Origin of the sequence: Sphingopyxis sp. CCNWLW2, from assembly GCF_037095755.1 — a bacterium.
GTDB lineage: Bacteria > Pseudomonadota > Alphaproteobacteria > Sphingomonadales > Sphingomonadaceae > Sphingopyxis.
The window spans coordinates 1-115,343 of record NZ_JBAWKJ010000001.1 but is presented as its reverse complement, the minus strand read 5'-3'; the positions used below and the strand labels follow the sequence as shown (position 1 = coordinate 115,343).

General features: G+C 63.4%; 96 protein-coding genes (1 of these 96 running past the window's edge). 42 read left to right on the top strand and 54 right to left on the bottom strand.

The window, feature by feature from the left end; all coding sequences use genetic code 11:
* The 4 genes from V8J55_RS00480 to V8J55_RS00465 form a co-directional block, all read right to left on the bottom strand.
* Positions 1–432 carry the 5' portion of a hypothetical protein gene (locus tag V8J55_RS00480; protein WP_336443895.1) on the bottom strand. 42 nt of this gene lie to the left of the window's left edge, so 432 of the gene's 474 nt are visible here — the first part of the coding sequence; it begins with the start codon at positions 430–432; the stop codon falls past the left edge of the window.
* 236 nt (positions 433–668) lie between these two features.
* Positions 669–1,130, bottom strand: coding sequence for a hypothetical protein (locus V8J55_RS00475; protein WP_336443894.1), 462 nt, complete (start codon positions 1,128–1,130; stop codon positions 669–671).
* A gap of 79 nt (positions 1,131–1,209) precedes the next feature.
* The gene (locus V8J55_RS00470; RefSeq protein ID WP_336443893.1) at positions 1,210–2,136 is read right to left on the bottom strand and encodes a DUF4189 domain-containing protein; all 927 of its coding nucleotides are present in this window, start codon (positions 2,134–2,136) and stop codon (positions 1,210–1,212) included.
* A gap of 131 nt (positions 2,137–2,267) precedes the next feature.
* The gene (locus V8J55_RS00465; protein ID WP_336443892.1) at positions 2,268–3,230 is read right to left on the bottom strand and encodes a hypothetical protein; all 963 of its coding nucleotides are present in this window, start codon (positions 3,228–3,230) and stop codon (positions 2,268–2,270) included.
* On the opposite strand from V8J55_RS00465, the gene V8J55_RS00460 reads away from it, so the two are divergent.
* The 4 genes from V8J55_RS00460 to V8J55_RS00445 all read left to right on the top strand — a co-directional run bounded on the left by V8J55_RS00460 (position 3,220) and on the right by V8J55_RS00445 (position 6,812).
* Positions 3,220–3,441, top strand: coding sequence for a hypothetical protein (locus V8J55_RS00460; RefSeq protein WP_336443891.1), 222 nt, complete (start codon positions 3,220–3,222; stop codon positions 3,439–3,441). The two genes, V8J55_RS00465 and V8J55_RS00460, sit on opposite strands and share 11 nt — an antisense overlap.
* A 280-nt stretch (positions 3,442–3,721) precedes the next feature.
* Positions 3,722–4,573, top strand: coding sequence for a sensor histidine kinase (locus tag V8J55_RS00455; RefSeq protein WP_336443890.1), 852 nt, complete (start codon positions 3,722–3,724; stop codon positions 4,571–4,573).
* Positions 4,570–5,364, top strand: a complete 795-nt coding sequence (locus V8J55_RS00450) for a LytR/AlgR family response regulator transcription factor (protein WP_336443889.1) — start codon at positions 4,570–4,572, stop codon at positions 5,362–5,364. The genes V8J55_RS00455 and V8J55_RS00450 overlap by 4 nt, the downstream gene beginning before the upstream one ends.
* Positions 5,365–5,696: 332 nt before the next feature.
* On the top strand, positions 5,697–6,812 hold the full coding sequence (locus tag V8J55_RS00445) for an ABC transporter substrate-binding protein (RefSeq protein ID WP_336443888.1): 1,116 nt from the start codon (positions 5,697–5,699) through the stop codon (positions 6,810–6,812).
* Between the two features lie 559 nt (positions 6,813–7,371).
* On the opposite strand, the gene sciP (V8J55_RS00440) is transcribed toward V8J55_RS00445, so the two are convergent.
* Positions 7,372–7,674: a CtrA inhibitor SciP gene (sciP, locus tag V8J55_RS00440; RefSeq protein WP_054587368.1), complete on the bottom strand. Its 303-nt coding sequence runs from the start codon at positions 7,672–7,674 to the stop codon at positions 7,372–7,374.
* Positions 7,675–8,049: 375 nt separating this feature from the next.
* Here sciP (V8J55_RS00440) and V8J55_RS00435 point away from each other — a divergent pair, with 375 nt between their 5' ends.
* Entirely contained in the window at positions 8,050–8,310 is a 261-nt protein-coding gene (locus V8J55_RS00435; RefSeq protein WP_336443887.1) for a helix-turn-helix domain-containing protein, read from the top strand.
* A 182-nt stretch (positions 8,311–8,492) separates the two neighbouring features.
* Here V8J55_RS00435 and V8J55_RS00430 read toward each other — a convergent pair whose 3' ends face one another.
* The 3 genes from V8J55_RS00430 to V8J55_RS00420 all read right to left on the bottom strand — a co-directional run bounded on the left by V8J55_RS00430 (position 8,493) and on the right by V8J55_RS00420 (position 12,025).
* Positions 8,493–9,563: a sensor histidine kinase gene (locus V8J55_RS00430; RefSeq protein WP_336443886.1), complete on the bottom strand. Its 1,071-nt coding sequence runs from the start codon at positions 9,561–9,563 to the stop codon at positions 8,493–8,495.
* A gap of 865 nt (positions 9,564–10,428) precedes the next feature.
* Positions 10,429–10,686: a hypothetical protein gene (locus V8J55_RS00425; protein ID WP_336443885.1), complete on the bottom strand. Its 258-nt coding sequence runs from the start codon at positions 10,684–10,686 to the stop codon at positions 10,429–10,431.
* 214 nt (positions 10,687–10,900) lie between these two features.
* Positions 10,901–12,025, bottom strand: a complete 1,125-nt coding sequence (locus tag V8J55_RS00420; protein WP_336443884.1) for an LLM class flavin-dependent oxidoreductase — start codon at positions 12,023–12,025, stop codon at positions 10,901–10,903.
* A gap of 54 nt (positions 12,026–12,079) precedes the next feature.
* Between V8J55_RS00420 and V8J55_RS00415 the strand changes: the two genes are divergently transcribed.
* Entirely contained in the window at positions 12,080–12,892 is an 813-nt protein-coding gene (locus V8J55_RS00415; RefSeq protein ID WP_336443883.1) for a TetR/AcrR family transcriptional regulator, read from the top strand.
* Here V8J55_RS00415 and V8J55_RS00410 read toward each other — a convergent pair.
* The 8 genes from V8J55_RS00410 to V8J55_RS00375 form a co-directional block, all read right to left on the bottom strand.
* On the bottom strand, positions 12,862–13,266 hold the full coding sequence (locus tag V8J55_RS00410) for a nuclear transport factor 2 family protein (protein ID WP_336443882.1): 405 nt from the start codon (positions 13,264–13,266) through the stop codon (positions 12,862–12,864). The two genes, V8J55_RS00415 and V8J55_RS00410, sit on opposite strands and share 31 nt — an antisense overlap.
* A gap of 16 nt (positions 13,267–13,282) precedes the next feature.
* A complete protein-coding gene (gene ribB / locus V8J55_RS00405) occupies positions 13,283–14,380 on the bottom strand; it encodes a 3,4-dihydroxy-2-butanone-4-phosphate synthase (protein ID WP_336443881.1) in 1,098 nt (365 codons plus the stop codon).
* A 4-nt stretch (positions 14,381–14,384) separates the two neighbouring features.
* Positions 14,385–14,882: a flavin reductase family protein gene (locus V8J55_RS00400; protein WP_336443880.1), complete on the bottom strand. Its 498-nt coding sequence runs from the start codon at positions 14,880–14,882 to the stop codon at positions 14,385–14,387.
* A 9-nt stretch (positions 14,883–14,891) separates the two neighbouring features.
* Positions 14,892–15,662, bottom strand: a complete 771-nt coding sequence (locus V8J55_RS00395; protein WP_336443879.1) for an enoyl-CoA hydratase/isomerase family protein — start codon at positions 15,660–15,662, stop codon at positions 14,892–14,894.
* Positions 15,655–16,494 (bottom strand): enoyl-CoA hydratase-related protein, encoded by an 840-nt coding sequence (locus V8J55_RS00390; RefSeq protein WP_336443878.1) that lies wholly within the window; start codon positions 16,492–16,494, stop codon positions 15,655–15,657. The genes V8J55_RS00395 and V8J55_RS00390 overlap by 8 nt, the downstream gene beginning before the upstream one ends.
* A gap of 1 nt (position 16,495) precedes the next feature.
* Entirely contained in the window at positions 16,496–16,957 is a 462-nt protein-coding gene (locus tag V8J55_RS00385) for a nuclear transport factor 2 family protein (protein ID WP_336443877.1), read from the bottom strand.
* 108 nt (positions 16,958–17,065) lie between these two features.
* On the bottom strand, positions 17,066–19,495 hold the full coding sequence (locus tag V8J55_RS00380; RefSeq protein WP_336443876.1) for a TonB-dependent receptor: 2,430 nt from the start codon (positions 19,493–19,495) through the stop codon (positions 17,066–17,068).
* Between the two features lie 23 nt (positions 19,496–19,518).
* On the bottom strand, positions 19,519–20,079 hold the full coding sequence (locus tag V8J55_RS00375) for a nuclear transport factor 2 family protein (RefSeq protein WP_336443875.1): 561 nt from the start codon (positions 20,077–20,079) through the stop codon (positions 19,519–19,521).
* A 101-nt stretch (positions 20,080–20,180) separates the two neighbouring features.
* On the opposite strand from V8J55_RS00375, the gene V8J55_RS00370 reads away from it, so the two are divergent.
* A complete protein-coding gene (locus V8J55_RS00370; protein WP_336443874.1) occupies positions 20,181–20,834 on the top strand; it encodes a carboxymuconolactone decarboxylase family protein in 654 nt (217 codons plus the stop codon).
* A 3-nt stretch (positions 20,835–20,837) separates the two neighbouring features.
* Here V8J55_RS00370 and V8J55_RS00365 read toward each other — a convergent pair whose 3' ends face one another.
* The 4 genes from V8J55_RS00365 to V8J55_RS00350 form a co-directional block, all read right to left on the bottom strand.
* The gene (locus V8J55_RS00365; RefSeq protein WP_336443873.1) at positions 20,838–22,112 is read right to left on the bottom strand and encodes a cytochrome P450; all 1,275 of its coding nucleotides are present in this window, start codon (positions 22,110–22,112) and stop codon (positions 20,838–20,840) included.
* 22 nt (positions 22,113–22,134) lie between these two features.
* Entirely contained in the window at positions 22,135–23,220 is a 1,086-nt protein-coding gene (locus tag V8J55_RS00360) for a zinc-binding dehydrogenase (protein ID WP_336443872.1), read from the bottom strand.
* A 62-nt stretch (positions 23,221–23,282) separates the two neighbouring features.
* Positions 23,283–24,377 (bottom strand): LLM class flavin-dependent oxidoreductase, encoded by a 1,095-nt coding sequence (locus V8J55_RS00355; RefSeq protein ID WP_336445680.1) that lies wholly within the window; start codon positions 24,375–24,377, stop codon positions 23,283–23,285.
* Positions 24,378–24,420: 43 nt separating this feature from the next.
* Complete coding sequence (locus V8J55_RS00350; protein ID WP_336443871.1) at positions 24,421–25,575, bottom strand: LLM class flavin-dependent oxidoreductase; 1,155 nt, start codon at positions 25,573–25,575, stop codon at positions 24,421–24,423.
* Between the two features lie 159 nt (positions 25,576–25,734).
* On the opposite strand from V8J55_RS00350, the gene V8J55_RS00345 reads away from it, so the two are divergent.
* On the top strand, positions 25,735–27,366 hold the full coding sequence (locus V8J55_RS00345) for a class I adenylate-forming enzyme family protein (protein ID WP_336443870.1): 1,632 nt from the start codon (positions 25,735–25,737) through the stop codon (positions 27,364–27,366).
* 2 nt (positions 27,367–27,368) lie between these two features.
* Here the strand turns inward: V8J55_RS00345 and V8J55_RS00340 are convergent, their stop codons facing one another.
* Positions 27,369–28,025: a TetR/AcrR family transcriptional regulator gene (locus V8J55_RS00340; protein WP_336443869.1), complete on the bottom strand. Its 657-nt coding sequence runs from the start codon at positions 28,023–28,025 to the stop codon at positions 27,369–27,371.
* A gap of 70 nt (positions 28,026–28,095) precedes the next feature.
* Here V8J55_RS00340 and V8J55_RS00335 point away from each other — a divergent pair, with 70 nt between their 5' ends.
* The 3 genes from V8J55_RS00335 (at position 28,096) to V8J55_RS00325 (ending at position 30,484) form a co-directional block, all read left to right on the top strand.
* Positions 28,096–28,842, top strand: a complete 747-nt coding sequence (locus V8J55_RS00335; RefSeq protein ID WP_336443868.1) for a glucose 1-dehydrogenase — start codon at positions 28,096–28,098, stop codon at positions 28,840–28,842.
* Between the two features lie 87 nt (positions 28,843–28,929).
* Entirely contained in the window at positions 28,930–30,153 is a 1,224-nt protein-coding gene (locus tag V8J55_RS00330) for an NAD(P)/FAD-dependent oxidoreductase (RefSeq protein ID WP_336443867.1), read from the top strand.
* Positions 30,154–30,166: 13 nt separating this feature from the next.
* On the top strand, positions 30,167–30,484 hold the full coding sequence (locus tag V8J55_RS00325; RefSeq protein ID WP_336443866.1) for a 2Fe-2S iron-sulfur cluster-binding protein: 318 nt from the start codon (positions 30,167–30,169) through the stop codon (positions 30,482–30,484).
* Between the two features lie 309 nt (positions 30,485–30,793).
* Here V8J55_RS00325 and V8J55_RS00320 read toward each other — a convergent pair whose 3' ends face one another.
* The 6 genes from V8J55_RS00320 to V8J55_RS00295 form a co-directional block, all read right to left on the bottom strand.
* A complete protein-coding gene (locus tag V8J55_RS00320; protein WP_336443865.1) occupies positions 30,794–31,240 on the bottom strand; it encodes a carboxymuconolactone decarboxylase family protein in 447 nt (148 codons plus the stop codon).
* Between the two features lie 411 nt (positions 31,241–31,651).
* Positions 31,652–31,942 carry a CtrA inhibitor SciP gene (gene sciP / locus V8J55_RS00315; RefSeq protein ID WP_336443864.1) on the bottom strand — a complete coding sequence of 97 codons (291 nt, stop codon included), beginning with the start codon at positions 31,940–31,942 and terminating at the stop codon, positions 31,652–31,654.
* A 363-nt stretch (positions 31,943–32,305) separates the two neighbouring features.
* The gene (locus V8J55_RS00310) at positions 32,306–32,836 is read right to left on the bottom strand and encodes an OmpH family outer membrane protein (RefSeq protein WP_336443863.1); all 531 of its coding nucleotides are present in this window, start codon (positions 32,834–32,836) and stop codon (positions 32,306–32,308) included.
* 19 nt (positions 32,837–32,855) lie between these two features.
* Positions 32,856–33,296 (bottom strand): hypothetical protein, encoded by a 441-nt coding sequence (locus tag V8J55_RS00305; RefSeq protein ID WP_336443862.1) that lies wholly within the window; start codon positions 33,294–33,296, stop codon positions 32,856–32,858.
* Positions 33,297–33,337: 41 nt separating this feature from the next.
* Positions 33,338–38,323, bottom strand: a complete 4,986-nt coding sequence (locus V8J55_RS00300) for a YadA-like family protein (protein ID WP_336443861.1) — start codon at positions 38,321–38,323, stop codon at positions 33,338–33,340.
* 142 nt (positions 38,324–38,465) lie between these two features.
* Entirely contained in the window at positions 38,466–39,083 is a 618-nt protein-coding gene (locus tag V8J55_RS00295) for a hypothetical protein (RefSeq protein ID WP_336443860.1), read from the bottom strand.
* A gap of 599 nt (positions 39,084–39,682) precedes the next feature.
* Here V8J55_RS00295 and V8J55_RS00290 point away from each other — a divergent pair.
* Positions 39,683–39,943, top strand: a complete 261-nt coding sequence (locus V8J55_RS00290) for a hypothetical protein (RefSeq protein WP_336443859.1) — start codon at positions 39,683–39,685, stop codon at positions 39,941–39,943.
* A gap of 72 nt (positions 39,944–40,015) precedes the next feature.
* On the opposite strand, the gene V8J55_RS00285 is transcribed toward V8J55_RS00290, so the two are convergent.
* Genes V8J55_RS00285 through V8J55_RS00275 form a run of 3 tightly spaced genes read right to left on the bottom strand, consistent with a single transcriptional unit; the run spans position 40,016 to position 43,469 of the window.
* Positions 40,016–41,296 carry a DUF3526 domain-containing protein gene (locus V8J55_RS00285; RefSeq protein WP_336443858.1) on the bottom strand — a complete coding sequence of 427 codons (1,281 nt, stop codon included), beginning with the start codon at positions 41,294–41,296 and terminating at the stop codon, positions 40,016–40,018.
* Positions 41,293–42,735 carry an ABC transporter permease gene (locus V8J55_RS00280; RefSeq protein ID WP_336443857.1) on the bottom strand — a complete coding sequence of 481 codons (1,443 nt, stop codon included), beginning with the start codon at positions 42,733–42,735 and terminating at the stop codon, positions 41,293–41,295. Before V8J55_RS00280 ends, V8J55_RS00285 begins: the two co-directional genes overlap by 4 nt.
* Positions 42,732–43,469, bottom strand: a complete 738-nt coding sequence (locus V8J55_RS00275; protein WP_336443856.1) for an ABC transporter ATP-binding protein — start codon at positions 43,467–43,469, stop codon at positions 42,732–42,734. Before V8J55_RS00275 ends, V8J55_RS00280 begins: the two co-directional genes overlap by 4 nt.
* Positions 43,470–43,727: 258 nt before the next feature.
* Here V8J55_RS00275 and V8J55_RS00270 point away from each other — a divergent pair, with 258 nt between their 5' ends.
* On the top strand, positions 43,728–45,731 hold the full coding sequence (locus tag V8J55_RS00270) for a TonB-dependent siderophore receptor (protein WP_336443855.1): 2,004 nt from the start codon (positions 43,728–43,730) through the stop codon (positions 45,729–45,731).
* Positions 45,728–47,641 carry a TonB-dependent receptor gene (locus V8J55_RS00265; RefSeq protein WP_336443854.1) on the top strand — a complete coding sequence of 638 codons (1,914 nt, stop codon included), beginning with the start codon at positions 45,728–45,730 and terminating at the stop codon, positions 47,639–47,641. The genes V8J55_RS00270 and V8J55_RS00265 overlap by 4 nt, the downstream gene beginning before the upstream one ends.
* Positions 47,642–48,047: 406 nt before the next feature.
* Here the strand turns inward: V8J55_RS00265 and groL are convergent, their stop codons facing one another.
* Both groL and groES read right to left on the bottom strand, forming a co-directional pair.
* Complete coding sequence (gene groL, locus V8J55_RS00260; protein WP_336443853.1) at positions 48,048–49,667, bottom strand: chaperonin GroEL; 1,620 nt, start codon at positions 49,665–49,667, stop codon at positions 48,048–48,050.
* 49 nt (positions 49,668–49,716) lie between these two features.
* Positions 49,717–50,031, bottom strand: coding sequence for a co-chaperone GroES (gene groES, locus V8J55_RS00255; protein WP_054727958.1), 315 nt, complete (start codon positions 50,029–50,031; stop codon positions 49,717–49,719).
* A 258-nt stretch (positions 50,032–50,289) separates the two neighbouring features.
* Here groES and V8J55_RS00250 point away from each other — a divergent pair, with 258 nt between their 5' ends.
* Positions 50,290–50,517: a hypothetical protein gene (locus V8J55_RS00250; RefSeq protein WP_184101769.1), complete on the top strand. Its 228-nt coding sequence runs from the start codon at positions 50,290–50,292 to the stop codon at positions 50,515–50,517.
* Positions 50,514–50,783, top strand: a complete 270-nt coding sequence (locus tag V8J55_RS00245) for an usg protein (protein ID WP_336443852.1) — start codon at positions 50,514–50,516, stop codon at positions 50,781–50,783. The genes V8J55_RS00250 and V8J55_RS00245 overlap by 4 nt, the downstream gene beginning before the upstream one ends.
* A 95-nt stretch (positions 50,784–50,878) precedes the next feature.
* Here the strand turns inward: V8J55_RS00245 and V8J55_RS00240 are convergent, their stop codons facing one another.
* Together V8J55_RS00240 and V8J55_RS00235 are read right to left on the bottom strand one after the other, a co-directional pair.
* On the bottom strand, positions 50,879–51,358 hold the full coding sequence (locus tag V8J55_RS00240) for an Hsp20 family protein (RefSeq protein ID WP_336443851.1): 480 nt from the start codon (positions 51,356–51,358) through the stop codon (positions 50,879–50,881).
* 228 nt (positions 51,359–51,586) lie between these two features.
* Positions 51,587–51,841 carry a YdcH family protein gene (locus V8J55_RS00235; RefSeq protein ID WP_336443850.1) on the bottom strand — a complete coding sequence of 85 codons (255 nt, stop codon included), beginning with the start codon at positions 51,839–51,841 and terminating at the stop codon, positions 51,587–51,589.
* A 750-nt stretch (positions 51,842–52,591) separates the two neighbouring features.
* On the opposite strand from V8J55_RS00235, the gene V8J55_RS00230 reads away from it, so the two are divergent.
* Genes V8J55_RS00230 through V8J55_RS00215 form a run of 4 tightly spaced genes read left to right on the top strand, consistent with a single transcriptional unit; the run spans position 52,592 to position 56,799 of the window.
* Positions 52,592–53,725: a fumarylacetoacetate hydrolase family protein gene (locus V8J55_RS00230; protein ID WP_336443849.1), complete on the top strand. Its 1,134-nt coding sequence runs from the start codon at positions 52,592–52,594 to the stop codon at positions 53,723–53,725.
* 5 nt (positions 53,726–53,730) lie between these two features.
* Complete coding sequence (locus V8J55_RS00225) at positions 53,731–54,498, top strand: SDR family NAD(P)-dependent oxidoreductase (RefSeq protein ID WP_336443848.1); 768 nt, start codon at positions 53,731–53,733, stop codon at positions 54,496–54,498.
* Positions 54,482–55,360, top strand: coding sequence for an SMP-30/gluconolactonase/LRE family protein (locus tag V8J55_RS00220; protein ID WP_443030777.1), 879 nt, complete (start codon positions 54,482–54,484; stop codon positions 55,358–55,360). Before V8J55_RS00225 ends, V8J55_RS00220 begins: the two co-directional genes overlap by 17 nt.
* A 26-nt stretch (positions 55,361–55,386) precedes the next feature.
* Complete coding sequence (locus V8J55_RS00215) at positions 55,387–56,799, top strand: sugar porter family MFS transporter (protein WP_336445679.1); 1,413 nt, start codon at positions 55,387–55,389, stop codon at positions 56,797–56,799.
* A gap of 4 nt (positions 56,800–56,803) precedes the next feature.
* On the opposite strand, the gene V8J55_RS00210 is transcribed toward V8J55_RS00215, so the two are convergent.
* Entirely contained in the window at positions 56,804–57,883 is a 1,080-nt protein-coding gene (locus V8J55_RS00210) for a LacI family DNA-binding transcriptional regulator (protein WP_336443846.1), read from the bottom strand.
* Between the two features lie 74 nt (positions 57,884–57,957).
* On the opposite strand from V8J55_RS00210, the gene V8J55_RS00205 reads away from it, so the two are divergent.
* A complete protein-coding gene (locus V8J55_RS00205; protein ID WP_336445678.1) occupies positions 57,958–58,761 on the top strand; it encodes a ThuA domain-containing protein in 804 nt (267 codons plus the stop codon).
* 3 nt (positions 58,762–58,764) lie between these two features.
* Here the strand turns inward: V8J55_RS00205 and V8J55_RS00200 are convergent, their stop codons facing one another.
* Complete coding sequence (locus V8J55_RS00200) at positions 58,765–60,858, bottom strand: alpha-glucuronidase family glycosyl hydrolase (protein ID WP_336443845.1); 2,094 nt, start codon at positions 60,856–60,858, stop codon at positions 58,765–58,767.
* A gap of 143 nt (positions 60,859–61,001) precedes the next feature.
* Between V8J55_RS00200 and V8J55_RS00195 the strand changes: the two genes are divergently transcribed.
* The 6 genes from V8J55_RS00195 to V8J55_RS00170 are packed head-to-tail and all read left to right on the top strand — an operon-like array spanning position 61,002 to position 70,092.
* Entirely contained in the window at positions 61,002–63,395 is a 2,394-nt protein-coding gene (locus V8J55_RS00195) for a glycoside hydrolase family 3 N-terminal domain-containing protein (protein ID WP_336443844.1), read from the top strand.
* Positions 63,396–63,403: 8 nt separating this feature from the next.
* Positions 63,404–64,615 (top strand): D-mannonate dehydratase ManD, encoded by a 1,212-nt coding sequence (manD, locus tag V8J55_RS00190; protein ID WP_336443843.1) that lies wholly within the window; start codon positions 63,404–63,406, stop codon positions 64,613–64,615.
* A 2-nt stretch (positions 64,616–64,617) separates the two neighbouring features.
* Positions 64,618–65,943: an MFS transporter gene (locus V8J55_RS00185; protein ID WP_336443842.1), complete on the top strand. Its 1,326-nt coding sequence runs from the start codon at positions 64,618–64,620 to the stop codon at positions 65,941–65,943.
* Positions 65,940–67,352, top strand: a complete 1,413-nt coding sequence (gene uxaC / locus V8J55_RS00180) for a glucuronate isomerase (protein ID WP_336443841.1) — start codon at positions 65,940–65,942, stop codon at positions 67,350–67,352. The genes V8J55_RS00185 and uxaC overlap by 4 nt, the downstream gene beginning before the upstream one ends.
* Complete coding sequence (locus tag V8J55_RS00175; RefSeq protein ID WP_336443840.1) at positions 67,349–68,785, top strand: mannitol dehydrogenase family protein; 1,437 nt, start codon at positions 67,349–67,351, stop codon at positions 68,783–68,785. The genes uxaC and V8J55_RS00175 overlap by 4 nt, the downstream gene beginning before the upstream one ends.
* Positions 68,786–68,844: 59 nt before the next feature.
* Positions 68,845–70,092: an SGNH/GDSL hydrolase family protein gene (locus tag V8J55_RS00170; RefSeq protein ID WP_336443839.1), complete on the top strand. Its 1,248-nt coding sequence runs from the start codon at positions 68,845–68,847 to the stop codon at positions 70,090–70,092.
* A 128-nt stretch (positions 70,093–70,220) separates the two neighbouring features.
* On the opposite strand, the gene V8J55_RS00165 is transcribed toward V8J55_RS00170, so the two are convergent.
* Both V8J55_RS00165 and V8J55_RS00160 read right to left on the bottom strand, forming a co-directional pair.
* Positions 70,221–73,355, bottom strand: coding sequence for a TonB-dependent receptor (locus V8J55_RS00165; protein WP_336443838.1), 3,135 nt, complete (start codon positions 73,353–73,355; stop codon positions 70,221–70,223).
* Positions 73,356–73,450: 95 nt separating this feature from the next.
* A complete protein-coding gene (locus V8J55_RS00160) occupies positions 73,451–74,728 on the bottom strand; it encodes a sugar MFS transporter (RefSeq protein WP_336443837.1) in 1,278 nt (425 codons plus the stop codon).
* Positions 74,729–74,907: 179 nt separating this feature from the next.
* On the opposite strand from V8J55_RS00160, the gene V8J55_RS00155 reads away from it, so the two are divergent.
* Positions 74,908–75,990 (top strand): aldose epimerase family protein, encoded by a 1,083-nt coding sequence (locus V8J55_RS00155; protein WP_336445677.1) that lies wholly within the window; start codon positions 74,908–74,910, stop codon positions 75,988–75,990.
* Positions 75,991–76,028: 38 nt separating this feature from the next.
* Positions 76,029–77,825, top strand: a complete 1,797-nt coding sequence (locus V8J55_RS00150) for an IlvD/Edd family dehydratase (protein ID WP_336443836.1) — start codon at positions 76,029–76,031, stop codon at positions 77,823–77,825.
* A 21-nt stretch (positions 77,826–77,846) separates the two neighbouring features.
* Here V8J55_RS00150 and V8J55_RS00145 read toward each other — a convergent pair whose 3' ends face one another.
* The 7 genes from V8J55_RS00145 to V8J55_RS00115 all read right to left on the bottom strand — a co-directional run bounded on the left by V8J55_RS00145 (position 77,847) and on the right by V8J55_RS00115 (position 86,029).
* On the bottom strand, positions 77,847–78,557 hold the full coding sequence (locus V8J55_RS00145; protein ID WP_336443835.1) for a FadR/GntR family transcriptional regulator: 711 nt from the start codon (positions 78,555–78,557) through the stop codon (positions 77,847–77,849).
* A gap of 14 nt (positions 78,558–78,571) precedes the next feature.
* A complete protein-coding gene (locus tag V8J55_RS00140; RefSeq protein ID WP_336443834.1) occupies positions 78,572–79,492 on the bottom strand; it encodes a Gfo/Idh/MocA family protein in 921 nt (306 codons plus the stop codon).
* Entirely contained in the window at positions 79,489–80,460 is a 972-nt protein-coding gene (gene araD1 / locus V8J55_RS00135; RefSeq protein ID WP_336443833.1) for an AraD1 family protein, read from the bottom strand. The genes V8J55_RS00140 and araD1 overlap by 4 nt, the downstream gene beginning before the upstream one ends.
* On the bottom strand, positions 80,457–82,037 hold the full coding sequence (locus V8J55_RS00130; RefSeq protein WP_336443832.1) for an aldehyde dehydrogenase (NADP(+)): 1,581 nt from the start codon (positions 82,035–82,037) through the stop codon (positions 80,457–80,459). Before V8J55_RS00130 ends, araD1 begins: the two co-directional genes overlap by 4 nt.
* A 97-nt stretch (positions 82,038–82,134) precedes the next feature.
* Positions 82,135–83,442: a xylose isomerase gene (xylA, locus tag V8J55_RS00125; protein WP_336443831.1), complete on the bottom strand. Its 1,308-nt coding sequence runs from the start codon at positions 83,440–83,442 to the stop codon at positions 82,135–82,137.
* Positions 83,443–83,483: 41 nt separating this feature from the next.
* Entirely contained in the window at positions 83,484–84,932 is a 1,449-nt protein-coding gene (gene xylB, locus V8J55_RS00120) for a xylulokinase (RefSeq protein WP_336443830.1), read from the bottom strand.
* A 5-nt stretch (positions 84,933–84,937) separates the two neighbouring features.
* On the bottom strand, positions 84,938–86,029 hold the full coding sequence (locus tag V8J55_RS00115) for a glycoside hydrolase family 43 protein (RefSeq protein WP_336443829.1): 1,092 nt from the start codon (positions 86,027–86,029) through the stop codon (positions 84,938–84,940).
* Positions 86,030–86,237: 208 nt separating this feature from the next.
* On the opposite strand from V8J55_RS00115, the gene V8J55_RS00110 reads away from it, so the two are divergent.
* Complete coding sequence (locus V8J55_RS00110; RefSeq protein WP_336443828.1) at positions 86,238–88,832, top strand: glycosyl hydrolase 115 family protein; 2,595 nt, start codon at positions 86,238–86,240, stop codon at positions 88,830–88,832.
* Between the two features lie 3 nt (positions 88,833–88,835).
* On the opposite strand, the gene galB is transcribed toward V8J55_RS00110, so the two are convergent.
* Entirely contained in the window at positions 88,836–91,424 is a 2,589-nt protein-coding gene (gene galB / locus V8J55_RS00105; protein WP_336443827.1) for a beta-galactosidase GalB, read from the bottom strand.
* Between the two features lies 1 nt (position 91,425).
* On the opposite strand from galB, the gene V8J55_RS00100 reads away from it, so the two are divergent.
* The 7 genes from V8J55_RS00100 (at position 91,426) to V8J55_RS00070 (ending at position 96,510) form a co-directional block, all read left to right on the top strand.
* Positions 91,426–91,683: a hypothetical protein gene (locus tag V8J55_RS00100; protein WP_336443826.1), complete on the top strand. Its 258-nt coding sequence runs from the start codon at positions 91,426–91,428 to the stop codon at positions 91,681–91,683.
* 67 nt (positions 91,684–91,750) lie between these two features.
* Positions 91,751–93,400, top strand: coding sequence for a glycoside hydrolase family 43 protein (locus tag V8J55_RS00095; protein WP_336443825.1), 1,650 nt, complete (start codon positions 91,751–91,753; stop codon positions 93,398–93,400).
* Positions 93,401–93,983: 583 nt separating this feature from the next.
* Positions 93,984–94,361: a VOC family protein gene (locus tag V8J55_RS00090; protein WP_336443824.1), complete on the top strand. Its 378-nt coding sequence runs from the start codon at positions 93,984–93,986 to the stop codon at positions 94,359–94,361.
* 432 nt (positions 94,362–94,793) lie between these two features.
* Positions 94,794–95,000, top strand: a complete 207-nt coding sequence (locus V8J55_RS00085; RefSeq protein ID WP_136174113.1) for a cold-shock protein — start codon at positions 94,794–94,796, stop codon at positions 94,998–95,000.
* A 300-nt stretch (positions 95,001–95,300) separates the two neighbouring features.
* Positions 95,301–95,567 carry a translation initiation factor IF-1 gene (gene infA, locus V8J55_RS00080; protein WP_336443823.1) on the top strand — a complete coding sequence of 89 codons (267 nt, stop codon included), beginning with the start codon at positions 95,301–95,303 and terminating at the stop codon, positions 95,565–95,567.
* A gap of 191 nt (positions 95,568–95,758) precedes the next feature.
* Positions 95,759–96,142 carry a DUF6481 family protein gene (locus V8J55_RS00075; protein ID WP_336443822.1) on the top strand — a complete coding sequence of 128 codons (384 nt, stop codon included), beginning with the start codon at positions 95,759–95,761 and terminating at the stop codon, positions 96,140–96,142.
* A 110-nt stretch (positions 96,143–96,252) separates the two neighbouring features.
* Complete coding sequence (locus tag V8J55_RS00070; RefSeq protein ID WP_336443821.1) at positions 96,253–96,510, top strand: hypothetical protein; 258 nt, start codon at positions 96,253–96,255, stop codon at positions 96,508–96,510.
* Positions 96,511–96,758: 248 nt separating this feature from the next.
* Here the strand turns inward: V8J55_RS00070 and V8J55_RS00065 are convergent, their stop codons facing one another.
* The 3 genes from V8J55_RS00065 to V8J55_RS00055 all read right to left on the bottom strand — a co-directional run bounded on the left by V8J55_RS00065 (position 96,759) and on the right by V8J55_RS00055 (position 100,142).
* Complete coding sequence (locus tag V8J55_RS00065; RefSeq protein WP_336443820.1) at positions 96,759–97,391, bottom strand: hypothetical protein; 633 nt, start codon at positions 97,389–97,391, stop codon at positions 96,759–96,761.
* 177 nt (positions 97,392–97,568) lie between these two features.
* Complete coding sequence (locus V8J55_RS00060) at positions 97,569–98,237, bottom strand: hypothetical protein (RefSeq protein ID WP_336443819.1); 669 nt, start codon at positions 98,235–98,237, stop codon at positions 97,569–97,571.
* 117 nt (positions 98,238–98,354) lie between these two features.
* On the bottom strand, positions 98,355–100,142 hold the full coding sequence (locus V8J55_RS00055; RefSeq protein ID WP_336443818.1) for an alpha/beta fold hydrolase: 1,788 nt from the start codon (positions 100,140–100,142) through the stop codon (positions 98,355–98,357).
* Between the two features lie 295 nt (positions 100,143–100,437).
* On the opposite strand from V8J55_RS00055, the gene V8J55_RS00050 reads away from it, so the two are divergent.
* Positions 100,438–105,300, top strand: coding sequence for an autotransporter domain-containing protein (locus tag V8J55_RS00050; protein ID WP_336443817.1), 4,863 nt, complete (start codon positions 100,438–100,440; stop codon positions 105,298–105,300).
* 474 nt (positions 105,301–105,774) lie between these two features.
* Here V8J55_RS00050 and V8J55_RS00045 read toward each other — a convergent pair whose 3' ends face one another.
* The 3 genes from V8J55_RS00045 to V8J55_RS00035 are packed head-to-tail and all read right to left on the bottom strand — an operon-like array spanning position 105,775 to position 107,705.
* Positions 105,775–106,443 (bottom strand): hypothetical protein, encoded by a 669-nt coding sequence (locus V8J55_RS00045; protein ID WP_336443816.1) that lies wholly within the window; start codon positions 106,441–106,443, stop codon positions 105,775–105,777.
* Positions 106,444–107,262: a TIGR04222 domain-containing membrane protein gene (locus V8J55_RS00040; protein WP_336443815.1), complete on the bottom strand. Its 819-nt coding sequence runs from the start codon at positions 107,260–107,262 to the stop codon at positions 106,444–106,446. It abuts the gene before it with no gap.
* Positions 107,259–107,705 carry a glycine-rich domain-containing protein gene (locus V8J55_RS00035; protein ID WP_336443814.1) on the bottom strand — a complete coding sequence of 149 codons (447 nt, stop codon included), beginning with the start codon at positions 107,703–107,705 and terminating at the stop codon, positions 107,259–107,261. Before V8J55_RS00035 ends, V8J55_RS00040 begins: the two co-directional genes overlap by 4 nt.
* 473 nt (positions 107,706–108,178) lie before the next feature.
* Between V8J55_RS00035 and V8J55_RS00030 the strand changes: the two genes are divergently transcribed.
* From V8J55_RS00030 to V8J55_RS00015, 4 genes are all read left to right on the top strand, one after another.
* The gene (locus tag V8J55_RS00030; RefSeq protein ID WP_336443813.1) at positions 108,179–109,216 is read left to right on the top strand and encodes an IS110 family transposase; all 1,038 of its coding nucleotides are present in this window, start codon (positions 108,179–108,181) and stop codon (positions 109,214–109,216) included.
* A gap of 396 nt (positions 109,217–109,612) precedes the next feature.
* Positions 109,613–109,948: a response regulator gene (locus V8J55_RS00025; protein ID WP_336443812.1), complete on the top strand. Its 336-nt coding sequence runs from the start codon at positions 109,613–109,615 to the stop codon at positions 109,946–109,948.
* 84 nt (positions 109,949–110,032) lie between these two features.
* On the top strand, positions 110,033–111,547 hold the full coding sequence (locus V8J55_RS00020; protein ID WP_336443811.1) for an ATPase domain-containing protein: 1,515 nt from the start codon (positions 110,033–110,035) through the stop codon (positions 111,545–111,547).
* A complete protein-coding gene (locus V8J55_RS00015; protein ID WP_336443810.1) occupies positions 111,544–113,550 on the top strand; it encodes a response regulator in 2,007 nt (668 codons plus the stop codon). The genes V8J55_RS00020 and V8J55_RS00015 overlap by 4 nt, the downstream gene beginning before the upstream one ends.
* 280 nt (positions 113,551–113,830) lie before the next feature.
* Here the strand turns inward: V8J55_RS00015 and V8J55_RS00010 are convergent, their stop codons facing one another.
* Together V8J55_RS00010 and V8J55_RS00005 are read right to left on the bottom strand one after the other, a co-directional pair.
* On the bottom strand, positions 113,831–114,826 hold the full coding sequence (locus V8J55_RS00010) for a calcium:proton antiporter (protein WP_336443809.1): 996 nt from the start codon (positions 114,824–114,826) through the stop codon (positions 113,831–113,833).
* Between the two features lie 166 nt (positions 114,827–114,992).
* Positions 114,993–115,343: NADH dehydrogenase ubiquinone Fe-S protein 4 (locus tag V8J55_RS00005; protein WP_336443808.1), on the bottom strand; the 351-nt coding region annotated here is incomplete at its 5' end.

Here is a 115,343-nt window from a genome sequence, read left to right as displayed (position 1 = left end):
ATCCATCGGCTCGTAGCTTTCGAGCGTATAGCCCTGCGACGTGTTGATGATCAGTATACGGCCCCGGCATTCATAAACATGCTCGTTCCAGCTGGTTCGATATTCGATTTGCCTCAGGTCCGGACGCGGCCTGCCGTTCGAATACCAGACACGCGCCCCATAGCGTGCGCTGGCTTTGCCGGACCGCTCGACGTCCTTGGTCTTGCGTTCGACGGTCACCGTACGGCGATTGCCCTCCGCATCTCTGGAGAGCGGAGCTTCGCTTTTCCTGTCCTGTGCGGCGCTGTCCTCGAGAAAGGCGAGGCAGGCGCCAAAGCTTTCCATTTTCTGCTGCCGTTCGGGCGAGGTGATGGTGCCGCTCGCGGCGGCTATCGAGGCGCTGGATAGCAGTGTCACGGCGAGAATTCCGGGCAGCAAATAGTCTTTCGGCATTTCAATTCCTCCGTCGGCCCGGTGTGAGCATGGCAGAATGGCCGATCGCGCATTTCCCGGGTCCGCGATCAGGGTGAAGATGTCCCGATGAAGATGGAGCCGTTCCCGAGCCCGGACTCTTGACCAAGTTCGGCGTCCCGACCTTGATCAGACTTGTGACGGGGGTTGTGTCATCCCGATGCCGGGACTGCGCGGCGGCAGGGTGGCGGCCGGGGAAAGTGCGTGCCTGCGGTGCATCACTTCGCCAGTGCCCATTCCTGCACGAGCGCGGTCGCATCAAACAACCGCGTCCGGGCCGCATCCGGCTGGCGGAAATTGCAGCCGAAGTCGAAGCGCAGCGTGGTTTCGCGCTGGTCGCGCGCCCAAGTGAGCGTCCCCATGCCCTGATCAGTGACCGCGCCATCGCAAGGCAATTCGTGCACATCCTCGAGCGGTTGCAACATCGCGCGGACATGTTCGAAGCCTCCTGGCCCGGCGTTGAACTTGCCGCTTCTCTCATGACGGATAGTCGTGCGATACGCGCCGCGCCCAGAACGATCGATCCACCATTCGGTACGCCCGCCGGTCCAGCCATTGCCGGTGCCGGCATAGGAAATCCGGTCGGGAACTGCGGCGGGCGGTGATTCGAAGGCGCGTTCTTGCGGGCCGGGAAGGCCGGCGAAGGTGATTGCTGCAAGAGACACGAGGTGCCGGATCATAGAGACACTCTCCCGAATTCCTCCTGTATGCGATTACCTGTCGCAGAGATGGCAAGCCTCACAAGGCTATCCCGCACCGCTACCGCGCCTTCGTCTGCGCGAAGTCGTGCACGAACAGCCCCGATTTGCGGCTGTCGAACAGTGCCTGCAAATCGCATGTCGCGCTCTTTTGTTTCTTGCAGTTCGCCTGCGCCGCTTCCTTCGCGCGCTTCGCCGTCGTTTCGGTGGTCGCGCTGTCGTCGCTGCCGTTCAAGCGATACGCCTGGATGAATCCATTGCCGGTCAGCGTGTTCGTTTCGCAAGAAAGCGATGTCGCGTCGCTGCATGCCTTGATCGCCGCCGCGCTCGCGGCATCGGCGCTGTGGTAACCGCTCGCGACATAGAGTTTGGCGTTATATCCGTCGGCGGCGCCGCCCTTGACCCACGCCGACGCGGCGAAAAATTTGCGCGCGCCGGCGCCGGGGAAGCGCCGGTTAGTGCTCGCGCGGATCGTCGCGAAAACCTCGCACGGCAACAATTGCTTGGCCGAACAGTCTGCCATCACCCGATCGCGCTCGGCGCCGCCATCGCCCGCCCAGCCCTTGTAGAAATATCCCTCCTTGTCGCGGATGATCGCGATCGATGAATTCCACCAGGTGCCGGCCGGCGTACAGCCGCCGCCCATCACTTTGTTGCACGCATCGAGCGCGCCCTGCTCGGCGACATTGTTCGCGCCGGTGTAATTGCCGTCGACCCAGACATCGGCGGCGTCGACATGCCAGGCAATCGCCGCATAGCTGTTGCTGGGCGCCGCGGGCTGCTGCGGCGCGCCGCCGCTGTCGTCGCGCGCGCACAGCGGCGTCGGGGCGACGCCCGGGCCGCCGGGGGCCATCCCGACCAGCCGTTCGCCCGGCCCGGGACCGTTGCAGGGATAGTGCTGTGCCTGCGCCGAGGCAGGCCAAAGGCACCAGGCCAACGCGATCAGAAACATCCTCCCGATCCAGGGGATGTCGAGGTTGCGCGTCATATAGTTCATCCTATGCGGTTGATATAGTTCACCATAACCCGGCTTGTCCGCGCAAAAAGTGCTGGCGATCACATCATCGCGATGGGACCGCAGACATTTCGGTACTGCAGAAAACACCGGGGGACCTCCCGCTACCGCGGACCCCAGAGAATCTGGCAACGGTCACCCTCAGTGAAATAATCCTCGAGAATATCGTTGCGGAAACCGAATGTCAGATCGCAATGGAACTGGTTTTCGCGCTTTTCGAAATAGCCGGTCTTGCCCACCTGTCCCACTTGCGCATCATAGGTTTCACTGTGGGTCCGGCGATAGACCAAGGCCCGCAATGCGCCGCGGTCGCTACTGCTTGCCGGGGGGCCAAATGCCGCCGTCACCTCCGCCACGCTTTTGCCGATCCATTCTTCCAATGCCGGTGCAACCTCCTTCTCGCGCTTCATCCGGTCCTTGCGGCTCTTTTGCGAGGCGGCGATTGCGTCGGCGTCGCGCTGGCTCTGCTCGGCGATTGCGCCCGCCTGCGCGACGAGCGCCTGCTTTTCCTTCATGATCTTTTCGACCTGGGCGTTTTGATCCGCGATCGAGACATTGCTGCTGTAGCCGGGCCGCTTTCCATCGGTCCATAATTTCTCCCACGCGACATCGACCACCTTGGGCAAGCTGATCGGGCCGAGGTAGATGAAATTGCGCGGATCATTGTTGGCCTCGCGCTCGCTGGCGCGCTGGGCGCTCTTTTTCTGACCTTTGTCGCAAGCGAAGGTGATGATCTGATGTTCGATGACATTCGCCGGGGCATGGTCGGCAACATCGGGCCCGCGGCGCAGTGGGCCGTCGCGCGGGCTGATCTGGACAAGATCGATCCGCACGGTCTTTTTGATGCAGTCGACATGATAGTTGGCGGTTGACCAGTCGGGCTGCGAGGGGGCTTCATAGATCGTCGCGGCCTCGACCTTGAAGCTGGTGTCGCTGTTGAACTCGGGGCTGATATAATCCTCGTCGATCACCGTGAAGGTCCGGTTCGGCCGGTCGCCTCCGGTATAGACGAGCCACTGGTTGGCGTGCGCGGGCACGGCGATGATGCCAAACAGGATGACCGTCACGGCCAGTCCGGATATTTTCAGGGAAATCATATGGGGAGAGGATGACATGTCGTCTCATTTCTGGCGGGGGAAGGGGCAAAATGCCGGAATGAACCTATGTTTCGGCTTTCACAGCCGTAAGGGACACAAGCCGAAAGTGGATTTCGGCGACCCGCTCGGTTCGGCCCTTCAATGGCGCGAAAAATCTGCGAACGGCTTGGAATCGCCGTGAACGGCACTCGACTTGGCGGGGCAACATGCAAATAAGACATGGGATGAATGCTGACGGCCTCAGCGCGTTGCCCGAAGACGCGGATTCGCGGACCGAGCTGCGCCGGATGACCCGGCAGCTTGGCGCTGTCTATTGGTCTTCCGTTTTCCTGATCGCGAGCCTCCTCTGGCATTTTGTCGGGGTCAACGCGTGGATTTCGGCGCCGGGAAAGCTCGTCTGGATCGGGGCGAGCATCGCTATCACATATGGCATTTCGGCGCTGCTCCTTCGCTGGCGCCATTTGTCTTTCCTGCACAAGGCCGTGTTGTGCTTCGTCCTTACTTTGCTCTGCTCGCCTTTTTCCGCGAGCATCGATTTCCTCATCGCGTCTTGGTACATGTGGCCGGCGAAGCCGGCGTTCGCGCCGCGCGATTTTGTCTATGGCCTGATCGAGAACAGCTCCTTCTTCTTCGGTTGGGCATGCCTCTACGTCGCGATGCTCTACAGCCACGAGGTGCGCCAGCAGGAGCGGCGGCTGGCCGCGATCCGCGAAGAGGCGTTGACGGCGCAGATGCGGGCGCTGCGCTATCAGATCAATCCGCATTTCCTGTTCAACACATTCAACTCCATCGCGGCGTTGATCGAGGAAGGCATGCCAAACGAAGCCAAGCGAATGGTCGTCGTCTTGTCCGAATTCCTGCGGACGACACTGACGCTGGATCCGTTCAGCGATGTTCGTCTGGACCGGGAAATCGCGCTGCAACAGGATTATCTCGCGATCGAACGTGAACGTTTTTCCGACCGGCTGAACTTTGCATTCGACATTCCCGCCGCCTTGTCCGGTGCGCTCGTGCCAAGTCTGATCTTGCAGCCTCTCGTCGAAAACGCGATCAAGCATGGCGTCGGGCAGGCCCGCGCGCCCATCGTGGTTCGCGTCGAAGCGAGGGCGACGGAGCAATCGCTCCTATTGACGGTGACCAATGATATTACTCCCGATCGGGGAACGGCGGAGCATGCCTCCACCGGAATCGGGCTGGCCAATGTACGCGAAAGGCTGGATGCCCGGTTCGGCGGGCGCGGGCGATGCAAGGCGGGCTATAATGGCAAGGGAGAGTGGGAGGCGATGATCGAAATGCCGATGCGCACCGAATGAGCGGCTTCTCGGTCCTGATTGTCGAGGACGAGCCGCTCGCGCGCGGCCGCATCCGGCGCGCGCTTGGGGCCATGGCGGACGTCCATATCGTGGGCGAAGCGGCGAACCTCGACGAGGCCGAAATGCTGATCGATCGCTTGCGCCCCGACATCATCACGCTCGACATCCAGTTGCCGGGCGGGACCGGCTTTGATCTTCTCGAACGGCTTGGCGCTGCAGCGCCGGCGACAATATTCGTGACGGCATTCGACCATCAGGCTCAGCGCGCCTTCGATGCGCATGCCATCGACTATGTGACCAAACCGCTCGAACAGGCCCGTCTGCAAGTGGCGGTCGCGCGCGCCTGCGCCCGGCTACGGGCCAGTTCCAGCGAGGAGCGCGTCAATGAACTGCAGGAGATGGTCCGGACGCTGCGCGCTGCGCTGCAGCAGGCAGAAAGCGCCGGACCGGATTTCTGGGTGCGATCGCGCGGAGATTACCGACGCCTTTCGCTGCAGGACGTAACGCACATCGTCGCCGAGCGCGATTATGTCCGCATCTTCAGCGACGGCGAAAGCCACCTGCATCAGGAAAGTCTGACGTCATTGGAGCAACGCCTTCCACCCCAACTCTTCATCCGCATCCATCGCAGTGCGATTGTTCGCAGGGACGCCATCGTTCGCTTGAAGACCTTGCAGTTTTCGGCATTGACCGCTGAGCTCGTCGACGGGAGTGAAATACGCATCGGGCGAACCTATTCGGCAAAGATGCGAGCCGAGGTGGCGCGTGACGGGATAGCGGAACGACGCTGACCTGCTGGCAGGGGGCCAAAACGGCCACACTGGTTATCGCCGTTCCAACGCTCTCTATCCCCGGCAAGTCAGCGCAATGCCGGAGGTCCAGTATAAGCTTGCGCCTCCGGCGAGCGTCGTCCGGCGGGCCGCGTGCGATGTCAGTTTTCGCGATCCCCACCGGAAAGCAGACTGGCGCCGACCGGCCAACTACAGAATTCCTGAGAAATTTCTGAGGGAATGACCTGCCTTCACTGTTGCACATCCAAAACCCTGATTTCCATTGATGCGCATCGACAGGCTGGGCACAACATCATTGCCGACGCAGTAGGCGGGGAGAAGGGAAGGCCATGATGAGCGCGATGTTTGACAACAGGGACCAAGAAGATGGCCTCCCTGCCGACCGGATCGTTGCAGTTCCAACCTCTCGCCGCCAATTGCTTGCGGGACTGTCGGCATCACTCGTCGGGGCCTCTTGCCCCGGTATCGCGCGCGCGGCCCGGCCCAAGCCCTTGCGCCGTTACCGCATGCTGCTCAATTCGGGCTACAGCGGGGTAAACAGCTGGTTCGTCATCGCCCAGGACAAGGGGTATTTGCGCGACGAGGGGATCGAAATCGACTTCACTTCGGGGCGCGGAGCCTACACCGCCGCGCCGCGTATGGCGGCCGAAGGCTTCGATCTGGGCTATGGCGATATCAACGCGCTGATCGAAGCCGCGGCGAATAGCGCAACCCCCGCCAAGGTCCCGGTCGGCGTCTATATGATGTTCAACCAGTCCCCCTCGGTCATCGGCGTTGCGGCGGACGGCCCCATTCGCACGCCGCAGGATCTGGCCGGAAAACGGATCGCGGCGCATCCGACCGACGTCGCGCTCGGCACTTTTCCGCCTTACGCCCGCGCTACCGGCTTCGACCCCGCGGCGATCACCGTCGTTCCATCCGATGCCAGCATGACCGCACTCGTCACCGACATGCTCGCGGGAAAGAGCGATGGGGTCTTCGGTTATTTCACGACGCAAACCGCCGCTGCGCTGACCGCCGGGATCGATCCCGCTACTCGCCTCCGCTTCCTGCGCTATGATACGGTGTTGCCTGATTTCTACGGTAGCGCGGTCATGGCGTCGGCGGACATGGTGACGACGCACCCCCACGACGTGAAGCGGATCGTGCGAGCCTTCAATCGTGGCGTGATCGATGCCGTCCGCGATCCGGAGGCGGCTGTGGCAGCGGCGATGCGCCGCGATTCGAGTCTGCGCCGCGAAGTGGAGTTATCGCGCCTTACCGAAACGCTGCGCCACGAAATGAACCATGCCGAACGCGCTGCGCTGGGTATCGGCGACGCCAGCGACGCGCGCCTGTCGCGTGCGATCGCCGCGATGGTCGAAACCAAATCTCTCCCGCGAACGCCGGCAACGCGCAGTATCTTCACCCGCGCATTCCTGCCGCCCAAGAATGCGCGGTTAAGTTAGGAGGGGCAGCGAGCGGCCACTCTATGACGCATTTAGACGATGGATCGGCCGGAAGCCGCTTAGAGGGCGCTCCGTGAAAATCATGCTGCTGGGCCCCATTGAACGCGGGCCGATCTAGCTTGCATTCGTGCCATCGCCATCGCCATCGCCGATGACGCATGCTCGACGTCGATCAGATAGTTGTCGCATAGCAGAACTCGGCGTGGCCGCGTGCGCCGAGGTATAACGCGACGCCGGATCCGACGGCGATGTACGGGGCGGACCGCCTGGCTCGCAGCATCATCGCCGCCCGACCGGGCATGGCGGGTCGAAGCGGCCGATCGGTCTCTTTCGACAAGATTTGCACGACCGCGCAGTATCGGACGCCCGCGCGGAACCCGATCGGAACCGGCACGGAAAGGGCGGCGGCTGGGACCAGCAACCGCCGCCCTGATCGCTGCCGCCCGTGGGGGTTAGGAGACTTTGCGGCATCGATGTTCCGATGCGGAGAGGATCGTCCGATATAGTTAACGAAATATTGATTTCAGGGCCGCTTTGCGACGAGTTGCCGCGCGGGGCGCTATGAAGACAACAACCGATCGGGAAATTGCTCGCGATAATGCTGTATGCGCGTCGTGCGCAGGCCGGGCACGCCGATCCGGTCGAACAGACGCTGCCAATTCGCGAGTTCCTCCCGGCTCATTCGATAACGGGCGCACGCTTCTTCGGACGTAATCAACCCGCCTTCGATGGCGGCGACGACCTGTGCCTTGCGCCGGCTGACCCAGCGCGTCGTTTCCGGCGGTGGAAGATTATCCAATGTCAATTCTTCGCCGTGCGGGCCGATCACCGCCGCCGGGCGTATTTTCTGGTTTTCGAGCACTTCGATTCTCCGTCGCGCGGCTTCTGCCGCAGTGTGCCCCCCGGCTCTGTGCAACGGAAAATCACTCGCGAAATCGCGTAAACAAAGCTTCGGCAAACATTGTTAATTGCGACGAACCGCTAGGCGCGTTTGCCCGGCGTCACCTCCCGCCCGCCACGCCGATGCCGCCCGACATCCCACCCGGCGGTCATCGCTTTCAGCGCACAAACTGCTCAGGCAAAACCACGAACACTCTCAAATTCTGATAGGGTAGCCGCTGTCGGCCAACTCCCGCGGTGCGCGGCTTGGCGCAACTTCCAATACCCGCAATTGGTCGATTGCGCCTCATCCGACAGATCGCCTATGGCCACTGGCAGCGAACGAAAAGGGGAAACAATGGCCGCGTCATTTTCAGTGGACGAGCGACGCGAGCATTTTGCTTATTGCGTCCAACTGTTTGGCGGCACCACGGCATTCTCGCGGCGCCTTGGCATAGACGAGCGGGCCATCCGCCGTTTCATTAATGGCGAGCGGCCTCTTGGTGATGGGCTTTTGGAAGACACCGCAAAGGCACTGCGCCTGCTCATTGCTGAAGCAACCACGGCCGAAGCTCAGATCGCGACCACATTGCGCTTTCCGCCCACCGATCCATCGTAGCGGCTCGGCGACGGCGACGTCCGCTTCCGAAATTTCCTGCCTGAAACTTGCCTGACTGCAACCGGCCAAGACTGGCGGTTCATGTTCTGTCGGCAGATTATGCTGGCGAAACGTCGTTGGTGGGATGCAAGGCGGATGACGTGGAGGTCGTGAACTCCCCCTCCTGACCGGGGGAGGGCAGGTCAGACCGCAGCGATCTGTGCTTCGTCATTGGCGGCGACCTGCCGTGCGATCTGCACGGTCCGGGTCAGCGACACAAGGGTTCCCGGCGCGGTGTCCTCGACCGCAATCTCCGCTCCCAACTGCTTGGCGAGCGCCTGGACGATGCGCGTGCCCAGACCCGCTGGGGACCGTTCGGGGTCCTCCCCCATGCCGATCCCGTCGTCCGAAACCGACAAAGTCCAGTCGTCGCCTGTCGTGGCATAGCCGACGACGACATGACCGGGGCGGCCGTCCGGAAAGGCGTGCTTGAGCGCATTAATCACCAGTTCGGTGACGACCAGCCCCATGCTGACCGATATATCGCCGCTGATCGACACCGGATCGACGCGGGTAGTGAGCGTTAGCTGCTCGCGGTCATAGATCATCGACGCCCCGATGCTGGCGCATAGTTGCGCCAGATAGGGTTCGAGCTCGACTGCGCCCCCCTCGGATTCGGCGAGGTGGCGTTGCAGCGTCGCGATCGACATCACGCGTTGATGCGCGTCGCTCAAATGGCCGCGCGCCTCGTCCGACTGCACCTTGCGCGCGCTCTGCATCAAGATGCTCGCAATAATCTGCAGGCTGTTCGCGACGCGGTGCTGCATCTCGTGGAGCAGCGCGGCATTGGCGTGAACCAGTTCCTTGTGGCGCTTCTCGTTCTGCCGCTCTTCGGTGACGTCGATCACGGTGACCACCATCCTGGTGTTCAGGCCGTCGCCATATTCGAGCCGCTGCGCCTTGATCACGACGCATCGCACCGCCCCCGCGCTCGTCTTGATCTCCATCTCATAGGCTTCGACCTCGGCGGCGCCCGACAGCGTCGCTTCGATCAGCGAGTGCAGCCGCGGCAAGTCCCAATGATGATGGTCGAGGTCATAGATCGTCTGCCCGGTGACGGTGTCGGGATCGATGCCGAAGGCGGCACAGAAACTGTCGCTCGCCGCGACGATCGCCAGATTTTCGTCGAGCAGAAGCAGCGGCGCATCGGACGCGAGCACCAGCGCTAGCCCCAATGTGCGGCCCAGATTGATAGGTGGATTGTCGGCAGCCATGCGGCGCGCCTTCCCGGTCGACCCGGACCGCAGGGCGCGGCCTTGTCGGCAGACCAAATCGCGGAGCGAGTTGATCGACGTTGTCGATCATTGCCCCAAGGTTGCGGGCTTTAGCATGCCGGCGGAAGGAGGCATGCACGGAATCGACACGCCGCCGGTCTCTCCGCAAGTGGGACGGAGGGCTACAGACATCATCGGTCGATTGATGTCGCCACCGCGGCGACGTGCCAAAATGCGGGAAATCCAGGATATACGCCTAAAAGGACGCTGGACGGCGGCCGGGACCAGCGACCGCCGTCCTACTTTACGCCGCATGTGTGTGGGGCACAGGGGGTGCGGCACAGTCTCATCGTGGGGCCAGATGGATAACAAATCCTTAATTTTCACGCGATTTGCGGGGAGATGAATCGGGCGAAACTTTGAAAGCGGGCCCTGTCCCGAGGCTGATCTGATCCCCGGGCGACCCTCGGAGGCGCTCTGGCCGCGTCTCCTGAGAGCCATGAGACAAGTGGCCTCAGGAGACGGGGTTGTCCAGAAAACGCGGGAGCGTCGATTGAAGTTCCGGCAATGCCATTATGCGGCAGCGGATGGAGCGATAATATCGTCGGGGATGCTGCGCGCAAAATATGGAGCACGGCAAAAAGACCCCGCTGAGGGCGGGGCCTTTTCGTCTCCCGAATAATTCAGGAGAAGCCCCATCGGCCTCGGGGGTCGCAACCCGAAGGCTTCAGGAAAGCAGTCAGATCAATCGTGCGGTCGAAGCCATCGGCCCATCAGTCGGCGTCTCAATCGATAGTTCTACGCTGGAAAAGTCTCTCACAGGGAAAGGGACGACAGCCTCAACCGGGGCAGATTGGCCCGCCTGCTATTTGACGGCCTCTTGGGCCGCGTCGCCGACATCCTGAGCGGCATCACCCACCTTCTGCGCTGCCTCGGTGACTGCACCGGTTTCGGCCTTCTCGTTACCGAGGAACTGGAACCCTAGAAATGCCGCGATAGCCAGCGCGGCAACGACGAGGAGCGTGATGCCCGCCCCGCCACCGCGTTTCGGATCGCGGTCGACGACTGTTGTGGTATGTGACGTGCCGTCGGGTTCGCGGGTTGTATGGATCTCATCAACCATGGGAACCTCCTCTGAAGGATATCGCTTAGGACGCTTCCTTCGGACGAAGGTTCCGGTCCTGGCCAGTAGTAGACAGCACGGCCGCGCCCGCGGTGCTCCAAGACGAGTGTCCGCTTTCGCACATTTTTGCGCCGCAACCGGCCCGACCGCTTTCGGCCAATACGAACCGAAGTTGGCTGAGAGTGTTCGCCCTCAGCCAACCGGACGGAGGACGTTAAACAGTTGCAGGTTCGGGCAGCTTGATCCGCGGTGCCACTTCTTTAGCGATCAATTCCAGCGAGTGGAACCAGGGAGACGGGTCGTCGTAATAATCGTGGGATTCGACCTGGAGCGTGCCCCACCCGCCGCATGCGTCAAACAAGGTGCTGATTTTTTCGACCACCGTGTCGGGTGATCCCACGACGAAGACATGATCGACGAGGAATTCGAGATCGGCCTTGAGCGGATCGATGCCCGCATCCTTGGCAAAGCCGTCCATCATGCCGAAGCGGCGCCAGATCGGGATGAGATAGCGGTTGAAGCAGTAGCCGATCGGGCCTTCCATCACGAGGCGCTTTGCCTCGGCATCGGTGTCGGCGACGAATACAGTTTGCGACACGGCGTGGCGCTGGCGATGCGGAGTGAAACCGGCCTTGATATTGGCCTCCGAGTAGATTTCCCAATGGCGCTTCAGCGCGTCGATACCCGAGAAGATCGAGACCGGCTTGAAGTTGCGCTCGCCGGCGAGCCGCATCGAAGGCGAGTTAGCGCTGAAGCCGGTGACCGCGAATTCGGGGAAGCCGCCGCCGTAAGGCGAGTAGTTGGCGAGTTTGTGCTGCTCATCCTCCTCGGTGACCGCCGGCTCTTCCTCGGGGAAGCCCGCGTCCCAATATTTGCCCTCGTAGAAAAAGGGTTCGCGCGCCCAAATCTTCTCCATGATGAACAAGGATTCGCGCACCATGTCGTTGAGATGCTCGGTGTTCTGATCCTCTTCCTTGATACCGTGCATATAGGAAGCGAGCGGATAGGCGCCTGCGCCGATCCCCATGAAATAGCGGCCTTCGAGAATCTGCGAAAGCCAGCCGACGGTCATCGCCAATTTGGTCGGATTATGGTGCGGCAGGATATGCGCCATCGGCGCGAAGGCGATATTCTTGGTCTGTAGCGCGGCGGCTGCGATGATCAGTTCGGGATTGGGAATATTCTCCCAGACCTGCGAGGCATGCTCGGAAATCATCATCGTCGAAAAGCCGGCCTTGTCGGCGGCGATGGAGCTCTGCACCCCCCATTCGAACGTCTGCCGCGCGGTGCGCTCCGGCCGCATATAGGGGTGAAAAATTAGACCCGTGTCCATCGCCATGACATATCTCCCATTGTTATTTTAAGCCACGTGGCTTAAATATTATATCGGGGTTTGGGTCAAGCGAATTCCGTAGGGTCATCTTCGTTTATGCTGCAGGAAAGCGGCGCAGCATTGTTGATCGCGCGGGCCGGCTGCGGCAAAGTCTTTAGCGAGCGAGATTCCAAGGGAGACGCCGTGACATCGATGCCCATCAGCAAGCGCGCGGTGCGCAGTGACGACGCCAAGACGCGGCTGATTCTCGCGGCCGAGATCTTGTTCGCGAAGGGCGGGATCGAAGGCGTGTCTCTGCGCGAGATCGCGGCCGCGGCTGGGCAGCGCAACCATCATGCGGTGCAATATCATTTCGGGATTCGCGACACGCTGGTCCAGGCGGTCTTCGACTATCGAATGGACCAGATGGAAGCCAAGCGCGGCGAGATGTTGCGGGCGGCGCGCGATGCCGGCCGGCTGGACGATGCGCGCACGATTATGGACATCATTTTCTTGCCGCAGCTCGAACTGATCGATGCGCATGGCGACCACAGCTACGCCAATTTTCTCTGCCAATATCTGCTGCGCAACAGCGATACGGAGTTCGGCCGCTTCGGGGGACACTTGCCCCCGCACATTGGCGAAGCCTTGGCGCTCCTGCGCGCGCGACTTGATTTCCTCTCCGACGACGTCGCCCAGCGGCGGCTGATCACGGCCTGTTTCATGTTCCTGAATATCTTGGCGGCGCATACCCGCGATGCCGAGGGCCAGCGGATCGACCGGGAATTTTCGGCGGCGCTCGACGATACGCTGAACCAGATCGTCGCCGCGACGTGCATGCCGCTGGCCGCTTCGCATATCGCTCAGGAGCCGAAAAACGTCTCGCGGGCGTGAATCGTGTCCATATACTCGCGCACCGTCGCGACCTTGCCATCGCGCAGCGTCACCAGGAAATGATAGCTGTTTGCATAGACGCGGCCGTCTTCCATCGTCGCAAAGGATGTGGCTTCGACCGCGACCCGGTCGTCCTCGGCGGTCATCACCGTCGGCGTGATGCGCAGCGCCCCTTCGCGATAGAGCGCCCGCGCGCCGTCGAGCAGGCCGGCGAGCGTCGCCTTGGGATAGGTGCCCGACATGCCCTCGATCGCGCCAGACACCCACCAGCTGCCTTCGTCATGCATACGATCGATTACGCCGGGCACGTCGCCCTTTGAGAAAGTCTCGAAAAAGTCCGCGACGATCGCCTTGTTGCCCGCAGTGGATGTCATCGCCTTCGCTCCGGCTTCATGTTTCAATCGGCTGGCGATCGACGATCTCGAGGCCGAAGCCTTCGAGCGCCGCCATCTTGCGGTTGCTCGAGGTGAGCAATGTCATGCGGCGGACGCCGACGTCGCGTAATATCTGCGCCCCGAAACCATAGTCGCGATCGCTCGCGCGCTCGGCATATTCACGGCGCCCGCCGCCGACCCGGCGCGAGATCGACCGCGGATCGGCATCCTGAATGAACACCGCGACTGCGGGACCTTCATGGGCTGCGAGTTGCTTGAGGGCGGCCGGTACATAATCAGGATGCGCGTTGCGGTATCCCAAAAGGTCGGCGGTCAGGTCAAACTGGTGGACACGGACCAAGGTGTTGGAGTCGGGCCCGATCGTGCCGCGCGTCAGCGCCACATGTTCTCCGCCTTCGATCGTGTCGCGATAGACGTGGATGGTGAAATCATCGCCATAATGGCTGACGAACGGACCCGATGCCACGCGTTCGACCAGCATTTCGGATTTGCGCCGAAAGGCGATCAGGTCGGCGATCGTGCCGATCTTCATGTCATGTTTGGCAGCGAACGGGATAAGGTCCTCTAGCCGCGCCATCGACCCGTCGTCGTTCATCACCTCGCAGATGACCGCCGCCGGGATCAGCCCCGCGAGTTTGGAGATATCCACCGCCGCCTCTGTGTGTCCAGCGCGGACGAGGACGCCGCCGGCGCGCGCGACAAGCGGGAAGACATGGCCCGGTGTGACGAGATCGCTCTTCGGGTCGCGCGAGTTGATTGCGACCGAAATGGTATGCGCGCGGTCAAAGGCCGATATGCCCGTCGTCACCCCTTCGCGCGCCTCTATCGACACGGTGAAGGCTGTGCCATGACCCGAGCGGTTGTTCTGCGACATCTGCTCAAGCTCAAGAAACCTTGCGCGTTCGGCGGTTATGGTAAGGCAGATCAGACCGCGAGCGTGGGTCGCCATCTGGTTGATACGGTCGGGCGTTGCGAACTGCGCGGGAATGATGATGTCGCCCTCATTCTCGCGGTCGTCGGCATCGACGAGGATGAACGGCTTGCCGTTACGCGCTTCGGCGATAATCTCTGCGATGGGCGAGATTGTGGTCACCGGGTCATGCCTGGGTTTCGATACAGTCGGCAAGGTCATGATAGCCTCCGCGAAAAAAGAGCAAGGGGGTGCCGCTGTCGCGCATTTCGAGCGCCTGTACGCTCCCCACGACAAGCAGATGGTCACCGATCTCGGTCACCGACGCAATCGAGCATTCGATCCACGCGAGAACATCGTGCAGGAGCGGCAGCCCGGCGGGACTCGTTGCATATTCGAGCCCCTCGAACTTGTCGGCTGCCTTGGCAGCAAAACGACTCGAATGATGCTTCTGGTCGGCGGTCAGAATGTTCGCGCAGAACCGCCCGGTCGCCGCAATCTGCGGCCAGCTCGACGACTTCTTGTCGGGGAAGAAGCCGACCAGCGGGGGATCGAGCGAAATCGAGGTGAAGCTTCCCACGACCATGGCGTGACGCGCACCGTCGTGCGAGGCGGTGACGACGCAGACGCCCGTGGGATAGCAACCGAGGACGTTGCGGAAGTGACGCGGATCGATCGTGCTCATGGTTTGGCCTCAGCGTCCTGTCCACACGGGTTTACGTCCCTCGGCGCGCGCGGCATCGCCCTCGCGCTGGTCGGCACTGCCCGCATATTGCTCGATCTCTTCGAACTTGGTCATCAACGCGACGTTGAGCGGATATCCCAGCCGACCGTTCGCCGATGCTTTCGCTGCCTGATTGGCGAGCGGCGCTGCCTTGTTGATCTTGTCGGCCCATGCCTGCGCGCTCGCCGCAAGGTCCGCATAGGGCACGACCTGATTGACGAGGCCGAAGCGCTCGGCGGTTGCGCTGTCGATACGCTCGCCCGTGAGGATCATCGCCATGGCGATATGGTACGGCAGTTGGCGCACCGCGCGATGGACCACGCCGCACTCGCCGATGATTCCGACCTTGGTTTCCGGGAGGCCGAACTGGGCCGTGTCGGCGGCGACGATGATATCGGCGCACATCGCCAGTTCGAACCCGCCGCCGACGCAGAAACCCTGGACAGCAGCGATCAGCGGTTTCGTCAGCGTCACCAGGGGTCCACCGATACCGGTGAGCCCTCCAGCCAGCGCCATGCGCGATTTGCGTTCTGCTCCATCGGACACATCGCCGCCAATACAAAAGCCCTTCTCGCCTTCGGCAGAAAGGATCGCGCACCAGATTTCGGGATCGTCGTTGATCGTCTGCCACGCATCGAACAGCAGATCGTCCATCGCGGGCGTAATGGCGTTGAGACCATCAGGCCGGTTGAGGCGGACATGTGCAGTGTGACCGGAAACGGAAAATTCGATATCAGCCATTGGCTGCTTCCCCTTTAAAACGTCGGAATATTTCGGTTGAGCTTTCGCCGCGGAAACGCGCCAAGGTGTCGCGCAAGCCATCCCTGGCGAGCGTTTCGCGCAGTTCGAGGACCGCGGGCTCGAAATGTAGGATGGCGTCGCTTTCGGCGACGGCATTGACCGCGGTGATAAAACCGCCGGCTTCCATCGCGCGGTTGATCGACATTTTCTTCATCGCAAGCACCGGCGCCGGGATTTTCGCGATCCGCGCCGCCAGCGCCTCGACGCACGCGATCAATTGATCGGCAGGTACCGCAGCATTGGCCCAGCCCCAGGCTTCGGCGGTCCGCCCGTCCACATGATTGCCGGGCAGGAACGCCAGCTCCTTGGCGCGCTTCGCCCCGACCTGCGACACCCAGGCGGGCGCGATATAGCCCCCGCCGATCGGCAGACCCGGCTCGCCGATCCGCGCGTCGTCAGCGACGATCGTGAGATCGGCAAAGCAGGGCAATTGCGCCGCGATGCCGAGGCAGAAGCCGTGAATGGCGACGATGACCGGTTTCGGGTGCCGCCACATCGCCTGCCAGCGCTCGAGATTGCGGCGCAGCCGCGCGACATCTTCGGAGGGCGTGGCGGCGCCGCCATATTCGCCAAGGTCCACACCAGCGCTGAAGCCCTTGCCTTCGCCCCGGATGCCGATCACGGGCGCGCCTTCGCCCGTCAGCCGATCAAGCGCGACCGAGAAGGCATCGAGCAGCGCTGCGGAAAAGGCGTTCGACGCATCGGGCCGATCGAGGATAATCCAGTCGATGTCCGGTCCGGACTCGATGCGCAGCGGCGGGCTATCGGTCATTTCAATCGCCGCGTCCGACGGGGTTGAAGGCCCGGACATGATAGTCGGTCGTCATCGTCGTTTTGAGGATGCGGGTCTTGAATTTCCACCCGCCGTCCTGCTTGACGACCACATCATGATATTGGCCATAGAGGACGCCGTCGGGGCGCTCCTTCGTGTAGCGGTGGATGGCCAGAACGATCGCGCGTACCTGGACCTCGGCGTCGCTCACCCAATCGAAGGTGACGCCGGACACATGGTGCGATGTCGCCGTGAAGAAGGTGCCGATGCCATCGAGCGTCTGCTTATAGGCCTCGATCCCCTTCGCACCGAAATTGGGGGCGTAGCTGACTTCGCAATCTTCGACGAAAAGCTCCGCCATCTTCTCGGGCTGGTTCATGTCGAGAAAAAAGGCATAGTCGTGGATGATCCGCTCGATTGCGCGTTCGTCCAGTAACCGGGCCAGCGCCTGATCTTGGGTCACTCATCATATCCTTTTCGTTGTGGGCCGGCGGCGGGCCGCTCGGCATGGTGGCTCGACCGGCGGGAAGACTCCCAACCAAAGGCTGGAAGATCTCCCCCCGGAGTGGCATCAGAACTTGACCGAAAGCTCCGCGCCGATCGTGCGGGGTTCGCCAGGATACCAGGTGTTCACCCCGTTCGAGGCACCGAGCGCATATCCTGAGATGTGATAGACCTTGTCGGTAAGGTTCCGGACGAATACCGCCGCGGAAACCCTGCTCTCCATGATGTCCTTCCAGCTGTAGCGCAGGGCGATGGTCGAATATCCGTCGAGGCGGGTACCCGGCGTGGACGTGCCGTTCGTGCTGGAGAAGAAGGTGTGCGTCTGGCCGTAGAAATCCGCGCGCAAATCCATTGTGCCCAAATTGGCGGGGACCGGGAGCTTCACTACGACGTTGGCCGAGCCCGACCATTTCGGGCTGTCGGGATAGGAATCCACCTCGAGGCTTCCGACGAACGGGATGGGGACCGTGTTCTTCGTATATTCGGCATCGGTGAAAGCGAGGTTGAAACCGACATCGAGCCAGTCGGTCAGGCCGATGTTCGCGTCGAGTTCGATGCCTTTTGTTACGGCCTCCGGCACATTGACCGTGAATCCGGCGGGGGCGCCGCCAACGACCGCGTAGAGCGCACGCTGAGCATCCTTCACGATGACCTTGTAGGCGGCGATGTTGAACTGCGCCGGCGCTTCGCCGATCCGCCCATTGAACTTGTAGCCCAGCTCGAAGTCGTGGACCTTCTCGTTCTTGAAAAGGTTGGCAGGTCCACCCGTCAGCGGGTCGATGAACGGGGCGACCGTGCCGTTGAGGTTGCCCGACCGGAAGCTGCCGCGCTGATTGAAATAGACCATGTTGTTGGAGTCGATCTGATATTGCAGACTCGCGGTCCAGGCGGGCGCCGAGAGCTTTTTGCTCTGCCTCGCGGCCGGTGAATCCGGATCGACGCCGAAGACGTTGCCGGGCGCTTGCGTGATCCCGACATTCACCCAGGTGTAGCGACCTCCGAGGGTGGCGGTCAGCTGGTCGGTAACCTTGTAGCTGAGCTGGGCAAATACGGCCTTCGACGATTCCCTGTTTCGGTAGGCATAGGAGATATCGGCGATCCCTCCCGGAACGACATCGGCACCGATGTTGATCGGAATGATCTCGAAGCGCCGCTGGCGCGAATAGAAGACGCCGGCGGTGTAATCGAGGCGATCGTCGAAGGCCGTTCCCTGGATTTGCAACTCATTGGTGTAGGTCTTCGAACGGAAGGTCTGACCGCCCGGCGTGCCGGTCGCGTTGATCCCGCTGAGTTTGAACAGCCAGAGACTGCCGAACGGGCCGCCACCCAGATTGCCCGGCGTATTGGCTTTGCCCTGCATATAGGAAAAGATGTTCTTGACCTTCACGGTGTCGCTGAGATCGACTTCGGTCGTGTTCGAGACGAAGAAATTTTCAGCGCTGTGCGGTAGGTCGAACTGCAGAAACGTCTTGTACGGATTGTCGTGCGAGAATTTCGTAAAACCCTCGACTCCGCCCGGAAAAAAGCCCGGTCCCGCCGGTCCGTCGTTGCCGCCATAAATTGCCGCCAGCGTCGCATCCCACGTCACGCCCGTGGTGTTGAAGAAATGGTTTGTCCCGTCGCTGTTGAACTGCGTCGACGGATCGCCGGGCGTCGTCGGTACCGAGTTATAGTTGATGATGTTTCCGGCGCCCTCGGTTCCCTTGACCCGGTCATATTGGACGACCGTGGAGTTCTTGATCGTGTCGCTGGGTGTGAACAGGATCGTTGCGCGGGCCGAGCGGCTGTTCTTGTCGCCCAGCGTGTTGCCGGTATTCACGTTGGTGACATAGCCATCGCCGCGGGTGATATCGCCCGCCAGCCGGACTCCGAGTTTCCCGGGGATCAGCGGCAGGTCGATCGCCGCCTGCATCTGGCCATAGTCGCGTTCGGCGCCGCGCAGGATAACATAACCCGTAAATTCATCGCCGGGCATCGGCGTCGAATAAAGGACGGCGCCGCCCGTCGCGTTGCGCCCGAACAAGGTGCCCTGCGGCCCTTTCAACACCTGGATCGAACCGAGGTCGAAAAAGGCGGTCGAGGTGTTGTTCGGATTATAGGGCGCTTCGTTGAGGTAGGTCAGGACGGCAGGGCTCGTTCCCGAAAAGGGATCGAGCGACTGACCGCGCATGCTGAAGCTGAGCTGGTTTGAATTCTGGCCGTTCTTGACCTGTAGGCCGGGCACGAGCGTTCCGATATCCTGTTCGCTGGTGATCGCCCGGTCCTGGAGCGTCTCGGCATCGAAGGCGACGACCGAAACCGGCACCCGGGAGAGGCGCTCCTCCTTGCGCTGCGCCGTGACGATGATTTCATTTGGCGCAGGGGCTTCGGTTTCCGAGGGGGCTTCAGGGGCCGGGGGCGCAGCTTGCGCCATCGCGCTCGCCGGAAAAGCCCAGGCAGCCGCGAGGATGGTGCTGCAGAGCAGGATATGACCCGTTCTATGTTTTGCTTTCGACATGTCTCTCTCCCTCATGATTATCATTATTCGGCGGAAGACGCTCCCGCCGTTGCCGTTTTCTGAGTCTCTTGCTTGATGTCTTGCCGCGGAAAGTCGCTCGCCTGCGGCGCGGCGCCCGGCCAGCGGATATTGAGCGGGCTCGACAGCGATGTGCCGACGTCCGACCAGGGGCCGACATGGATCGCACGCATCTCGCGGCGAGCGATCCGCCATTGTCCGTCTTCGCGCCGATAGCGGTCGAGGTAGCGGACGGCCGCGAAATAGGTCGCGTCGCCGATCCCTAGTTCTAGATGCGCCGCGACCGTTCCGCTGGCCGCATCGGCACCGTTGAAGACGAGGTGCACGTAATTCGGGGTATGGACGGTCTGGCCCATGCCGGAGCGCGCCGTTTTCAGGAAGTCGGTGATGGCCGCGCGCCCTGCGCTATCGGCAAAACCTGATGCGGCGAAGGACGCGTCGCGGGTGAAGCAAAGGCTTAGCCGCGCATAGTCATCGTCGTCGGTGGCCTGAAAATAGGTCGCGACGAGATCGTGCAGCTCCGCACGATCCTCCAGCTTGCGCACCCGGTCTTCCAATGTTGCCACGGTTTTTTTCCTATCCCAGACCGCTCGTGTAAACACATGTGTTGACTAGTCAACGTTAAAGTTGACTGGCGGCGCAAAAAGGGTAAGCCGGGCTTATGGAAATGCTGTTTTTGCCTCATTTGCGCGAGACGACGCTGAAGGCGCTCGAGGGTGTTGCGGACGGAAGTCCGCTGTTGCCGCTGCCGCGCGCGCTGATCCAGTTGGGCCTCGCGGCCTCGGTCACGTCGCTTGAGCGCGGGGCGTTGTCCGTTGCGGTTGCGGCCGCCTATGACCGCGGCGCGTCGCCGGCGCAGGTGCAGGAAGTGATCGCCCTGGTCTCGGGACTCGGGGTGCACTCGCTGATGATCAGCGCGGTCTTGGTGCTCGAAGAGGCGCAGCGGCGCGGCCTCGTGCCCGCCGGCGGCGCGCTCGATGCCGAGCGTCAGGCCTTATGGGATGCGCGAGTGGGGGACGATCCCTTCTGGACCGATTTCGAGCGCGAGATGCCGGGCTTTCTGAGAGCGATGCTCATCCTGTCGCCTGACATCTTCACGGGCTTTTTCGACTATTGCGCGATCCCGTGGAAATCCGGCACCGTGCCGGCGCGCGTCAAGGAATTGATCGCGATGGCGAGCGACGCGACACCCGCGCACCGTTTCGGCCCGGGGTTCCGCGTCCATATGGGCAATGCGCTCAAATTGGGATGCGGCCGCGCCGAAATTCTCGAGGCTCTAAGCCTCGCGGCCGCGGCGCCGACGCATCGCGGGACGCCCTGAGCCTCAAGCAACATCCCACACGAACGGCACATCCTCGACCGCCGCGATGATGCCCGACCGATAGATCGGGTTCGCGCCATCGGCGAGGCGGAAGTCGGGAATGCGTTTCAGCCATTCCTGCAACGTCACGGTCGCCTCCATGCGCGCGAGATGCATGCCGACGCAGCGATGCGGGCCGCCGCCAAAGGTGGTGTGCTTGGGACCTTTGCGATCCCATTGGATATCCATCGGGCAAGCATTTTCATTGGCATCGAGCCCGTGGAGCACGGTCGGCAGCAGGATCATGTCGCCATGCTTGAGCTCGACGCCATGGAAGACCTGATCCTTGGCCACCATGCGCGCTTCGGAAACGACGGCGAAACGCCGGAACAATTCTTCGACGCCGCGCAGGAGTTTCAGGTCGTTGCCCTGCAACTCGGCGACCTTGTCCGGATTGCGCGCCAGGTAGATCATCATGAAGCTCAGGAAATTGACGACCGTGTCGAGCCCGCCGAGCAGCAGCAGCGAGATCATCCCGATCGCCTTGTCGTGGGGCAGGGGTTCGCCATTGACCGTGCCGTTCACCATCACCGAAATCAGGTCGGTGCCGTCGCCGCCGCGCCGCGCATTGATGATCGGTTCGACATATTCGAAGAATCCGGTGTTGGCAGCGTCGAGGCATTCCGCCATTTCCTCGGGCGTGTCGCCGGTCGGGCGGGTCATGCCAACCGCGAAATGTTCGAGCTTGGGCGCATCTTCCATCGGCAATCCGGCCATCGCCATGAACACCTTCACCGGGAAAATCTTGGCGTAGTCGGTGGAAAAGTCGCAGTGGCCGCGCGGCGCTATCTCGTCGATCAGTTCGATCGCGGTTTGGCGTACCTTATCCTCGACCTCCCGAATGCGCGCGAGGTTGAGCCCGGTGTCGAGCAGCTTGCGATAGGGCGTATGTTCGGGCGGATCCATCCGCGTCGGCACCATCAGATATTTCTCGCCCGCTTCCTTGGGCAGGAAAATGACCTCGCTCGAAAAGCGCGCGGGATCTTCGTAGATCTCGCGGACCATTGGACCGTCCATCGCTATCCAGTGGCCGCCGGTCAGCGGGGTCCAGACGAGCTTGGGCATGTTCTGCGCGTGCAACCCCACCCAGGCTTCATGATAGCCAGCCTCGATGCCGTCGAGGGCATACATGTCGATGTCGCGGACAAGATGGTCCGGAACATGGGCGGGCTTGGCGACGCGCGACCGGTTGTCGGCAACGGGTGCCGTCTGGGTGTCAATGGATGTTGCATGGTTCATGGAAAGTCTCGCTTGTTCGATGTCAGCTATGTTCGGGATCGATGACGGCTTTGATGACGGTGCCCGCCGCGGTCGCCTCGAGCGCCGCGCTGGCACCGGCCACGCCGAAGCGATGCGTGACAAGCGCCGCCAGCGGCACGCGGTCCTGGCACCGCACCGCGAGTTGTAGTGCGTCATGGTAGTTTTTAGGCTTGGGGAAGCTGGCGCCAGCCACGGTCAAATTCTTGATCGTCAGGTCGCGCGGGCTGATCGGCTGGGTGCCGATCGCACCCCACAATCCGAGGATGATATAACGCCCGTGGTTGCCGGTGAGGTCGACGCCTTCGGGGAAGGCCGGCAGGACGCCCGCCGCCTCGACCACGACATCGGGGCCATTCGCACCGCAGAGATCATAGATCTGCCGCCGCCGCTCCTCGGCGCTGTCCTTGAGCGAAACCGTCGCGGTGGCACCGAGCGATTTTGCCACGTCGAGCCGGCTGGCATGGACGTCGACCGCGATCACTTCGCGCGCTCCCATCAAAGAGGCGACGAGCACCGCGGCAAGGCCGACAGGGCCCGCGCCCTGCACGACCACGCTTTGCCCGATCCGGACGGGGCCGCAGCGATCGAAGCCGCGCAAGACGGTGGGCAGCGCGCATCCCAAGGCAATCACCGCATCGACCTCGGCATGGTCGGGCACGCGGAAGAAGGCGAGCCCATTGGGCAGCCAGGCAAAGTCGGCATAGCTGCCCCAATTGGGCTTTTTGGCGTCTTCGAAGAATTGCGAATTCTCGCACGGCGTCTCTTCGAGCACGGTGCAGCTGTGGCAGCGATGGCAGAGCGAGATCGGCGCCCAGTAGACGAGATCGCCAGGCTTGACCGGCACACCCGCATAGTCGGTGGTCACCCCCGCGCCGAGTTTCTCGACCCGGCCAACGCCTTCATGGCCGAGGATGATGGGGAAGGGCATGACGCCGGCGCCGCCATCGGCGATATGAACGTCGCTGCCGCACACGCCGCCGACGATAATCCGCACCAGCGCGCCACCGGGCTCGGGATCGACGATCGGCACGTCCCAGGTTTCGATGCGGTTGGGCTCGACGAGCACGCATGCCTTGCCAGTTGCCATATGTTGTTTCCTTCCCGCGGCCCCATTCTTGTGCTGGATGCCGCATCATTTTTTTCCGCCCGTCAGTTGGGCATTTTCACTTTCGGACATACTTCGGTCGCGAGCCGCCGCAGCGACTCCTCCCAAGGTTTGGGATCGTCGAGGCTGTCATGCTGATTGGCGACAATTTGTCCCCAGCCGCCGCACGCATCGGCGAGCTTCTCCAGTTTCTCGATCACCGTTTCGGGCGACCCACACAGGATGACATGATTGATCAGAAAATCATCGTCGATGTCGGCCGGCGAAATGTCCTGGCCGCTGTCGGCGATAATGCCGTCGAACAGCCCGAACTTGACGTAGATTTCTTTCAGATATTCGTGCCAGGTGCGCATCATCCCGGTCTTCAGCACCATCCTTTTGGCTTCGGCATCGGTGTCGGCGATGAACACGTCGCGGCAGACGCGATAGCGGCTGCGGTCGGCGGTGCGCCCCTTTGAGGCCATTGCGGTTTCCCATGTGTCCCAATGCGCTTTCATCTGCGGCGTGCCGCCGAAGAAGGAGATCGGGCTATAATCGCGCTCGCCCGCGAACTTCATAGACGAGCTGTTCATCGACAGGCCCGTGACGGCAATCTCGAGCTTGTCGCGCCCCCCATAGGGGCTGTTGTCGGCGATCAGCACATTATATTCGGGCATCGTTTCCGAGCCCGGGAACCCAGCCTGGAAATATTCGCCTTTCTCGACGAAAGGTTTGCGCTCCCACACCCGCTCCATCAAACGCAGCGCCTCAAGCTGGCGCGGCGGCAGGCTCGAGATATTCTCATAGCCATGCAGGATCGCATCGGTGTGATGGCCGCCGGGTGCGACGCCAAGGAAATAGCGGCCTTCCATCACCTGGCTGAGCCAGCCGATGCGGATCGCGAGCGTCGCGGGATCGTGATAGGGCAGCAGATGCGCCATCGGCGCAAAGCGGATATTCTTGGTCGTCTGCGCGCACGCGGCAATGACCGCTTCGGGCATCGGGATATTTTCCCAGCCCAGCGTATAATGTTCGCCGATCATATAATCGGTGTAGCCAACCTCGTCGGCGATCCGCGCAATTTCGAGCGCCCAGTCGAACACCTGCCGCGGTGTACGGTTCGGCGGATTATAGGGGGTCATAAAGATTCCGCACTGCATAGGCATCGACTTCTCTCCCAGATTTTATCTTTATCGCTGCGACCTAGACATAGGTCCCGTCGGCAGCTTTGGTCGAAAAGCGCGGCGCGACCTTGGCGATGAACTCTTCAAGCTCGGCATGATTTTCATCGGGCTCGAGATGGCCTTGCCCGAACATCAGGAATAGTTCGTCGAAGCCGAGCTTGTCGTGCGCCTTGCCGATCTGGTCGGCGATCTCGTCGGCCGACCCGATCAGGACATTGGGGGGACGCTGACCAAGCGGGATGAACCATTCGTCCCAGAACCACATATGCTCTTCCATGAGCTTTTTGGCGCGTTCCTTGTCGCTGGTGAGCATCAGGAAGCCGCCCCATGCAGAGGCATCGGTGCTGGTGACTTCGCGGCCGTGCTTGGCGGCATGACCGATGTAGCGCTGATTGAGCGAGTCACAGAAATCGAGATTGTCCGAGAGGACGATCAGCTTGCCGCCTTCCTCCGCCCAGAAATCGATCGTCCGTCCCGATGCTGCGAAGCCGCCGTAAATCGGCGGATGCGGGTCCTGATAGCAGCGCGGCGCGATGCCGATCTGGCGGACGATACCGTCGGCATCCTGACCCTTGCCATATTTCGCATAGGCAGGGTGACCGCCCGATCCGCCCTCGGGCGGGAACTGCCAATTGTCACCCTTGTGGTCGAAGACGTCGTTGGTCCACGCCTTCTTGATAACGCGCACGCCCTCTTCGAACAGCGAGCGGTTGCGCGCATCCTGCTGGTCGCGCGCCTTCACATTGTCGGGTGTCGTCGCGCCGACGCCTTCCTTGATTCCATAGGCATCGACCCAGCGCGCATGATAGCCGCGGGTGAAACCGCAATAGAGCCGGCCTTGCAGCATATGGTCGAGCGTCGCGATCTCTTCGGCGACGCGCACCGGATTGTGCGTCGTCATGGTGTAACCCATGATCCCCGCCTTCATCCTTTTGCTGTGCTGGCCGACGAACAGGCTGAACATGCCCGGATGGTTGTTCGCCTCGAATCCCTCGATCTGCAGATGGTGCTCGGGCTGGCAGTAGCCATAGAAACCCAGCTCGTCGGCATGCTTCACATAGCCGCGCACCTCTTCGAGGAAGCGCTGGTAAAGTTCGGGACGCTGGCCAGCCATTCCCTGTTCGATCTCGTGCCGCCGCCCGACGACGCCGGTCTGCATCAAATGGAATTTCATAGCCCGCTCCTCACCCGATCGTTTTTATCAACACTCGCGTTGATAGGGAGGTTGGAGCCTTCCTGTCAATGGACAATCGGACAGTCAACAATAGCGTTGACAGATTGCTCGGGACTACGCATGAGTGACGACGCGCACAAAAAAGATGCGGGAGAGGATATGAGTTTCGACAGCTGGTCAGCGACGGCGACGCTTGGCGACTTGCTGGTGCAAAGCGCCAGCCGGTTCCCCGAACGCAAGGCGATCGTGTTCCCCGAGAGCGCAATCACCTATACCGCGCTGCTGGAAGGGGCGGTGGCAGTCGCTCGCGGTATCATCGGATTGGGGATTGCACCCCGATCGAACGTCGGCCTGCTCGCCAATAACGGACACGAACTCGTCACCGGGCTGTTCGGGGCATGGCTCGCCAATTGCGTGGCAGTCCCGCTTAACGCGCGGCACAAGGAACATGAGCTGGGATATATCATCAACAACGCGCAGATCGCGGTGTTGCTGACCGCTGCCGGCGATACCAGTCACGTCGATTTTCGCGACAGCATCGCCAGCGCGCTGCCTTCGCTCGCGGACGCCGCCACAGGCGATCTCGCGCTAACCGAAGCGCCGATGCTCCGGCATGTCGTGTTACTCTCCGGCGATGCTCCACCTGCCTTTACCGACGCCGCGACCTTTGCTGCGGCCGGTAGCAAAGTGGGGGCAGGCGAGGTCGATCGCCGCCGCCGCTGTACGCGCCTGCGCGATACCGCGACGATCATTTACACCTCGGGCACGACCGCCAACCCCAAGGGGTGCATGCTGACGCACGAGGCGATGTCACGCGGTCCCGTCGAGCGCGCCGACAAGCGCTTCCGCTCGGGCGAATGCGACGTCACCTGGGGGGGCGGGCCGCTGTTTCATATCGGCTCGCTCGCGCCCTTCATCGGCTCGATCGGCGCGTCGGGCACCTATTTGACCGATACCTTCTTCAACCCGGCCCGCGCCGTCGCGCTGATGAAGCGCGAAGGGGTCACTGCGATGTGGCCTTGGTTTCCGGCGATCCTCCAGCCTTTGCTCGACCAGCCCGACTTTGTCGCCGCGACCGAAAAGGTCCGCGCGATGTTGCTGATCGGACCCGAGGCGCTGGTCGACCGGGTCCAGAAATTGCTTCCCGAGGCCGAGATCATGCAGGCCTGCGGGATGACCGAAACCTCCGGTATTTTCGCGCTCAGCGACCCCGACGAAACGCCGCAGCAACGCGCAACCAGCAATGGCAAAGCGGTCCCCGGCATCGAACTGCGTATCGTGGACGAGGATGGCGCCGACGTGCCGCCGGGAACGGTCGGCGAAATCTGGGTCCGCGGCTATTGCGTGATGGAGGGCTATTACCGCGATCCGGTTAAAAGTGCCGAAGCGCTCGATGCCGATGGCTGGCTACATACAGGCGACCTCTATACCCGTAGCGCCGACGGCCGCCTGATCTTCAATGGCCGCGCGAAGGACATGCTCAAGGTCGGGGGCGAGAATGTCGCCGCGATCGAGGTGGAGGCGTATCTTTGCAGCCATCCCGCGGTGCGAATTGCCGAAGTCGTCGGCCGCCCCGATCCCCGATTGGACGAGGTGCCTATCGCCTTTGTCGAGCTGATGCCCGGCTTCGAGGCGAGCGCCGACGAGCTCATCGCGCACTGCAAGGGACGGATCGCGGGCTATAAAGTCCCGCGCGCGGTGCATTTCGTGAAGGCCGAGGATTGGCCGATGTCGGCGACAAAGGTCAACAAGCGGGAATTGCGAGCCTGGCTCGCCCAGCTCGAGCCATGAGGTCAGTCCTTGCGGCGTGCCATCCCGTCGAAGAAGATATCGCTGAACCCTTCGGACACTTCGAGCGCGGGATGCGCGCCGCCCGGTTGGTACCAGCGGTGCGTCCAGTTGAGCATGCCGAACACCGCGTTCGCGGCGACCGACACCGGAATGTCGGAGCGCATCTCGCCCCGCTCGATCAGTTCGGAAATCAGGCTCATCACGATGCGTTCGAACTTGCGCGTCTGGCTGATGATCTGCTGCGCCCACGCACTTTTTTCGCCGGCGATGCGGTTCATCTCTTCCTGGATGTAGACATACATGTGCGGATAATGCTGGTCGTAGGCGCTCATCAGCTGGTTGATGACGCCGCGCAGCCTCTCCGCGGTGGACAGGGCGGGATCGTTGGCGATCCGCTCGCACTCGTTGATATTGTCGTCGACTCCGACACGCAGGCACTCGCGGAACAATTCCTCCTTGCTGCCGAAATAATAATAGACCGTCGCCCGGTCGAGCCCCGCCTTATGGCCGATCTCCGCCAGCGTCGTCGCGCGGAAGCCGTTGTTTTTAAACTGGCGTCCGGCGATCTCGACCAGCTCGGCGCGCTTGGCCAGATAGTCGGTGCTGCCGTCTTCGAGGGCCGTTTTGCGGCGGCGGGAAATGTTGCTCGATTGCGCCATGGCCGCCTGCCTACCCCCCAACCGGCCGCAATTCCACACTTATTCATACCGCAATATCAGGAGAGAGAAGATGGGTCAGCTCGACGGGAAGATCGCCATTGTCACCGGCGCATCGCGCGGCATGGGCGCGTCGCATGCGCGGCGCTTCGTTGCAGAAGGGGGGCAGGTGCTGCTCACCGATATGCGTGCCGATGTGGGCGACGCTCTGGCGACGGAGCTTGGCAGTCAGGCCGCTTTCGCCGAACATGATGTGACGAATGCCGCCGACTGGCAGCGCATCGTCGCGATCGCAGAAGACAAATTCGGACCAGTGACGGTGCTGGTTAACAACGCCGGAATATTGGGACCGATGGCCAAGACGGCCGATGTGTCAGAAGCCGATTATATGCATGTCTGCGCCGTCAACCAGCACAGCATTTATCTTGGCATGCACGCGGTGATCCCGTCGATGCTCAAAGCCGGGAAGGGCTCGATCGTGAACATTTCCTCGATAGCCGGGCTGGTGGCCAACTATGGATTTCCAAGCCTTGCCTATGTCGCGAGCAAATTTGCGGTGCGTGGGATGACCAAGGCAGCAGCGGTCGAATATGGTCCCGACAATATCCGCGCCAACTCGGTCCATCCCGGCTTCATCATGACCCCGATGATGGTCGAGGCAACCAACGAGGAGGGCGGCGACGCGCTCGCGCAAATCCCGCTGCGCCGTATCGCTGAGCCCGAGGAAGTATCCAATCTTGTCCTCTTCCTCGCCTCCGACCAATCCTCCTACATTACAGGCGCCGAGCATGTCATTGACGCCGGGATGACTGCGCAGTGACGAGCGGGATCAAGGTGGCATCTTTGCGGTTCGCAGGAGCCTGACGCCGTGGAGGATCGCAAGGTAGATGCTAGGGCGTTCGATGTTGTGATTGTTGGCGCGGGCCATGGCGGCGCGCAGGTGGCGATCATGCTGCGCACGCAGAAATTCACTGGCACCATCGCGATCATCGGCGACGAGCCCGAGCTTCCCTATGAGCGTCCGCCCCTATCGAAGGAATATTTCGCGGGCGAGAAAGAATTCGAACGCATCCAGCTGCGCCCCGCCAAATATTGGGACGAACGCGAAGTGACGATGCTGCTCGGCAAGCGCGTTGTCTCGGTCGACCCCGCTGCGCACAATGTCGCCACCGATGGCGGCGAGACGATTGGCTATGGGAAGCTCGTCTGGGCGACCGGCGGCGCTCCGCGCATGCTGCCGATCCCGGGCGGCGACCTGCCCGGCGTGCAGGGGGTGCGCACGCGCGCCGACGCCGACACGATGAAGGCGGCGTCCGAGACTGCGGGCCAGATCGTTGTGATCGGTGGCGGCTATATCGGGCTCGAGGCTGCGGCGGTGCTGCGCAAGGCGGGCAAGAAGGTCGTGCTGCTCGAAGTGCAAAAACGCGTGCTCGCGCGTGTCGCGGGCCACGAACTGTCGCGCTTCTATGAGCAGGAGCATCGCGACCATGGTGTCGACCTGCGCCTTGGCGTCGGCGTCGAGGCAATCGAGGGTGAGACGTGTGTCACCGGCGTGCGCCTATCGGACGGCGAAGTGATCCCCGCCGACCTCGTTATCGTCGGCATCGGCATCGTTCCCGCGGTCGAGCCGCTGATCGCGGCGGGCGCCGAAGGCAGCAACGGCGTGCTCGTCGACGCGCTCTGCAAGACGAGCCTTCCCGACATTTATGCGATCGGCGACTGCGCCGCGCATGAGAATCATTTTGCCGAAGGCGTCGTGATCCGGCTGGAATCGGTGCAGAATGCCAATGATCAGGCCAATGTCGTCGCCAAGGGCATCGTCGGCGACGAGGCGCCCTATCACGCGATCCCATGGTTCTGGTCGAACCAATATGACCTCAAGCTCCAGACCGCTGGGCTGTCGACCGGGCACGACCGCGCGGTGATGCGCGGCGATCCCGCGACGCGCAGCTTCTCGGTCGTCTACCTCAAAGAAGGCAAGGTGATCGCGATCGACTGCGTCAACGCGACCAAGGATTATGTCCAGGGCCGCATGATCGTCACCGCGGGGCTCGTGGCGACGGCCGAGCAACTCGCCGACACCGAAACGCCGCTGAAAACGCTGCTTTCGCTGGCGTCCAATCCAACATGATGGAGCTATCATTATGCCAAGCCTGACAATAGTCGACCGAAAAGGAACAGCGCATGCGCTCGAAGCCGACGCTGGCCTCAACCTGATGGAGATAATCCGCGAGCACGGCTTCGACGAACTGCTCGCGCTTTGTGGCGGATGCTGTTCGTGCGCGACTTGCCACGTCCACGTCGCGCCCGAATTCGTCGGGAAGGTGGCATCTATGTGCGAAGACGAAAGCGATCTCTTGGACAGTTCGTCCGACCGCAACGAAACGTCGCGATTATCTTGTCAGCTTCCCTTTGGTGACCACCTCGACGGCATTCAGGTGACCATCGCGCGCGATGATTAGGGTCGGCCGAGCGTGACAAGAGTTTTCGAAGGTTTGAGAGTGTGCGTCCGCTTCCCTTTTGACGTACGCAAGCTGTCTCGCCGACAATGTCCGCTATTCGCGTTTTTCATCGGAAAGCAGACCGACCGCTAACGGCCATAAGCGACGATTTCCCGAAAAAGAACGCCCGCCCGATCGAAATCGGACGGGCGTAAGATGAAGAGCCGTGTTTCCTGAAAGGAAGAGCCCTCCTGGGTCGCATGGCGCGGTTAGTCTCGCCAATCGACTTGATATTGTACGGCGACGCCAAAAAAGAGCAGCGCTCACGCCTCAGGGCTTGGCCGCAACCGAAAGACGGAATGGTGCGCCGAGCCTGTTGAAGGCGTTCATCGCCGCAATCGCGATCGTCAGGTCCACGAGGTCTTTCGGCTCGAATGCCTCGGCTGCTGCTGCATAGGCCTCGTCGGAAGCATGGGTCTCGCTGACGCGAGTGACTTCCTCCGCCCAAGCCAGTGCTGCGCGATACTGGTCGGGGAAGAGATGCGGCACTTCATGCCACACCGGAAGGAGCGCGACCTTGTCGATTGGCATGGTCTTGAGCAGGTCCCGGGTATGCAGATCGATGCAGTGCGCGCATCCGTTGATCTGGGATACTCGCAGGAAGACGAGGTGGACCAGCTCGTCCGGGAGCGCGGTGTTGTGAGTGACATAATGGTGCACACCGTACAGGGCCTTCGCTCCGGCGGGAGCGACTTCGGACCAATTCAACCGATTCATCTGATCTTCCTTTCTTCCTGAGCCGATATCGGCGTCACCATGACTGACGAGCGGGAGCCCGCCGCTGTGACATCCCGAGCAAATAAAATGCCGGTTCGACCGGATGTTGGCGAAAGGGATTGGAAGAAAGGTCCAAGATTGATCTAGCGCAGTGTACCGATCAGGCCGCGCCAGGAAACGAGGGGCCACGGAATTGTCGTACCGCTACAGAATGTCCGCTTATCTGGAATCGGAGTTGAAAGCCGCCTGACCCCAACCGGCCATTTGTAACCGCGCACATAGCTGTTCCAAGCGGGGGCTGATGTCCAGTCAGCATCGTCGCACGCCGTGGACGACGCGAGGAGGACCAACTACCTCGCGCCGTCGATACCGCGCCCAGTGGTGGGGGTGGCGCGGCATTTCTGGTTTAAACTACAAGGGATGACGATAGCGGTGGTCCTTCGTAATACGAAGTCCGGCAACGCCGGCGTCGGCCATCGAGCGCCGCCACGCAATGATCTCCTCGAGACTTAATCGATATCGCTCACAGGCCTCGTCGACAGTCAGCAAACCGCCGTCGATGGCGGCGAGCACTTCGGCCTTGCGCCGGCTCACCCAATAGGTGGTGGACGAGGCCGGCAAATCGCCGATCGTCAGACGACCGAACGGTCCGATGACCGATGTAGGCTTCGTGTCGCATTCGAACACCGCGAAGAACTCCATTCGCACGGCTCGCGCCGCCAACGTGCCCCCCAAACGGAGCTTGCGCCAAATTGGTTAACAAGATGTTGCCAATAACCGGTGTGCGACAGGCGGGACCATGAGGCAGCTTGGTTGAGCTTTTTTTGAGTCGGGACCTGAGCAAGAATTTGACGGAAATATTCGGGCTGTGCGCGCGCGTCGAACTCGATCATCATCTTAGCGCGAGGACCAGGACGGCCACTAGCAGGAGCATGAAGCTCACAAGCTCACTGCTTTTCAGTTTTCGCTGCATGTCTGACCAGATCGGCTGTCGAGATAAGCATCACGTTAATTTACGGCGGGAGGTCAAGCGCATGGCACGCTAGTCCATCATATCCGGTTTCGTTATTGCAACGCCACGCTTTGAAGCAGAGCGTCCATTTCGCGGGTGACGGCCGGCGTGATATCCATCGCGTTGTTCCAGCCGTAGCTGTTATCGCGCTCGAGGACGACGCTGCAGTTAGCTTTCGTCACCATACGGCCCAACGCCGTATTGAGAGCTTGGTCGATCTGCTGCTGCCCTCGCGTTTGTGCTGAGATGAATCGCGCATTTTGCTGCTGTTCAATCGCCTGAGCCTGTTGGTTGAGCGCGGAAATCTGCCGCTGATATTCGATTGGCGCCGTCGAATTCTGTCGCGTCTCGAGCGTTCGGCGTTGTTGATCGATCGAGGAACGCTGCCGGGCGAGATCGCCCGACAGCGCACCCTGCATCTGCTTGAGTTGTGCCTGCATCGACTGGCCGGCCCGCGACGCCGCGATAGCGCCGTTCCGGGAGAGCAAGCAAAGCCCCTGGATCGGCGGGCCGAAGGTCTGCGCCGACGCGGGGATGCTGGCGAAGGCAAGGACAGAGGCGGCGAAAGGAACGATTATGCGCATGACGCCACCTCTTGCCCAATCAGCTTGCCGCTGCAACCCGGTCGGCGCAAGATTGCTCCTGCCACACGACCTCGGAGACCACGACGCTATAGTGGCCGCGCGGACGCTCGAACCGGATTTCCATGCGGCAGCGCACGCGTTCCATGCTTCCCGGCGCGACGGGGAAGAAGAGGACGTAACTCCATCGCCGCGTAATTCCTTCAGCAAAATGCGGCGCACCGATCAGCGGATAGATGCTGAACTTGTCGACGCCGGGCGTGATCAGCCGGATCGTCGCCGGGGTGGTGGTGACGCCCAGCTTCTTGTGCTCCAGCACCACTGGCCGAAAGGCTGCGGGATCGACCGTCGCCTTATATATTGAAGCGGACGATGCGGACGACGGGCTATCTTCAGAGGCTGCGGCCGGGTTCATCAAACATGCGCCCGAGAGACAAAGGGCAGCGAAAAACTTGGTTTTCATAACATCCTCCTTGAGGAAAGAGTGATCAATGATGGACGAAATCAGAACTGGAACCCGACGCCCACATTGGCGCCGGCGCGCTGCTGCGTGTCGTACGTCGCACCAGCCTTGATGACGGTGCGGCCGTCGTCCATCACCCGCGACAGGCCGAGCGCGAAGGCCGATTCTCCGCGATAGGTACCCGCGCCGAAGGCGAGCATTCCGCGTCCTGGTTCAAAGGCTTGCGGAAGCCCCGCGGCGGCAAGCGCGCCCGCCGTACCGGCAAAGCTGTCACGTCGCGCGTTGCCCAGATCGAACTCGAAGTTCGCCAGCCGCGAGTCGGTATAGGCATTGGCTGAAGCCAGTGTGCTGGCGAGACCGTCACCCAATTGCTGGACATTGACCGCATCGGTCGGCGCGACGCCGGCGGCGACATTGTGCAGCGTCGTGGCCGATCCGCCCGGATTGAACGTGACCGAGTTGCCGGCGGCATCATATTGCACCGAATTATTGGCCAGCTGCTGGATCGGATAGAGCTGCGACCCGTTGACCGCATCGGTTGAGGTGGCGTTTATCGCGCCGGCTCCGACATTCTGGACGACATTGCCACCCATGTTGACGCTGGTGTTGGCGCCCACGTTGAGGCCGCCATTGGCATTGACCACGCCATTGAACGTGGGATTGTCCGCCATCGCGATCTGCAGTTGGTTGCCGCTCAATGTCACTACGGTGTTGGAGCCTGCGGTCACGTTGAGTGTGCCGTTCGAAGCGATATTGGTCGAAGCCCCGCCATTGGCCTGGATGTTCCAGCCGGCGCTCGCCGTCTGGTTCAGCGCCTGCAGCGCGTCGTTGACGTTGTTGTAATTGTTGCCGCCGACATTGAGGTTCGTGGTGACCGTTCCGGTCGTCGAATTGTAGGTCGAACCGCCCCCAAGTCCCGCCGCGACACTGTCGCCAAGATTGGTGACGTTGCTTTCGACCGTGGTCACGCGATTGTCGAGGTTGGTGACCGCCGTATTCTGGGCGCCGAGCGCATCGCCGACATTATTGTAGGTGTTTCCGCCTACATTATAGGTCGGTCCCGTATAGGCGCCAGTGGTCGGATTATAGGACGCTCCGCCGCCGAGGCTGGTGGCAGTATTTTGTGCCACCTGATTGAGCTGGCTGACATTCACCGCATCGGTCGGGGCGGAGCCCGCGGCGACGTTGGTGAGCTGCCGCTCTGCTCCCGCGCTGCCCACCGACACCTCGCCCGCCGAATTCTGCGGCGCGGCGAGGCCATAGCCCGCATAGCCGGTCCGCGATCCGACGCTCGTCGTCGCGCCCGCGCCGAGCGCGACGCTGCCCGCAAAGCTCGCGTTGGCGCCGGGGCCGATCGCGATCGACTGGATGCCGTTGGCGATCGAGTTGGTGCCGAAGGCGATGCCGTCGGCCTGGCTGACCCGGGCGTTCTGGCCGATCGCCGTACCTCCCGGTGCGGTCTGATCGACGATCGCGCCATTGCCGATGCCGATGCCATTGTCGCCATTGACCACCGTGGTCGGGCCGACCGCGATCGATTCCGCGCCGGCCGCGAGCGAGTCGACGGCGCTCGAATTGGCGTGGAAATATTGGATCGGCGTCACCGAAACCGACGAGATCGCACCCTGAAGCTGGCGCAGCGTTACGGCATCCTGCGCCGCGGTGCCGTCGGCGACATTCGTAATCTGGCGATATTCGCTCGTCGCCGCATTGCCGACCGAAACCGCGCCCAAGAGGGTCGCGTCGGTGGTATTATAGGGCACGAAACCGATGCCTGCCGGGATCGTGCCGCTCACCGGCGCAATCGCGCGATCGGCGACCGAGCCCGAGCCGAGCGCCAGCGACCCATCGACGGTGGCCTGGCTGTCCCGGCCAAGCGCGACCGTATTTGCCCCGGAAGCGGCCGCCTGATAGCCGAGCGCGGTCGAGCCCACGCCTTGGGCGAAGGCATCGGTTTCGGCGAGGCCGGTTTCGTTGGTGCGGGCATAACGAATGCCATCGCCATTCGCGTCTGTGTAAGTGGTCGAGGTGTCGCCGGCAATTTCGGTGAGCGCGTCGCCGAGGTTGGTTACGGTGCCCTCGACCGTGGTTACGCGGTTATCGAGATTGATGATGTCTCCCTCGACGGTGGTTACCCGGCCATCGAGATTGACGACATCGCCCTCGACGGTGGTTACCCGGCCATCGAGATTGGTAACATCGCCTTCGACGGTCGTCACACGCCCGTCGAGATTGGCGATATCGGTGGTGTTCTGCGTCACCTGCGTGTTCGTCGCGAACAACTGCGAACCGTTCACCGCGTCGGTCGAACTGCCGTTGATCCGGCCGGCCGCGACGTTGGTGATCGTCCGCTCGGCACCCAGCGCACCGATGCTCAGCGTCGACGTCGGCGCTGTGCCCGCAAAGGCATAGTTGGTGCCGCCGATCGTCGTACCCGTGGTCGCCACCGCAACATCGGTTGTCGAACCATTTCCGAGCGCGACATCCCCGGTATTGTTGGCGACCGCGTTCGGTCCGATCGCGACCGAGTCCGTTCCCAGCGCCTGGCTATCGGCCAGCACCGAGTTGGCGTGGAAATATTTGATCCCCGCGCCATTGTTGATGTTGGTGATCGTGTTGCCGAGGTTGGTGAGATCGCCTTCGACCGTTGTCACCCGGCCGTCGAGATTGGTGATATCGCCTTCCGTGGTCGTCACGCGCCCGTCGAGATTGGTGATGTCGGTGGTGTTCTGTGTCACTTGCGTGCCGATGCCGTCGACCGCCTGGTTGGTCGCGAACAGCTGCGAACCGTTGATCGCGTCGGTCGAGCCGCCGCTGATCCGGCCCGCCGCGACATTGGTAATCGTTCGTTCGGTGCCGGCCGCGCCGACGCTCACGGTGCTCGTCGGCGTGGTGCCGGCGAAGGCGTAATTGGCGCCATCGATCGTCGCCCCGGCCGTTGCCACCGCGACATCAGTCGTACTGCCCGAACCCAGCGCGACGTCACCCGCATTGTTGGCGATCGCGGTGTCACCGAACGCGATCGCGCCTGCCGCCAGCGCGCTGCTGGTGCTGCCGATCGCGACCGAGCCCTGACCGACAACGGTATTCTGGAAACCGATGCCGACCGCGCCTTGGGCTGCGGTGCCAGGCGTGCTGATCGCCTGTCCTCCACCGCCGACCATGTTGGTGTTGCCCATCGCCACCGATCCGTTGCCGGTCGCGGTGTTGTCCTTGCCCTGCGCCACCGCGCCGTCGCCGGTCGCGGTGCTGGGATCGCCGATCGCCACCGCGCCGTCGCCATTGGCGACGTTTCCGGCGCCGATCGCCACCGCTTTGCCGCCAGTGGCCATGGTGTTGGTGCCGATGGCGACCGAGTCCGCGGAATTGGCGACGGCGTTCGTTCCGGCAGCAATCGCGTTCTGGGCGCTCGCATTCGCAGTGTCGCCCATGGCCAGCGCGCTCGCGCCGCTCGCCAAAGCGCTAACCCCCAGCGCGGTCGAGCGCGCGAGGGTCGCACGGGTGCCGTTGCCGAGCGCTACAGCGGCAATGTCCGTACCTTCGGCGCCCGACCCGATCGCGATCGAACCGATTCCGCTCGACACAGCCGCATTGCCCAGTGCCAGTGCGAAGTTGCCCGAAGCGTTTGCGTTGGGACCGAGCGTTGCCGAGCTTATGCCCGACGCACGGGAATTTACCCCGATCGCAACGGCGAATTGGGCCGATGCCACGCTTTGGCGTCCGATCGCGGTAGCGTCGGCCACATTTGCCGTTACGTCCGTCCCGATGGCGATGGCGCTTTGAGCGAGAGCACCCGTTCCGACGCCGGTGCGTCCGCCCAGATAGACGGCGTTCACGCCGGTGGCGGTTGCTCCAAAGCCAATGGCAGTGGCGTTGGTCTGGCTGGCCAGGGCGTTGTGGCCGATCGATGTCGTCCCGTTGGCGGCGACGCCGATACCGGCATTGGTGCCGATCGCGACGTTGTCGCTGCCCGTGACCAGACTGCCTGCGGAGGCGGAGAGCGTAGCGTCATAGGCGACGGTGCCGTCGCCGGTCCCGAGGGCGACGTTGCGCGTGCCCGAGACGCCGGAGCCGGCGCCCCGCATCACGCTGGCGATACCGCCGCCCATCGCGGTATTCTGCGCCCCGCTCACGAGCGTCCCGGCCGCAATGCCCACCGCGACCGAGCTGGCATTGCCGGTGGTCGATCCAGCGCCGGCGCCCTGACCGACCGCAACGGTGCTGGTGCCGATGGCCAAGGCCTGCGCTCCGAGCGCGAGCGAGCTGTTACCGGTCGCCCGGGCGCCGTTGCCGACGGCGGTGGCCGCGATATCCGTCGCCTGACTCAGGCTGCCGATAGCGACAGAATTGGTGCTGATTGCCTGGCTCGACACGCCGACGGCCGTGGCGGCGGCGCCGGCAGTAGATGTGGAGCCGATGGCCGTCCCATTGGCACCGCTTGCGGTGGAGTTGACACCAAAGGCCGATGCTCCATCTGCAATGGCGCGGGCGTTTCCGCCCACGGCGAGCGCGTTGACGCCGGTCGCGTTTGCAAAAACACCAATGCCTATGGCGTTGAGGCCGCTGGCCCCCATCGAATAACCAATGGCGATCGAAGCATTGCCCGTCGCAGTGGCGGCGGTGCCAATCGCCACGCCGTTGTCGCCGTTCACATCGGCGTTGGCGCCGATTGCGGTCGAGGCGGAGCCGGTAACGTTGCTGCCACAACCAATGGCGGTGCTTTGATTCCCTGCGGAGGGATTGGTGCAGTTGGCGGTGTTGGTCAGCACCCCGTTACCAATAACGGTCTGCCCGAACGCCGCCTGCGGGGCCATCATGCCCATCGCAAGCACGGCGGCCATCCCGCCGCCGCCGAGGGCGCCCAGTCCAAGCTGGTCGCGGTTCACTCCGAGCACACGGTGTGCCCGACGCAGCACCGCCATCAACCGGCGCCGCTGGGTCCAGCCCATCCCTGCCGCGCCCAGTACCCAGCTTTGTGCCAGTTCCGCATTGCGTCGTCCGTTCGATACAGTCTCGAAATTGCTCATGATATTTCTCCTGCTCTGGCCCGATCCGATCGATGATATCGGGTGCTAAAAGGGCGCAGAGAGCCATCGCGCGACAAGGCACGCCCGGAATCTGCGGTTTGTTGGAATGATCGACAGCCGCCCTGCGGACGCCGGCTTCTGGCTAGGGTGTCTGGCTGCCCGGCGTGACGGTAACGACCACGCAGCTTGCGCCGCTCGCGATCATCAGCGCCTGTCCTTGTCCGCCGCCGAGTTGATAGACTGGAACGCCCGACAAGTCGGCCGCGGAGATGCTCCCAGCCGGCAGATCCTTCACAACCTGCTGGCACGGCTTTTGAAAGGGGGCGACCCGCACGAAATGTCCCTCGCAGCCGTTCGCCGAGGGCGCGGCGAAGACCAGCCCCGCTGCCTTTCCTTTCAGATCAGGCAAATTATACGTCATGCCGACGGTGCCTTGAACGATATGTGCGTCGGGCGCTTGTTTGTTCGTCTCGGTGCGCACCGCATAGTCGGCGCCATGCGAGACCAAGTCGCCCAGCACCGAATAAAGCCGGGCGCATTTTTGGGCCCCAAGCTTTCTGGCCTGTTCGGAGAACACGCGAGCGCCGGTTGAAGTGGCCTCGGCCGTGAGCGGAGGGGTGGGAGCCGTCGTTGGCGCTGCGGACGCGGTAGTGCCGGCTATGCTAACGATCGCTAAGCCAACCAGGAGAATTCTCTTCGTCTGCTTCAAAAGAGTCAGGGCTCCAACCTCCACATCATGGAGTTCTACGTAATTCTTCATATGACGACCCCTATTTTAATTGAAATATACGTATACTTACACTAATGTCAGCCTATAGTTGACACTATTTTAAGTGATCGAATCACTATATTTCATGCACATAGGTAAGAAGCGCGATGTTAGGCGTCAAATCAATTTTTGAAATAAAGATGCTTAGTAAATAGTTAACAATTATTTAAAGAAAAGCAGTCTATGGCCTCCTGAATTGCCATAATTCAGAATTCGTCCGTCTTTTTTCATGATCACTGCGATTGCTTGGTCAGCTTCGAACAGTTTCCCTCGTCTTTGGTTTGTCGCTGGTGGAGCGCCTCATTGTGACCCCCGTGCGACATCGCCTGTGCCCTGAGGTGCGACGCGCGTGGTGCGACGTCGTGCTCCAGCGAAAAACATAAAGTGCCATTGATAATGTGCGGAAACGAGACACCAGATATTCCCGGAGTTCCGATAAATCCGTCCCGCTACCGGTGCATCAACGGTGATACAATGACACATCCAATCGGGTGGGAATAGTCACTTTGTATGGTTTCCAAAGGGTTACTGGTTTGAAAGTGCATGCCTCGCCATCGGAGCGATGTAGTACGCGCCGAGAGTTCGTGTTCTTGGCCGACACGGTCTTTCCTTGCCTTCAGTGTCTGGCCCTCTCGCGCTCGGGATTAGCGGTCGACCCGACCATGCTGCAGTTTGCATTTGCGATCCCGCTGCCCTTGACCTTGCTGATTGCTGGCAACATGCCGGCGTTGGCGGAAGCAGAGCTCTTGCCGTTTCCGATCCCTGGTGCAGCGCGGTTGATCGGTGCGTTGATCTTCCTAAGGTTAAAAGAGGCGCAGCTGGTTTCCGTTACCGGTCGGTGCAAGTCATGACCAACTGGCATGCGGTGAGCGTCCGCTTCTCAAAGTTTGCGCCCGAAAGCGGCCTGACCGCAATCGGCCAATCTACCTTCGCAATGCGGGCTTGGCTGGTTCGAAATCAGGATTAAACCTTGGCGCCTTGGAAAAATCGCTCGCCCGAAAAGGGAGATCGTTGAACAGGTAGTGATAATAAAAAAGCCTTAGCTTCGCGTGATAGGCGCGGATACGATCCTGGTAAGCCAATTGTGCGGCGAGATCGGTGTCGGCGATGCGCGCCAACGCGGCTTGCGCGCCGACCGGTGGCAACACCCAGCCAAGCGTGCGCGCCGCGGAGTCGCGCGCCTCGAGGCCGCCGCGATAGGCCCGAACCTTGTTTGCGACGCTCTCGTCACCGACCTGATGGAAAGCGAAATACCATTTCCAGTGAAACCCGACCGGCAGCCGCGGCGTATCACGCCATTCGGGATGGTTTGCGAAAAAGCGCTCCATCGTGACCTCGCGGGGAATGTCCCATGCCCGGTTTACCGCCTCGCGCTGGGCAAGGGTCAGCTCGACACCCTGGCCCACGGGGATCGCGCGGTTGATGACGATATGCGACAGCGTCGGCAAGACGAGCGTGAGGATAAGCCAGAGGGCGGCAAGCGTCGCCGCGTTGGTCGTCGAACGCGATCCCCGCCGGGCAATGACGACGGAGACAAGAGCCCAGAACGCCAGATAGGCCGCGATCAAGACCAGGATCAGCAGTTGCGACAGCGCCCACGCGCCGGAGAGCAAGCCGCCGGCCAGAAATGGCACCGCCAGTGCGGTATAGATCAAAACGAACCGCAGCACGCCGCGTCGCCACCAGAGCCGGCGCCCGCGTGACAGGGCTTGGAGCATGACATATCGCCCAGCCTCGCGTTCCGACGACCGCAAATCGTGGAACAAGGCGATCACGAACAGCGGTGCGAGATAGACGAGTACGAAGCTGAAATCGAACCGCCCCGGCAGCGCCAGTTCGGGATTGAACGTTTCGCCGTCATAAAGCTGCGCCTCGAGCCCGAGCGCACGCACGCGCAGGATATAGGGCGAAACGTCGCGCATCCCGAGCGCCGCGAAAGCGAGCGGCGAGGGCGGGTCCCAGGTCGGATGAAAGCTATAATAGGCGGCGCTGCCCGGATCCTCGATCTTGCTGACCCATTTGGCGATCGCGGCCACGTCGGCCGCCTGCTGTGTCTGAATACGTTCGATCACCTGGCGCTGTTGGCGGATCTCGGCGAGCCCCGCGGCGACGCTGGCGGCGGCGAGCAGGGCCAGCAGCAGCAGGGCGGCAGCGGCGAGCCGGTTACGCAGCAACAGGCGCAGTTCGTGACGGATCGGGCTCATCGCAGATTCCTTTGCAATCGGCCCGCGACGAGCCAGCACGCGGCCATCGCGGCCAGCAGCCAGCCGGCAACCATCGCCAGCCCCGGCAGCGCCGAGCTTGCCAGTTCGGCGCCGGTCGCGGGCGTGAAGGTGAATTCGGGAATATCATTCCAATGGCGGTGTGCGATCCGCTTGCGCCGGTCGGCGCCGGCATCCTCGGCGGTATCGTCGGCATAGCTGACGCCGTCGGCCTGCAGCCGGTTGAGCCGCTGCACGATGTCGAAACGATAGGCTTCCGCCTGACCCAGGAACCGCCGGTGGCCATCCAGATCAGTGCCCGCCGCCGCCATCGAAAGACGGCGCAGGCCGATCGCGGGACTGAGCGCGCCGAAACCGTTCATGATCGCGCTCTGGTCGGCCTGGGTGGCAAAGCTGGCCGCAGCATAGCGGTCGAACAGCCCCGAGGTCAGTTTCTCACCCTCGATCGCCAGCAGGCCCTTGTAGTTGACCGGCAGGTCTTCGACCCGCGCGACGCCATATTGGTCGAGGATTTTCTGTTTGAACGCGGCAAAAAAGGGATCGTCGGCATTGTGGCTGTCGCCGAGCTGGCGCAGGTCGCGCTGGATCGCGATGTCGGTTTCCAGTCGCGTCGCGAGCGGCCGCGCCTGACCCGCCAGATCGGGGGCGATGCGGGGGATCAGGATGACGCCGACCGTCCAGATTGCGAGCAGCGCGAGAAGGGCATCGCGGCTGCGCTGGACCAGTGCCGACACGAGAATGACGACGAGGGTCCAGAAAAACAGCCAGGCGGCATAACCAAGTGCGATCACCGCCATCGGTGCCGCCAGCGCACCTGGCTGCCCGGCGATGAGCGCAAACCCGATCATCGCCGGCAGGCCGACGAGGGCTGCGATCAGCCCCAGCGCCAGCGCTTTGCCCGCCAGCAGCCTCCGCCCGGAAACCCCCTGCGCCAGCAACTGGCGCAGGGTGCCGCGCTCGCGCTCGCGCGCGACGGCGCCATAGCCCAGGAAGACCAGCAGCAACGGCGCCAGCACCTGCAGGACGAAAGCCGGGGTGAGCTGGCCAAACCGGATCAGCAGCGACGATTGGCGGACATCCCCGAAATTGGCGGTGTTCTGGCGATGCCCCTCCAGAAACATGCTGTTGCCGGTAAAGGCATCGACCCCCGGATCGAACGCGGCCAGCGGCCCCAGCGGCCGAAAGATGAAATGGCCGTAATGGACGACGCGGTGCGGGTGGCGGTCGGGCTGGGCGTCGAACGCCTGTTCGGCTGTCTTCTGGAATTGCACGCGTTGCGCGGCGATCGCCTGCTGATTTGTCCATGAGGTGATCGCGGCGACCAGCGTCAGCAGGATGAGCAGCGCGAAAGCGATCATGGCGACGCGGTTCCGCCGCATCAGCCGCAGTTCGTCGCGTGCGATTAATCCGACCGCGCTCATGCCGCCGCCGCCGCCGCGGCAGCGCCGAATTTCTGGTGAAGCGCGCGGACGTCGAACCGGTCGGCGCCATTGGCAGCGACCTCGTCGACGATCCGGCCGGCGTCGAGAAAACCGATGCGGTCAGCGATTTCGGCGGCGCTCAGCAGGTCGTGGGTGACCATCAGCACCGCGGCGCCCCGATCACGGACATTGGCGACTAGGCGGCCGAAATCGCCGGTAGCGCGCGGGTCCAGTCCCGATGTCGGCTCGTCGAGCAGCAGCACCGGCACATGGCGCAGCAACGCGACCGCGATCGCCACCTTCTGCCGCATGCCCTTGGAAAATCCGGCCAGCCTCTTGTCCCAGGCATCGGCTTGCAGCCCGGTGGCGTCGAACGCGTCGTCGATGGCCGCGTCGTCCTGACGCTGGTCCGACAGGGCAAGCAAATAGGCGACATTCTCCCGCGCGCTGAGATGGTCGTACAGCGCGACATTTTCGGGGAGATAGGCGATCAGCCGCCGTACCGCATCGGGGTCGGATGCCGGGTCGATGCCGCCGATGCGGACGTGGCCCGCCGTCGGCCGATTGAAGCCGAGCAGAGTGGACAGGGTTGTCGATTTGCCTGCGCCATTGCCACCGAGCAGCGCATAGATTTCTCCTGCGGCAACGCTGAGCGAAAGCCCATCGAGCACGCGATGCGATCCGTAAGCGACGGCGACATCGCGCATTTCCAGGCCAGGCCTGCCAGCATTCATCCGATATCTCCTATGAAGCGAGCGCGCCTCTTGCCCAGCCGCAAGCGCGGAGTCAATATAACGTTATACCATTACATTTTTGCTTGACGCATTCCGAGGCCATGCATAGGCGAACCGCGGATGATATGATGTATCATTGATAAATTTGCGCGCCAGACCTGGCATTTTGGGGGAAGTATGAAACGAAGATTGTCGTTGTCGGCGTGCCTGTTGGCGGCCGCAGGAGCGCCTTGCTCTGCGCTGGCCGAAACGAACGAGATGAGCGAGGCGGAGAGCGAGATCGTCATCACCGGATCGCGCGCCGCCAATGCCAGCATCAACGGGCTCGAGGTCGATCCGTTGCTGCTGCCGCAGAATGTGCGCGTGCTCGACGAGCGGTTGATTGCCGAGGCTGGCTTTACCGACCTGTCGCAGCTGTTCGATCTGGCGGGCGGCATGGCGCGCCTGAACAGCTTTGGCGGCGCGTGGGACGCCTATGCGATCCGGGGGTTTTCGGGCGATATCAACCAGGGGCCCGACCTGCTCGTCAACCGCTTCTCCGCCAACCGCGGCTTCAATGCCCGGCGCGACGTTGCGACGGTCGAGAGTTTCCAGGTGCTCAAAGGCCCGGCATCGGCGCTGTCGGGCAAGGGTGAGCCGGGCGGATCGATCAACATCGTGACCAAGGCGCCGCAGGACCGGTTCCACGCCGGCGGCGACCTGTCCTACGGTAGCTTCGACACCTGGCGCGGCAGTTTCGACATCGGCGGCCCCGCGGCCGGCGGGCTCGGGGTGCGGCTGATCGGGGTCTATCAGGCAGGCGACAGCTTTCGCGATTTCAATCGGTCCGACCGGCTGCTGCTGGCGCCGTCGATCGCCTGGTCGCCGTCGGATGCGGTGCGCTTTCTGTATCAGCTCGAATATAATCTCGTTCATTTCACCCACGACCGCGGGCTGGTCGCGGTGAAAGGTGACGGCAAAGCGCTGCCGCGCAGCCGTTTCCTTGGCGAACCCGACGATGGCCAGATCGAACAGCGAAAGAGCCAACATCAGGGCACGCTGACGATCGACCTCGCCGACGGCATCGCGCTCGAAGCAGGAATCCAGTATCGCGACGGCAAAATGACGGGGCAGTCGACGCATAACAGCGCGCTCGTCGGGACGCGATTACGCCGCCAGCTTCGCGTCCACGCCTATGACTGGCAGGATCTGTCGGCGCGCACCGAACTCAGCATAAACACCAGCTTGTGGGGGCTGGATCATCAGTTTCGTATCGGTGGGGACATCTTCAGCTATGACCAGCGCCGCCGGTTTTTCCGGTTCAGCCCGACCGCCGCCAACCCGTATGACATCGACATTTTCAACCCGGTCTATGGCCAGCCCAAACCGGTCGCGACGCTCAATCAGGACCTGCTCGAACAGCAACGCGGCGAAAGCCTTTATGCCCAGGATCTGATCACGCTTGGCGATCGCTTCAGCCTGTTGCTTGGCGTGCGGCACGACTGGATCCGGCAGGCGAACGTCAATTATCGCGCGAACCGCACCGACCGGCAGCGTCCGTCACAAACCTCGCCGCGCGCCGCATTCACTTTTGCGCCGAGCGACAATCTGTCCGCTTATGTCAGCTGGGGGAAATCCTTCCGCTTCAATCAGGGCGTCACCGCGACCGCCGAACCCTTTGCGCCCGAGCGCGGCGAGGCGTGGGAAGGGGGCGTCAAATATGCGTTGCTGGACAAAAGAGTGACCGGCGCGCTGTCGCTGTTCCGGATTACCAAGGACAATATCCTGGTCACCGATTCCGCGAACAGCGGCTTTCAGGTCGCTGCCGGCCGCGCGCGCAGCAAGGGCGTCGAATTCGATGCCAATCTGAAACTCGACGACCGCTTTTCGCTGACGATGGTCTATGCCTACACCGATGCGAAGGTGATCAGGGATACGCGCCCCGTCCTCGTTGGCAGCGGGCTGATGAATATCCCCAAGCATTCGGGCGCACTCTATGGATATTGGCAGTCGAAAGGCGATGCGCCCGGATCGATCGGGGTCGGCGGCGGCCTGACCTACGTCGGCGCGCGACCGGGCGACGATATCGCGAGCGGATTTCGCTTGCCCGATTATGTAACCGCGCGCGCCAACCTGTCGTGGCAGGCGGCCGAGGGCGTCCGCCTTCATCTCGATGTCGAGAATCTGTTCGACACCTATTATCTCGATAGTTCCTACAGCGATGTCTGGATCACGCCGGGCGCGGCGCGCTCGGTGCGGGTGCGACTGGCGGTCGGGCTGTGATCCGGCGGACGGGGTCGGCGCTTCTCGCGCTGGCGCTGGCCGACCCCGCGCTGGCGCAGCGCACCGACGAAAATGCCGTGCGCGAGGCCGAGGACGGCTTTGGCAAGAGCGTCGGCAATGAATCGGTGGGCATCTATGCCAGCGGCGAGGTGCGCGGCTTTTCGGCCAATGACGCGGGCAATGCGCGCGTCGAGGGACTTTATTTCGACCGGGCGGGCGCGATCACCGACGTCGTGGTGCGCGGCACGACGGTCCGGGTCGGCCTCACCGCCTTCGGCTATCCCTTTCCGGCGCCAACCGGCATCGTCGACACCGACCTGCGGCGTACCGGCAGCGACACGGTGGTCAGCGTCCGGCTGAGCAGCGGCGAATATCTCGGACCCGATCTGGTCGCCGACGCAGCCATCCCGGTCAGCGAAAAATTCGGGGTCAATGTCGCGCTGGGTGTGTTCGACGATCAATATGTCAGCGGTAGCAGTGCCTGGTTCGTCAGCTATGGCAGCGTCGCACGCTGGCGCCCCGCCATGGGCGTCGAACTGACGGGGTTTTTCGCACGCTATGATTATGGCGACGAGGAACAGTCGCCGACCCTCTATACGAACGGCAGCTTCCTGCCCCCCAAGGTCGAACGGCGGTTATTCTATGGCCAGCAATGGGCCGACTGGCGCGGCTACAGCCAGAATTACGGCGGCCTCGCCAAGGCCAGTCTTGGCGAATGGCAATTCGCCGCGGGGTTGTTCAACAGCCGCTTCACGCGCGACGATTTCGCCTCGCTCTATTTCGACGGTGTCGATCGGGGCGGGCGCGGGCGGCTGGTCGTCGTCAGCGGCGAGGATCAGCTGAGCGCGTCGACGTCGGGCGAAGCGCGCGTCAGCCGCGTCTTTGCCGAGGGCGCGCGGCGGCACCGCATCCTGTTGTCGGTGCGCGGACGGCGCAAACAAAGCGACTATGGCGGCTATCATGTCGCCGATCTCGGCCCGGCGGCCATCGGCGTGCCCGACCCGCGCCCCGAACCCGACCGCCGCTATGGCGCGCTGACCGAAGATCGCGTGCGCCAGATGAGCTATGCTCTCGGCTATGAGATGCGCTGGCCGGGGGTGGGTGAGCTCAATTTGGGGGTCACGCGCAGCGACTACCGCAAAGCGGTCGTGCAGCCCGGTCGCCTTGCCGAAACCAGCCGCGACCGGCCATGGCTGTGGAATGCGGCGCTGGCCTTCACCCCCAGCGATCGGCTGACACTCTATGGCGCGATGACCCGCGGGCTCGAGGAAAGCGGCACCGCGCCGGGCAATGCGGTCAACCGCAACGCGGCGCTGCCGGCGCTGCGCACGAAGCAGAAGGAAATCGGGCTGCGTTATGCGCTGCCGGGCGGGATGCGTTTCGTCACCGCGCTGTTCGACATCCGCAAACCCTATTTCGAGATCGACAGCCGCGACGGCGTCTATCGCATCCTGGGCACCGTCATCCATCGCGGCGCCGAATTCTCGCTGTCCGGCGAACCGCTGCCCGGACTGAACCTCGTCGCGGGCGCGGTGCTGCTGCGGCCGCGGGTGACCGGTCAAGCGGTCGACGAGGGCCGCTTGGGTTCGGAGCCGATCGGCCGGACCGCGAGGCTCATCGACCTCAATGCCGACTATCGGCTGCCGGGGATTGCCGGCGCCTCGGTCGATCTTCGCCTGTTGCACGAAGGAAAACGCGTCGCGCGCGCCGACAACAGCCTCGATATTCCGGCGCGGACGACGATCGACCTTGGCGCCCGCTACCGGGCGACCATCGGCAAGGTACCCGCGACCTTTCGGCTGCAGATACGCAATATCGCCAATGTCTATGGCTGGCGTGTCTTCGGCGGCGGTGGTTTCGCGCCGATTCCGGGACGCCGGGTGATTGGAACTGTTACAGCGGACTTCTAAACGCCAACGACTTGATCCCCACGCGAAAATCCGTAGAACGTCCGCATTCGTCCTGGCGCGACCAAAAGCCGAAATTCCGCTAGCGGCCAAGACGGATTCTGCGCGGTAGCGCGGCGGTGATAACTTTATCATCCGTCGTGCCTGTGGAACGCTAAGACGGCAGGCTCGCGAGGTCTTCAAGGACCGCGCTCCAATAAGCGATTTCCTGACCGTTGCCGCGTTCACGCGCCCATTCGAGTTGCCGAGCCACGAGCTGTTTGGCCTCGTTTCCGTGTCGCAGCTTCAGTTGGGCTGAGCAGCCGCGAACGCTTTGACTGCCGTAAAAGGGCATGACAGTTCCCTCCGCATTCTCCTTGGTTGCGAGCATGAAGGGGATAGGGCGGCGGTCGCCCGCCGCCCTATCTCGTCAGAAGTCCATCGCCGGCATCGGCGCGGCCTTCTCTTCCTTCGGCAGCTCGGCAACAAGCGCCTCGGTTGTGATCAGCAGCGAGGCGACCGAGGCCGCGTCCTGCAGCGCGGTGCGCACGACCTTGGCGGGATCAATCACCCCCGCCTTGACGAGATCCTGATACTCGCCGGTGGCGGCATTGAAGCCCCAGTTGTAATCGTCGCTCTCGAGCAGCTTGCCGACGATCCACGCGCCGTCCTCGCCGGCATTATCGGCGATCTGGCGCGCCGGGGTGCGCAGCGCGCGGCGGACGATGTCGATGCCCGACTGCTGGTCGTCGTTCGCGGCCTTGAGGCCCTCGAGCGCCTTTAGCGAGCGAAGGAGCGCGATGCCGCCGCCGGGAAGGATGCCTTCCTCGACCGCCGCGCGGGTCGCGTGGAGCGCGTCGTCGACGCGGTCCTTCTTCTCCTTGACCTCGACCTCGGTCGCGCCGCCGACACGGATCACCGCGACGCCGCCCGCGAGCTTGGCAAGCCGCTCCTGCAGCTTCTCGCGGTCATAGTCGCTGGTGGTCGTCTCGATCTGCTGGCGGATCTGCGTGACCCGGCCGTCGATATCCGACTTCGCGCCGACGCCGTCGACGATCGTCGTATTATCCTTGTCGATGACCACCTTCTTCGCGCGCCCGAGCATGTTGATCGTGACGCTCTCGAGCTTGATGCCGAGTTCCTCGCTGACGACATTGCCGCCGGTGAGCACCGCTATATCCTCGAGCATCGCCTTGCGGCGGTCGCCAAAGCCCGGCGCCTTGACGGCGGCGACCTTGAGCCCGCCGCGCAGGCGATTGACGACGAGCGTTGCGAGCGCGTCGCCCTCGACATCCTCGGCGATGATGAGCAGTGGCCGGCCCGACTGGACGACGCTCTCGAGGAGCGGCAGCATCGCCTGCAGGTTCGAGAGCTTCTTCTCGTGGATGAGGATATAGGGGTCGTCGAGTTCGACCTTCAGCTTCTCGGCATTGGTGATGAAATAAGGGCTGAGGTAGCCGCGGTCGAACTGCATGCCCTCTACCGTCTCGAGTTCGGTCGCGAGGCTCTTCGCTTCCTCGACGGTGATCACGCCCTCATTGCCGACCTTCTCCATGGCCTCGGCGAGGATCTTGCCGACCTCTTCGTCGCCATTCGCCGAGATCGTCGCGACCTGCGCGATTTCGCTGTTCGCCTCGACCGACTTCGCATGGGCCTTCAGGTCTTCGACGACGGTGCTCACGGCAAGATCGATGCCGCGCTTGACGTCCATCGGGTTCATGCCCGCGGCGACCGCCTTCGAGCCTTCGCGAACGATCGCCTGCGCGAGTACGGTCGCGGTGGTCGTGCCGTCGCCGGCCTTGTCGTTCTGCTTCGAGGCGACCTCGCGCAGCATCTGCGCGCCCATATTCTCGAACTTGTCGGCAAGCTCGATTTCCTTGGCGACGGTGACGCCGTCCTTGGTGATGCGCGGTGCGCCGAAGCTTTTCTCGATCACGACGTTGCGGCCCTTCGGACCCAGCGTCACCTTCACCGCATTCGCAAGCGTATCGACGCCGCGCAGCATGCGATCACGCGCGTCCGACGAAAACTTCACTTCCTTGGCAGCCATTGGTGCAACTCCTTTCCTGTCACTGGCTGAATTCAGAAATGGCGGCCGATCAAGCCGCCTGCTTGAGCGCCTCGGCCTGCTCGATCACCCCGAGGATGTCGCTCTCTTTCATGATGAGCAGCTCCTCGCCGTCGATGCGAACCTCGGTGCCCGACCATTTGCCGAACAGGATCCGGTCGCCGGCCTTGACGTCGAGCGCGGTGACCGTGCCGTCCTCGGCGCGGACGCCGGGACCGACGGCGACGACTTCGCCTTCCTGCGGCTTTTCCTTGGCAGTGTCGGGGATGATGATGCCGCCCGAGGTTTTCTCCTCGGCTTCGATGCGGCGGACGACCACACGGTCGTGCAAGGGTCGGAAATGCATGCATAACCTCCATGTTGCATAACGATATGATAAGCCGGCGCCTGTCCAGGACGCGCGGCGCCGATGAGCTAGGAAGCGATTTTTTCGCTTCAAGAGGTTCGGTGAAATTTTTTTTCGCTTTCTCGCCAGCGCGAAACAAATGCCGCTTATCAAGGGGCTGACGCCTCTTGACTCGACTCGCTTCGCTCCCAAAATCTGTCCCTGCGGCACCTTGCCGCACGACGAGAAAGGAAAGGCTACAAGGAAGGAGGCACGATCATGTCCGAGCCATTTTCCCGTTTTCTTCACCCCTTCGATGTGGCGCGTCACCCGAGCCTCGAGCCTGAGGTCAAGCGCGCTCTTCTTGCATCCTGGGCGTCGGATCGCTCGGCGGTTCGCAACAAGCCCGCGCTTCGCAAACCCCCGGGGGCAAAGCGAGCGGTGCCGGTCGACGATGTGCTTGCGGCGCTCAGGTCGCTCGACGGCGGCGCGGCGCGCGCGCCATGACCGACCGGGCGCTGCTCGCGCAGCTGGAGGGCTACGGGCTGACAACCGCCGAAATCCACTACTACCGGCCCGATCATCCCTCGCTGCTCCAGCTATACGTCTGGCAGGATTATGATCTTCCGCCGGACTTTCCGGTGCTGTTTGATTTTTTGGCGATGTGGCGGCGCCAGCTCGAAGCCGCTCTCCACTCGGTCCGCATCGCGCATGATGCGCTGGTCGGGCCCGCCGAGTGGCGCGTGGCGGACATCATTCGTGCGATTGATTGACGGAGCGACCTGAGCGTCTCCGGCTGGTTAGCTGTACTTCTACTGCTATTCTTCAGGAAAGCGGGGCCGCTCCTGTACAGCGGCCCCGCAAGATATCAGGCGCTCTCGAGCGCCTTTTCTTTCGACGATCCGATCCGGCGCGGTTCGGCATCGCCGCTGCCGATCTCGATCTTGCGCGGCTTCATCGCCTCGGGAATGACTCGGTTGAGCTCGATCGTAAGCAGGCCGTCGGTGAAGCTCGCGGTACCGACCTCGATATAGTCGGCGAGCTGGAAGCGCCGTTCGAACGCCCGGCGCGCGATGCCGCGATGAAGATAGGTGCTCTTCGCATCTTCTTCCGCGGGTTTGCCCGTAACGGCCAGCTGGTTCTGCTGCGCCACGATCTCGATCTCGTCGGGCTTGAAGCCTGGGACCGCGAGCGTGATGCGGAAGCGGTCGTCGGCCTCGCGCACGATGTCGAAGGCCGGATAGCCGTCGGACGTCTCGCTGCGCTGCCCCTTCTCGAGCAGGTCGAAGAGGTGATCGAAGCCCACCGTCGAACGGCGGTACGGGGTAAAGTCAAAATCGGTTCTCATTTCCAAATCCTCCTGATTGAAGCAATTCGGGCATGAGATGCGCCGGTACACAGAGCGGCGCTCTCCATGTCCTGCAGACCCGGTCAATCCGGCATCTGGAAGGAAATTAGGAAGCGAATTTGCTGTTTCAAGACATGTCGCCGACGCCGGATTGCAGTTCGTCGCAGAGGTGGAAGAGGGCCCTCGCACCGGAAGGTGCGGAGCTGCAGTGTGCGGCTCCGCAGCTGGTCAGGCAACGCGGCTCCCGCCGGTGTCGTTGCTCCAGGTGGCGATCTGGTCCTTGACGGCCAGCTTCAGCTTCTTGAGCCGCGCGATCAGGACCTCGTCGGGTCGGCGCTGCCGCGCTTCCCGATCGATTTCGGCTTCGAGGCGGGCATGCTCGCGCCGGAAGTATTCGATATGTTTGCTGGACATCTTCTTCTCCATGCCAAGTTGAGGATGTCGCAGCCGGTCCGCTGCGGCGGGGATATAAGAAAGGGCCATCCCTGATTTCAATGGGTTGGAATAGGTCGTTCGCTCAAATCGGCGCATACGCCGCCTATAATGAGAACGACAGGCTTTTGCCCAGAATCGGATAGGCAATGGCCGCGATCGGCCGAAACGTGTCATCGCTGCTCGTGACCTCGGGAAGGTCCGCTATTCGCCATTCGGCACCCAGAAGCGGTCAGTCTCCTACCGGCCAGTTTCACGAACCTTTCGAGTTGGCTCTGTCGTTATTCGGTAAGTCAGGCTGATTGAGATTCTTCAATAAACTTGTCTTTGTCATTCTTCCGTTTTCCAACGGATCGGTTGTGTCCAATAACGATGACCCTCCCATCTTGGTGGGCTTGCAAATTTGAAGTGCCCAGTCTTAGCCATCTGAGCGCATGTCGCATTGTCGAACCAGGCTGCGAAAGTGAACTTTGCCTTGGCCATAAATCCTCGGCAAACCGCAGCGCCGAAAGCAGTGGAGTCCCAATGCGCGACGACCGTGTCGCCTTCGGCATAGAGTGTGTGCACGCTCAAAATCAGCCTTGTGCGCACCCGAGTGGACGGCAGTTTTAATGTCGCTGCCGAGGTCTTTGGCGCCCCTGTCGACTTTGCCCGCGCCGCCACCCGACGGCAGATTTCCCCAAAGCATAATATCGGTTCCGCCGCCGAGATTTGCTCTCCCTTTTCGGGGGCGTCCTTGTGCCCTTGACAAGGCGGGCGCGAGCGTGTTGGTAGCGCTATCACAAAAAAAGGTTTTGGATAATGGAGGGGAATCCCCGCGACATCGTGTCGGCACTGCCCGGCGATTGGGAAGCCGGCGTCTTCGTCGGCCGCATGCGCACCGAGGCCGGGCCGAACCCGATGCTGATCGTGCGCGGCGAATGTTATGACATGTCGGCGGTCGCGCCGACCGCGGCAGCGCTTGTCGAGCGTGGCGATTTCAGTGGCGCAGGGGGACGCGCGCTTGGCCGTTTCGACCTTTCGGCTGTCGATCTCCTAAGCCCCGTCGATCTGCAATGCGTCAAGGCCTGCGGAGTAACCTTCGCGATATCCGCAATCGAGCGGGTGATCGAGGAAAGCGCGCGCGGCGACTGGGGCGCGGCATCGGCCATTCGGGATCGCCTCGAGGCGCGCGTCGGCGGCTCGATCCGTTCGGTCGTGCCGGGCTCGTCCGAAGCGGCCGAACTCAAGGCCGCACTGATCGAGGACGGGCTCTGGTCGCAATATCTCGAAGTCGCGATCGGTCCGGACGCCGAGGTGTTCACCAAGGCGCCGGTGCTGTCGACGCTGGGGCCCGATGCCGAGATCGGGATCCGCTCTGATTCGACCTGGAACAACCCCGAACCCGAGATCGTGTTGCTCGTGAACAGCGCTGGCACGGCCATCGGCGCGATGCTGGGGAATGACGTAAATCTGCGCGATTTCGAGGGGCGGTCGGCGCTGTTGCTGGGCAAGGCCAAGGACAATAACGCCTCCTGCTCGCTCGGGCCGCTGGTGCGGCTGTTCGACGACAGTTTCACGCTGGACGATGTGCGTGCGGCCGAGGTGCGGCTGAGCATTCGCGGCGAAGACGGTTATGTGCTCGAGGGTGAGAGCAATATGCGCGAAATCAGCCGCGATCCGCTCGAACTGGTGCGCCAGACGCTGAGCGAACATCAATATCCCGACGGTTTCGCGCTGTTCCTCGGTACGTTGTTCGCGCCGGTCGAGGATCGCGACGAACCCGGCCGGGGCTTTACGCACAAGGTCGGCGATGTGGTCGCGATCGAAAGCCGCAAGCTCGGCCGGCTGGTTAATCGCGTCACGACCTCGAAGGATGCCGCGCCGTGGCGCGACGGGATCGGGGCATTGATGACGAATCTTGCGGGCCGCGGCTTGCTGGGGGCAGGGAAGTGACGATTATGGCGACGGTTGAGGCAGGGGCGGAGCGAGCAATCTATCCGAGCTTGTCGGGCAAGCGCGTACTCGTGACGGGCGGTGCGAGCGGGATTGGCGCTTCGCTGGTCGCAGAGTTCGCCGCGCAGGGCGCGAAGGTGGCGTTCCTCGATCTTGACGACGGGGCCGGCCAGCGACTGGCGGACGGGATTCCTGGCACGCGGTTCCTTTCCTGCGATCTGCGCGATATCGACATGCTCAAGACCTGCCTCGCGGCGCTGACCAAGGAGATGGGCGGGATCGATATTCTTCTCAACAATGCGGCGAACGACGATCGCCATGCGGTGATGGATGTCACCCCCGAATATTGGGACGAGCGGATGGCGACGAACCTGCGGCACCTGTTTTTCGCGGCGCAGGCGGTGATTCCCGCGATGCGCGCGGCGGGCGGCGGCGCGATCGTCAATTTCGGCTCGATCAGCTGGCATCTCGGTCTTCCCGACCTCGTGCTCTATCAGACCGCGAAGGCCGCGATCGAGGGACTGACGCGCAGCCTGGCGCGCGACCTCGGCCGCGACAATATCCGCGTCACCACGATTGTGCCGGGCAATGTCCAGACGCCGCGGCAGGAGAAATGGTACACGCCCGAAGGCGAGGCCGAGATTGTCGCGGCGCAGTGTCTCAGCGAGCGAATTCAACCGATCGATGTTGCGGCGCTGGCGCTGTTCCTGGCGTCGGACGACGGGCGCATGTGCACCGGCCACGAATATTTCGTCGATGCGGGATGGCGCTGAAATGAGCGTCGAACCGGTCCTTCGCGTTGCGGCCACGCTGGGCGAAGGGCCGGTTTGGGTCGATGGCCAATTGTGGTTTGTCGACATCAAGGGAAAGCGTATCTATCGCTTCGATCCCGCCGACCGCGCCAGCCGGCACTGGGACGCGCCCGATCAGGTGGGCTGGGTGCTGCCCGCAGCCGCCGGCGACATGATCGCGGGTGTGAAGACCGGGCTACACCGCTTTGATCCGGCGAGCGGCCGTTTCGCCTTGCTCCACGATCCCGAACCCGGTTTCCCCGGCAACCGCCTCAACGACGCGGCGACCGACAGCGAAGGGCGGTTGTGGTTCGGCAGCATGGACGACAGCGAAGCGGACAAGTCGGGCCGACTTTATCTCTGCCGGGGCGGCGCGTGCCGTGATACCGGCCTGCCGCCGGTCGCGATCACCAATGGACCCGCGATCAGCGCCGATGCGCGCAGCCTCTATCACACCGACACGCTCGGCAAGACGATCTGGCGGGTGGCGATCGGCGCGAATGGCGACCTTGGAGCGCCCGAGCAGCATATCGTGATCGAGGATGGCGCGGGCCACCCCGACGGTTCGGTGATCGATGCCGAGGGCTGCCTGTGGGTCGCGCTCTATGGCGGCTGGGGCGTGCGGCGTTACGATCCGGCGGGCAAGCTGATGCAGTTCGTGCGCTTTCCCGTATCCAATGTGACCAAGATCGCATTCGGCGGCGAGGGCCTGAAAACCGCCTATGCCACAACAGCGCGCAAGGGGCTGGATTCGGCCACACTGGCGGAGCAGCCGCTGGCGGGCGACCTGTTTGCATTCGACCCCGGCGTTGCCGGTCTGCCGGTGACACCGGCCAAAATATGAAAAAGGGAGCGGGTGAGATGGCGAGTATGGCGGAACCGGCCGAGGGCCGGGTCAATATCGGGTTTATCATCGCGATCGTGGCGGTGGCGACGATCGGCGGTTTCATGTTCGGCTATGATTCGGGCGTGATCAACGGCACACAAAAGGGGCTGGAGAGCGCCTTCGATCTGGGCAAGCTGGGTATCGGCGTCAATGTCGGCGCGATCCTCGTCGGCTCGGCGATCGGTGCGTTCGGCGCTGGCCGCCTGGCCGACCGCATCGGCCGCCGCGGCGTGATGATGCTGTCGGCGATCCTGTTTCTGCTTAGCGCATTGCTCGCGGGGGCGGCATCCTCGTCGATCATCTTCATCATCGCGCGCATCATCGGCGGCCTTGGCGTCGGCGCGGCGAGCGTGATCTCGCCGGTCTATATTTCCGAGGTTACCCCGGCGAATATCCGCGGGCGGCTGTCGAGCGTCCAGCAGGTGATGATCATCACCGGCCTCACCGGCGCGTTCGTCGCCAACTTCGCGCTCGCGCGCTATGCTGGCGGTTCGACGTCGGAATTCTGGATGGGCTATCCCGCGTGGCGCTGGATGTTCTGGCTGCAGGCGATCCCCGCCGCGATCTATTTCCTCGCGCTGCTCGTCATCCCCGAGAGCCCGCGCTATCTCGTTGCGCGCGGCCGGGAAGAAGAGGCGCACGCCGTGCTGACGCGGCTGTTCGGCACCGCCGAGGCCGACCGCAAGGTAACCGAAATTCGAGGCAGCCTCGCCGCCGACCACCATCGGCCCAAGCTATCCGACCTGATCGACAAAAGTTCGGGCAAGGTCCGCCCAATCGTGTGGACAGGCATCGGCCTTGCCGTGTTCCAGCAATTCGTCGGCATCAACGTCGTCTTCTATTATGGCGCGACCTTGTGGGAAGCGGTCGGTTTCTCGGAAGATTATGCGCTGCAGACCAACATCCTGTCGGGAGTGCTGTCGATCGGGGCGTGCCTTGCGACGATCCTGCTGGTCGATCGGATCGGCCGCAAGCCGCTGCTGCTGATCGGCTCGGCGGGCATGGCGGTGACGCTGGCCGTCGTCGCCTATGCCTTCTCGACCGCGGTGTCGGGCGCCGACGGCAGCCTGTCGCTGCCCGGCAACAACGGCCTGATCGCGCTGATCGCGGCCAACCTCTATGTGATCTTCTTCAACCTCAGCTGGGGTCCGATCATGTGGGTGATGCTGGGCGAGATGTTCCCGAACCAGATCCGCGGATCGGGCCTCGCTGTCGCCGGTTTCGCGCAGTGGATCGCCAATGCGCTGATCTCGGTCAGCTTCCCGGCGCTCGCGGCCTCGCCCGGCCTTGCAGTCACCTATGTCGGCTATGCGCTGTTCGCGGCGATATCCTTCTTCTTCGTGCAGAAGATGGTCGTCGAGACGCGCGGGCGCGAGCTCGAGGATATGCCGGGCTGAGGGATCAGCGCGGCTTCCGCGTCGTCGGCCGGCGACGCGGAGCCGCGTCGGATTGGCGGCGGATCAGCTCGTAGGAGGCCAGAACGTGCGGAGTCTCGATGGCCGCGCCTTGCCCCTTGCGGGCCCGGATCGCACGCACCAGCAGTTCGACCGCGGTGCGCGACATGTCGGTCACCGGCTGGCGGATCGTGGTGAGTTCGGGCCAGATCGTCGTCGCCAGCGCCGTATCGTCGAATCCGCACACGGTCAGGTCGCCGGGCACATCGAGTCCCTTGCGATGCGCGATCGCGACCGTCGCCGCGGCCATGTCGTCGTTCGATGCGAAAATCGCGGTCGGCGGATCGGCGATGTCGAGCAGCAGCTCGGCGGCATCGAGGCCGGAGCGATAGGTGAACAGCCCCTCGGCTACCAGTTCGGGCACGTCGGCCAGCTTGCCTTCGGCGAGTGCGGCGCGGTAACCCGCGAGGCGTTCGGCGCTCGCGGTCTGGTTCGGATTGCCGGTGATGAAGCCGATCCGCACATGGCCAAGCGCCATCAGGTGGCGCGTCATGTCATAGGCCGCCTGCCGGTCGTCGATGCTGACCGACAGCGCCCAGTCGGGGGCGCGCCCGGTCGCGACCGCGACCACGGGGACACCGCGCTCCTTCAGCGCCGCGAGGATCGGCGGCGAATCGCTGAGCGGCGGGGGCAGCACCACGCCATCGATGCGCCCGCCGAGCAGATGTTCGATCGCGGGATTTCCGCCGCCCTCGTCGTCGCATTTCTCGACCACCAGATGGACATTGCTGCGGCTCGCCTGATCGAGACTGCCGACCAGGAATTCGCTGAGATAGGCGAAGGACGGGTTCGAATGGAGCAGGCCGATGCGGATATCGTCGCCGCCGGCCAGCGTGCGCGCGGCGGCGTTGGGCGCGTAGTTCAGCGCCGCGATCGCTTCCTCGACGCGCTGCTTCGTTTCCTCGCGCACATTGGTTTCGCCGTTGATCACGCGGCTCACCGTCATCGGCGAGACGCCGGCATGCGCCGCGACGTCGCTGATCGTCGGTACGTTGCGCTGGCGTCGTTGGCCGCGACCTTCCTTCATGCACGTCCTTCCGGGCGGGGGTTCATGGTGCGCCCCATAATCGCGCCGGAGCGGAAAGGCGAGAGATGTTGGCGATGATGATGGCGCTGGCGCTGCAATTGCAGGCGGCCCCTTATGTGAAGAATCCGAAATATTGGCCGGCCCCGGTGATGGACGAGACCGCGCCGCCGGTCCCGCGGCTGAAGCCCGGCGCCGTGCTTGTGCTGTCCAAAACCAACGGTTTTCGCGATGACGAGCAGATTGTGGCGGCGACGCGGGCGGTGCAGGAGATCGTGCGGGGCGGCGGGCGCGACGTATTCGCGACCGAGAATGCCGCGATCATGAACCCGCGCGATCTGGGGCGTTTTCGCGTCGTGGTGTTCAATTCGAACAGCGGCAATATCTTCACCGAGCCGCAGCGGGCGGCGTTCCGCGCCTGGGTTGAAAAGGGCGGCGGCGTCGTGCTGCTCCACGGCGCGGGCGGTGATCATGACTATGCCTGGGACTGGTATCGCGATACACTGCTCGGGGTTCGCTTTATCGGCCACACCTCGCGGCCCGACCAGTTCCAGCAGGGCGACATCCACATCCTTGAGCCCGGCCACCGCGCGATGCGCGGGCTGCCCGTCAAATGGACGCGGGTCGAGGAATGGTATGCGTTCGACCGCGTGCCCGTGGATCAGAACACGCGCATCCTCGCGACGCTCGACGAGGCAAGCTATCGCCCCGCGCCCGAACAGCGGATGGGCAAACTCCACCCGATCGTCTGGACGCGCTGCGTGGCGCGGGGGCGTGCGATCTTTTCCGCGCTCGGCCATCAGGCGCAAAGCTATGCCGAGCCGCTGCATCGCACGCTCATCGGCAATGCGATCGACTGGGCGGCGGGCAAAAGCTGTTGACCCTCACTTGGGATTGCCCGGCGCAAAGGGGAAGCTTTGCGCCTTGTACCAGTCGAGGTCATGCTCGGGCTGCGCGGCTCCTTCGGGAAGCGGAAGGCCGTTGATCGACATCCAATAGGCAAGGCTCGCGTCGCGCCACCAGCGCGCCTCTTTTTCCTGCACGGCAAGGAAGCTGTCGGCCTTCGTCCAGCGCTCGGCGTCGATGCGCGGTTTGAGCGTCGCCCATTCGCGGCGCATCTCGCCGACGGTGGCGACGCCGCGGTCGTAGCGCCGGACCAGTTCGGCCCACAGCGTCGTGCCGCCAGCCATCTTATAGTCCCACGGTACATGGTGGAACCACAGCAGGTCCTCGGCCGGGGTGGTTTTCGGGTCGGCGTATTTCTTTGCGATCGACGGCGCATATTGCGACACCGCGTTGCTGCCGGTGCGCGTGCGGTCGAAGCCGATCCCTTCCTTGTTGGCACGATGATAATAGACGGGGTTCCATTCGGGGCGCTGTAGGTCGGAAACCCACGGCCCGGGGCCATAATGATGGCCGGTCGCGAACAAATGGGTGAGCCCGAGCGGCCCGGTATAGTCGACCACCGCCTCGCGCGACCGCATCATCATCCGCAGCACCGTGCCCGTCACCACCGGATCGTTGCCGAAGGTCTGGACTGCCCATTCGCGCGCGATCGCTTCGGACGAGAGCGTCGGGTCCCATGCTAGACGGCCGTAAACATACCAGTTCGCCTGATTGAAACTGCTGCCCGACCAGTCGCGGTCGCGCCCGATATTGGCGACGCCGGCCATGCCGCTCAGTCTGTGCCCCTCGGCCTCGCCATCGACGACCGATGCGACGGTCTCGCCGGGTTTCACGCCCGTCTCGGCGTCCAGCACTTCCTCGAACAGCGGGCCGAGATAGGCGAGGTGGGTGGCGAAACCGAGATATTCCTTGGTGATCTGAAACTCGGCCATCAAAGGGGTTTTCGGCATCGCGCCGAACAGCGGATGAAAGGGTTCGCGCGGCTGGAAATCGATCGCGCCGTTTTTGACCTGGACCAGCACATTATCGGCGAACTGGCCGTCGAGCGGCTTGAATTCGGTATAGGCCTGCTTGGCGCGGTCCTCGGGATCGGTGTCGGCATAGACGAAGGCGCGCCACATCACGATGCCGCCGTGCGGGGCGACGGCGGCGGCCAGCATGTTGGCGCCCTCGGCATGGGTCGCGCCATAGTCGCGCGGGCCGGGCTGGCCCTCGCTGTTCGCCTTGACCAGGAAGCCGCCGAAGTCGGGGATGGCGCGATAGATTTCGTCGCTCTTCGCCTTCCACCAGGCGGCCACCGCCGGGTCGCGCGGATCGGCGGTTTTCAGCCCGCCGATCTCGATCGGGGCCGAGAAGCGCGCGGAGAGAAAGACCTTGATGCCATAGGGTCGGAAAACGTCGGCGAGCGCCGCGGCCTTGGCGATATAAGGGGCGGTGAGGCTCGTCGCCTTCGCGTTGACATTGTTTAGGACGGTGCCGTTGATCCCGAGCGAGGCGTTGGCGCGGGCATAGTCGGTGTAGCGCGGGTCCTTGAAATCAGGCAGCGTCCACCAGTCCCACAGCGACTGGCCAGCATAACCGCGCTCGACCACCCCATCCAGATTGTCCCAATGATTGAGCAGGCGCAGCTTGGTGCGCGGCTTCGAGACGAGATCAACGCTGGCGAGGTCGCCGCCGCTGTGTGCGTGGCGCAGCAGGGCGAAGGCGCCATAAAGGATACCGATGTCAGACGTCGCGGTGACGAGCGTGACCGCGCGGCCCTCGATGGTGGCGCGCTGTACGCGGTAACCTTCGGCGCCCAATGCAGCATTGTCGAGCCGCAGCGCGGCGACGGCGGGATCGTCGGTGCGCGCCAGCAGCACAGGGTCGGGAAGGGTGGGGAGGCCGCGGCGCAGTTCGTCCGCGGCGATCTTCAGCGTCGGCGAATCGCCGCGCACTTCGACCGGCGCGGGAGCGGTTCGGTGGGCCGCGCCGCCAAGCCAGAGGCTGTAACCATCATTGGCCTGCGCGGGTGCCGCGAACGTGCAGGCGACGATGACCCAGAGGGGCGCGTGGCGGATATGAAGCTTCATCGATCGCTCTCCCTGGACGCCGCGCGTATCGCGCTGGCGTATCGCAACGGGCATTGACAACCCGTTCTCTCGCCGTGCATGTTAGCGGTATCACGGCGACGACATCAACATAAATGTTGCGCCTCAATCGATGGGAGAGTCGAATGACGGGCAGGGCGGCTATCGGGGGAAACACGTCCCGCCGCGATCTTTTTCGATGGGGCGCTTCGGCATCGCTGCTCGCGATGCTCCCCGTCGCCGCGCGCGCGGCCGGTCCGATCTATCGCGACCCCAAGGCGCCCGTTGACCTGCGCGTCGAGGACCTGCTGTCGCGCATGACGCTCGACGAAAAGGTCGCCCAGCTGATCACGCTGTCGCGGACCAAGCGCGACATCATGGATGACGATCGCTCCTTCGATCCGGCGAAGGCGAGCAAGGCCTATCCCGACAATTTCGGGCAGATCGCGCGCCCGTCCGACCGCGGCGGCGCGGCAACCGCGAACAACAACCCCGCTGACACGACCGGGCGGTGGCGCGCCCCGGCCGACACCATCGCCTTCGTCAACGCGACGCAGAAATGGGCGGCGACGACGCGGCTCGGCATCCCCGTCCTGTTCCACGAGGAATGCCTGCATGGCTATATGGCGCCGACCGCGACGAGCTTTCCGCAGGCGATCGCGCTGGCGGGCAGCTTCGACCGCGACCTGATGGAGCGGGTGAGCGCGGTCATCGGCCGCGAGGTGCGCGCGCATGGCACCGTGCTGGCGCTGTCGCCGGTGGTCGATATCGCGCGCGATCCGCGCTGGGGCCGGATCGAGGAAACGTTCGGCGAGGACCCCTATCTGTGCGGAGAAATGGGCGTCGCCGCGGTGCTGGGGCTGCAGGGGCGCAGCAAGGTCTTGGCGCCCGGCAAGGTCTTCGCCACGCTGAAGCATATGACCGGGCACGGCCAGCCCGAGAGCGGCGAAAATGTCGCGCCCGCGCCGCTCGCCGAGCGCGAATTGCGCGAGCGTTTCTTTCCCCCCTTCCGCAAGATCGTCGCGAAGACCGGTATCGTCGCGGTGATGCCGTCGTATAACGAGATCGATGGCGTTCCGAGCCACGCCAACCGCTGGCTGCTGCACGACGTGCTGCGCGGCGAATGGGGTTTCGACGGCGCGATCGTCAGCGATTATGCCGCGATCGGCGAACTTGCGACGCTGCACCACGTCGCGCCCGACATCGCGGCAGCGGCGAAGCTGGCGCTGATCGCGGGGGTCGACAGCGATCTGCCCGACGGCGAGGCGTTTCGCACGCTCGGTGATCAGGTGCGCGCAGGCAAGGTGCCGCTGGCGCTGGTCGATCAGGCCTGCCGCCGCATCCTGACGCTCAAATTCCGCGCCGGCTTGTTCGAAGCCGCGCCGTTCGATCCGCGCGCCGCGGCGAAGCTGACCGCCAATGCCGAGGCGCTGGCGCTGGCGCGTGAGGCGGCGGTGAAGGCGATCACCCTGCTGACCAACGATGGGACGCTGCCGCTGACGCCGGGGGCGCACAAGAAGGTCGCGGTGATCGGGCCGAACGCCGCGATCGCGCGGCTGGGCGGCTATTCGTCGATCCCGACGAATCCCGTCTCGCTGCTCGAAGGCGTGCGCGCGCGGCTCGCCGGCAAGGCCGAGGTCGTCCACGCGCAGGGCGTGTTCATCACCCAGAGCGAGGACCGGTCGGCCAACGAGGTATTGCTCGCCGATCCGGCGAAGAACCGCCAGCTGATCGCCGAGGCGGTTGAGGTCGCCAAGACGGCCGGCGTAATCCTGCTGGCGATCGGCGACACCGAACAGACGAGCCGCGAAGGCTTTGCCAAGAACCACCTTGGCGACCGCACCGACCTCGACCTCGTCGGCGAGCAGAACGAGCTCTTCCTCGCGATGAAAGCGACCGGAAAACCCGTCGTCGTCGTCGCGATCAACGGCCGCCCGCCATCGTGGCCGACCGTCGCCGAGCAGGCCAACGCGCTGCTTGAATGCTGGTATATGGGGCAGGAGGGCGGCCATGCGATGGCCGCTGTGCTGTTCGGCGATCATAATCCGGGCGGCAAGTTGCCGGTAACGGTCGCGCGCCATGCGGGGCAACTGCCGGTGTTTTACGACGCCAAGCCTTCGGCGCGCCGCGGTTACCTTTTCGACACGACCGACCCGCTGTTTCCGTTCGGACATGGCCTGAGCTACACGAAATTCGAACTCGGAAAGCCGCGCCTCTCGGCGCCGCGGATCGGGGCGGGCGGCAGCGTGACCGTCGAGGTCGACGTCGCCAATGTCGGCGAGCGGACCGGCGACGAAACCGTCCAGCTCTATATCCGCGACCAGGTCGCGTCGGTGACCCAGCCGATCAAGGTGCTCAAGGGATTTACGCGCGTGTCGCTGAGGCCCGGCGAGCGCCGCACGGTGTCGATGACGCTCGATCCCGAAGCCTTCACCATCTGGAACGATGCGATGCGCGAAGTGGTCGAACCCGGCCTGTTCGACATCATGACCGGACCAGACAGCCGCAACCTCCAGACCGTCACACTCGAAATCGCCTGAGGACCAAAATGCCCAAGATCATTTCCGCCCGCGTCATCATTACCTGCCCGGGGCGCAATTTCGTGACGCTGAAGATCGAATGCGACGACGGCACGACCGGCGTTGGCGACGCGACGCTCAATGGCCGCGAGCTTGCGGTCGCGAGCTATCTGACCGACCATGTCGTGCCGTGCCTGATCGGCCGCGACGCGCACCGGATCGAGGATATCTGGCAATATCTCTACAAGGGCGCGTACTGGCGGCGCGGACCGGTGACGATGAGCGCGATCGCGGCGGTCGACACCGCGCTGTGGGACATCAAGGGCAAGATTGCCGGCTTGCCCGTCTACCAGCTGCTCGGCGGCGCGTCGCGCGAAGGATGCATGGTCTATGGCCATGCCAACGGCACCTCGATCGAGGAAACGGTCGAGGTCGCGCTCGATTATCAGCGGCAGGGCTACAAGGCGATCCGGCTGCAATGCGGCGTGCCGGGAATGGCATCGACCTATGGCGTCAGCAAGGATCGCTATTTCTACGAACCCGCCGACGCAGATTTGCCGAGCGAAAATGTCTGGTCGACGAGCAAATATATGCGCGTCGTTCCCGAACTCTTCGCGGCCGCGCGTGAGGCGCTGGGCTGGGATGTCCACCTGCTCCACGACATTCACCACCGGTTGACGCCGATCGAGGCCGGGCGGCTTGGCAAGGATCTGGAACCTTACCGCCCCTTCTGGCTCGAGGATGCGACCTCGGCCGAGAATCAGGAGGCCTTCCGGCTAATCCGCCAGCACACCACCGCGCCGCTCGCGGTCGGCGAGATTTTCAATTCGATCCACGATTGCCGCGAACTGATCCAGAACCAGCTGATCGACTATATCCGCGCGACCGTCGTCCATGCGGGTGGCATCACGCACCTCCGCCGCATCGCCGCGCTCGCCGATCTCTACCAGATCCGCACCGGCTGCCACGGCGCGACCGACCTGTCGCCGGTCTGCATGGCGGCGGCGCTACACTTCGGACTGTCGGTGCCCAATTTCGGCGTCCAGGAATATATGCGCCACACGGTGGAGACCGACGCGGTCTTCCCGCACACCTACAGCTTCGAGGACGGCATGATGCACCCCGGCGATGCGCCGGGCCTTGGCGTCGACATCGATGAGGAACTCGCCAAAGGCTATGAATATAAGCGCGCTTTCCTGCCGGTGAACCGGCTCGAAGACGGCACAATGCATAGCTGGTGAGCATGGCGAGCGATCTCGTCGGAGCCGCCGCCGAGGCGCCCGACACCGCGATCCGCGCGGTGTCGAAGCCGCGCGGCCGCGTCCGCTGGATCATCTGCGGCCTGCTGTTCGCCGCAGTGGTGCTGTCCTACATCGACCGGCTGGTGCTCGGGGTGCTCAAGCCCCAGCTCGAAACGCTCTATGGCTGGACCAACAGCGGCTACGGCGACATCACCGGCTATTTCCAGATCTGCTACGGGCTCGGCTTCCTCGCCTTCGGTTGGCTGATCGACCGGATCGGTCCGCGCGCGGGCTATCTGCTGGCGATGGGCCTGTGGACGATCGGCCACTTTGCGCAGGTGCTCGCGACCACGACCTTCGGTTTCGTCATCGCGCGCATCCCGCTCGCGCTGGGCGAGGCGGGAACCTATCCCTCGGCGCTCGCCGCCGCATCGCAATGGTTCCCGAAGAAGGAGCGCGCGCTCGCGATCGGCATCTTCAACGCCGGCGCCAACGTCGGTGCGATCATCACGCCGCTGCTCGTCTCGTTCATCGTCGCCGGGCTGATGTTCGATTGGCGCTGGGCGTTCATCATCACCGGCCTGTTCAATCTCGTGTGGCTCGCGGCCTGGTGGCGCTTCTATCGCAAGCCCGCCGAACATCCGAAGATCACGGCCGAGGAGCGCGCGTGGATCGAGGCCGAGCCGATCGAGGAAAGCGGACGCGCTGGCTTTTTCAAGCTGCTGCGCCACCGCGAGACCTGGGCCTATATGGCGGGCCGTTTCCTGATCGACCCGGTGTGGTGGACCTTCCTGTTCTGGCTGCCCGATTTCTTCAACAAGCAATATGGCTATGATCTCAAGAACTTCGGACCGCCCTTGGTCGCCATCTATATTCTCGCCGACGTCGGCGCGATCGCGGGCGGCTGGTATAGCTCGCACCTCTTGAAGCGCGGCGTCGCCGCGGGGCGGGCGCGCAAGCAGGCGATGTTCGCTTGCGCGCTGTTCGCGCTGCCGGTGATGTTCGCGGTCGAGGCCGACAATATCTGGATCGCGGTGGCGTGCATCGGGCTTGCCTGCGCCGCGCATCAGGGCTTCTCGACCAATTTGTTCGCGCTGCCGGGCGATCAGTTCCCGCGCTTCGCGCAGGGCACGCTGATCGGTCTCGGCGGGTTCGCGGGCGCGTGCGGCGGCTTCATCGCCTCCAAGTCGCTCGGCATATTGCTCGACCGGGTGGGGAGTTACGAGCCCTTCTTCATCGCCTGCGGCATGGCCTATCTGGTGGCGCTTGCCGTTTTCCACATCCTCAATCCGCGCTATCGCGACGTGAAGATCGACGGCACCCTATGACCCGACCGCTCAAGCTCCATCCCGACCGCCTGTTTCCTGCCGATCCGGCGACACGCGCCATCGCGCGCTCGCTCTATGCGGGCGTCAAGGACCTGCCGATCATCAGTCCGCACGGCCACACCGACCCCGCCTGGTTCGCCGCCGACGCGCCGTTCAGCGATCCGGCGAGCCTGCTGATCGTCCCCGATCATTATGTCTTTCGCATGCTGATGAGCCAGGGCGTTCCGCTCGACGCACTCGGCGTGCCGACGGTCGACGGCAGCGCGACCGAGGCCGGCCCGCGCGCGATCTGGCGATTGTTCGCGGACCATTATCATCTGTTCCGCGGCACGCCCTCGCGCATGTGGCTCGACTGGGTGTTCGCCGAGATTTTCGGGCTCGACGTCATTCTCGAGCCCGCGACTGCCGACCATTATTTCGATACGATCGACGCCGCGCTCAAGACCGACGCCTTTCGCCCGCGCGCGCTGTTCGAGCGGTTCGGGATCGAGTTGATCGCGACCACCGAAAGCCCGCTCGATCCGCTCGATCATCACCGCGCTATCCGGGACAGTGGCTGGAGCGGACGCGTGGTTACTGCCTATCGCCCCGATCCGGTCGTCGATCCCGAGGCCGAAGGCTTCGCCGCCAATGTTCGGACCTTTTGCACCATGGCGGGCGAGGATGCAGAAAGCTGGGCCGGCTATCTTGCCGCGCATCGCTTCCACCGCGCGCGCTTCCGCGAGGCGGGGGCGACCTCGACCGACCACGGCCACCCGTCGGCAGCGACCGCCGACCTGTCCCAAGCCCACGCGGCGGCGCTTTATGCATGGGTGATGGCGGGGGCGGACGCCGCCGATGCCGAACTGTTCCGCGCGCAGCTGCTGACCGAAATGGCACGGATGAGCATCGACGACGGGATGGTGATGCAGCTGCATCCCGCGGTCTATCGCAGCCACAATGCTGCCGTGCTGGCGCGCTTCGGACGCGACAAGGGCGGCGACATCCCGTTGCCGGGCGAGTTCGTCCACGCGCTGAAGCCCTTGCTTGACCTGTTCGGCAACGATCCGCGGCTGACGCTGATCCTGTTCACGCTCGACGAGGATGTCTATTCGCGCGAGCTCGCGCCGCTCGCCGGCCATTATCCCGCGTTGCGGCTCGGCCCGCCGTGGTGGTTTCACGACAGCCCCGAAGGAATGCGCCGCTTTCGCGAACGCACGACCGAGACCGCGGGCTTCTACAACAGCGTCGGGTTCAACGACGATACCCGCGCCTTCCTGTCGATCCCCGCGCGCCACGACGTCGCGCGGCGGATGGATTGCGCCTGGCTGGCGCAGCTGGTCGCCGAGCATCGCCTGCCCGAAGACGAAGCGCATGAGGTTGCCCGCGCGCTCGCTTATGATCTCGCAAAGGCGGCGTACAAGCTGTGAGGCTGTCGGCTGCCGTGCTCGATCGTCTGCCGGCGGAGGTCGCGCGGCCAGCGTATGACCGCGCCGCGGTAAAACGCGGTGTCGTGCATCTCGGCATTGGCGCTTTCCACCGCGCGCATCAGGCGGCGCTGTTCGAGGCGGCGCTCGCGTCGGGCGACATGCGCTGGGGCGTGACGGGGGTTTCGCTGCGCTCGCGTGATGTGCGCGACCAGCTGGCGCCGCAGGACGGCCTCTATACGCTGCTGGTGCGCGATGGCGCCGTGGAGCGCGCGCAGATCGTCGGCGCGGTGCAGGAGGTGCTGGTCGCTCCGGAAAACCCGCAAGCGGTGATTGCGGCGCTGGCATCGTCCGACACGCATATCGTGACGGTCACGATCACCGAGAAGGGTTATAAGCTCGACCGCGAAGCGGGCGGCCTGCTGATGGATGATCTCGATGTCGTGCATGATATCGCAGCGCTCGATGCGCCGCGCACGGCGCCGGGGTTCATCGTCGCGGGACTGAAAGCGCGCCGCGCCGCGCGCTTGCAGCCGCTGACGATCATGTCGTGCGACAATCTGCCGGACAATAGCGTGCTGCTGCGCGACGCGGTGATCGCGATGGCGCGCGCGCATGACCCCGGCCTGGCCGACTGGATCGCGGTCGATGTCGCTTTCCCCTCGACAATGGTCGACCGCATCGTTCCCGCGACCACGCCCGACGACATCGCGATGCTCGCCGAACGGCTGGGTGTGGAAGATCGGGCGATGGTGAAGACCGAACCCTTCACCCAATGGGTGATCGAGGATCGTTTCAGCGGCGAGCGCCCCGATTTTTCGGCGCTGGGCGCGCAGCTTACCGACCGCGTCGCGCCATGGGAACATGCCAAGCTTCGCCTGCTCAACGGCGCCCATTCGGCGATCGCCTATCTCGGGGGGCTCGCCGGCGACGAATTCGTCCACCAGTTCGTTGCGCGCGATGCGGGCCGCCGCCTGATCGCGATGCTGTGGGATGAGGCGCAGGAAACGCTCGATCCACCCGCGGAGCTCGACGCCCCGGCCTACCGCGCCGCGTTGCTGGAGCGCTTCGCCAATCCCGCGTTGCAGCATCGCGCGCGCCAGATCTCGATGGACGGGTCGCAAAAGCTTCCGCAGCGTCTGGTCCAGCCGCTGATCGAGCGCGCCGCGGTCGGCAAGGCCAGCCCCGCATTGGCGCTGACGATCGCCGCGTGGATGCGCTGGCAGGCGGGCTCGACCGACGACGGCGAACGCTTCGTGATCGACGATCCGGCCGCCGATCGACTGGCCCGCGCATCGGGTGTGGAAGGCTATCTGGCGGTGCTTGGCGTGATGCCCGATGCGGCGACGTGCGGCGCGATCGCAGCCCAGCTCGGGATATTGGAGCGGTCAAACGCGCGCACCGCGATCGCTCGTCTACTCGAAGAGGCCATATAATATTGAAAGCAGGGCAATTCCGGCGATAGCCGGGCCGGCGGGACATAAGGAGAGGCGGCATGCGGATAGGGGTTTCGATATTTGTGCTGGGGCTGGCCTTGGCCTCTCCGCTCGCCAATGCACAGAACGCTTCCGTCGCTATGCCCGAAAGCGGTTCGGTCAACTGTCCGTGGCGTGCCGCATGGGCATCGGCGCAGATGCTGCCCGATGCCGGCAATGCCCTCCCTGCCGGGGCGCTGGCGGACGGCACGCTGCGCCAGATCGTCCGGCCGTCGATCGGCGGCGCGCAGCTTCGCGTGCGATTTTCCAATGTCTTCGGCAAAACGCCGCTCCGGATCGGCGGCGCGACGCTGGCGCGATCGGCGGATAATTCCCGGCCCGACATCGTTCCGGCGACACTGCGCCCGCTGCGTTTTGCCGGCAAGGCGGGGGCGGTGGTCCCGCCGGGCGGTGAATGGCTGAGCGATCCGCTCGACTGGACCTTTGGCGCGTTCGACGATCTGGCGGTGAGCGTCCACGTCCTGGCCGACCCCGATGGCCAGACATCGCACCCCGGCTCCCGCGCGACGTCCTATGTCGTCCGCGGCGACGCGACGGCCGCCGCATCGCTTTCGGGCGCGACGCCCGTCGACCATTGGTATCTCCTCTCGGGCATCGAGGTCGCAAGCTGCGCAGCGCGCGGCGGAATCGTGGTGCTTGGCGACTCCATCACCGACGGTCGTGGATCGACGACCAACGGCAATGACCGCTGGACCGATTTCCTTGCGCGGCGGCTCGCTGGCCGGGCCGCGGTGATCAACCAGGGGATCGGCGGCAATCGCGTGCTCCTCGATGGGCTCGGGCCAAGCGCCATGGCACGGCTGGATCGCGACCTGCTGGCGCAGCCCGGCATCGCCCACGCCATCATCCTTGAGGGGATCAACGACATTGGCGTGCTGACCCGCGAGAAACCGGCGAGCGCGGAAGAGCATCGCGCGCTGGTGGAGCAGGTGACGGGCGCCTATGCCCAGATCGTCGCGCGGGCGCGGGCGCGGGGGATCAAGGTCCATGGCGCGACGATCCTGCCCTTCATGAGCAATGAATATTATCATCCGGGTGCCGCCACCGAGGCCGACCGGCAGGCGATCAACGCCTGGATCCGTACCTCCGGCCATTTCGACAGCGTCATCGACCTCGATCGTGTGATGCGCGACCCCGCCCGCCCGGCCTATCTGAACCCGGCCTATGACACGGGCGACGGGTTGCACCCCAATCCCGCGGGTTTCCGCGCGATGGCCGAGGCGGTCCCGCTCGGGCTGTTCGAATAGGCGCCGTCCCCCGCGCCTTTCCCTGCCATTCCCGATTTGGCGGCGCCGTCTCTAGCGGTCGCCCTCCAAAAAAAAGGGCCGGTCGAAAATCGACCGGCCCATAAGAGACCACAGGAGGTGGGAGCCGCCTAGAATTTGCCGCGAATACCGACCAGCACCGTCCGGCCGGGATTATATTCGTTGAAGGTCGCGTTCGGGAACTGGAAGTAGCTGCTCTGTGCTTCCTTCGTGATGTTGATCACGTTGACGACCACGGTCGGCAGATAGTCGTTACCGAAGACCTCGGCGAGATCGAGATTGCCCGAGAAATCGAGCTGCGAGTAGCTGCGCCCGAAAATGGCGGCCTGCTGGATGCCATTCTGGTTGGTCCCCGAGCCCTGCGACCCCTGGTTGTAAGTATAGGTAAGACGGGTCGAGAGACCATTACCCTCATAATAGCCGGTGAGCGTGTAGGTCTTCGGAGCCACGCCGATCGCCACCGCCGGAGCGCCGGCGCCTTCGCCCTTCTGGTCGATCAGCGTCAGGTTCGCCTGCACGCCGAAACCCGACACGCCGATATATTGGGTGAGGAAATCGAGCGGCTGGGTAATCTGGAACTCGAGGCCGTTGACCTTGAGCTTGCCGTCGGCGTTGACCTGCTGCTGCACAACGACATTGACATCGCGCAGCGCCTGCCCCGGCTGGGCGCGGGTGGCCAGCGCATCGCGCTGCGCCTGCGTCAGCGAGTCGATGTTAATGCCATATTGCTCGAAGAAGGAGAATGGCACGGTGGTGAGACCGTTCACGGTGAAGCCGGTGATCGACTTGCGGAAGGCCGCAAAGGCAATCACGCCTTCGCCGCCGGTATAATATTCGAAACCGACGTCGATATTGTCCGAGATATACGGATCAAGCGCGCTGTTGCCGACGGTGCCCACGTCGGCCGACGGTTGGACGAAGCTCGCGCCCGGCAGCATCGCATTGGGATCGGGACGCGTCATCGTTCGCGAGATCGATGCGCGCGCCACGGCCTTGCCGCCGAAATCGAAGGCGACGCTCGCCGAGGGCAGGAAGTTCGAATAGACGGTCCGCGTCGTCGGGAAGGTGATCGTATTCGGGTAGCGTCCGCCATCGGCGATCGTTGCGTTGCGCCCATCGGGAACGCTGACGCGGCCGCCGACAATCTGTTCGGTCCGCACATAGCGCACGCCGCCGTTGAGGCGCAGCGTGTTGTCGCCGATGTCGAAGATGCCGTTCGCCTCGACGAAGGTTCCGGTGACCTTTTCCCTGATCAGGCCGCCATTGGCGCCGCTGCTGCCCGAGCCCGTCTCGGTTGCGCGCGACAGGAAGCCCTCATAATCGGTGTCGGCCTTGACCTTGTCCCAGTCGACGGTGATGAACCCGTTGCTGCCGGGGCGCAGATAGCTCGGCACCGCGGCCGTCGGAATGATCGAGCCGGCGTAGGTGATCGGGGCTCCGCCCGCGGTGAAGTTTGTTCCATAACCGGGAAAGGTCGGGAAGCCTGCGGGGGTTGCGCTGCCGGGCTGGTTGAGGCCGGTGCAAGGCGTCGTGCTCGTGTTCGGCGCGAGCAGGGTGACGCTCGGGCCATTGCCGCAGATTGCATTCTGCCACTCGGCGGTGTTGTCGAACGGCGTGATGCGGCGGCGGGTATCGTCGAAGGATCCGCCGACGCGCACGCTGAACCGGGTTTCATCGCCGAACAGGAGGCTGCCTCGGATACCCTTGGTTTCGGTTTCGCGCTCTTCGCCGTTCAAATTGACGCGGCCGCCGCCCGCCCAGCCGAAATTGGCGGGGTCGTTGAGATCGATATTGGTTTCGATCGAAGGGATGCCGCCATCATTGGTATAGGTTACCGTCGCGCCGCTGTTCGGCGGCGTGATCACGAGGAATGTGGGGCTTTCGCGGCGGAAGGTGCTCTTGGTGTAATTGGCCTGGATATCGCCCTTGATCCAGTCGTTGACGACAAACTCGGCGCCGGGATTGACGCCATAATATTCCTGGGTGTCCTTGTACGGACGATATTCGAGGAAGAATTGCGCGTTGGCGTAGGTGCCGCTCGTCACGACGCAGCCTTGGGTGCAATCTTCACGATCATAGGTGGTGTTGAGCGGAATGACCGCGCCATTGCGGCCTACCCAATTCATTGCGTTGCGCGTGAACTCTGTATTGCGCTTCGCATACATGCCGTCGATGTAGAAATGGAAATTGTCGCCGGGGCGCCACTCGAGCGACACGAGCCCGTTGTAGCGTTCGCGGTCGCCGACTTCGGTGCGCGGGCGGCCGAGACGCGGCAGGAGGCCGTTGTCGATCTGGTCGATCGACGCACCCGGATTGCGGGCGAGAAGAAACGCCTGGTCGATGACCGCGCCTGGAGTCAGGCCGTTTCCGGCGTTGATCGGCACCACCGACGGAATGGTGAAATTGCCGCCGCCGGTCGGGTTGAGCGTGCCGCTCGTGCGCTGAGCAGCCGTGAGATTGGGATTGGTCCAGCCGATCGTTTCAAAGCCATCGACGCGGAAATTGTTGCGGACCGCCGCGCCCCCGACGAGGATACCGAAATCGCCGAAGGTCGCGCTGGCGAGGACATGGCCGCGATAGCCCCATTTGCCGGCCGAGCTGACCTTCGAGCCCTGCAGGCCGTAGCTGATATAGGGTTCGGGATTGTCGAACGGCCGCGCGGCGCGGAGATCGACGGTGCCGGCGGCGCCGCCTTCGACCTGGCTCGCTACCGGCGATTTGCTGACGGTGAGCTTGGTGAACAGCTCGGTTGGGAGAAGGTCGAGATCGACTTCGCGGTTGGTGCTTTGCGCATCGAAGCGCACCGACGCGATTGCGACCGGTGCGCCATTGAGGAGCACGCGGGTGAAATTGGTGCCGAGCCCGCGGATCGCGACCGTCGCACCTTCGCCCGTCACTTCGCGGCCGATCGTGATGCCCGGGATGCGGTTTAGCGATTCGGCGATATTGGTGTCGGGGAATTTGCCGATATCTTCGGCGAAGATGGTGTCGGTGAAGCCGGTCGAGTTGCGTTTCGCATTGGTCTGGCTCTCGAGCGAGGCGCGGTAGCCCGATACGACGATTTCGTCCTCGCCGGCGGCAGGGGGGGCGGCAGGGGCCTGGTCGGCCGAGTCCGCGCCGTCCTCCTGTGCTGCCGACGCGGTGTTGCCCGGCGTCTGTGCAAACACGATTCCAGGGCAGAGCAGGCTCGACGCCGCAACCGCACCCAAGAGACCACGACGCATAAGCTCGATACGAGAAACCATAATATCCTCCCCATTTTCGGCCCCGGCTTGTGCCGGCGGCTCGCACGCCATGGTAGCGCTATCAACAGCCTGCCTAATACTCAGACTTATTGATGTCAAGACTTCGCGGTGTCGGGCATCGTTCGGCTGCCCCACAGGGCGTAGAAGAGGATGTAGAGCTCGCACGCGGCGGTGAGCAGGAACGACGCTTGCAGGCCGTAAATGTCGGCCAACCAGCCCTGCACGATCACGAGCGCGCCGCCCGCGATCGCCATGATCAGCAGCCCAGATCCTTCCTCGGTGAGCGGACCGAGACCCTTGATCCCCAGCGTGAAGATCGTCGGAAACATGATCGAATGGAACAGTCCGACCAGAATCAGCGCCCACATTGCGGCGGGTCCGGTCGTGAAGACGGTGATCAGCATCACGGCGAACGCGCCGACGGCAAAGACGGCGAGGACGGTTTCGGCGGCGATTCGCTGCATGATAGCGGAGCCGGCGAAGCGTCCAACCATCATCCCGGCCCATAGGAAGGTCAGATATTTGCCCGCCTGCTCGTGCGTCAGATTAGCGATATCGGGCTGACTGACGAAGTTGACGAACAGGTTGGCGACGCCGATTTCGGCAATCAGGTAGATGAAAATGGCGGGAATTCCGAACACCAGATTGCGGTGTCTCCACAGCGAGTGATTCTTGCGGTCTTCCTTCGAGACGCGGGTGGTCGCCGACCCCATCGCGGGAAGCGGAAAGCGCGCGATCACGATCGCCAGCACGATCAGGACGACGGAGACCAGCGCATAGGGCAGGATCACCGACTGTGCGTCGGCGATTCGTTCGGCCTGGGTCAGCGCGGTTCCTGCCTCTGACGTGCCGCCTTTCGACCGCCCGAGAATCAGATAGGCGCCAAACAGCGGCGCGAACATCGTCCCCGCCGAATTCATCGCCTGCACCAGGTTGAGCCGCGAGGAGGCGGTCTTCGCCGGACCGATCACCGCGACATAGGGGTTGGCCGCGACCTGCAGCAGGGTGATGCCGCTCGCGATCACGAACAGCATGATCAATGTGACGCCATAGGAGGGAAGGCTCGCCGCGAGCGTCATGCCGAGCGCTCCGGCCGCCATCACCAGCAGCCCGATCACGAGCGACTTCTGGTAGCCGATCCGTTCGATCAGCTTTGCCGAGGGGATCGAGGCGACGAAATAGGCGATGAACCACACCGACTCGATCAAGGTCGTTTGGGTATAGTTGAGATCGAACACGCTCCTGAGGTGCGGGAGCAGCGTGTTGTTGATCACCGTGATGAAGCCCCACATGAAAAAGAGGCTGGCCAGCAGGATCAGCGTAGGTGCGTAGCTGGTGCGGTCCGTCGTGCGGTCCTGCGCCTCCGCGGACATGCTCGGTTCCATAATATCCTTCTCCCTCGCGACCCGGCTCTTGTGTAGAATCTAATTGTCTGAGTATATATGCGCCAAGGACGCGTCAATGCGGCGCGCATAAACGAGAGGACGATCGCGTGGCATCCAGGAAAATTTGGCAATGGAGCCTGCCGGTCTTTGCGGTGCTTCCGCTGGCGATGGCCCATGCGGCGACCGCCGAGCGCACGCCCGCCGGCACGACGGCCGACGGCAACCCGATCGAGGCGATCACGCTGACGGGTACCAATCGGGTTTCGGCGCGGATCCTCACCTATGGTGCAACGCTGCAGTCGCTCACCGCGCCCGACCGCGAGGGGAAACTCGCGGATGTCCTGCTCGGCTATGATGACGCGGCGGACTATGTTGCCAAGCCCAATTATTTCGGCGTCACCGTCGGTCGCTATGCCAACCGGATCGGCGGGGGTAAGTTCGCACTCGATGGAAAAACCTATCAGGTTTCGCAGAACGACAAGGGCAATTCGCTGCACGGCGGCGCGCAAGGTTTCGACAAGCTGCCCTGGAAAATCGTGTCGGTCACGCAGGGGAAAACCGCGTCGGTGACGCTGACGCTAACCAGCCCCGACGGTGACCAGGGCTATCCCGGTCGGGTGCAGGCGAAGGTCACCTACACGCTTGACGATGCGGGCGACCTGACGATCAGTTTCGATGCCACCACCGATAAGCCGACCCTGATCAACATGACCAATCATGCGATCTTCAACCTCGCGGGCGAAGGCGCGTCAGGCGGGGCGCTGGGCCACCGGCTGACCATCCCGGCGGCGGCGATCACGCCGGTCGATGCACAGCTGATCCCGACGGGGGACCTGCGCCCGGTTGCGGGCACGGTATTCGACTTTCGCACCCCGCGCGTACCCGACGACGGAATCCGCGACGGGCGCGATCAGCAGATCGCTTTCGGGCGCGGTTACGATCATAATTTCGCGCTCGACAAGGGCGTGACCCGCACGCCCGAGCTGGCCGCGCGGCTGGAGGACCCCAAATCGGGCCGTGTGCTCGAAGTGCTGACGACCGAACCGGGTGTCCAGTTCTACACCGGCAATTTTCTGGACGGTCTGGTGAAGGGCAAGCGCGGCCATTTCTATCGCATGGGTGACGGGATCGCACTCGAGCCGCAGAAATTTCCCGATGCGCCGAACCACGCGAACTTCGCCTCGGCGCGTGTCGATCCCGCGCGGCCGTATCGCCACGTCATGATCTATCGCCTGTCCATCGCGCGCTGACCCAGCGCCCGCCTGTCTTTACCGGAGTCTAGTTTTTCATGTCCGACGCCAACGCCCCGAAACTGCGCAGCCGCGCATGGTTCGACAATCCCGACAATATCGACATGACCGCGCTGTACCTTGAACGCTATCTCAACTTCGGGCTCAGTCTCGAAGAATTGCAGTCGGGCAAGCCGATCATCGGCATCGCGCAGACGGGAAGCGACCTCTCGCCTTGCAATCGCCATCATCTCGTCCTCGCCGAGCGGGTGCGCGAGGGCGTGCGCGAGGCGGGCGGCATCGTCATCGAATTCCCGGTCCATCCGATCCAGGAGACGGGCAAGCGGCCGACCGCCGGGCTCGACCGCAACTTGGCGTATCTGGGGCTGGTCGAGATCCTCTATGGCTATCCGCTCGACGGCGTGGTGCTGACGATCGGCTGCGACAAGACGACCCCCGCGGCCCTGATGGCGGCGGCGACCGTGAATATCCCGGCGATCGCGCTGTCGGTCGGGCCTATGCTCAACGGCTGGCACAAGGGCGAGCGCACCGGGTCGGGCACGATCGTCTGGAAAGCGCGTGAAATGCTGGCGGCGGGCGAGATCGACGATGCCGAATTCATCCGGCTGGTCGCGTCATCGGCGCCGTCGACGGGCTATTGCAACACGATGGGCACTGCGACGACGATGAACTCGCTGTGCGAAGCGCTCGGCATGTCACTGCCCGGATCGGCGGCGATCCCGGCGCCCTATCGCGACCGGCAGGAGGTGTCGTGGCGCACGGGCAAGCGCATCGTCGAGATGGTCGCCGAGGATCTCAAACCCTCCGATATCCTGACCAGGGAAGCGTTCCATAACGCCATCCGCGTCAATAGCGCGATCGGTGGATCGACCAATGCACCGATCCATCTCGGTGCGATCGCCCGTCATATCGGCGTCGACCTGCCGATCAAGGATTGGGAGACCGAGGGACACAAGGTGCCTTTGCTGGTCAACCTCCAGCCCGCGGGCGAATATCTGGGCGAGGATTATTACCGCGCCGGGGGCGTGCCCGCGGTCGTTGGCCAGCTGATCGGGCAGGGGCTGATCCACGAAGATGCGATGACGGTGAACGGCCGGACGATAGGCGACAATTGTCGGGGCGCGGCGATCGAGGACGAAAGGGTGATCCGGCCCTTTGACCGGCCGCTCGTCGACCATGCCGGATTCCTCGTCCTGTCGGGCAATTTGTTCGACGCGGCAGTGATGAAGACCAGCGTGATCTCACCCGAATTTCGCGCACGTTATCTGTCGAACCCCGATGACCCCGATGCGTTTGAAGGGCCCGCGATCGTGTTCGAAGGACCGGAGGATTTCCATCATCGGATCGACGATCCTGCGACGGGCATCACACCCGAGACCCTGTTGTTCATGCGTGGGGCCGGTCCGATCGGCTACCCGGGTGCCGCCGAGGTCGTTAACATGCGGCCGCCGGCCTATCTGATCACCGAGGGCGTGCATTCGATGCCGTGCATCGGCGACGGCCGCCAGTCGGGTACGTCCGGATCCCCGTCGATTCTCAACGCCAGTCCCGAAGCGGCGGCGATGGGCGGTCTCGCATTGCTCCGGACCGGCGATCGCGTGCGCATCGATCTGGGCAAGGCGACCGCGAACGTATTGATCAGCGACGAGGAGCTTGCTGCGCGTCGTGCCGACCTCGAAGCGGCGGGCGGTTTTGCCTATCCGGCGTCGCAGACGCCATGGCAGGAAATCCAGCGCTCGGTCGTGGGGCAGATGAGCACCGGCGCGATCCTTGAGGGCGCCGAGAAATATCAGCGTATCGCGCAGACGATCGGGCTGCCGCGCGACAATCATTAGGCCGGATGGGCCGGACCGCGATCACTCGCGCTCGGGCAGCTCCATGTCGGCGAGGGCGAGATGCAGGAGTTCGGCCATTTTGGCGTGCGCCGCGGCGGGATCGCCGGCTTCGATGGCTTCATAGACCCGGATATGGTCGGGCACCGGATCGCGCGGAAGCGCGCGCGAGCGTTGTTTATATTTGGTGGTCCAGCTGACCGCGGCGCCGACCGAACTGGCGAGTGCCGCGAGCGCTTCGTTCTCCGCCGCGGCCAGGATGGTGCGATGGAAACGCTGGTCGGCGGCGCGCCCTTCGGCATCGGCAAGGCCGAGCCGCTCCATGTCATCCAGCGCGGCCTTCATCTCTTCCAGATGATGCGCCTCACGGCGGCGTGCGGCGAACGCGGCGGCGGCGGGTTCGATCACACCGCGCAGCTCGAACAGATCGAGGATGAAGACCGGGTTGGGTTCGCCCTCGAAAGTCCAGGCGAGCACGTCGGGATCGAGCAAGTTCCAGCGCTGGCGCGGCGTGACGCGAGTGCCGGCCTTGGGACGGCTCTCGACCAATCCCTTGGCGGCGAGGATGCGGATCGCCTCGCGATAGGCGGTGCGCGAGATGCCGAGCGCTTCGCTTGCCTCGATCTCGCCGCCGAACACGTCGCCTGGTTTGCGCACGCCGCCGACGATCTCGACCCCGATATCATGGGCGATGGCCCCGTGAATGCGGGGAGAGATGCTGCGTGCGTCGTCCAAGGGCAAAGCTCCGTTCAGTCCTGAAATGCCTCCGTAGACCAACGCTGGCCGGTTAGAAAGGCGTCGGCCACCAGCCGGAGCGGCGCGACATCGACATCGCTGCGCCCTTCGCGGATCAGCTGCGCGAAGCGCGCGTAAAGCGTCGGATATTCCTGCTCGGCGGGCAGGTCGACTCGCGCGCCGTCGATATGAAGCACATTGCCGCCATGCGACAGCGACAGCGTGCCGGCATCGGTCCCGACGATAATGTCCCAGGTCTGTGGGCCGGTCTGGCGCCAGTCGAACTCGGCATCAATCGGGAAACCCGCGCCGGCGCGCATCGTCAGCCGCGCTGCGATCGGCGCTTCGCGATTTTCGGGGAATTCCAGCACCGCTTTCTCGAGCCGCGCGACGTCGGGCAGCAGGCGGGTGAGGATCGACAAGGCGTTGATACCGGGGTCGAAAACTCCGAGCCCACCTGGTTGCCAGATCCAGTCCTGCCCCGGATGCCAGTGGCGAACATCTTCCTTCCAGCGGATATCGATCTTGCGGATCGTCTTGCCTGCCAGCCATAGGCGCGCCGGCTCGACCCCCGAGGAATAGCGCGAGTGCCAGCTGGCGAACAAAGTCACCCCCGCCGCGTCGGCGGTGCGCGCAAGATCGACGACTTCGGACAGCGTCGCGCCCGGCGGCTTTTCGAGGAAGACATGGCGCCCGGCGGCGATGGCGGCGCGTGCTGCCGCATGGCGCACTTGCGGCGGCTGGCACAGCGCGACCGCTTGCATATCGGGTTCGGCGGCGAGCATCGCGCCAAGGTCGGTATAGCCGGGCACATTTTCGGCATGGGCATTGCGGCTGGCCACAGCCGCCAGCGCGAAATCGGGACTCGCGGCGATCGCGGGCAAATGCTGGTCGCGAGCGATCTTGCCCAGACCGACAATCCCGACGCCGATCATAGCGTGGCCACCGTCACATGGGCGTCGGGTGATTGCTGCAACGGGTTGCTCACTGGCAGTGCAAAGGGCGCGGCCTCGATCTCGAACCGGTCGCCCGGCTGCGCGGTGAATCCATCGGCAAAGGACAGGGTCGCGGTGCCAAAGAAATGGACATGGAGGTCGCCGGGGCGGCGAAAGCCGGCATATTTGAAATGATGATGTTCGAGATTGGCCAGCGAATGCGACATATTCGCCTCGCCCGAGGCAAAGGCCTTTTCCCAGACGGTTACGCCATCGCGTATAATCCGGCTGATGCCGCGTATCTCATCAGGCAGGTCGCCGAGGAGCAGTTCGGGGCCGAGCGCCGCCTGACGCAGCTTCGAATGCGCGAGCCACAGATAATTGCCGCGTTCGGTAACATGATCCGAAAACTCGTTGCCGAGCGCGAAGCCGATGCGCGTCGGCGTGCCGTCGGGCGCGATGAGGTAGATGCCGGCAATCTCGGGTTCTTCGCCGCCATCGAGCGCGAAGCCGGGCATTTCGAGCGGATCGCCGGGCGCGACGAGGATCGCGCCGTCGCCCTTGTAGAACCATTCGGGTTGCACCCCGGTCGCGCCCTCGGCGGGCTTGCCACCCTCGACCCCCATCAGGAACATTTTCATCGAATCGGTGGGGGCGGGGTTTTCCGCCGCGGCGCGGTGCATCGCATCGCGGCCTTCGGCCGAACCGAGATGCGTGAGGCCCGTGCCGCTAACTAGCAGATGCGCGTCATCCTCATGGTCGATCGGCGCCAGCAGGCGCACGCGCGCCAGATCGACAGCTTCGCCGAGTCGTCCGGCGGCGTGCTCGGCCAGTGTCTCACCCGTAGCCAGCGCGGCCTGCGCAAGGGCGAGGGCGCTGCTCGCACCATTGACGCGATAGGCTGTGCTGCCATCCCATGCCGCGACGCCGCGCGCGCCGTCGTCGAACTGGATCAGGCTGCGGATCATCGCGGCGACGCTTCGCGCAGGCCGTCGATGCGCCGCGCGACACCCCACGCATTGTCGTCCGAAATCGCGGGCGGAAGCAACGCTGCGGGCAGGTTCTGGAACGCGACCGGACGCAGAAAGCGGTGGATGGCGAGCGTCCCGACCGAGGTTGTGCGCCCATCGCTCGTCGCCGGATACGGCCCGCCATGCACCATGGCATGGGTGACCTCGACCCCGGTCGGCCAGCCATTGGCGAGGATGCGCCCGACGCGGTCGGCGAGGATCGGGAGCAGCGCGCGTGCATCGGCGATGTCGGCGTCGTCGAGTTGCAGCGTCGCGGTCAGTTGGCCTTCGAGCCCTGCGACGACGTCAGCGACTTCCGCCATGTTGCGGCATCGGACGATGATCGACGACGATCCGAACACCTCTTCGCCGAGCGCCCTATCATCGAGGAAATTCTCGGCGCTCGTCTGGAACAGCGCGCCGACCGCCTGGTTGGCGCCTTGCGCCGGCTCGCCGCGCGCGACCGTCTCGATCGCACTATGCCCCGCCAGCGCGCGGACGCCTTTTTCGAAATTGGCGTGTATGCCCGGCGACAGCATCGTCGCGGGTAGGCTGCGCGTGAGCGCTGCGCCCGCGGCGCTCACAAACGCGTCGAGAGCCGGGCTGCTCACCGCGATGACCAATCCGGGGTTGGTGCAGAATTGCCCGGCACCCATCGTCAGCGACTGGACATAGGCCTCGGCGAGCGCGGCCCCGCGCGCTTCGAGCGCAGCGGGAAAGAGGATCACGGGGTTGATGCTCGACATTTCGGCATAGACGGGGATCGGCTCGCGGCGTTCGGCGGCGATGCGGACGAGCGCCAGCCCGCCGCCGCGCGATCCGGTGAACCCGACCGCCTTGATCCGCGGATCGCCCACCAACGCCGCGCCGAGCGCGTTGGTTTCGCCGGGCAGATAGGAAAAGGTGCCCGCGGGCAGTCCGCTGGCGGCGACCGCACGCTGGATCGCGCGCGCGACAAGTTCGCCGGTGCCGGGATGCGAGGGATGGCCTTTGACCACGACTGGGCAGCCGGCGGCGAGGGCTGAGGCGGTGTCGCCCCCCGCGACCGAGAAGGCGAGCGGGAAGTTCGAGGCGCCGAACACCGCGACGGGGCCGACCGGCACGTTCATCCGGCGGAGGTCGGGGCGGGGCAGCGGCGCGCGGTCGGGGAGCGCGGGATCGATCGTCGCGTCGAGCCAGTCGCCTTGCCGCACCAGCTGCGCGAACAGCCGCAACTGACCCGTCGTGCGTCCGCGCTCGCCCTCGAGCCGGGGGCGGGGCAGGCCGCTTTCGCGCATCGCGCGGACAATGAGGTCATCGCCGATGCCCTCGATCTCGCTCGCGATCGCCTCAAGGAACGCCGCGCGCGTTTCGGGGTCGGTCGTACCATAGGCTGCCGCAGCTTCATGCGCGAGCGCACAGGCGGCGGCCACATCCTCGGCGCCGGCCGACGCAAAGTCGGGCATCAGCGTGTCGCCAGTTGCCGGATCATAGCCCTGAAACCGCGTCGCCGCCTGGCGTGCCTCGCTGCCGACCAGCATCGCACCATCGATCATCGCAAAAATCCCCTTGATAATAACTCAGACATAATAGGGGCGGGCGCGCCTTTCCACAAGACGCGCCCGCGCATTTTTGCCAACGGAAAGCCTCGCGTCAGACGAAGCGGTTGATCAGATTCTCGATCCGTTCCTGGCGCCCCGACCGCGGCCGAGGATCGATCGCCTTTTCGGCGGCAAGATCGGCGATACCGGCAAGGTCGAGCGCCGCCACCTGCCGGCCGAAATCGCCGTCCCATCCGGCATAGCGCTCGGCCTTGATGCCATCGAGACGCCCGTCCTCAATCAGCGCTGCGGCATTCAGCAGCCCGCGCGCGACGGTGTCGATGCCGCCGATATGGCCATAGAAGAGGTCGACCGCATCCATCGACTGGCGGCGCACTTTGGCGTCGAAGTTGAATCCGCCGGTGGTGAAGCCGCCGGCGCGGAGGATTTCGACCATTGCCAGCGTCAGTTCCCCGACCGAGTTGGGGAATTGATCGGTGTCCCAACCATTCTGGTGGTCGCCGCGGTTGGCGTCGATCGATCCGAAGATGCCGAGCGCGCTCGCCATCGCGATTTCATGCTCGAACGTATGGCCGGCAAGCGTCGCGTGGTTCGCCTCGATATTGACCTTCACTTCATTTTCGAGGCCGTAGCGCTTGAGGAATCCGTACACCGTTGCGCTGTCGAAGTCGTACTGATGTTTGGTGGGCTCGTGCGGCTTGGGCTCGATCAGGATCGTGCCGGTAAAGCCGATCTTGTGCTTATGCTCGACCACCAGGCTGAGGAAACGCCCGAGATTGTCGAGTTCGCGTTTGAGGTCGGTGTTGAGCAGCGTCTCATAGCCCTCGCGGCCGCCCCACAGCACATAGTTGGCGCCGCCCAGGCGATGCGTTGCCTCCAAGGCATCGCGTACCTGCATCGCACCAAAGGCAAAGACTTCGGGATCGGGATTGGTCGCGCCGCCCGCGGCAAAGCGCGGGTCGCCGAACAGATTGGCGGTGCCCCAGAGCAGTTTACGCCCCGTGCCGCCCTGCAACCGCTCCAGATCGTCGACCGCTTCGGCGAAGTGGCGGCGATGCTCGGCGACGCCGCTCGCGTCGGCCATCACATCGACGTCGTGGAAACAATAATAGGGAATATCGAGGCGGCTGAAGAAGTCGAACGCGGCCGCGCGTTTCTCTGCTGCCGCGGCGTTGTCGTTGGCTCCCCGATGCCAGGGGCGGCTGAAGGTGCCCGCGCCGAACACATCGGACCCCCGCCAGCAGAATGTGTGCCAGAAACAGGCGGCGAAACGCAGATGATCCTCCATCCGCTTGCCGAGCACTACCCGGTCCTTGTCGTAGAAGCGATAGGCCAGCTCATTGTCGGTATCGGGACCCTCGAAGCGGATCGTGGGAATGTCGGCGAAATAGTCGGTCATGGCGAAAATCCGTTCAGCTGATCAAAGGGGAAAGGTCATGGTCAAGGGGTGCGCGGGGTGATGCGCGGATAAGCGGTGCGAAAGGCGGCGAGCTTGGGCGCCAGCCGCTCGGCGATCCCGGCATCGGGGGCTATGCTGTGCGCCACCGGTGGGGCGACGCAGATATCGGCGGGCGAACCGCCATCGACCGCGAGCTGCGCCAGCCGCGCGGCGCCGAGCGCGGGGCCGACTTCGCCACCTTTTAGATAGACGAGTTCGACGTCCAGCGCCGCGGCGAGTGTTTCGCCCCAGTAGCGCGACCGCGCGCCGCCGCCGATTACCGACAGCCGGTCGACGCGCGTTCCCGCGTCGCGCAGCGCGTCGAGCCCGTCGGCGAGCGCGAACGCGACGCCTTCGAGCACCGCTTGCGCAAGGCGTTCGGGGGTTGTGTCATTGTCGAGTTGCAGGAAACCGGCGCGGACCTCGGCATCGTTATGCGGAGTCCGTTCGCCCGACAGATAAGGGAGGAAGATTTCGGGGCCGCTGGCCGGGCCGCTGCTTTCGGCGCGCGCGAACAGCTCGGCGGCGCCCGCCGCACCGGTCAGCTTCGCGACCCAGTCGATGCACGCCGCCGCCGACAGATGCACCGACATCTGATGCCAGAGATCGGGCAGGCAATGGCAGAAGGCGTGGACTGCGCGCTCAGGGTTCGGGCGGAAGTCGCGCGTCGCGACAAAGGTCACGCCCGAGGTGCCGAGCGACAGCAGCGCGTCGCCATCCTGCACTACGCCGACGCCCGCCGCGCCAGCGGCATTGTCGCCGCCGCCGCCGGTCACGGGAACGGCGTCCATGCCCCATAGCTCGGCAACGTCGGCGCGCAGTTTGCCGGTAAGCTCGGTTCCCTCCACCAGGCGCGGCATATGCTCTGCCGATAGCCCGGTCGCGGCGAGCAGGTCCGCGCTCCACGTGCGCTTCGCGACATCGAGCCACAAGGTGCCCGCGGCGTCGGACATGTCGGACGCCTTTTCGCCGGTCATCTGCAGCCGCACATAATCCTTGGGTAGCAGCACGGTACGTGTCGCGGCGAAGATTTCGGGTTCGTACGCCGCAACCCAAGCCAGTTTGGGCGCAGTGAAGCCAGGCATTGCGATATTGCCCGAAATTGCGCGGAGCCGGGGCTCGCGCGCTTCCAGTTCGGCGCATTCGGCGGCCGACCGGCCATCGTTCCACAGGATCGCGGGCCGCAACGGCCGGTCGTCGGCGCCCAGCAGCGTCGCGCCGTGCATCTGCCCCGCCAGGCCGACGCCCCGAACCGCGCGGCGGACGGCGGGGTCGATCGCGCGCACCGCCGCGGTCGTTGCCTGCCACCACGCGTCGGGGTCCTGTTCGGACCACAGCGGCTGCGGGCGCTGGACGGTGAGGGCGGCGGTGCCCTGCACGACGACCGCGCCATGCTCGTCGAGCACGACCGCCTTCACCCCCGAGGTGCCGATATCGATGCCTAGGAACACCGTGCTTATTTCACGAAGGGATTGATCGTCTTGATCGTGCCGTCGGGATTGTAGAACAGCTCGGTGACCTTGGCGTTGCGCAGCCGCGTCTGGCCCGACAGCTGGGTGTCGGCATAGAAAAGCCACCAGCGCCCGTCCCACTCGACGATCGAATGATGCGTCGTCCAGCCGTCGACGGGTTCAAGGATACGGCCCTGATAGGTGAACGGACCATAGGGCGAGGTGCCCGTCGCATAGACGAGATAGTGCGTGTCGCCCGTCGAATAGCTGAAATAATATTTGCCTTTATATTTGTGCATCCACGACGCCTCAAAAAAGCGGCGATCGCCGTCGCCGCCGAGGATCGGCTTGCCCGACTTGTCGAGGATCACGACATCGCGCGGCTTTTCGGCGAACTCGGTCATGTCGTCGGCCATGCGTGCGATCTTGGGCGCGAGCGCGGGCTTGTCGGGGGCCTTGAGGTCGGTTTTCGATCCGTCGGGATCATAGGTGCCGGTCGTGTTGCGTTGCAGCTGGCCGCCCCAGATGCCGCCGAAATACATATAGGATTTGCCGTCGTCGTCAGTGAACACCGCCGGATCGATCGAAAAGCTTCCCTTGATCGGCTGCGGATTGGCCTTGAACGGACCGACCGGCGATTTCGACGTTGCGACGCCGATGCGGAAGGCGCCCTCTTTGTCCTTGGCCGGAAAATAGAGATAATAGGTGCCGTTCTTGAACGCGGCATCGGGCGCCCACATCTGCTTTTCGGCCCAGGGTACATCCTTCACGTCGAGCCCGACGGGATGGACGGTCACCGGACCGCCGATGCTGTCCATGCTGAGCACGCGATAGTCGCGCATCTCGAAATGCGCACCGAGATCGTCCTCGGGCGTGGGGCCGTCGATGTCGTGACTGGGATAAACATAGATTTTGCCGTCCCAGACATGGGCCGAGGGGTCGGCGGTATAGATGTCGCTGACGAGCGGCTGCGAGAGATAGGCCTTTTTTCCCGCCTTTTCGCTTTCGGCGGCCGTCTGATCGCCCGGGCTACAAGCCGACACACTGGCCAGCGCGACCAGCGCGGCGCCAAAAGCGATGCCGTTGAAACTCTTCATGCCACGCGCTCCTCTCGATATTTGACATGCCGGTCCGCCACGACGGCCGGCTTCCTCAGGTAGCGCTATCATTCTTTGCCGCAGAAGCAAGAGGGCATATTGCGACACACGAAAAGTGAGAAGCGCACACTTGCCGGACGACCCGCACAGCTATAGCATCGAAAATGATAGCGCTATCAAATTGGCGCACGGCGATGGGAGGGATTTTATGCGGAATATCTTGGGCGCGGCGGGATCGGTCACGACCTTGCTGTGGGCGCCGCCGGCCCTTGCCTGTTCGACGCCCGTATCAATTTGCCCCAGTGCCGGTGACGGCAGCTTTACGCTGATCGCCGGCGAGCGTCCGGCAACGGTGATCGTCGAGGCGGCATCCGATTCGGCGGTGCGTATCGCGGCGAACGGTTTTGCCAGGGATCTGGAGCGCGTGAGCGGGACGGCGCCGCGCCGCGCCGCCGATCCGGCGAAGGCGAACGGCGACGTCGTGATTGCCGGGGTGCTCGGCGAAAGCGCCGCGATCGACGCGCTGGTGGAAAACGGCAAGCTGTCCGTGCGCGACCTCACCGGCCGATGGGAGGCGTATCGGCAGGTCGTCGTCGACCGTCCCTGGCCGGGGGTCCGCCGCGCCTTGATCATCGTTGGCGCCGATCGGCGCGGCGCGGCCTTCGGCCTTTACGACCTGTCGGAAAAGATCGGCGTGTCGCCGCTCTATTGGTGGGCCGACGTGCCCGTCGTCCGCCGCGCCAACCTGTACGTCACCGCGGGCGCGCGCATCGACCAGCCAAAGGTGCGTTACCGCGGCTTTTTCATCAACGACGAGGATCCGGGGTTCAAAAGCTGGACCCAAAAGCAGTTCGGCGGCCAGAATTCCAGAGCCTATGCCCATGTCTTCGAGCTGCTTTTGCGGATGAAGGGCAATTATCTGTGGCCGGCGATGTGGGCGCCCAAGGCGTTTAATGACGACGATCCGCAGAACAAGATAGTCGCCGACGCGATGGGCGTGGTGATGGGCACCTCGCATCACGAACCGATGACCCGGGCGCAGGACGAATGGCACCGCGACACCGGCAAGGGGATCAACGGCGGTGCGTGGGACTATGCCAGCAACGCCGCGAACCTGCGCAGCTTCTGGCGCGGCGGGATCGAGCGGATGATGTCGAAGGGCGACGGCAAGGGGTATGAAAGCCTTGTCACCGTCGGGATGCGCGGCGACGGCGACGAGGCGATGGCCGAGGGGACCGCGACGCAGTTGCTCGAGACGATCGTCCGCGACCAGCGCCGCATCATCGCCGAGGTCACCGGCAAGCCAGCCGACCGGACGCCGCAGGTCTGGGCGCTCTACAAGGAAGTGCAGGATTATTACGATCAGGGAATGCGTGTGCCCGACGACGTCACCTTGCTCTTCGCCGACGATAATTGGGGCCAGATCCGCCGGCTTCCCGCCGCCAGCACACCGCGCAAGGGCGGCTACGGCGTCTATTATCACTTCGATTATGTCGGCGGCCCGCGCAACTATAAGTGGTTGAACACCGTCCAGATCGAAAAGACGTGGCAACAGATGGACCTCGCCTATGCGATGGGCGCGCGCGACATGTGGATCGTCAATGTCGGCGACATCAAGCCGGTCGAATATCCGCTGCAATATTTCATGAAGCAGGCGTGGGATCCCGAGGCGATGACCGCCGAGGCGCTCGCCGCCTATCCAAGGCAATGGGCGGCGGCGACCTTTGGTGCCGCGCAGGCGGAGCCGATCGCCGCGCTGATCACGCGCTATGGCCAGCTTGCGGCGCGGCGGAAGCCCGAGCTGATCGATCCGGGCAGCTTCGCGCTCGGCGGGGTGACCGCCGATACGCTCGACGGCGGCGAGTTCGGCGCGATGGTCGCCGAATGGGATGCGCTGGAGGCCGACATGATGCGCGCGAAGGCGGCGCTCCCAGCCGCGCAGCGCGACGCCTTTTTCCAGCTGGTCGAACATCCGGTCCTCGCGCTCGGCAATCTCTACCGCCTCTATTATGCCGTCGCGTGGAACCGCAAACTGGCCGCGGCGGGCGATCGGCGCGCCAATGTCTTCGCCGACCGCGCCGAGGCGGCCTATCGCCGCGACCAGGAGATTGCCGACGCCTACCATACGCTGAACGGTGGCAAATGGGATGGCATGATGTTGCAGACGCACATCGGCTATACCGACTGGCAGCAGCCGAAGGTGCAGACCATGCCCGCGGTGTCGCGCGTCGCTGGCAGTGCGGGTCCGATCCGCTTCGTCGCCGGACCGGTCGCCGAGGTTGCGATCGCGATCGAGGCGGTCGACTTCGCGCAATCGAACGCGGGCAAGGGCCTGCGCTGGCAGGCGATCCCGCATCTCGGCCGCACCAAGGGCGCAGTCGTCGCGCTGCCGCAGGGGCGCGGGCCGACGGAGCAGCAGGACGATGTGCGGCTGGACTATCCGTTTACGTTCGCCGTGGCGGGCGAACTCGAGCTGCAACTCCATCTGGCGCCGACGCTCGATGTGTCGGGCAAACGCACCCAGCGCATCGGGGTGTCGATCGACGACGGCCCGATGCGCGAACTGGTCCACCATATGGATCCGACGACCGATGGCGGCGAGCGCGCGGATCAGCGCAATTGGACACAGGCGGTCAAGGAGAATGCCGTCCTGCTGTCGGCGCGCTTTCCCGACGTCGGCGCCGGACGGCATGTCGTTCGCGTCTGGCGGCTCGACGACAATGTCGTGCTCCAGCGGATCGTCGCGGGGCGCGGCCCGATCGCGCCGTCCTATCTGGGTCCGATGCCGGCCGCCGCGAATTAACGCTCAACGGGCGGCAGGCTTCCCCTTCGCCTGACCGGTCCGGAGCGTGACGCTCGCGGGAGCAAGTCCTTCGGCCTCGGCGCGGACCGTCACCGTGCCCGACTGGCCCGGCACGCCGCGCACGATCACCAGCGCGAGGCCGTTGAACGCCTTGCGCTCGCGCGATGGGAAGGGCGTCATGTCGGTGGGATCGCCATTGTCGGTCGCGACGATCTCGCCCGGCCCCTCGATGCTGAAGCGAACCGGATTTTTCGCTGTTCGCGCCATCGTCCCAGTGGTGTCGACGACGCGCAGCGTAACGAAGGACAAATCCTTACCATCGCCGGCGATCGCGGCGCGGTCGGGCTTCAGTTGCAGCGTAGCGGCGGGGCCGGCTGTCTTGGCGCTCGAACTGGCCCAAGGCTTGCCCGCTTTCCATGTGTCGACGCGGATCTCGCCGGGTTCATAGGCGACATAATCCCAGCGGAAGCGATATTCAAAGTCGCGCTTCTTGATCCGGCCCTGCGACTTGCCGTTCACGAACAATTCGGCCTCGTCGGCCGAGCTGAAGACATGGACCGGCGTGATCTCCCCCTCGCGCCCCGGCCACGTCCAGTGCGGCAGGATATGCGCGAATTTAAGGTCGGGCCGCCACCGCGCCTGGTACAGCCAGAAGCGGTCCTTGGGAAAACCCGCAAGATCGACGATCCCCGAATAGGAGCTGCGCGACGTATAATAAGGGGTGGGCTCGCCCAGATAGTCGAAACCCGTCCACACAAATTCGCCGGCGACATAGCGGTGCTGGTCGTCGCTGGCGAATACCCGGTCGGGCGCCGATCCGAAGTCGGCGGCGTGCAGCTCATAGGCACTGACCTGATGCGTCTTCGGATCGCCGCCCGACCAGGGCCGGACGGGTCCGCTGATCGCGCCCGCGACGGGGAACAGATATTCGCCGCGACTGCTGAGCGCCGAGGCGCTTTCGCTGCTCAGGATCAGCTTGTCGGGGAATTTTTCGCGGAAGGCGGGATATTGGCCGACGATGCCGCGGATGCCCGCGCCCTGATAGTTCAGGCTGACGACATCGACCGCGCCCGGCATCGGCATATCGGCCTTCGAATAGTTCATCGCGACGGTGGCCAGCCGCGTCGGGTCCTCGTCCTTCGCAATGGCGACAAGGTCGCGGGTCAGCTTTGCGCCGGCTTCGCCGCTATATTGCTCGCCGACCTCATTGCCGACGCTCCACAGGATGATCGACGGATGGTTGCGATCGCGGCGGATCATCGCGCGCAGGTCCGCCTCGTGCCATTCAGGGAAGATCAGGTGGAAATCGAGCGGGGTCTTTTTGAGCTCCCAGCTGTCGAACACTTCGTCGATTACGACAAAGCCCATCTCGTCGGCAAGGTCGAGCAGGCCGGGGGCGGGGGGATTATGGCTCATCCGCACCGCGTTCGTCCCCATCTCGCGCAGGATTTCCAGCTGGCGCTGCGCTGCACGGCGGTTGAAGGCGGCGCCGAGCGCGCCGAGGTCGTGGTGATTGTTGACGCCCTGGATGCGGATCGGCTCGCCGTTGACGATCATGCCGCGGTCGGGATCGAGCCGGACTTCGCGAATACCGAAGCGCGTTTCATAGACATCGGTGACGCGTCCGGCATGCCGGATGGTGGAAACCGCGAGATAGAGGTTCGGCGCCTGTGTCGGCGGCGGACCCCATAGTCGCGGGCGGAGCAGCGTCGTGCCGCCCTCGAGGGTCAGGCTGCCGCCAGCGGCCGCCACTTGGCCCGGGCCATGGGTGATGCGTGCGACGGCCTTTCCGCGGCGGCCGGCGGCGTCGAGTGCATAAATCTCGGTCGTCGCGGAGACAGCGGCTGGGGTATTGCCGGCATTGTCGATAGCGAGGCGCAGGGCGATCTGTGCGGACCGGGCGGATACACCGCTCGTGGTGACGGTGCCGCCCCATTGCGCGACGCGCACCGGCGCGGTCTTGGTCAACCAGATGTCGCGGTAGAGACCGCCGCCGGGATACCAGCGCGCCGAGGCGGGCGGATTGTCGAGGCGGATCGCCAGCACATTCTTGCCGCCGGGGACGACATAGGGCGTCAGGTCGACCCGCCAGCTGTTATAGCCGTAGGGCCAGCCGCCCACGATCTTTCCGTTGAGCCACACGGTGGCATAGGACATCGCGCCATCGACATCGAGGAAGATGGATTTGCCCGCATCGGCCGCGGGAACATCGATCGATCGGCGATACCAGCCGACGCCCCAGCTCTTCAGCCGCCCCATGCCGCCATAGGGGCCCTCGGTGATGAACGGTCCGGCGATCGCCCAGTCGTGCGGCAGGTCGACCTTGGTCCAGCCGCTGTCGTCGAAACCGGGCTGGACATAGGAAACATCGCCGCCGGGGTTGCCCGACGGGCGGACATGGCGCTTGGCCGGGTCCTTGATGAAGGGATTGGCGGTTGGCAGGATCCAGCGCTTAAGCACCTTCAACCCGGCGTCGGCCGTCCGTTGGGCCTCGTCGGGGCGGGCGTCGGCGACCTTGCCGTCGCCGCTGTCATCATAGGCAGGGCGCACGTCGTAGCGAAGGTCGGTGGTCGTCTCTGCAGGGTCACCCATCGTGAAGCGCCATCCGACGTTGATCGAATCGCGCTCGCGCGGGCTGGGCTGTGCGCTTGCCGTTGCGGGGGTCGCCAGCGCAACAAAGGACAGGATTATCAAATATATGGACCACGGGCGGCGCGGCGCCGAGGCTGCGTTCGGCTGGCGTGAAGAAACGATCTGCAAGTCCACCTCCCTGCGTCTGGCTTCCATCGCCAGCATAAGTTTATGCGGAGCAGTTTATCGGCTCGTGCAGGATGATCAACTATTTGTCTGAGTTTTTATTTTGTGTATGTAATCCAGCGGCGCCGTTGCGTCACCGGGAGGACAGGGTGGAGGCGAAGATGAGAAATGGTTGCAACCTTGCGGCCGCCACGATCGTGGCGCTTGCGGGCACCTCGGCTGCGGCCACGCCGGCGCGCTTCGAAGAGTTCCGCTATGATGGCCGCGCGCAGGAACAGGTCGAGGTCGGACCAGGCGAATATCGCAACCCGATACTTTCGGGCTATTATCCCGATCCCTCGATCACGCGGGTCGGCGAGGATTATTATCTCGTCACCTCGACCTTCACGCACTTCCCCGGATTGCCGGTTTTCCATTCCCGCGACCTGGTGACCTGGAACCAGATCGGCAATGCGATCGACCGGCCAGGCCAGCTCGATTTCACCGGGCTTGCGGTGTCGAAGGGGGTGTTCGCGCCCGACATCTCGTACCACGACGGTGTCTTTTACATCGTCAACACCTGCGTCGGCTGCAAAGACAATTTCGTGATCACGGCAAAGGATCCGGCGGGGCCATGGTCCGACCCGATCTGGCTGCCGTTCGAGGGGATCGATCCGTCGATCTTCTGGGAAGGCGACAAGGCCTATATCGTCAACAACCGCGCCCCCGACGAGCCGCCGCGTTACGACGGCCACCGCGCGATCTGGATCCAGGAGTTCGACTGGCGCACTGGCAAGATGGTCGGCGAGAGTACGCAGCTGGTCAATGGCGGGGTCGACATCAGCAAGAAGCCGGTGTGGATCGAGGGGCCACATATCATCGCAAAGGACGGCTTCTACTATCTGATCGCGGCCGAAGGCGGCACCGGCGATAATCACAGCGAGGTCGTGCTGCGATCCGAAAAGCTGCGCGGACCCTATGTCCCCTATGCCGGAAACCCGATCCTCAGCCAGCGCACGCTCGATCGCAAGCGCGCCAATCCGGTGACCTCCGCCGGTCACGCCAAATTCGTGCAGACGCCGGGCGGCGACTGGTGGGCGACCTTTCTAGCCACGCGCCCCTATGCCGACGACATGTATAATATCGGGCGCGAGACATTCTTGCTGCCGGTGACATGGCGCGACGGCTGGCCGCATATCCTGCCCGACGACGAGCGCATCGCTTTCGTCGCCCCGCGCCCGAAATTGCCCCCAGACCGGCCCGGCAAGCCGCCGCTGTCGGGCGATTTTTCCTATGTCGACACGTTCGACGACGCGGCCCTTGCCATGCAGTGGATCGGCGTCCGCACTCCGAAGCAACCCATCTATCGGCTGGAAAAAGGCGCGCTGGTGATGGAGAGCGGTGCGCCGATGGGCGACCGGCAGGGGGTGCCAGCCTTCGTCGGACGCCGCCAGCAGCATCATGTCGCGACCATCTCGACCACCCTCAGCTATATGCCGGAAAAAGATGGGGGCCGCGCCGGGCTGGCCGCGATGCAGAGCGATGAATCCTTCCTCTTCTTCGGGCTGACCCGGATCTCCGGGAAGCCGATGATCGCGCTCTATATGCGTGACCGCGCAAAGATCGACACACTGGTCGCCTCAGCGTCGATCGATCCGGGGTGGCCTGTCACACTGACCATCCGCGCCAACGGCGGCACGATGGCATTCGACTATGCGGCCGGCGGCACCCAGGCGACACTCGTCGGCGATTTCGACGCCGGCTTTCTTAGCACTAGGCGCGCAGGCGGCTTTATCGGCACGGTCATCGGCCCCTACGCGTGGACCGAGTGAGCTCTACGTCGTTCCGGGGTATTGAAGGCCGCTTTCGGGGGCTCTTCGATCGGTTCAGTTGCGAACTAGTCGATGGTATCACCGACAATCATCCGGTTGTCACTCCGGCCGAGGTCGGTTCCTACAGGACCGCGTCGCTGTTTCTCGGGTTCGATCTCGGCCGCCTCGCTTAGTCTCCCGCTTTGGCCGATGCCGAGGTGCAGCTCGTTGCGGCTAATGTCTTCAACCGGCGTCCGCCGGTGATCCGGAATGGCTATCTGGGGTTCGAACCATACACTAACTGGCCCAATCCACGCAGGATCAGTCTTGTCCTGACGAAACGCTTCGGAGGGCGGTGATCGATCCAGTCGAGATCTATTCGGATCAGCACTGACCATTACGAGAATGTCCGCTTCACAGCTATTCCACCTGAAAGCGGACCGTCTCATACCGGCCAGGTCCAGCGGTAAGGCAGACTGGCGCGCCAGATGCAGGTGAAAGGCCGGAACGGGATGGCGTGCGGCCTGCCTATTTTCTGCCTCGCAAAAGGGAAAAGCTGCCATGATAAGTCATGCCAAACGGCCATCACAGGTAGGGACAACATATGCTGCATCATATTTCGATTGCTGTGACCGATCTGGATCGCGCGGCCACCTTTTACGATGCGGTACTCACCCCGCTTGGCTATGCACGTGTCTTCACCGGAGATGAAGCCGTAGGCTATGGCTATGCCGGACAGGACGACAGACTGCTTCTGAATCTTGAGGATCGGGTGAAGGTTCCCGGCGAAGGCTTTCATCTGGCGTTCGCCGCGACCGACCCGGAGCATGTCAATCTCTTCCATGCCGCCGCGCTGCGGCATGGCGGACGCTGCAATGGGAAGCCCGGGCCTCGCCCGGACTATGGCCACGGCTACTATGCCGCCTTTGTATTCGATCCGGACGGATATCGGATCGAAGCCGTAATCAATCAGGCACAGTGACCGGCCTTCGAAGCTCGAAGCAAGCTTTTGGCGGAGTGACAATTGCGGTCGATTCACGTCATCGCGGCGGCAACGCGCCCAATGCCCGCAATCTTAGCTTCACGCCTAAAAAACGGACGGTCTCAAAGCGGCCACTATGGAGCGCTCAGATACTCGCTGAGTGGGAAATGAGCGTCAAAAAGCGCTGGTCAAATATCCCTCTTGAAAAGCTAATTCTCTGCCCGCTCGCTAAATAATGCGAACGGCCATCCTGTTAAAATCCAGAATTGACTTGCAAATAAAAATTTTTCCGGTACTAGGGCTCTGCTTACGTCGCATGCGACGGATAATCGGCAGCTTTATTCCACCCCTTTATCCCTTTCTAGCACTACTAAAGCCGGGATGCGCCGCTGTTGGCGTATGCCCGTCATACTTGGGATAAAGGATACCCATATGACTACCGGAACCGTGAAATTTTTTAACGCCGACAAGGGCTATGGCTTCATCGCGCCGAACGACGGTGGCCAGGATGCATTCGTGCACATCTCGGCCGTCGAACGCGCGGGTATGCATACCCTCCAGAAAGATCAGAGCGTATCGTACGAACTGGAGACCGATCAACGAGGCAAGACCTCTGCGGTGAATCTTCAGGCTGCATGATCTACTGGCGGCGGGCTGCTTTAGCGCTCGCCGCCATTTAATATGCGTCAGCAATTTCTCCTATGGCGTGGCCGTGTGATGGCCAGACTATCCGCCATGCGGTAGCTCATTCCGATATCGTCTAGGCTAATTGCCATGGGTTCAGCCCATAACGATCCCTGAGGTGCATCTACCATCTCGATGACTTCTGGCAGGGGAGCAATCCGCCGTTGTATCGAGTATCTGCATTATCCTAGCCCGCACCGTGGACGCCCAAAGCGTCACACGCAGAAGCAGGGCATACTCTTCGGATTCAAGCCATTGGCCAAAGAAGAATTGCTGACGATAGAAGGCATCATCGAGGAAATTCTTCCCGACGGACGCTTCGCCGTCCGGCTCGATAACGAGCACAAGATTATCGCCTACACTGCCGGCAAGATGTGCAAATTTCGCATCCGCTCGGTCGTGGGCGACCGGGTGCATCTCGAAATGACGCCGTACGATCTTACGAAGGGTCGGATTGTTTTTCGTGAGCGCGACGCCAGCCAGGCAGGCTCGGCGAAACGGCGCACCAATTTCAGAAAATAAATGAGCGCGGCGAAAGCCGCGGACCGAGGACAATATGCATAATTACCACGGGAGCGGACACAGCTTCCCCATGACCAAAATTTCCACCGACGACACCTCAGATCATCGCGCCTCTACGCAACAAGCTGGCGAAGGCCGGTTGGCAACGGAAGATCTTCGTCTTCTCGTCGCCGCAATGGTCGATTGAGTACGTGGCAACCGAGAAGGACCATATGATGCGAGGTTACAAAGAGCCAAGTTTTCAGGACCGCATGGCGATCGCGCAAAGTGCGAAAACCAAAGCGCTCGCCCAGCTGAACAGCAAGGCACCCATTGATCCCGCCGAGCAAGCGCGGCGCATAGCAAGCCGAACTGCCAAGGAGGAAGCGCAGCAGGTCAAACGCGCTGCCGCCCAGCAGGTAAAGAACGCGGCGCAAGCGGCTAAGGAAGCAGCGCAGCGTGCCAAGCAAGACGAGGATCATCTCGCCGCTGAAGCTTCACTCGCCGCACCGGCCCGCGTCCTCAGTGACGCTGAACTGAAAACGGCGAGAGATTTGCGATACGCCGCGCGCAAGGCCCGGAAGGGACGATCGTAAGAAAATGGCAGGGGCGCCACCGGCCCAAGACCGGCGGCGTCATATGTTTCCGATCATGCCATGCCACTTCACCGCGCTTTCCTGTAGCGAGCTGGATAGAAAGATTCGATATGGACGATATTTCCGACCTCGTCGCAGCGAACCTCATTGCGGCTCACGAGGCGTCGGACGTTTCCGCGATCAACGGAATTGTCAGCCTCGCCAACATCCTGCGTAAGCGAGGCCTCCTGACAGACGGCGAGGCTTCAGCCATGTATGAGAGTATGAGCTTGCCCCTCGGGCTCCCGAGATATGCCGAAAACCCCTACGTCCAGGATCTGCAGTCGAACCTTGACCGATTGTTTGCGGTGGTAATGGAGCCGAAGTAGTCCGGCCGGGGCGACTAGTTCCCAAGGGAGGCGCATGGCAATCGCTGGCCGACGCCTGCGTCTCGCCGTCTGGATCAGCCGCGGCGATCGTGGCTTGGGCGTCGCGTTCGTCGTTGCCTGCATCAGTCCTGCAGGGGCCAGTTGGCAAGCGTTGCAGCTTAGAGTCCAATAGCCATCCGGGCGATCTCGACTAGATCTCAAGCGCAACGCTCAAGCTCCATTGCCCAAGAGATGCGAGGCGCGTTGCCTCACAACGGTTTGCCGTCCTTGTCGATGACCTCGATCCGATAGGAGCAGCCGTAAAGCGTCTTGCCCGGGTGACTGACGACGTTCGAAACATTCAGTCCGATAACAGTGTGCGTGCCGAAGCTTTCCTCAGCGGTCGCGGGCTCGGTGCGGTCGACGAGTATTTTTTCGCCAAGGAATTTTCGGGATTTTGTTGCCGCCTCGATTTCCTGACGGGTGGCCTTGCCCGATGTAATCATGGCTGCGATCACCGGGTTGGGATCAACCGCGTTTTCGATTCCCTGCTGCCGTGCGAGCACGGCGGGATCAGCGAGTTCGAGGATGGCGACGACGCCGCTGGACGTGAATGCGATGCGGCGCGTGCTATAACGGCCAGCCACGGTGATTGGGGCGGGCAGTTCATATTCGTTCATCAAGAAGTTCTCGGATTTGACCGGCACCCAGCCTCGCTTGCCGGCGATCTTCTCCTCGCCATTCAGCCCCAAGGCAAAGCCGTTGTAGGTAGGCGCGTCGAGCCGGCATTCGATGGCATCGACGACATCGACGCGCTCGGGATCGGAGCTTTCAGCAACCCGGGCTGACGCGGCGAGCGGGATTCCGACGCCCAGCGCCGCGAGAAGGAAGATCGGTTTCATCGATTGATACTCTAGCTGCAAGCTTTCCGCTTGTCGTCGCTCGAGTCACGATAGGATGCGCCAAGAAGCCGACAACCCGATCGCCTTTAGGTCCAAATGTCCGCTTCTCATTATTTTCGCGTAGGAGCGGACCGTCTAGTAACGGCCAACTGCGTCAAAAATCTGGAACTTTGTGGGTTACCGGTTGAGGCGCTTCAGCTCGCTGCGATAATGGTCGATCTGGTCGGGTGGCCCAGTGTCGGCGAAGCCTGCGAGGAATGCCTCTATCTCCTTACGATATTCGCGGCGGAAATCTTCGTTGTCAGGGCTCGCTTCAACCTGAGCGGCTGCCCGCTCGACGGGTTCGAGCGCGCGTCGGAGCAACAGTCTTTTGCCGAAGGGCGATTCATCGCGCATGATCGCGATGTTGCGTTCGTAGCCGGGAATATATTTGACGACGAACCGCTCGCCCTTGGGCGGGATTTCGATCGCGTTGCGCGGCGGATAAAGGCTCGCCGACATCGTGTCGAAGCCGGTCTTCACGTCCTGTCCGTCCGCTGTGCGGACTACGGCGTCATATTCCCATATATTCGCGTCGTTGAGCTGCGAACTGGTTTCCTCCTCATGCGTGATCACCGCCGTCCCATAGGTGCCATAGGCGTTGAGGAACATGGCATTGGCCATCGAGCCGAGGAAGATATTCGCTAAACCGATCACGAACCCGACGACGCTCAGCGCCGTCCACGCCGGGTTCCGGCGCAGCGCGCTGACCGTGCTGCCGAGCGCAAATCCCGCGAGAATCCATAGCGGCAGCGACAGCAGTGAATGCTGACTGATGAAGAAGAAAAAGGCGGATAATGTCGTCATTCAGCTTCCACAGCTTCGGCAACCGCGTCGATTTAGAAGGCTCACAGCTATTTTGTCTCACCGCCTAAATCTATATCATTTCTCGAATCAAAATCGGCTATGGCGATACTTCGCCTTTCAAAGGCCGTGGTTACCGCGATCGACAAGTCTCTGAACGACCAGAGCTGGCGCTGCGTAGGCCAACAGGCGGCCTTGATCCTCGAAAACCTCGAAATCGGCGGCAGGGAGTCGTTCTTTCCAATAGGCCAGTGTCGTAGCGGGGTCCGAAAGCGTGTCATGCCCGCCGAGCAGGACGGCCCAACCGCGCCCATCGACAGGATAATTGCCGGCCTGTCCCTGCGCGAGAGCGGTTTGTTCGCGGACATATCCGGCGAGCCGACCCGTCGTGAACATGCGTATGGCGCGATAATAATCGTCGATCACCTGCTCGTCGGCGAGCAGGGCTTCGTCGGGAGGACTTCCGCGCATCGATTTATGAAGCGCCTTGGCGAGGAAACTGCGCGTCATTGCCCGCGCGATCAGTCGGGAGGCCGGCAGAATCAGCTCGGGGCGCCGGAAATAGGCTTCCTTGAACGAGCCCAGCACACCCCAACGCCGCTTGTCGCGCGTCGAGGGCGGATCGGGATTGACGAGCACGACTGCCCCGCATCGATCGGGGAACAGTCCCGCAAAGGCGGTTGCAACCTGCGCTCCGCCACGAGCCACTATGTCGACCCGGTCGATCCTGAGGCGGTCGAGGACGGTCCTCATATCGTGCGCGGCGGGTTCAAAGGGATCGGAAAAACCGCTCGCAGCACCTTCTTCATCGATAACGGTCATGCCGAATCCCGGGCGATCGATCGCAAGGACGCGGAAGCCGTGTCGCATCAGTTCCGCGACCAGGTGGCGCGGTGGATGCCGCGTCGTCATGCTGCTGTGCAGGATGACGACCGGGCGGCCGCCGACGGGACCATAGTCCGAAAGGGCGATCCGCCCGCCGCCGGGGCGATGGACGAAGCGAAGCGGTTCGGCATGGCCATCGATCCAGCCGATCCGTCCATGGCTTGCGTCGGCCAGGGCCTGAAGTGCCGTGACGACGCTCATCAATCGGGCCAGCGCAGCGGCCCCAGAAACGCCGAGCGTCTGGAACGCAATGTCGGCCTGTTTCTTGACCGTCGCTTCCGAGGTGCCGATCGCCCGCGCCGTGTCAGCCCGCGTCAGCCCTTGGGCGAGCAGCATGGCAATTTGTGCCTGACGCGGTTTCAGCCCCCAGCGATCGGTCAACAATTCGATCGCTTCGCCGCCGTTGGGGAAGATACCGAGCGCCAGCAGCGATAGGTGATGGAGCAGGCCGGGCATGCGGGTAACTCCGACCTTTGCCAGTGCGCCCGACATGGCTTCGCGTGCGGTGGCATAGCTCAGCTTTGCGGCCGCGGCGCCGGCGCGGATGCTTCCGGTTCGCAAGGTCGCTTCAACCACGCGGGTCTCCAGGCCTGTCATCCCGAACGCCGCGCAAGCGCGGCGTAGCGGCTTCTGGGATGCTGCCGACGTGGTCGCGACCAGCACACAGCGCCCGGGGGCGTCTTCCAGTGCCCGGTGCACATTATCCGGCAGGTTCCAGGCCACCGCCTCATGGCCCGGAACATAAACAAGGAGAGGATGATCAGCCTGGTCGGCTACCTGGGCCAACTGCATCGTCCTTCCCTGCAGAGCCGTTCCCGCCGTGTCCCAGTCGATCAGGCCGCGGGGGTCGGGGAGCGGGGATCCGGAAGAAAAGAGAAGCTGCTGCGTGGCAGGATCGACGACGAGTAACGCCAGAGCGTCGATATTCACGAGCGAATGGGCGCGATATGCATGCGCTGCATCAAGCGTGCGGAATTGCTGTTCGACCGCGTCAGGGTCGCTCTGAACCCGGTCGAGCAACATTTCGGGAACGGTCAGCCATTCCTGAGCATAGTCGGTGATCGCGTTTGCTGCTGCGGTGTCCGAATCGAGCTTCCCCATGGCTGATCTGGATAGCGGGGCGCTGCCGGGCGGTCACCCTATACCCTACAACCGGGGATATTCTGACATCATTTCCGATGCTTTTCCCTTCGTCGGAAGGAGCGCGGCCAGCCGCTTCGCCGAAGTCCGGACGCGAGCGGCGGTGAAATCGCTCCGCGGCCGGGCTTCTACATTGGGCGCGCCTGGTGGGAGGGGCGCCAAAAGGGGGGTTACCGTAATGATTTCGAAGACAAAGACGCGCTATCTACTGACCACTGCACTGGTCGTGGCGGGCGTTCCACTTGCGCCATCGCTTCTCGCGGCCGACGTTGGTGCGACGCTGCCCGAAGGTGCGCCGGCATCGGTCGACAATCCTGCGGGACAGGCGATCGAAGGCGATCGCATCGGAATCTATTCGCGGGCAAGCACAACGACCATCACCAACGCCGGGACAGTACGGGGCAACGGGAGCGCCGATGGTCTCGACGTGCTTCCCGAAGGCGCCATCACGATCGACGGCGGACCAGCGACGATTACCAACAGCGGGACCATTTCCGGTGCCGGGCACGGCATTTCGACGGCCTATTTCTACGATCCGGCGACCCAGCTCCTCGTCGGGCGCGCCATCGGCGTTTCGATCGACAACAGCGGTATAATAGCGGGCGAGCGCAATGACGGGGTGCGGCTGATCGGCGGCGGCAGCGTCACCAACAGCGGTGCGATCAGCGGCACCGGCGCGGGGGGCGCCGATGGCATTTCGATGTACGCTTATGATGATCAGGACATATCGGCCCTGGTGACGATCGGAACCATCGCCAACGCCGAAACCGGAACGATCAGCGGCGCCCGTTACGGCGCGATCCTGTTCGATGGCGGCGTAGTCCAAAATGACGGCACAATCGCCGGCGGCGTCGGCGGGCTATGGATTCAGGGCAATCAGGCCGCAGGCACCGGCAAGACGGCCTCCGTGAGCAATGCTGGCACCATTACGGGTGCCAACGGGCTGACTTTTGCCAACTTTCTTGCCTCGTCGGAACTGGTCAATAGCGGGACGATCAACGGCACCGGGCGTTATGGCATCACCAATGGATCGACGGGGCGTGCGTCGATCACCAACCAGGCGGGCGGAACCATCACCGGCGCCGCGATCGGCGTTTTCGACGACGAAGGCGGGATCGATCTCGTCAACGCGGGCACGATCCGGGGCAACGGCAGCGCCGATGGCCCGAACATACTTCCCGAAGGCGGAGTCACCATCGCCGGCGCTCCGTCAACGATCACCAACAGCGGGACGATTTCGGGCGCCGGTACCGGCATCACAACCGCTTATTATCTGAATGCGGCGACCGGACAGGTCGAAGGGCGGGCGACCGGAACGCAGGTCGATAACAGCGGGGCGATCACAGGCGAGAGCAACGACGGCATACGGCTGATCGGTGGCGGCAGCGTGACCAACAGCGGTACGATCAGCGGCGCCGGCCGCTCCGACGCCGATGGCATCTCGATGTTTGCCTATGCCGATCAGGCGAAGGAGGATTACAGCGCGCTCGTCACCAATGCGGAGGGCGGCTCGATCACCGGACAGCGCTTCGGCATCATCCTGTCGGGCGGCGGCGCCGTCGATAATGCGGGCGAGATCACGGGCGTCGCGGGCGGCGTCTTCATTCAGGGGACGGCGCTCAACACCGATCCGGACGAAGACCGCAGCGGCCTGACCGCCAGCGTCGTCAATTCGGGGACGATCCGCGGCAGCGGCGACCTCGGCGGCAGCGGCGGCCACGGTTATGGGGTCGGCTTCGGCAGCGACATGTCGACTGCCACCCTGGAGAACAGCGGAACGATCGTCAGCGACTTCGGCGCCGCGGTGTCGCAGGGCTCGCGCGCCGACGTGACGGTCACCAACGCCGCGGGCGGGTCGATCACCGGCGCGACCTCGGGCATCTATTCCTTCGCGACGGGTACGCTCGCGGTGAACAATGCGGGCGCCATTCGCGGCGCGGGCAGCTACGACGGTTTCGACGCGGCGCCCGACGCCGGCATCACGATCACCACCGCCGCGTCGCGCGTGACCAACAGCGGCATCATCTCGGGTGCCGGTGCGGGCATCACCACTGCCTATCAGTTCGACGAGGACGTCAATGCGCTGGTCGGCCTCGCCATCGGCACCCAGATCGAAAACAGCGGAACGATCGCGGGCGAGAGCAACGATGGCGTTCGCCTGATCGGCGGCGGCAGCGTCATCAACAGCGGCGCGATCACCGGCACCGGCGCCGGGGGCGCCGACGGCATCTCGATGTTCGCCTATGACGGTCAGGATGCCACGGGCTTCGCGGCAAACGTCGTCAACGGCGAAGCGGGCACGATCAGCGGCGATCGCTTCGGCGTGATCCTGTCGGGCGGCGGCTCGGTCGAGAATGCCGGCACGATCGACGGCACCGTCGGCGGCGTCCTCATCCAGAGCAATCCCGCCGATACGGCGGGGCAAACCGGCGACTTCGCCAACAGCGGCACCATCTCGAGCGCCGAGGGCGCCGCGATCATCGCCCATACCCAGTCGAACGTCACCAATTCGGGGACGCTCACCGGCGGCGGCGGCGTCGCGATCCAGCTCGACGCCTATGACGACAGCGTAACGCTCCGCACCGGCAGCGCCATTGGCGGCCTGGTCGACGCGGGCGCGGGCGTCGATAGCCTGACGCTCGACGGCGATATTCTGGAACTTACCGAGGCGCAGCAGCTTACCGCCGCGACGGGCTTCGAGGAACTGCGGGTCGCGGCCGGCTATTGGACGACATCGGGCGCGGTCGGCGAATTCGGCCAGGTCGCGATCGACGAAGGCGCGGCGCTTCAAGTCAACGAGGCGACCGTCGGCGGCGAAGTCGCATCGCCGATCCTGACCTCGTCGGTCACCACCAACGGCCTGCTGGTGCTGAACTTCGGCGAGGATGATGCCGTCTCCGAACTCGATGCACTGACGATTATGGGCACGGGCAAGCTGCAACTGATCGGCGACGCGGTGTTCACCGTCGATACCGATACAATTGGCCACACGGGCGGCACGATCATTTCGAACGGTGGCCTTGTGCTGACCGGATTGCTCCAGGGTGATGTCGTCACCGAAGGCGACGGCTATTTCGAACTCGGCGCGGGCGGTGCCGAAGGTAGCGTCGTGGGCAATCTCGTCAATGATGGCCGCTTCGTCTTCAACCGTTCGGACAATTATGATTTTCTCGGAGCCTTTTCGGGTAGCGGGACGCTCGATAAGCTGGGGGATGGCACGCTGACCTTCATTGGCGACTATTTGTTCCAGGGCGTCACCAATATCCTGGGCGGCGCGGTGCGGATCGGCGGAACGATCGATCCGGAAACCGAATTCAACCTCGGCACCGGAGGTTCGCTCGACATCACCGGCAAGGATCAGACTATCGGCGGCCTTTCGGGCGACGGGGGCACACAGGTGATCCTTGGCGATAGCCAGCTGACCGCCAATCAGAGCGAGAACGGCGAGTTTGCGGGCGCGATCTCAGGCAACGGCAGTTTCGTGAAGTCGGGAAGCGGTACGCTGAACCTTTCGGGCGACAGCGACTACACCGGTCCGACCACGGTCGACGGTGGCAAGCTCGTGGTCAACGGCTCCATCGTCTCCGATGTCACCGTGAACGCGGGCGGCGCGCTCGGCGGCAACGGCAGCGTCGGATCGACGACGATCAGCGGCGGTGGCAAATTGACGCCCGGCAATTCGATCGGTCGCTTGACCGTCAACGGCGACCTCGGCTTTGCCGCAGGCTCGATTTATGAGGTCGAGGTCAATGCGGCGGGGGCGGGCGACCGGATCGACGCGACCGGCGCCGTCACGATCGACAGCGGTGCGAGCGTCGCGGTCCTCGCAGCGGCTGGCGATTACAAGGGGCGTACCGATTATGTGATCGTCACTGGCGCGGGCGGCATCGACGGCACCTTCGGTTCGGTCACGACCGATCTTGCCTTCCTCGAACCGCTGCTCCGCTACAGCGCGACCGCAGTTACACTGTCGCTCTATCGCAACAATATCGATTTCGCCGATGTCGCGATTGGCTTCAATCAGGCGGGCGTTGCCGCCGCGGTGCAGTCGCGCGGCATCGACGACCCGCTTTTCGAGGCGGTTGTGAACCAGAATGCGGCGGGCGCGCAGACGGCGTTCGGCGACCTGTCGGGCGAGATTCTCGCGAGCACGATCAGCGGGCTCACCGATGACAGCCGCCATCTGCGCAATGCGCTCTACGGCCTGACGGGGCCGCAGGAAGCGAGCCTGTTCGTCTGGGGCTCGGCTTTCGGTGGCTGGGGCAATTTCGACGTCAAGGCGGGCCGCTTCGCGATGGACGCAGATCACAAGGGTTTCGTCACCGGCATTGGCTATGGCGGCAAGGGCTTCGCCGCGGCACTGTCGGCGGGGATCGGCGACTCCGACTTCCGCTTCGGCGACCGCAGCGACCGGGCGAAGGCCGACAGCAAATATCTGGCGGCGCACCTGACCTATGGCACCGGCGAAGGCTTCCGCGGTGCGGCCGGGCTCGCCTATGGCTGGCACGATGTCGACACGGTGCGGACGATCGGCTTCGCACCGCTGGCCCAGACGCTCGAATCGAGCCGCGACGCGAACACGCTGCAACTGTTCGCCGAGGCCGGATATGAGGTGAAGGCGGGCAGCCTAGCGCTCACGCCCTTCGCGCGCATCGCGCATGTCCGTACCAAGAGCGACGCGTTCGTCGAGACCGGTGGCAACGCGGCGCTCGCGCTCGCCAAGGCGGAGCAGGAAATGACCTTCTTCAGCCTCGGCGCCCGGGCGAGCCTCAACGCCGATCAGCCGGGCTTCCAGCCCTATCTGTCGGCGGCGTGGAACCGCGCGTCGGGCGATCGCGGCGCCCCGGCGCTGGCCGGCTTCGCGACTGGTGGCGGCAGCTTCGCGCTGCTCGGCACGCTGATCCCGAAGAATTCGGCCGAGGTCGAGGCGGGCTTTGATTACCGCGTGGGCAACCTGCGGATCGGCGCGGCCTACAGTGGCACGCTCGCGTCGGATCGTAGCACGCATGGTGTGCGAATAACTGCGCGGATCGCCTTCTGACCATATTACCCCGGTTGGAGCGGAAGAGCGCGGTCCGGGGCCGGACCAGGGTCAATCGCTTCGGCCTCACTTGATCGCCGACAATATTCAACGCTCATAGCGACCCCGAGCGTAGGATGGATTCTTGGCAATGGTCGCCAGGAAGCCGAAAGGGTCCGCCTGTGGGCGGGCCCTTTCCATGGTTGACCGGGGACTACCTATTCTACCGTGGATTGTCGGGCGGATGAGATTGTCACTTGAGAGATTTTGACCAAAGCGAGCCAGCGGGAACCGTTGCGTTCGCGGGAACACCTATTTCAGATGGCGTCTGTATTCTTCACTGATTCACACGCCGAGCAGGATGTCCGCTATTTAGGCGTCTACGCCCAGAACCGGACGGTCTCCTAGCGGCCAGTTCCTGCCATAAAATGCAGAGCATCTTTCCCGTGATGGAAGCCAACGATGACGCTGACGCGCCACCTGCGGCGTGTTCCCTCAAGTCCCCACGCGTTTTAGCTCTTCACGATAAAAGGCCTCCGTTTCGGGTGGCGCCGCCTCGGAGTGGCGAGCGAGGAAAGTTTCGATCTCCGCACGATATTCTTTTTGAAACTCGCTGTTGTCGGGGCTAGCCGCCACTTGGGCAGCCGCCCGTTCGACCGGCTCGAGCGCCTGTCGAACCAAGAGACGTTTTCCGAAGGTGGATTCGTCGCGCAGGATTGCGATGTTCCGTTCAAATCCCGGGACATATTTGACAACAAAACGCTCGCCCGTGGGCGGTATCTCGATCGCGTTGCGCGGCGGATAAAGGCTTGCCGACATGGTGTCGAAGCCGGTCTTCACATCTCGGCCGTCCGCCGTCTTCACGACGACATCATACTCCCAGATATTCGAATCGTTGAGCTGCGAACTTGTTTCCCGCGCCTGCGTGATGACCGCGGTTCCGTAGATGCCATTGGCATTGACGAAGAGAGCGTTGACCGCTGAGCCGAGGAAGATGTTCGCGAAGCCGAGAACAAAGCCGACCGCGCCGAGCCCGAGCCATGCGCCGTTTTTGCGAAGCGCGCTCAGGGCGGCGCCCAAGGCAAACCCGGCCATGATCCAGAGTGGGAACGCCAGCATCGAGTGCTGGCTGATGAAAAAGAAAAAGGCCGAAAGGGTCGCCATTCAGCCCCCGCACCCGCCGCATCCGCCGCAACCGCCACCACCGCCGCCACATCCGCCGCCATCGTTTGAATTGCTGCTGTCTGTTCGCATTTGATGAAACTCGCTCCAGCTCGAACTCCCGAGCACAACCGTTCCGAACAGCGCCACCGCGAGCGGAAACTCGCCCACCGTTGGTGCGAGCCGGAGCCGCTGCGCGCGCGCCTGCGCTTCTTCGACCGCAGCTATGCCGCCGCGCGTCCGTCTTTCGCCGGTGAGCCAGCGCGTCAGAGCGAGTGCCAAGGTAAGAATTAGCAGCGCGGTCAGGTAGCCCGTCGGATGGTCCAGGGCACAGCCATAACGCCAGCGCGAGACACCGAGCGCGATCAGCAACATATAAGGCACCGTCTGACAGATACGGATCAGGGTCATGCGCCCGGGATTCATCACGAGCTGTTCGGCGACGAGCCGGTTGCGAAGCAAATCCGCTCCAGGTCGCAGTGCCTTTTCTACGGCGCCCCAGCCGACGGGAGACGGGAGTGCGAGAATGCGCGCCTCGTCCGGGCTATACCGGCCGTGGGTCTCGTGGATCGCTATTTTTCGATCCGGCGCCATCGCGGCCGCTCCCGATGCCATAAGACGGGCAATTACCAGCTCGAAGTAGCGGTTGGGTCCGCCAGATAGATAAGCGGCCTGATCGTCCCTCAGCTTGGACGGTTGGCGGCCGCGCGTGCGAAGATGGCGTGGTATGGCGAAGCCAAGGTAAATGGCGATGACAAGGAGCGCGCCATAAAGCGCAAGAAACTGTCCGGCGTCCCAACTCGCGTGGCTGAATATCGTCACGCGGACATGCTCCCGTACGAGGCATAGAGAATGAGGCAGGCGATAAGGGCGAGGCCGAGCAGGCTCGCCCATATGACGGGGCGCGCAACGACCACGCCGTCGCGCGGATGGACGCGGCGGGCGCGCGGGTCGTCGATCAGGCGGCGGGCGGCGTCCGGCCAGATGTCCGTCGGCGGCGTCTCCCCAAAGACCTGCTCATAACGCTGCAGCGTCAGGGCATATTGGTCGAAGAAGCGCGAGCGCTCGGCATTTCCGCCGGCGGTCGGGCCGTGGTGTAGCGGGCGGCGAAGTACTTTCGGACAGAAGCGATCCCAGTAATCGCGTGTGTAGGTAAGGTGGAGGTGCCAAACCTGGTCGACAGCATCGGACGGCGTGAGCTCATCCTCGCTCGTTGCCGCGAGGAAGCAGAAGCGCCGATATTCGCCGAGCACACGCTCGGTCAAGACGGTGCTCCAGCCATTCTCTCTCGCGAGCCGCTGACTGAAACTAAGCGATGCATCGCCGGGGCCGACAACATAGGATGAAAGCGCCGCCCATACCGGATGATCCGGGAAAACAGGCTGATCATGAAGATCTACGCGCATCAGAGTTGAATAATATCATAGACTTGACGGGGCACAAGCGGATTCACGCTGTGACTCGATCGCATAACGATGCAGGTATTTTGGTGGGGGTATGTGGAGCGGTGACAGGACAAGTCTTCGCTCGGCGGCAGATAATGCATGAAGGTAGCCGCAACTATGTCAGCGGATAGCGTCTATCGATGGCTAGTTGGCATTGAATTCGAACGTCGGGCCGACCTCTGCTTTACGCACTTTTGTTCCTAAAGCGGATGAGGTGGATGGCTCCCGCTCACGGCATCTAGGTGCCAAGATGGGTTGCTGTCATGCAAACCCGAGCAGAGGAGCCATCCGCCATGGAGATTACCACGATCGGCCTGGATCTGGCCAAGAATGTTTTTCAGGTTCACGCAGTTGATGCAGCGGGCGATGTCGTTGTGCGAAAGACGCTTCGCCGTGCTCAGCTTCTGCCCTTCTTCGCGAAGGCGAGGCCGTGTCTTGTTGGCATCGAGGCCTGCGGCACGTCGCACCATTGGGCGCGCGCACTGACCGCACTCGGGCACGAGGTGCGGCTGATGCCGCCTGCCTACGTCAAGCCTTATGTGAAGCGCGGGAAGAACGATGCTGTCGATGCGGAAGCAATCTGTGAAGCGGTCACGCGGCCGACGATGCGCTTCGTTGCGGTGAAGTCGCGCGAGCAGCAGGCAGCGCTAACGCTGCATCGTAGTCGCAGTCTGCTCGTCGGGCAGCGAACGCAGCTGATAAACATGATCCGAAGTCTGCTCGCCGAGTTTGGGATCGTCATCCCGGAAGGGCGGGATCGCGCGCTGATCATGGCACGGCAGATCGTCGACAGCGAGCGCACCCCGGAGGTGCCCGACGACGCAGCAATGATCGTAGGGATGCTCTCACAGCAAGCGCTCGACATCCATGCGCGACTTCACGCGATCGAACTTCGGCTGGCAGCACTCCAGCGTAGCGATGAGGTCGCGCAGCGGTTGTCGACCATCCCGGGTATCGGCCCGGTCGGCGCAACGGCTTTGGCGGCGTCGGTCAGCGATCCTCACCAGTTCCGTTCTGGCCGGCAGTTCGCGGCCTGGCTCGGGCTCACGCCGCTGCAAAAGTCGAGCGGCGGGAAGGAGCGGCTAGGGCGGATCAGCAAGATGGGGGATAAATATCTGCGCCGGCTGCTCGTCATAGGCGCGACCTCATTGGTCCGTCGCGCGAAATACAAGCCCGACACGGCAGATCCGCGGCTCGTTGCCTTGCTTGCTCGGAAGCCCGCGAGGGTCGCGACGGTCGCCATGGCGAACAAAATGGCCCGGATAGCCTGGGCGCTCATGACGCGGGGGCAGGTCTATCAAGCCCATCACGCCCCGTTACTGGCAGGATAATATAAGGAGCTTGCTGAGGCGATCAGCCTTACGATGTTGTAAGCGCGATGCGATGTGATGGCGATACCGGTCAGACCGGGAGCTGGGACAACCCACGGACAGTCAAAGGCGTCATAGCCTGAAAAGCCGATCGGGACCCGGTTCGCGGACTCCATCAGGGCCAGCAGTCCCTACCGACTGCATCAACAGGCCGGACAGACGACTGCAACCGACCAAAACGCCGATCGTCAATTTATGCTTGCAACGCGGGAGCCATCCACAGAGGACTGTCTTGAAGCGGCCATTCGAGACAAGCCTTTACGGAACATTCTGGATCGCCCGCTGGTTCTGGCTTTTCCTGCGCGTTGCATACCGCCGATCTTAGCTGGAGCTAGAATGCAAATATTGCAGCGTATATTGATCGTCGAAGATGATGCGATCATCGGCATGCTTCTCGAAGAATATGTCATGATGATGGGGCGAGAGCCGATCGCTGTCGTCGATGGAGTTACGCCTGCGCTTGCCCGGATTGCGCAAGGCGGCATCGATGCGGCGATCGTCGATATTCATCTTGCCAATGGCGATAACGGCGATCCGATCGCGGCAGCGCTGGCGGAGGCGAATATCCCGTTTCTGGTGGCGACGGGAGGTTTTACAGGCGCGCTAGGGCCGGCGTGGCGGAACCGCCCGGTTCTCGCAAAACCTTTCACGCTAGCGAGCCTGAGCGAAGCCCTCGGGGCGCTCGACCGATAACTTCCTCATTCGAGAATTTGGGAACCGCATTCGCGTATCGATCATTTTGAATGGACGATGCGACGATCAATGGAGCGGAATTGAATGACGGAACAGAGCGGCTTGGATCGGACGAACAAGGCCGAAACGGGGGTCTCCGGGCTGGACGACATCACCGCTGGCGGTCTCGCGCGCGGACGAATATTCCTCATGGAAGGCGATCCGGGGACGGGAAAGACGACGATCGCCAATCAGTTTCTATTGGCGGGTGCCGCAAAGGGCGAGCGCTGCCTCTACATCACGCTGTCGGAGACCGAAGAGGAACTGCGCGAAACCGCTAAATCGCATGGCTGGGACCTTTCCGACAATTTCCATATCTTCGAACTCGTCCCGCCCGAAGCACTGCTTAACGACGAGCAGCAGCAGAGCCTTCTCTATTCGTCCGACCTCGAGCTTGGCGAAACGACCAAGCGGATTCTGGAGAAATATGAAGAGGTGAAGCCTGATCGCGTCGTGCTCGACAGCCTGTCGGAAATCCGCCTGCTGGCCCAAAGCTCGCTTCGCTACCGCCGTCAGATCTTGTCGCTCAAACATTATTTCGCGCGTCATGACGCGACGGTGTTGCTCCTCGACGATCTGACGTCGGAAAGCGCCGACAAGACCGTGCACAGCGTCGCGCACGGGGTCATCCGGCTTCAGGAGATGTCGCCCGAATATGGCGCGGAACGCCGCCGCCTGCGGGTGCTCAAATATCGCGGCCAGCGTTTCCGCGGCGGCTATCATGATTTCATCATCGAACAAGGTGGCGTGCGGGCCTTTCCGCGCCTCGTCTCGCTCGAACACAAGACCGACTTCGAGCGAAAGGTTGTGGCGACTGAGAATGGCGAACTCAATGAGCTGCTCGGCGGCGGCTTCGATACCGGATCTAGCGCGTTGATTCTCGGTCCGTCGGGCACGGGCAAGTCGCTCTTCGCGCTTACATTTGTCGAGAGTGCGGTCCGCCGCGGCGACAAGGCAGCAATGTTCATCTTCGACGAAGAACTCGGTCTTCTCTTTGCCCGGGCGCAAGGCATGGGAATCGACATCCAGCAGATGGTCGACAGTGGCAATCTTATCATTGAACAGATCGATGCTGCCGAACTGTCGCCGGGCGAATTCTCGCAGCGCGTCCGCAACTGTGTCGAGCAATATGAAGCGAAAACGGTTGTGATCGACAGTCTCAACGGTTTTCAGGCCGCGATGCCCGAAGAGACGGCTCTCATTCTTCACATGCACGAGCTGCTGCAATATCTGAACAGGCAGGGCGTGATGACCTTCCTGACCGTCGCGCAGCACGGCCTGGTAGGTGACATGAAGGCCCCCGTCGATGTGACCTATCTCGCTGATACCGTCGTGCTGCTCCGCTATTTCGAGGCGGCCGGGCGGGTGCGACGTGCAATATCGATCATGAAAAAGCGTACTGGTGCGCATGAATATACGATCCGCGAATATCGCATCGGGCCGGAGGGCATTTCCCTTGGCGCGCCTTTGACCGGTTTCCAGGGCGTACTTCGCGGCGTTCCCGAAATCATCGGTTCGACAGAACTGATGGACACACCGCAGGCACTTCCCGCCGGATGAACCGGACCTTTTCAGAGCGGGCGATCATTCTCGCGCCGCGCGGAAGGGATGCCGATATTGCCGCCTCGATGCTTCGCGAGGCCGGCATTGAAAGCGGGATCGCCAAAAGTCTTGACGATTTTGTCGACATCCTGCGGAACGGGGCGGGCTTCGGGCTCGTTACCGATGAGGCTCTGCGCGGCGCTGACCTTCGTGCGCTTGATAGCTTCATTCGGGCGCAGGGCGAATGGTCCGATTTTCCGTTCATCTTGCTTACCGAGCGCGGCGGCAGCATCGAGCGCAATCCTGCCGCGGGGCGCTATCTCGAGCTTCTGGGCAATGTCACCTTCATTGAACGGCCCTTTCATCCCACCACGCTCATCAGCATCGTGAAGGCGGCGCTGCGCGGGCGACGCCGCCAGTACGAGGCACGGGCGCGCCTCCAGGCGATCCGCGAAGGCGAGCAACAGCTTCGCATCGCGCTGTCGGCCGGAAGGCTGGGCGCTTGGACATATGACGTTGCGTCGATGCGGCTCGATGCATCGCCTGATTGCAAAAGCCACTATGGCAGGTCCGCCGACGACCCGTTCCCGTATGAAGACCTTATCGCCAGCGTGCACGACGATGACCGGGCGACAATGCAGGCGGAGGTTCGCCGAGCCCTTGCGACCGGCGCCGACTATGACATCGAATATCGCTGCGTCTGGCCTGATGGTTCGGTGCATTGGGTGCAGGTTCGCGGCAAGCCCGAGCTCGATGCGCGTGGCCGTGCGCTCGGTATGATCGGCGTCAGCCAGGAGATTACCGAGCGGAAAGCGGCCGAAGAGACGCTCCGCAACTTCGCGGTCGAGCTCGAGAAACGCGTCGAGGAACGTACGCGCGAACATGCCGAAGTGATGATGCAGCTTCACGAGGCCCAGAAACTCGAGACGCTCGGCCAGCTCACCGGCGGCGTCGCCCATGACTTCAACAATTTGCTCACGCCCATCGTCGGTAGCCTAGACATCTTGCGCACCAAGATTACGGAACCGCGGCTGCAGAAGCTTCTCGATGGCGCTCTCCAGTCGTCCGAGCGCGCGCGGACCCTTGTCGCCCGCCTGCTTGCTTTTGCGCGCCGCCAGAATCTCGAGACGCTTCCCGTCGATGTGAAGGAATTGATCGCCGGGATGGAGGAACTCGTTCACCGCTCGATCGGTCCGACGATCGACCTGTCGGTCGATCTTGCGGTCGATGTCCCTGCGGCGATGGTCGATCCCCACCAGCTCGAGCTCGCCATTCTAAACCTGGTCGTCAACGCACGCGATGCGATGCCCGATGGGGGGCGTCTCGCGATTTCGGTCGATCGCTGGGAGGCAGCCGGTGACGACGGTATTCTTCCTGGAGGGACTTACGTCCGCATCGCGGTAGGCGATAGCGGGGCTGGCATGGATGCCGAGACGCTCGCGCGGGCCGTCGAGCCTTTCTACTCAACCAAAGGGGTGGGCAAGGGCACCGGGCTCGGTCTGTCGATGGTGCATGGTTTGGCCGCTCAGTCGGGCGGGCGGTTGTCGTTACATAGCAAGGCGGGCAGCGGCACGGTCGCCGAAATTCTGCTACCCGCCGCCTCTTCAGAAGCATTGTCACACGTCTCCCCCGCCGAGGCGCCGCTTCTCGAAACAGCGCCGCTGCGGATATTGCTCGTCGATGACGAAGAAATCGTCCGCGAGGGAACCGCGGCCATGCTTGAAGAGATGGGGCATCTGGTGACGCAGGCCGCCGCGGGCGCGCAAGCTCTTGGCCAGATTCGATCGCAGCCCTTCGATATCATCGTAACCGACTATCTGATGCCATCCATGAGCGGGCTGGAACTCGCGCGCGAGGCACGCAGGGTCCGGGCCGATATTCCCGTCCTGATGATCACCGGCTTTGCCGATCTTGCCGAGGATACGGCGAGCGAAGTGCTTCGCTTGCCGAAGCCGTTTCGCGCGGCCGAGATGGCGCGTGCAATCCATGACGCCATGGCGGAAGACGCGCTCGCTAGCTGACGGAACATCTTTATCAGCCCCTGCTCTGCTCGGAATATTTGCGAGCCGCGCATCGGCAAATCAGGCGAAGCGCTAGGATAGGGATGTCCGATTCCCGCGGTCAACCCATAAGCAGACCGCCTTCCATCGGCCACGTTCCGATAAGGAGGCCAGCGCCGAATGGCACGGCGGCATTAGAGCGTCAGCGAGGCGCTAGTTGCATTTCATACAGGAGGAAGCCGATTGTCGATCGGTCAGGTTGTCGAGCCAGCCAAATGATACGATGAAGTGTCCGCGAAGATCAGGAAAAGACCATCGAGAAGATATAGGCGGTCAGGAGCACGAGATGTACCGCGCCCTGCAAGATCGTCGTTCGACCTGTTCCAAAAGACAAGATGGCGACCCCGAGGGAGAGCGTGAGCAGGGTGATGCCCTTGGGATCGAGACCGAGCGATAGCGGCCAGCCCATGACGAGCGCCGCAATCGCGACCGTCGGGATTGTGAGCCCGATCGTCGCGAGCGCCGAACCCAGTGCGAGATTGAGACTTGTCTGCAGGCGGTTCCGCCGCGCCGCGCGGAGCGCTGCAAGGCTCTCGGGCGCGAGCACGAGCGCAGCGATCGCGATGCCAACAAGCGCGCGCGGTAACGCCGCCGCGGCGATGGCCGTTTCGAGCGGTTCGGAGAGGCTCTTGGACAGAAGGACTACGCTCACCAGCGCAAGGAGAAGGAGCCCAAGAGATCCAGCCGCGGTGCGCGCGCTCGGCGGCGACGCGTGCGCATCGCCGGCGAGCACGCCTTCACCTTCGGGCAGGAAATAGTCGCGGTGCCGGATGGTCTGGACGAAGACGAAGGTTGCGTAGAGTAGCGTCGATACGATCGCGGTAAATGCAAGCTGCGCCTCCGAATAGAGGGCGGCGGCGCCCCCGCTCACGCTTGGCAAAACGAGCACCAGCGTGGCCATCGCCGCCAGCACGCAAAGTGCGGCATTCACGCCCTCAAGCACGAAGCGCTGTTCGCCATGACGTATGCCCCCCACCAGCAGGCATCCGCCTACGACGCCGTTGAGGATGAGCATAATTGCTGCGAACACCGTATCGCGCGGCAGAGCCGGATTCGCCGACCCGCTCAGCATCATCGACAATATCAGCGAGGCCTCGATGATTGTCACCGCACCTGCAAGGATCAATGTGCCGAATGGCTCGCCGACCCGGTGGGCGACGACCTCGCCATGATGCACCGCCGCGAGGATGCAACCGACGAGGATAGCCCCCGTTGCCGCAAGCGCGATGCTATCCATCTTGTCTAAATCGAGCAGAGCCGCCCCGAAGCCCGCGGCCGGCATCCAGCAAGGCCACCCCGACATCGCCGGAAAACGGGTCTGGATTCTCATGAGGTGCACATATGGGGACAGGCCGACGTGCCTCGGAGCCATATCGGCTTGTCGAGGAACGTCGCGCCCGCATCTAATTCCATGTCGCCGCGCCCTGCACTGGATAATTGCCGCAGCAGAGCGCGTGCGGACCGGTTGGCGAGCAGCAAAGCCGGGGCGGCGCTTCGCCGATCAGGCAGGGCGAACCGGACCTGCGCATCCTGGCGGGGTCCCGGATCTCGAACGGGATGCCTTCACTCCGGCAATAGCGCTCGGCGGCATCGGGGGTCGCAAACCGAAGCTCCACTTGCGCCAGCGGATCGCCACCCCCGGCCCAGCCGGTGAGAGGATCCGCTCTGGGACGCCAGCGCGGAGCAAAACGCAATCGCCACCGGCTCGCCTGCGCGCGGCCTGCACGGTTGGTGCCGATGGGCAGAGGCTCGAT

Bases quoted from the DNA above. Each gene is read 5' to 3' on its own strand.
- V8J55_RS00475 (WP_336443894.1), bottom strand. From the start codon at position 1,130: ATGATCCGGCACCTCGTGTCTCTTGCAGCAATCACCTTCGCCGGCCTT.
- V8J55_RS00470 (WP_336443893.1), bottom strand. From the start codon at position 2,136: ATGACGCGCAACCTCGACATCCCCTGGATCGGGAGGATGTTTCTGATC.
- V8J55_RS00460 (WP_336443891.1), top strand. From the start codon at position 3,220: ATGACCGTCACGGCCAGTCCGGATATTTTCAGGGAAATCATATGGGGA.
- V8J55_RS00450 (WP_336443889.1), top strand. From the start codon at position 4,570: ATGAGCGGCTTCTCGGTCCTGATTGTCGAGGACGAGCCGCTCGCGCGC.
- V8J55_RS00445 (WP_336443888.1), top strand. From the start codon at position 5,697: ATGAGCGCGATGTTTGACAACAGGGACCAAGAAGATGGCCTCCCTGCC.
- V8J55_RS00435 (WP_336443887.1), top strand. From the start codon at position 8,050: ATGGCCGCGTCATTTTCAGTGGACGAGCGACGCGAGCATTTTGCTTAT.
- V8J55_RS00430 (WP_336443886.1), bottom strand. From the start codon at position 9,563: ATGGCTGCCGACAATCCACCTATCAATCTGGGCCGCACATTGGGGCTA.
- V8J55_RS00425 (WP_336443885.1), bottom strand. From the start codon at position 10,686: ATGGTTGATGAGATCCATACAACCCGCGAACCCGACGGCACGTCACAT.
- V8J55_RS00420 (WP_336443884.1), bottom strand. From the start codon at position 12,025: ATGGCGATGGACACGGGTCTAATTTTTCACCCCTATATGCGGCCGGAG.
- V8J55_RS00410 (WP_336443882.1), bottom strand. From the start codon at position 13,266: ATGACATCCACTGCGGGCAACAAGGCGATCGTCGCGGACTTTTTCGAG.
- V8J55_RS00400 (WP_336443880.1), bottom strand. From the start codon at position 14,882: ATGAGCACGATCGATCCGCGTCACTTCCGCAACGTCCTCGGTTGCTAT.
- V8J55_RS00395 (WP_336443879.1), bottom strand. From the start codon at position 15,662: ATGGCTGATATCGAATTTTCCGTTTCCGGTCACACTGCACATGTCCGC.
- V8J55_RS00390 (WP_336443878.1), bottom strand. From the start codon at position 16,494: ATGACCGATAGCCCGCCGCTGCGCATCGAGTCCGGACCGGACATCGAC.
- V8J55_RS00380 (WP_336443876.1), bottom strand. From the start codon at position 19,495: ATGTCGAAAGCAAAACATAGAACGGGTCATATCCTGCTCTGCAGCACC.
- V8J55_RS00370 (WP_336443874.1), top strand. From the start codon at position 20,181: ATGCTGTTTTTGCCTCATTTGCGCGAGACGACGCTGAAGGCGCTCGAG.
- V8J55_RS00365 (WP_336443873.1), bottom strand. From the start codon at position 22,112: ATGAACCATGCAACATCCATTGACACCCAGACGGCACCCGTTGCCGAC.
- V8J55_RS00360 (WP_336443872.1), bottom strand. From the start codon at position 23,220: ATGGCAACTGGCAAGGCATGCGTGCTCGTCGAGCCCAACCGCATCGAA.
- V8J55_RS00355 (WP_336445680.1), bottom strand. From the start codon at position 24,377: ATGCAGTGCGGAATCTTTATGACCCCCTATAATCCGCCGAACCGTACA.
- V8J55_RS00350 (WP_336443871.1), bottom strand. From the start codon at position 25,575: ATGAAATTCCATTTGATGCAGACCGGCGTCGTCGGGCGGCGGCACGAG.
- V8J55_RS00345 (WP_336443870.1), top strand. From the start codon at position 25,735: ATGAGTTTCGACAGCTGGTCAGCGACGGCGACGCTTGGCGACTTGCTG.
- V8J55_RS00340 (WP_336443869.1), bottom strand. From the start codon at position 28,025: ATGGCGCAATCGAGCAACATTTCCCGCCGCCGCAAAACGGCCCTCGAA.
- V8J55_RS00335 (WP_336443868.1), top strand. From the start codon at position 28,096: ATGGGTCAGCTCGACGGGAAGATCGCCATTGTCACCGGCGCATCGCGC.
- V8J55_RS00325 (WP_336443866.1), top strand. From the start codon at position 30,167: ATGCCAAGCCTGACAATAGTCGACCGAAAAGGAACAGCGCATGCGCTC.
- V8J55_RS00320 (WP_336443865.1), bottom strand. From the start codon at position 31,240: ATGAATCGGTTGAATTGGTCCGAAGTCGCTCCCGCCGGAGCGAAGGCC.
- sciP (WP_336443864.1), bottom strand. From the start codon at position 31,942: ATGGAGTTCTTCGCGGTGTTCGAATGCGACACGAAGCCTACATCGGTC.
- V8J55_RS00310 (WP_336443863.1), bottom strand. From the start codon at position 32,836: ATGCGCATAATCGTTCCTTTCGCCGCCTCTGTCCTTGCCTTCGCCAGC.
- V8J55_RS00305 (WP_336443862.1), bottom strand. From the start codon at position 33,296: ATGAAAACCAAGTTTTTCGCTGCCCTTTGTCTCTCGGGCGCATGTTTG.
- V8J55_RS00300 (WP_336443861.1), bottom strand. From the start codon at position 38,323: ATGAGCAATTTCGAGACTGTATCGAACGGACGACGCAATGCGGAACTG.
- V8J55_RS00295 (WP_336443860.1), bottom strand. From the start codon at position 39,083: ATGAAGAATTACGTAGAACTCCATGATGTGGAGGTTGGAGCCCTGACT.
- V8J55_RS00285 (WP_336443858.1), bottom strand. From the start codon at position 41,296: ATGAGCCCGATCCGTCACGAACTGCGCCTGTTGCTGCGTAACCGGCTC.
- V8J55_RS00280 (WP_336443857.1), bottom strand. From the start codon at position 42,735: ATGAGCGCGGTCGGATTAATCGCACGCGACGAACTGCGGCTGATGCGG.
- V8J55_RS00275 (WP_336443856.1), bottom strand. From the start codon at position 43,469: ATGAATGCTGGCAGGCCTGGCCTGGAAATGCGCGATGTCGCCGTCGCT.
- V8J55_RS00270 (WP_336443855.1), top strand. From the start codon at position 43,728: ATGAGCGAGGCGGAGAGCGAGATCGTCATCACCGGATCGCGCGCCGCC.
- groL (WP_336443853.1), bottom strand. From the start codon at position 49,667: ATGGCTGCCAAGGAAGTGAAGTTTTCGTCGGACGCGCGTGATCGCATG.
- groES (WP_054727958.1), bottom strand. From the start codon at position 50,031: ATGCATTTCCGACCCTTGCACGACCGTGTGGTCGTCCGCCGCATCGAA.
- V8J55_RS00250 (WP_184101769.1), top strand. From the start codon at position 50,290: ATGTCCGAGCCATTTTCCCGTTTTCTTCACCCCTTCGATGTGGCGCGT.
- V8J55_RS00245 (WP_336443852.1), top strand. From the start codon at position 50,514: ATGACCGACCGGGCGCTGCTCGCGCAGCTGGAGGGCTACGGGCTGACA.
- V8J55_RS00240 (WP_336443851.1), bottom strand. From the start codon at position 51,358: ATGAGAACCGATTTTGACTTTACCCCGTACCGCCGTTCGACGGTGGGC.
- V8J55_RS00235 (WP_336443850.1), bottom strand. From the start codon at position 51,841: ATGGCCCTTTCTTATATCCCCGCCGCAGCGGACCGGCTGCGACATCCT.
- V8J55_RS00230 (WP_336443849.1), top strand. From the start codon at position 52,592: ATGGAGGGGAATCCCCGCGACATCGTGTCGGCACTGCCCGGCGATTGG.
- V8J55_RS00225 (WP_336443848.1), top strand. From the start codon at position 53,731: ATGGCGACGGTTGAGGCAGGGGCGGAGCGAGCAATCTATCCGAGCTTG.
- V8J55_RS00220 (WP_443030777.1), top strand. From the start codon at position 54,482: ATGCGGGATGGCGCTGAAATGAGCGTCGAACCGGTCCTTCGCGTTGCG.
- V8J55_RS00215 (WP_336445679.1), top strand. From the start codon at position 55,387: ATGGCGGAACCGGCCGAGGGCCGGGTCAATATCGGGTTTATCATCGCG.
- V8J55_RS00210 (WP_336443846.1), bottom strand. From the start codon at position 57,883: ATGAAGGAAGGTCGCGGCCAACGACGCCAGCGCAACGTACCGACGATC.
- V8J55_RS00205 (WP_336445678.1), top strand. From the start codon at position 57,958: ATGATGATGGCGCTGGCGCTGCAATTGCAGGCGGCCCCTTATGTGAAG.
- V8J55_RS00200 (WP_336443845.1), bottom strand. From the start codon at position 60,858: ATGAAGCTTCATATCCGCCACGCGCCCCTCTGGGTCATCGTCGCCTGC.
- V8J55_RS00195 (WP_336443844.1), top strand. From the start codon at position 61,002: ATGACGGGCAGGGCGGCTATCGGGGGAAACACGTCCCGCCGCGATCTT.
- manD (WP_336443843.1), top strand. From the start codon at position 63,404: ATGCCCAAGATCATTTCCGCCCGCGTCATCATTACCTGCCCGGGGCGC.
- V8J55_RS00185 (WP_336443842.1), top strand. From the start codon at position 64,618: ATGGCGAGCGATCTCGTCGGAGCCGCCGCCGAGGCGCCCGACACCGCG.
- uxaC (WP_336443841.1), top strand. From the start codon at position 65,940: ATGACCCGACCGCTCAAGCTCCATCCCGACCGCCTGTTTCCTGCCGAT.
- V8J55_RS00170 (WP_336443839.1), top strand. From the start codon at position 68,845: ATGCGGATAGGGGTTTCGATATTTGTGCTGGGGCTGGCCTTGGCCTCT.
- V8J55_RS00165 (WP_336443838.1), bottom strand. From the start codon at position 73,355: ATGGTTTCTCGTATCGAGCTTATGCGTCGTGGTCTCTTGGGTGCGGTT.
- V8J55_RS00160 (WP_336443837.1), bottom strand. From the start codon at position 74,728: ATGTCCGCGGAGGCGCAGGACCGCACGACGGACCGCACCAGCTACGCA.
- V8J55_RS00155 (WP_336445677.1), top strand. From the start codon at position 74,908: ATGGCCCATGCGGCGACCGCCGAGCGCACGCCCGCCGGCACGACGGCC.
- V8J55_RS00150 (WP_336443836.1), top strand. From the start codon at position 76,029: ATGTCCGACGCCAACGCCCCGAAACTGCGCAGCCGCGCATGGTTCGAC.
- V8J55_RS00140 (WP_336443834.1), bottom strand. From the start codon at position 79,492: ATGATCGGCGTCGGGATTGTCGGTCTGGGCAAGATCGCTCGCGACCAG.
- araD1 (WP_336443833.1), bottom strand. From the start codon at position 80,460: ATGATCCGCAGCCTGATCCAGTTCGACGACGGCGCGCGCGGCGTCGCG.
- V8J55_RS00130 (WP_336443832.1), bottom strand. From the start codon at position 82,037: ATGATCGATGGTGCGATGCTGGTCGGCAGCGAGGCACGCCAGGCGGCG.
- xylA (WP_336443831.1), bottom strand. From the start codon at position 83,442: ATGACCGACTATTTCGCCGACATTCCCACGATCCGCTTCGAGGGTCCC.
- V8J55_RS00115 (WP_336443829.1), bottom strand. From the start codon at position 86,029: ATGAAGAGTTTCAACGGCATCGCTTTTGGCGCCGCGCTGGTCGCGCTG.
- V8J55_RS00110 (WP_336443828.1), top strand. From the start codon at position 86,238: ATGCGGAATATCTTGGGCGCGGCGGGATCGGTCACGACCTTGCTGTGG.
- galB (WP_336443827.1), bottom strand. From the start codon at position 91,424: ATGGGTGACCCTGCAGAGACGACCACCGACCTTCGCTACGACGTGCGC.
- V8J55_RS00095 (WP_336443825.1), top strand. From the start codon at position 91,751: ATGAGAAATGGTTGCAACCTTGCGGCCGCCACGATCGTGGCGCTTGCG.
- V8J55_RS00090 (WP_336443824.1), top strand. From the start codon at position 93,984: ATGCTGCATCATATTTCGATTGCTGTGACCGATCTGGATCGCGCGGCC.
- V8J55_RS00085 (WP_136174113.1), top strand. From the start codon at position 94,794: ATGACTACCGGAACCGTGAAATTTTTTAACGCCGACAAGGGCTATGGC.
- V8J55_RS00070 (WP_336443821.1), top strand. From the start codon at position 96,253: ATGGACGATATTTCCGACCTCGTCGCAGCGAACCTCATTGCGGCTCAC.
- V8J55_RS00065 (WP_336443820.1), bottom strand. From the start codon at position 97,391: ATGAAACCGATCTTCCTTCTCGCGGCGCTGGGCGTCGGAATCCCGCTC.
- V8J55_RS00060 (WP_336443819.1), bottom strand. From the start codon at position 98,237: ATGACGACATTATCCGCCTTTTTCTTCTTCATCAGTCAGCATTCACTG.
- V8J55_RS00055 (WP_336443818.1), bottom strand. From the start codon at position 100,142: ATGTTGCTCGACCGGGTTCAGAGCGACCCTGACGCGGTCGAACAGCAA.
- V8J55_RS00050 (WP_336443817.1), top strand. From the start codon at position 100,438: ATGATTTCGAAGACAAAGACGCGCTATCTACTGACCACTGCACTGGTC.
- V8J55_RS00045 (WP_336443816.1), bottom strand. From the start codon at position 106,443: ATGGCGACCCTTTCGGCCTTTTTCTTTTTCATCAGCCAGCACTCGATG.
- V8J55_RS00030 (WP_336443813.1), top strand. From the start codon at position 108,179: ATGGAGATTACCACGATCGGCCTGGATCTGGCCAAGAATGTTTTTCAG.
- V8J55_RS00020 (WP_336443811.1), top strand. From the start codon at position 110,033: ATGACGGAACAGAGCGGCTTGGATCGGACGAACAAGGCCGAAACGGGG.
- V8J55_RS00015 (WP_336443810.1), top strand. From the start codon at position 111,544: ATGAACCGGACCTTTTCAGAGCGGGCGATCATTCTCGCGCCGCGCGGA.
- V8J55_RS00010 (WP_336443809.1), bottom strand. From the start codon at position 114,826: ATGGATAGCATCGCGCTTGCGGCAACGGGGGCTATCCTCGTCGGTTGC.